Here is a 112,648-nt window from a genome sequence, read left to right as displayed (position 1 = left end):
TACGCCTCACCGTCGGCTGAACCCGCCCCCACACCCCGCTACGCCGCCGGAATCACCGCCGACACCCGGAAACCACCCGCGTCCGTCGGCCCCGAAACGAACACCCCGCCCAGCGCCACGACCCGCTCCCGCATCCCGAGCAGACCATTGCCCCCGGACGGCAACCCCACCGCCGCCGCGGACGCCGACTCCGGCGGCGGTCCGTTCTCCACCTGCATCGCGATCTCCGACACCCGGTGCGCAAGCCGCACATGCGTCTTCGCACCCGCCGCGTGCTTGTGGACGTTGGTCAACGCCTCCTGCACCACCCGGAACGCCGTCTGCTCGATCACCGGCGCATACGACCGCACATCCCCCTCGACCGACAGATCCACCGCCATCCCCGCCGCCGCCGACTGCCCGACCAACTCGTCCAGCTCGGACAGACACGGCCCCTCCTCGTCCGCCATCCGCGCAGCGACCCTCGCGGCGGCCACATCCGCGGCGGCCAGCTGCACCCGCGCGGCCCGCCGCTCCACCCCCTCCCCCGCCCGCAGCACCCCGAGCATCTCCCGCAACTCCGTCAACGCCTGCCGGCCCATGTCGCCCACCAGCACCGCGTTCCGCACGGCCTTCTCAGGATCCTTCCGCGCCACCGCCTGCAACGCCGCCGCGTGCACCACCATCAGACTCACCCGGTGCGCGACGACGTCATGCATCTCCCGCGCGATCCGCGTCCGCTCCTCGCCCCGAGCCCACTCGGCCCGCTCCTCCGCCCGCTCGGCCAGCAACTGCAGCTCACGCTCCAGACTGTCCGCCCGCTCCCGCAGACTCTCCATCAGCCGACGCCGGGCACCCACGTACAACCCGAGCAGGAGCGGCGGAGCGGTCAGCCCGAGGGACGTCGTGATGGACGCGAACGGCACGAACCAGTCCCCGAGGGTCAAAGCCCCGCTGTCCATGCCCTGCCGCACCCGCACGAACGTCACGATCATCATCCCGACCAGCGACATCCCCGCCAGCGCCACGATGATCCGCCGCGGCAGCTCGGCCGCGGCCAGCGTGTACAGCCCGACGACACCCATCAGGAAACCCATCTGGGCCGGCGTGATCGCGATCGACACCAGGACGACGGCGATCGGCCACTTCCGCCGCAACACCAGCACCGAACCGGCCAGCAGACCGAACACCATCCCCAGCGACACCGGGATCCCCGCGTCCCGGGCGAACGGGACACCCTCCGCCGCGCACTCCACGGCCGACACCAGCGCCAGACTCCCGTCCAGCACGGCACTGCGCCACCTCGCCCACCACCAGGGCCCGGTCAAGGCCCCGGCGTGCTCTTCCCCCGTCGTGGTCATGCACCCAGCCTACGGGCGCCGGCGAAGGCTTTTCCGGTGAGTTTCGCCTACTGGCCAGCTACTACGGCTGCCTCCGAGTCGCCGTACTCAAGAGCGCCGACCTACACCGTCGCATCGAAGGCTGGTGGTACGGCATAGTAGGAGGCGCCACTCGACGAACTGACTAAATGTCCGTTTTTCGAGTTTCATCCCCCGTGGTGTAATTGGCAGCACTGTGGCTTTTGGTGCCATCTGTCCGGGTTCGAGTCCTGGCGGGGGAGCAATACTCGGTTCGGGTCCTGACTGTGGTGAACGCACCGTCAGGGCCCGCTCTCGTCTCCCCCGAGAAACGCCCCGGTATCCTGCGGATGTCCCCACCATCCAAAGCCGAAGGGCAACCCCGTGAGCGCCATTCGCCCGGCAGCCGTCGTCGTTCTCGCAGCGGGTGAGGGCACCCGTATGAAGTCGGCCACGCCGAAGGTCCTGCACGAGATCTGTGGCCGCAGCCTGGTCGGGCATGTGCTGGCCGCAGCCCGTGAGTTGAAGCCCGAGAACCTGGTCGTCGTCGTGGGCCACGCCCGGGAGCAGGTCGCCGCGCACCTCGGCGGGATCGACCCCGCGGTGCGGACCGCCGTGCAGGCCGAGCAGAACGGCACGGGGCACGCCGTCCGCATGGGCCTGGAGGAGCTGGGCGGCGGGGTGAGCGGGACCGTGGTCGTCGTCTGCGGAGACACCCCCCTGCTCACCGGCGAGACGCTGCGGCAGCTCGCCGAGACCCACCGCGGCGACGGCAACGCCGTGACCGTGCTGACGGCCGAGGTGCCGGACGCCACCGGATACGGGCGGATCGTGCGCGACGACGCCTCGGGCGCCGTCACCGCGATCGTCGAGCACAAGGACGCCACCGCCGGCCAGCGGGCGATCCGCGAGATCAACTCGGGTGTGTTCGCGTTCGACGGGCAGTTGCTCGCCGACGCCCTGAAGAAGGTGCGCACCGACAACAGCCAGGGCGAGGAGTACCTGACCGACGTCCTCGGGATACTGCGGGAGGCCGGGCACCGGGTGGGCGCCTCGGTGGCCGCCGATCACCGGGAGATCGCCGGGATCAACAACCGGGTGCAGCTCGCCGAGGCCCGCCGGATCCTGAACGACCGGCTGCTGGAGCGGGCCATGCTGGACGGTGTGACGGTGGTCGATCCGGCCACCACGTGGGTCGACGTGACCGTGTCGTTCGAGCGGGACGCCGTGGTGCACCCGGGGACGCAGTTGCAGGGTTCGACGCATCTGGGTGAGGGCGCGGAGGTCGGGCCGAACTGCCGGCTGAAGGACACCCAGGTGGGGGCCGGGGCGCGGGTGGACAACACGGTGGCCGACGGCGCCCAGGTGGGTCCGCAGGCGTCGGTGGGGCCGTACGCGTATCTGCGGCCGGGTACCCGGCTCGGGTCGAAGGCGAAGGTCGGGACCTATGTGGAGACGAAGAACGCCTCGATCGGTGAGGGGACGAAGGTTCCGCATCTGTCGTACGTCGGTGACGCGACCATCGGTGAGTACACGAACATCGGTGCGGCGAGCGTGTTCGTGAACTACGACGGTCAGGAGAAGCACCACACGACGGTCGGCTCGCACTGTCGTACGGGTTCCGACAACATGTTTGTGGCGCCTGTCACGGTCGGGGATGGTTCGTACACCGCCGCCGGGTCCGTGATCACGAAGGATGTGCCGCCCGGTTCGCTGGCCGTGGCCCGTGGTCAGCAGCGGAATATCGAGGGCTGGGTGGCGCGCAAGCGTCCGGGAAGCGCGGCGGCGAAGGCGGCCGAGACGGCGTCCCGGCGGGGCGAGAGCGAGGACTGACCGGAAACGCGTGCGCCGAACTCGGCGTACCGTGATAAGTGCACACCCGCACCCCACCAGCTGATTCGGCCTCTCATGCCCAGCCGAGAGGTCGCTGGAGACTCAGCTGAGACACCTCTGAGGAGACAGTGCTGTGACCGGGATCAAGACGACCGGCGAGAAGAAGATGATGTTCTTCTCCGGCCGCGCCCACCCCGAGCTTGCCGAGGAGGTCGCCCAGCAGCTGGGTGTCGGGGTCGTCCCGACGAAGGCCTTCGACTTCGCCAACGGCGAGATCTATGTGCGGTACCAGGAGTCGGCGCGTGGTGCCGACTGCTTCGTGATCCAGAGCCACACGGCTCCGATCAACCAGTGGATCATGGAGCAGTTGATCATGATCGATGCGCTGAAGCGCGCGTCGGCCCGTTCGATCACCGTGATCGTGCCGTTCTACGGTTACGCGCGGCAGGACAAGAAGCACCGTGGTCGTGAACCGATCTCGGCGCGTCTGATCGCGGACCTGATGAAGACGGCGGGTGCGGACCGGATCCTGACGGTGGATCTGCACACGGACCAGATCCAGGGCTTCTTCGACGGTCCGGTGGACCATCTGTTCGCGCTGCCGCTGCTGGCGGACTACGTGGGTCGGAAGGTGGACCGGGCCAAGCTGACGGTCGTGTCGCCGGACGCCGGGCGGGTGCGGGTGGCCGACCGCTGGTGCGACCGGTTGGGTGCGCCGCTGGCCATCGTGCACAAGCGGCGGGACAAGGACGTGGCGAACCAGGTGACCGTCCACGAGGTCGTGGGTGAGGTCAAGGGCCGGGTGTGCGTCCTGGTCGACGACATGATCGACACGGGTGGCACGATCTGTGCGGCGGCGGACGCGTTGTTCGCGCATGGTGCGGAGGACGTCATCGTGACGGCGACGCACGGTGTGCTGTCGGGTCCGGCGGCCGACCGGCTGAAGAACTCGCGGGTGAGTGAGTTCGTGTTCACGAACACGCTGCCGACGCCGGGTGAGCTGGGCGGGGACCTGGACAAGATCACGGTGCTGTCGATCGCGCCGACGATCGCGAGTGCGGTGCGTGAGGTGTTCGAGGACGGTTCGGTGACGAGCCTCTTCGACGAGCAGTGAGGTTTCTGCACCGGCCCTGACCGGGGTTGAAGATCCTTTTGGGTGCGGCCTCCCTCTCCGAGTAGACTGCTGCAGTTGCTCGGCGAGGGAGGCCGTACGCCGTTTCTGACGGGGTTCGGCTGTCCGTTATCGACGCGCTCTTCGTAGCAGGCCGTTCGTGGCCGGGTGACCACGTCCGTCCCAGTTTTCTACGAGGAGTGATCCGTATGTCCGAGGTCAAGATCTCCGCCGAGACCCGTACCGAGTTCGGCAAGGGCGCCGCCCGCCGTATCCGCCGTGACGCGAAGGTCCCCGGTGTGCTGTACGGCCACGGTTCCGACCCGCTGCACCTGACGCTTCCGGGCCACGACCTGCTGCTGGCGCTGCGTACGCCGAACGTCCTGATCTCCCTGGACATCGACGGCAAGAGCAACGAGCTGGCGATCCCGAAGTCCGTGCAGCGTGACCCGATCAAGGGCTTCCTGGAGCACGTCGACCTGCTGCTGGTCAAGCGCGGCGAGAAGGTCACGGTCGAGATCCCGGTGCACACCGAGGGCGAGCTGGCGCCGGGCGGCAACCTGCTCGAGCACGTGCTGAACGCGCTGCCGGTCGAGGCCGAGGCCACGCACATCCCCGAGTCCGTGACGGTGTCCGTGGAGGGTCTGGAGGCCGGCGCCTCCGTCCTCGCCAAGGACATCACGCTCCCGAACGGCACCACGCTGGCCGTCGAGGAGGACGCGGTCGTCCTGCAGGTGCTGGCCGCGCAGGCCGAGGAGGCCGCGGGCGAGGAGACCGAGGGCGAAGAGGCCGCCGAGGCCTGATCCCCCAGGTCCCGGCGCTGGTCGTTTTCCCGGCGCCGGTCGTTTTCGCCAGCCGCTGTCCCTGTACGGGGGCAGCGGCTGGCGCATATCAAGGAGACATGGACGTGACCACCCCCGCAGGCGCCCCCTGGCTGATCGTCGGCCTGGGTAATCCCGGTCCCGAGTACGCGATGAACCGGCACAACGTCGGCTTCATGGTGGCCGATCTGCTGGCGGAGCGGATCGGGGGGAGGTTCAAGCGGGCCGGCAAGGCCCAGGCGCAGGTCGTGGAGGGGCGGATCGGGGCGCCGGGTCCGGACAGCCGGCGGGTGGTGCTCGCCAAGCCGATGTCGTACATGAACCTGTCCGGTGGGCCGGTGAACGCCCTGCGGGACTTCTACAAGGTGCCGGTGGCGAACATCGTGGCGGTGCACGACGAGCTGGACATCGACTACGGGGTGCTGCGGCTGAAGCTGGGGGGCGGCGACAACGGGCACAACGGGCTGAAGTCGATGACGAAGGCGATGGGTCCTGACTACCACCGGGTGCGGTTCGGGATCGGCCGGCCGCCGGGGCGGATGCAGGTCGCGGACTTCGTGCTGAAGGACTTCGCGTCGGCGGAGCGCAAGGAGCTGGACTACTTGGTGGACCGGGCGGCGGACTCGGTGGAGTGTCTGGTGACGGAGGGGCTGGAGCGGGCGCAGAGCGCTTACAACTCCTGACTTGTCCTGGCATAGGACCCACTGGAGTTGACCGGTCGTGCGGGTATGGCCAATGATCCCGGCCATGCCTGCCACTGCCACCACCGCTCGCCGGGCCCCCGTGATCGCGCTGCGGTTCGGGCGGGTCCTGGTGATGGGTGCGGTCGCCGCGCTGATCCTGTTCGCCGGGGTGTGGGGTTCCTGGGGGACCGCGCAGCACGTGATGCTGACCAAGGGGCGGGAGCGGGGGACGATCAGGGTCACCGCCTGCGATGCGAACACCTGCTCGGGGCCGTTCGCTCCGGTGTCTCAGGGGGCGAGCCCGCGCGGGCGGGTGGTGATCGACCGGTCGGTGGCGGTGCGCAAGGGGCGGACGTACGACGTGGTGGTGAAGCCCGGTACCGGTGAGGTGGTGCGGTCGGGGCCCGCCGGGGTGCTCTTCGCGTGGATTCCGCTGGGCGGCGCGCTGCTGCTGGCGTCGGTGGTGGTGGCCGGGGGGCTGCGGCTGACGCGGCTGGCGTGGGTGCTGGGCGGTTCGGGGATCGCGCTGCTGACGGCGGCTTTCTTCGCGGTGCAGTGATCCCGCCGTTCGCACGGGAAGTGCCCCCGGGGTGCGGCCCCGGGGGCACAGCCGTGCCGAGAACGGTCAGCCGGTGTTGCGGAGGCCCGCCGCCACTCCGTTGACGGTGAGCAGCAGGGCGCGGGCGAGCAGCGGGTCGGGTTCGGTTCCGGCGGCGGCCGCGTCGCGCTGGCGCTTGAGGAGGGTGACCTGGAGGTAGGAGATGGGATCCAGGTAGGCGTCGCGGATGGTGAAGGTCTGCCGGAGGGCGGGCTGGGCGTCGAGCAGTTCGCTCTCCCCGGTGACCTTGAGGACCTCGGCGACGGTCAGGTCGTGTTCGGCCCGGATGGTGTCGAAGACGTGCTTGAGGTGGTCGGGGACGAGGGTGTCGACGTAGTGCTGGGCGATGCGCAGGTCGGTCTTCGCGAGGGTCATCTCGACGTTGGAGATGAAGTTGCGGAAGAAGTGCCACTGTTCGTGCATCTCGTCGAGCACGCCCTCTCCTCCCGATGTTGCGGTCAGGCCGGCCTCGCGCAGGGCCTTGAGTCCGGAGCCGACGCCGAACCAGCCGGGGACGATCTGGCGGGACTGGGTCCAGCCGAACACCCAGGGGATGGCGCGCAGGCCGTCGAGCGAGACCCCGGAGCCGGGGCGGCGGGAGGGGCGGGAGCCCAGGTGCAGGTCGGCGAGCTGGTCCACCGGCGTCGACGCGAGGAAGTACGTCGGCAGGTCCGGGTCCTCGACGAGTCGGCGGTAGGCGGCGTGGGCGGCGTCCGAGACGACGTCCATGGCGGCGTCCCAGCGGGCGAGGGCCTCGTCGGACTGGCGGGGGGCGGTGTGCAGGGCGGAGGCCTGGAGGGTGGCGGCGACGGTCAGTTCCAGGTTCTCCCTGGCCAGGGAGGGGATGAGGTACTTGTCGGAGATGACCTCGCCCTGTTCGGTGACCTTGATCTCGCCTTCCAGGGTGCCCCAGGGCTGGGCGAGGATGGCGTCGTGGGAGGGGCCGCCGCCGCGGCCGACGGTGCCGCCGCGGCCGTGGAAGAGGCGGAGGCGGACGCCGTAGCGGTGGGCGACGTCGCGCAGCCGGCGCTGGGCGCGGTGGATCTCCCACTGGCTGGTGGTGATGCCGCCGAACTTTGAGGAGTCGGAGTAGCCGAGCATGACCTCCTGGACGTCGCCGCGCAGCGCGACCAGGCGCCGGTAGGACGGGTCGGAGAGCATGTCCTCGAGGATGGTGTCGGCGGCGCGCAGTTCGTCGGTGGTCTCCAGGAGGGGGACGATGCCGATCTTGGCCCAGCCGGCGTGCAGGTCCAGCAGGCCGGCCTCGCGGGCGAGGACGGCGGCGGCGAAGACGTCGTCGGCGCCCTGGCACATGGAGATGATGTAGGACTCGATGACCTCGGGGCCGAAGACTTCGAGGGCCTTCTTGACGGTCTGGAAGACGCCGAGGGTCTTGGCGGCGGCCGCGTCGACGGGGGCGGGGGTGGGGGCCAGTGGCCTCCTGGAGCGCAGTTCCTTGGCGAGGAGCCTGCCGCGGTAGTCGCGGGGCATGTCGGCGTAGCGCCAGGATTCCTCGCCGAGGCGGTCGAAGAGCTGGCCGAGGGCGTGGTGGTGGGCGTCGGCGTGTTCGCGTACGTCGAGGGTGGCGAGCTGGAGGCCGAAGGCGGCCAGGGTGCGGATGGTGCGGTTGAGGCGGCCGTCGGCGAAGAGGGCGCCGCGGTGCTCGCGCAGGGAGGTCTGGATGATCCGCAGGTCCTGGAGCAGTTCGGCGGTGCCCAGGTAGTCGCGGCCGGTCTCGTGGGCGGTGCCCTTGGCGAGGCGCTGCTTGGTGTTCTCCAGCTTCTGCCGGATGCAGGTGGCCTTCAGCCGGTAGGGCTCCTCGGCGTTGAGGCGCTTGTAGCGGGGGCTGATCTCGGGCAGGAGGTCGAGGTCGGCCTTGAGGGATTCGAGGAGTTCTTCGGTGGCGCCGGTGTAGCGGATGGAGTTGGACAGGAAGCCGCGCAGTTCGTCGATCATCTGCAGGGCGTCGTTGATGCCGTGTTCGTGCTGGAGGATGAGGACGTCCCAGGTGACCTGGGGGGTGACGTTGGGGTTGCCGTCGCGGTCGCCGCCGATCCAGGTGCCGAAGGTGAGGGGGCGGGTGGTGTCGGGGAGCTTGACGCCGACCCGTTCGAGTTCGGCGGTGAGGTCCTCGAGGACGTCGCCGACGGCGTCGGCGTGGAGTTCGTCGAGGTAGTAGATGGCGTTGCGGGCCTCGTCGGCGGGTTCGGGGCGCACGACGCGCAGTTCGTCGGTCTGCCAGACGAGGTCGATGTTCTCGGCCAGCCGGGTGTCGTGGCGGCGGCGGTCGGACTCGATGACCGGGGTGTCGAGGAGGGCGGCGACGCGCCGGAGCTTGTTGAGGACGGAGCGGCGGGCGGCCTCGGTGGGGTGGGCGGTGAAGACCGGGCGGACGTTGAGGTGCTCGACCCGCTGGCGCAGGTGCTCGGGGTCGGCGTCCTTGAGGCGGTCGGCGGTGCGGGCGAGGAGGCCGCCCTCGGCGGCGCGGCGGGCGCGCAGTTCGCGGCCGCGGTGCACCTGTTCGGTGACGTTGGCGAGGTGGAAGTAGGTGGAGAAGGCGCGGACCAGCTTGGCCGCGGTCTCCAGTTCGATGCCACGCAGCAGTTCGGCGGCGGCCTCGCCGTCCTCGCGGGTGAGGCGGCGGACCTTCTCGACGAGTTCGAGCAGCTCGGGCCCTTCCTGCCGGACGAGGGTCTCGCCCAGGAGGTCACCCAGTCGGCGGATGTCGGCGCGCAGCTCGCTGCTGGTTGTCGTGGTGCGCGTGGTCAGGTCGTCGGCACTGCTCACAGGTGCGGCTCCTTGCAGTGTTGAAGCTCGTCCGGGAGGGAACCCGGGGTGTCCGGCCGGCGTGCGGCGGATGCCGCATACGGGCCGGATCGTCCGGGAAGGAATCTGAGCGGACCGCGCTGTCCGACCGACTCCCAGGATAGGTGGCGACGCGGACGCGCTGGTTCTCGGGCTCTTGCCGCCGGACGACGCGCTGCCATACTTACGACGCCGTAGGTTACGGAACCGTAGGGAAATACCGCTGGAGTCCCGTTCGGTCCCGGCGGCCCGGCATCTGCCCAGACCCTCGACCCCACAGGGGACGCGCATGAACTCTGGTTCCGATGTGATCGAAGACGCCAGGAAGGCTCCCGACGGTCAAGCTCCCTCCGCCACGCTGGGCGGTGAGCAGAAGCGTTCGATCGAGCAGATCACGCTGCTCCTCTTCATCACCGTGCCCTTCCTGGCGCTGCTGGCGGCGGTGCCGCTGGCGTGGGGCTGGGGGGTGAGCTGGCTCGACCTGGGCCTGCTGGTGTTCTTCTACTTCCTGGGGTGCCACGGCATCACGATCGGTTTCCACCGGTACTTCACGCACGGTTCGTTCAAGGCGAAGCGGCCGTTGCGGATCGCTCTGGCGATCATGGGCTCGATGGCGGTGGAGGGGCCGCTGGTGCGCTGGGTGGCCGATCACCGCAAGCATCACAAGTTCTCCGACGCGGAGGGGGACCCGCATTCGCCGTGGCGGTTCGGGGAGACCGTGCCGGCGCTGATGAAGGGCCTGTGGTGGGCCCACATCGCCTGGATGTTCGACGAGGAGCAGACTCCGCAGGACAAGTACGCGCCCGATCTGATCAGGGATCCTGCCATCCGGGCGATCTCCCGGCAGTTCGTGCTGTGGACGGCGCTGTCGCTGGCGCTGCCGCCGGTGATCGGCGGTCTGGCCACGATGTCCTGGTGGGGGGCGTTCACCGGGTTCTTCTGGGGGTCACTCGTCCGGGTGGCTTTGTTGCACCATGTGACGTGGTCGATCAACTCGATCTGCCATGCGGTGGGCAAGCGGCCGTTCAAGTCGCGTGACCGTTCGGGGAACGTGTGGTGGCTGGCGGTGCTGTCGTGCGGCGAGTCCTGGCACAACCTGCATCACGCGGACCCGACCTCGGCGCGGCACGGGGTGATGCGCGGGCAGGTGGACTCCTCGGCGCGGTTCATCCGCGTCTTCGAGAAGTTCGGGTGGGCGTACGACGTGCGCTGGCCGTCACGCTCGCGTATCGATTCGCGTCGTAACACCGGGGAAGACGGCTCTCGGCGCCGGAAGGAGACGGCCGAGGCGGCATGATTGACGCCGTGGCGACCGATCCCAGCAGCACCCCGAGCAATGAGAAGCCGCGGCGCGTGCGTCGCACCCGGATGACCGGTGCGGAGCGTCGCCAGCAGCTGCTGGAGATCGGTCGCACCCTCTTCGCGGAGCGGGGTTTCGAGGGCACGTCGGTGGAGGAGATCGCGGCGAAGGCCGGGGTGTCCAAGCCGGTGGTGTACGAGCACTTCGGCGGCAAGGAGGGGCTGTACGCGGTGGTGGTGGACCGCGAGATGCGGCGGCTGCTGGACATGGTGACCGGTTCGCTGACGGCCGGCCATCCGCGGGAGCTGTGCGAGCAGGCGGCCTTCGCCCTGCTGGACTACATCGAGGAGTACACGGACGGGTTCCGCATCCTGGTCCGCGACTCCCCCATTCCCCAGTCGACGGGTACCTTCGCCTCGCTGATCTCCGACATCGCCACCCAGGTGGAGGACATCCTGGGCCGCGAGTTCAAGTCCCGCGGCTTCGACCCGAAGCTGGCCCCGCTCTACGCCCAGGCCCTGGTCGGCATGGTCGCGCTGACCGGCCAGTGGTGGCTGGACGTGCGCCGCCCGAGGAAGGCGGAGGTGGCCGCCCACCTGGTGAACCTGGCGTGGCACGGCCTGGACGGGCTGGAGCCGAAGCCGCGGCTGATCGGGCACCGGAAGAGCTGAGATCGCCGGAACGGGTGAAACCCGGGAATCGACGGATTGTTCTTGTTGGGACGTTGTCGGCATGACTCGGATCGCCATCTCAGCCGCCCGCTCCCAGCTCGGCGACCTCGTGCGCCGCGCCGCGTACCACCGCGAGACGATCGCGCTCACCGACCATGGCCATGCTGCCGCGCTCCTCGTCTCACCGCAGGTGCTGGAGGACCTGGAGGACGCCCTGGCCGTCGCCGATGACCTGCGGCGCAAGGCGGAGGGAACGCTGGGTGAGGGCATCCCGCACGAGGAAGTCGGACGCATGCTCGGGCTGCGCCCGTGACCTGGGCGCCGTAGGCCTCGATGTCCGGCACCCGTCTGGTGTCACTCCTCCTTCCGGGCCACCGCGAACAGTCGGCGGAAGGGCAGGACCGTGCCGTACGGGGCGCTCGGGTAGGCCGTTCGCAGCAGGTCCCGGTACTCCGTCACGAACGTGTCGCGGGCCTCGGGGTCGTCGGCGAGGGCGGTGAGGGCGGGGCGCAGGCCGGTGCCCTTCACCCAGTCGAGGACGGGGTCCTCGCCGGCGAGGACGTGGAAGTACGTCGTCTCCCACACGTCGGCCGCGCAGCCGAGGCGGGTCAGCCGGTCGAGGTAGACGCCGGGGGTGTGCACGGAGTCCTCGGCGCGCAGGACGCCGGCGAGGCGGGATTTCCAGCGGTCGGTTGCGGCGAGTTCGCGCATCAGGGCGTGCAGGGGTGCGTCGAGGTTGTTGGGGACCTGGAAGGCGAAGGTGCCGCCGGGGGTGAGGGCGTCGAGCCAGGCGGAGAAGGCGTCGAGGTGTCCCGGGATCCAGTGCAGGGCGGCGTTGGAGACGATCAGGTCGTACGGCCGTGAGGGCGTCCAGGTGCGCAGGTCGGCGTGGCGGAAGTCGAGGCGTCCGCCGCCCGGGGTGGGCCCGCCGTGCTCGACGGCGGCCTTGTCGAGCATCTCGGCAGAGTTGTCGTACCCGGTGATCTCGGCGGTGGGCCAGCGGTCGGCGAGCAGGACGGTGACGTTGCCGGGGCCGCAGCCGAGGTCGGCGATGCGGGGCCGGTCGGCGGGCAGGTCGGGGACGCGGGCCAGCAGGTCGGCGAAGGGGCGGGCGCGGTGGCCGGCGTGGCGCAGGTACTGGGCGGGGTCCCAGGAGGGGCCGGTCGGGTGAGGGGTCATGGGCGTCACCTTCCCAGAAAATTTATCTCGACGTCAAGAGATATTGAATCGAGAAACTCGACATCAAGAGACTTCACATCGACACAACCACTACACTGATCGTCATGGAGGACGAGGTCGATCGGCTGGTCGCTGCGTGGCGCCGGGAGCGCCCGGACCTCGACGTGGAGCCGCTGGAAGTACTCAGCCGGGTCAGCAGACTGGCCCGGCACCTGGACCGGGCGCGCCGGCTGGCCTTCGCCGAGCACCAGCTGGAGCCGTGGGAGTTCGACGTGCTGACCGCGCTCAGGCGCGCCGGAACGCCGTACCAGCTCTCCCCCGGTCAGTTGCTGACCCAGACCCTGGTCACCTCCGGCACGATGACGAACCGGATCGACCGGCTGGCGAAGAAGGGCCTGGTCGAACGGCTGCCCGACCCCAGCGACCGGCGGGGCGTGCTGGTCCGGCTGACCGAGGTGGGCCGTGACCGCGCCGATGAGGCACTGGCGGGCCTGCTGGAGCAGGAGCGGGCGATCCTCGCGGAACTCACCCGCGCCCAGCGCAGCGAACTGGCCGGCCTGCTACGCCAGTTGACCGCCCCGTTCGACAACATCCCCGGCTAGGTCCACCGGGCCCACCCCGGCGCGCCGCGCGAGCGCCACGGCGGCCAGGGTGGAGTGGACGCCCAGCTTGCCGAGGACGTTCTGCATATGGGTGCGCACGGTGTGGGGGGACAGGAACAGCCGCTCGGCGACGGCCTTGCGCCCCAGACCCGCGACCATGCACCGGAGCACTTCCCGCTCCCTCGGCGTGAGGGACTCCACCAGCCGCTCGCTCTCGGTGCGGTGCTTGCGGGCGGCCGTCAGCTCCTTGAGCACGCCGGTGAGCAGCGCGGGCGGCAGATGCGTCTCGTCGCGCAGCACACCCCGGATCACCGTCAGCAGCCGGGACAGCGAGCAGTCCTTGGCGACCCAGCCCGAGGCGCCGGCCTGCAGGGCGAGCGCGGCCCGCCGGGGGTCGTCCTTCTCGGCGAGCACGACGATCCGTACGCCGGGCTGCGCCGAACGGACGCCGGTCACCAGCGAGATGCCGTCGACCAGGCCCTCCTCGTTGCCCTCGCGCACCGGCACCGCCGCGCGCACCCCGGGCAGCCGGCCGCCCAGGTCGGCGTCGACGAGCAGCACGTCGTAGCGGCGGCCCTCGGCGGCGGCGCGTTCCAGGCAGCGCAGTGCCGCCGGACCGCTGCCGGCCGCGGAGACGTCGACATCGGGCTCGGCGGCCAGGGCGGCGGCGAGCGACTCGGCGAAGATGCGGTGGTCGTCGACGACCAGGACTCGGATGCGAACCACTGAAACCCCCACTGGCCCGGAGAACGACGACCTCGCGGTTACGACACCCCGCGGCTGACGCAACACGCACCGCACGGCCGCCGCCGTGCGAACACTGCTACCCCCACCGCGGGTGCCGTACCCGCCTGTCTCGCCCCCTGATCAGCACCGGCCCCCACCGGTACTGCACATCAGGGTACGGACCAGGGCGGCCGGCGGAAGACTATTTGCAGAACTGGCCGTCCTGCGCGTTTATGGTGTGCCGCATGTTTCGTATTGAGGCGGAAGTCGACAAGGCCCGGCGCGATCTGCTCCGTTCCCGCCTGCGGGACAGCAACACGGCGGCGTCCCCGGTCCTGGCCGCGCTGCGCGGCACCCCCGGCGAACGCGAAGCGCCGCTGCACGTGTGGGCGTTGGACCCGGCCGGGAAGCTGGCGGGCGGCCTGGTCGGCCACACCTGGGCGGCCTGGCTGCACGTGACCTACCTGTGGGTCGACGCCCGCCACCGGGGCGCGGGCCTCGGCTCGCACCTGCTGGCGAAGGCCGAACGCATCGCCCGCACCGAACGGGGCTGCCGCCGCGCCCGCCTGGAGACCTGGGACTTCCAGGCCCCCGACTTCTACCGCAGGCGCGGCTACCAGGTGGTGTGCGTGATCCCCGACTATCCGCCGGGGATCACGGAGTACACGCTGACGAAGACCCTCAGCCGGCCCGCCGCGCCCCCGCGGCCGGTACCGCCTCGAACACGCGGGGCGCGGTGAAGCCCGCCGCGGCGAAGGCCTCCTGAACGGCCTTGGTGATCGTGTCCACGTCCGGGGCCTCGGCCAGGACGATCGCCGAGCCGCCGAAGCCGCCGCCGGTCATGCGGGCGCCCAGGGCGCCGGCCGACAGCGCCGTGTCGACGACCAGGTCCAGCTCCGGGCAGGAGATGCGGAAGTCGTCGCGCAGGGAGGCGTGACCCTCGGTCAGGACCGGGCCGATCGCGCGGGTGTCGCCGGACTCCAGCAGGGCGACGACGCGTTCGACCCGCTGGTCCTCGGTGACCACGTGGCGGACCAGGCGGATCACCTCCTCCTCGTCGCCGAGGCGGGCGAGGGCCGCGTCCAGTTCCCCGTACGGCACGTCCCTGAGCGCGTCCACGCCCAGCAGGGCCGCGCCCTTCTCGCAGCCGGCCCGGCGCTTGCCGTACTCGCCGCCGCTGTGGGCGTGCTTGACCTGGGTGTCGACGACCAGCAGGCGCATGCCCTCGGCCGCCAGGTCGAAGGGGATCTGCTTCTGGGAGAGGTCCCGGGTGTCGAGGAAGAGGGCGTGGCCCTCCTCGCAGCACGCGGACGCCGTCTGGTCCATGATCCCGGTCGGCGCGCCGACGTAGACGTTCTCGGCGCGCTGGCACAGGCGGGCCAGCTGCCAGCGCTGCAGACCGAGGTCGTACAGGTCGTTCAGCGCCAGGGCGACCACGACCTCCACGGCGGCCGAGGACGACAGGCCGGCGCCGGTCGGGACCGTGGAGGCCAGGTGGATGTCGGCGCCGGTGACCGGGTGGCCCGCCTCGCGCAGCGCCCAGACCACGCCCGCCGGGTAGGAGGTCCAGTTCTGGTCGCTCCCGGGTGCGAGGGCGTCCAGCGACAGCTGTACGACACCGCCCTCGATGTCCGAGGAGTGCAGGCGCAGCACGCCGTCCTCGCGGCGCGAGACGGCCGCCGTCGCCACGTGCGGCAGCGCGAACGGCATGACGAAGCCGTCGTTGTAGTCGGTGTGCTCGCCGATCAGGTTGACCCGGCCGGGCGCCGACCAGACGCCCTCCGGCTCGGCGCCGTACAGTTCGACGAAGTCCTCGCGGACCTGCTGTGCCCCCACTACTGCTCCCTTGCGATGTGCTGGGCGAACTCCCAGGCGTCGGCGACGATACCGGCGAGGTCCGCGCGCCGCGGCTGCCAGCCGAGGCGCTCGTGGGCGCTTCGGGCGGACGCGACCAGGACCGCCGGGTCGCCGCCCCGGCGCGGGGCCACCACCTCGGGGATCGGATGGCCGGTGACCTGGCGGACGGTCTCGATGACCTCGCGCACGGAGAAGCCGTTGCCGTTGCCGAGGTTGCAGATGAGGTGCTCGCCCGGCCGGGCGGCCCGCAGCGCGAGGAGATGGGCCTCGGCCAGGTCGGCGACGTGGATGTAGTCGCGCACGCAGGTGCCGTCGGGGGTCGGGTAGTCCTCGCCGAACACCGAGATCGCGTCCCGGCGGCCCTGGGCGACCTGGAGGACCAGCGGGATGAGGTGCGACTCCGGGTCGTGCCGTTCGCCCTGCGCGCCGTAGGCGCCCGCCACGTTGAAGTAGCGCAGGGAGACCGCTCCCAGGCCGTGGGCGGCGGCCTCACCGGTGATCATGTGGTCGACGGCGAGCTTGGAGGCGCCGTAGGGGTTGGTGGGCCTCGTCGGGGCGGTCTCGACGATCGGGACCTCCTCCGGCTCGCCGTAGGTCGCCGCCGTGGAGGAGAAGACCAGCGTGCGCACGCCCGCCTCGCGCATCGCGCCGAGCAGGGCCATGGTGCCGCCGACGTTGTTGTCCCAGTACTTCTCGGGCTTCACCACCGACTCGCCGACCTGCGAGGAGGCGGCGAAGTGCAGGACGCCGTCGTAGGAGGGGTCGAGCCACTTGCCGGCGTCGCGGATGTCGCCCTCGATGAACGTGGCCCCGGCGGGCACGCCCTCGCGGAAGCCGGTCGAGAGGTTGTCGAGGACGGTGACCGTGTGGCCGGCCTCCAGCAGGTGCTGGGCGACCACGCCGCCGACGTACCCGGCGCCGCCGGTGACCAGATACTTCCCGCTCATGAACTCGCTACCTCCCGCAGTCGCTCGGCCGCGAACTCCGGCGGCACGTCGTTGATGAACACGCTCATGCCGGACTCGGAACCCGCGAGGAACTTCAGCTTGCCGGAAGTGCGGCGGACGGTGAAAAGCTCGAGGTGCAGCGCGAAGTCGTCGCGGTGCACGCCGTCGAACTCCTCCAGCGCGCCGAACGGGGCCTGGTGCCAGGCCGCGATGTAGGGCGTCGGAGGCTCACCCTCGCCGAAGATCCGGTCGAAGCGCCTCAAGAGTTCCAGATACACCTGGGGGAACTCTGTGCGCGCGTCCTCGTCGAGGCCGAGCAGGTCGGGCACGCGGCGCTTGGGGTAGAGGTGGACCTCGTACGGCCAGTGGGCGGCGTACGGCACGAAGGCGACCCAGTGTTCACCCTCAAGGACGACCCGCTCCCCGGCGAGTTCCCGCTCCAGGACGGCGTCGAAGAGGTTCTGCCCGCCGGTCGCCTCCTTGTGGGCGGCCAGGGAACGCAGCATCAGTGCGGTGCGGGGGGTGGTGAACGGGTAGGCGTAGATCTGGCCGTGCGGGTGACCCAGGGTCACACCGATCTCCGCACCCCGGTTCTCGAAACAGAAGACCTGCTCGACGGAGGGCAGATGAGACAGCTCCGACGTCCGGTCCGTCCACGCCTCCAGGACGAGCGCCGCCTGCTCCTCGGTGAGGTCGGCGAAGGACGCGTCGTGGTCGGAGGTGAAGCAGACCACCTCGCAGCGGCCGGAGTCGCCGGCCAGCGAGGGGAAACGGTTCTCGAAGACGACGACGTCGTACGACGAGTCCGGGATCTCGCTCAGCCGGTCGCCCTCGGTCGGGCACAGCGGGCACTCGTCGGCCGGCGGGTGGTAGGTGCGGCCCTGCCGGTGGGAGGCGATGGCGACCGAGTCGCCGAGCAGCACGTCGGGGCGGATCTCGGAGGTGGTGACCGTACGGTCCAGCGGGCGACGGTCGACCGCGTCGCGCACGGTGTCGTCCCGAAGGTCGTAGTAGATCAGCTCACGACCGTCGGCCAGCCGGGTCGAGGTCTTCTTCACGCCGGACTCCTTGTTCAACACCGCCGGGTCGCCCCGAGGGTTTGTCCGCACCCAATCACTCAACACAATCAAACATAACAGACCACACTCGACCACCCCCTGGACCATCACAATCAAACAAAGAACGCCAACAGAAGTGTTCAATAATTGAACGCGGAGGCGTAGGTTCCGCTCTGGATCAGTTCGCGCAACGAAGCGAGTTCTCATGCAAACCCCCACATATGCCCCCACAGAACTGGCTGCGGGGCTACGGCTCCCCACCAACGGGCTGGACTACGCGATCCTGGCGATCTACTTCGTCGTCGTCCTCGGCATCGGCTTCGCGGCCCGCCGCTCGGTCAAGACCAGCCTCGACTTCTTCCTCTCCGGACGCTCGCTGCCCGCCTGGATCACCGGCCTCGCCTTCATCTCGGCGAACCTGGCGGCCACCGAGATCCTCGGGATGGCCGCCAACAGCGCCCAGTACGGCGCGTACACCGTCCACTGGTACTGGATCGGCGCCATCCCGGCCATGGTCTTCCTCGGCCTGGTGATGATGCCCTTCTACTACGGCAGCAAGGTCCGCTCGGTCCCCGAGTTCCTGCTGCTGCGCTTCGACAAGGCCGCCCACCTGCTCAGCTCGATCCTGTTCGCGTTCGCCGCGATCCTGATCGCCGGCGTCAACCTCTACGCCCTGGCGATCGTCGTCGAGGCGCTGCTGGGCTGGCCCCAGTGGGTGGCCATCCTGGTCGCCGGCGCCTTCGTGCTGGCGTACATCACCCTCGGCGGCCTGTCCTCGGCGATCTACAACGAGGTGCTCCAGTTCTTCGTGATCCTGGCGGCCCTCATCCCGATCGTGGTCCTGGGCCTGAAGAAGGTCGGCGGCTGGGGCGGTCTGACCGACAAGCTCACCGCGACCCACGGCGCGAACTTCACCACCGCCTGGGGCGGTACCGGGATCGGCAGCGTCAACCCGCTGGGCGCCAACTGGCTGACCATCGTGCTCGGTCTCGGCTTCGTCCTGTCCTTCGGCTACTGGACGACGAACTTCGCCGAGGTGCAGCGCGCGCTGTCCGCGAAGAACCTCTCCGCCTCCCAGCGCACCCCGCTGATCGCCGCGTACCCGAAGGTCTTCATCGTCTTCCTGGTGATGATCCCGGGCCTGGTCGCCGCAGCCCTGGTGCCCAAGATCGGCACCCCCGGCTCGAAGCTGCAGTACAACGACGCCATCCCCTACCTGATGCAGGAGCTGCTGCCCAACGGCGTCCTCGGCATCGCGGTGACCGGTCTGCTCGCCGCCTTCATGGCCGGCATGGCCGCCAACGTGTCGTCCTTCAACACCGTGTTCACCAACGACATCTGGGCCCGCTACGTCGTCAAGGGCCGCGAGGACGCCTACTACGTGCGCTTCGGGCGCCTGATCACCGTGATCGGCGTGGCCGCCTCCGTCGGTACGGCGTTCCTGGCGTCCTCGTTCTCGAACATCATGAGCTACCTGCAGACGCTGTTCTCCTTCTTCAACGTGCCGATGTTCGTCGTCTTCATCGTCGGCATGTTCTGGAAGCGCGCCTCGGCCAGGTCCGGCTTCTGGGGCCTGCTCGCCGGCACCGTGACCGCGATGGTCAACTACTTCGTGCTCTACAAGAAGGGCATCATCTCGATCCCCTCCGACCAGGGCGCCAACTTCGTGTCCGCGATCGCCGGCTTCGTGGCCGGCGCGGTCGTCATGGTCGTGGTGTCCCTGTTCACGAAGCCGAAGCCGGCCGAGGACCTGCAGGGCCTGGTCTACGGCACCCGCTCCCCCGGCATGGCCGAGCCGCCCGCCGCCGGCGACGACGCCTGGTACCGCAGGCCCGCCCTGCTCGGCTGGGGCTCGGTCGTCCTGGCCGCCGTCTGCTACATCCCGTTCTCGTTCTGACGCGGGAGGATTGAGAGACCATGACCGAGAACTCCGGCCCCCTGGGCCGCCACGGGTACTCCGAGCAGGACGTCCAGCGGGAGGTCACCGACCTCGAGAGCAAGTCGGCGACCGCCGCCCGCATCTTCGACCTGCGGCGCATCATCGGCGGCCTGTTCGTCGTCTACGGCGTCATCGTCACCGTCACCGGCATCACCGACTCCAAGGCCGCGATCGACAAGGCCCAGGGAGTCAACATCAACCTCTGGACCGGCATCGGCATGCTGCTCCTGGGCCTGTTCTTCCTGGCCTGGCTGAAACTGAGGCCCACTGCGCCCCCGCTCCCCCCGGAGGCCGGCCCGGACCACCAGGAGCCGACCGAGCCGAGGTGACGCGCCCCGGGTCCCGAGCCGGATCGGTGCCGTGGAGGGCGTGCGTGCCTGTCCGCGGCACCGGTCACGGCGGGGGGACCGCCCGGTCCAGCAGGCCTGTGCGGGCCGCCAGGGCCGCCGCCTCCAGGCGGGAGCCGACGCCCAGCTTCATCAGGACCCGCTGGACATGGGTGCGGGCCGTGCTCGGGGCGATGCCCATGCCGGCCGCGATGAGCCGGGTGTCCTCGCCGTCGGCCACTCTGACCAGGACCTCGACCTCGCGCGGGGTGAGCATCTGGAGCAGGCGCTGGCCCTCGTCGTCGGGCTGGGCGGCGGGGTTGAGCAGTTCGCCGAAGGCGACCTGGAGGAGCTGCGGCGCGACCGCCGCCTCGCCCGCCCTGGCCTTCATGATCGCCCGCTCGACACCCTCGATGCGCTCGTCATGCCGTACGTACCCCGACGCACCGGCGGCGAAGGCCGCCGCGATCCCGCGCGGCGAGGGCACCGGACCCAGCACCAGCACCGCCACCTGGGGTCGCTCCCGCTTGATCCGCACCACCGGGTCGAAGATCCCGGGCTCGGCCGGCACCGACGTCCCCAGCAGGCACACCTCGGGCGCCCGTGCGATCACCAGCTCCGCCGCGCCCGCGGCCGGCGCCGCCGCCGCGAGCACCCGGTGTCCGCGCAGCTTGAGCGCCGAGGCCAGCGCCTCCGCGAGCAACCGGTGGTCGTCGACCACCATGAGCCGCACTCCCATAGAGCAACCCCCCAGCCCCAGGTACCCCGCCCCTCATGCCCCCGGAAGCTACACGCTTGTTCGACGTTGCGCTGCCCCTACCGATGAGAAGTGCCCCGGATCGATGAAATTGGTGGCATTCCCTCGCTAAGGGGGCGCACGGCACGCGCCTCGGGCGGGCGCGCGCCGCGCGCGCGATCAGCCCCCCGTGCCGAACGCGACCACCAGGTCCTCCTTCTCCGAGCCGGAGGACGGCTTGTCGGCGTAGACGGCCGACATGAAGAGGCGGCCCCGCGCGTAGACGTACTCCGCGATGTCCGGCAGCATGCTGGACTCCAGGTCCCGGGCGCTCTGCGTGGCGGGGTTCTCCAGCAGTTCGGTCTCCTTGAAGGAGCCGCCGTCGATGCTGACGATCTGGCCGCCCTTGTCGTACGGCGGCTTCTTGTAGGCGATCAGGTTGCCGCCGTCCATGCGCAGCGGGGAGAGCGTGTAGCCGTCGCCGGAGTCGGCGCGCTGGCCGGTCTGCTTGCCGGTGGCCAGGTCGAAGGCGATGACCTCGTTGCTCTCGCTGACCGGGCCGGTGCCGTTGTGCACCTCGGTGGGCACGTACAGCCGGTCGTTGCCGACGGCGATCTCGGTGCAGTAGTCGATGCGGGTGAGGCCGTCGCAGTGGCCGCCGTAGGTGTCGCTCGGCGCGGAGATACGGGTGCGCAGCGTGCCGGTCCTGTTGTCGATGGAGAAGTAGTCCGAGATGCCGCTGCCGTCCTTGGCGCTGTCGCCGACGTCGGCGGCCACCACCAGCGGGTCGGTGGAGACGACACTGGCGTAGTCGATGCCCTGGGCCATCTTGTACTCGGAGATCACCTTCCCGGACTTCGGGTCGATGGTCTGGATGTGCAGCTGCTTGTTGTCGAACTCACCGCAGGTGCGCACCGCCACCAGCTTGGCGCCGCCGGCGTAGCCGCCGTCGTAGCAGGTGTCGGCCTGCTTCGGCTGCCACAGCACATCGCCGGAGGTGATGTCGAAGGCGGCGCCACCGTTGGTGCTGCCGACCGCGACGGTGTGCTGGGCGACCGTGACGTTACGGAAGCTGATCGGGAAGTCACCCGAGCCGACCGACTTGGTCCACAGCTTTTTGCCCGCCTTCAGGTCGATCGCGGCGATCTGACTGCATCCCGCGGTGGAGCCCTTGGCGGGCATCTTCGGCTGGAAGGTGATCGCCGCCAGGTTGTCCGCGGTGACCTCCCGGCTGGCCGCGCACACCGGGCCGGACAGCTTGATCGTCCACACCTTGCCGCCGGTGGTGGGGTCGTAGCCGACGATCTCGGCGACGCCGCTCTTGGCGTACACCTTGTCGGTGAGCCAGGAGCCGGGGGTGGCGACGGTGTCGTTCACCTTGGGCATCGGGACCTGGTAGAGGAGCTTGGCGGCGGGGTCGGCGGGCGCCTTCTCCTTGGCGCCGGAGGAGGGGCCGCCGGTGCCGCCACCGTCCCCGCCGCCGGTGCCGCCGCCGGAACTCGCGGTGTTCTCCTTCTTGCCGGCGCCGCCGGAGGACTTGGCGTACCAGATGCCGCCGCCGACGATCAGGGCGATCGCGACGAGCGCGGCCACGACGATGACGAGCGTCGTCCTCGGCCTGCCCGAGCCGCCCGGCTGCCCGGGCTGCGGCTGCATGGGCACGGTGGGCTGCCCCGGATAGCCGTAACCGGGCTGGGGCCGCTGGCCGTAGGCCGGCGGCCCGCCGTACGGGGCGGCGGGGGGCGGGGCCGGCTGCGCGTACGGGTTCGGCGGCTGGGCCGGGTAGCCGTAGCCGGGGGCGGGCGCGGGCGGCGGGTAGCCGTAACCGGGCTGCTGGGGCGGCTGGCCCTGGGGCGGGCCGAAACCGCCCTGCTGCGGGGGCTGATGGGGCGGCGGCGGAGGCGGCTGGGTCATGACGGAGGTACCTCGGGAAGACTAGGAAGGGAAGAAGGGAGGGGATGACGGCAGAAGCGCGATCGCGCGGCCCGGGCTCACTTGCCGAACGCCATCATCAACTTCGCCTTGGTGTCGCCGTTGCCGGACAGCTGGGTGGTGGAGATGTAGAAGCGGCCGTCGGCCCAGTCCACGGCACCGTCGTAGAAGCCGTCCTCGATCTGCGCGGTGCCCTGCGGGTTCTGCAGCAGCTTCGTGGTGGGGTGGCTCGAACCGGTGGTCGGCATCGACACCACCTGGCCGCCCGCGTCGTACGACGGGTGCACATACGCGACGAGCCTGCCGCCCGCGACCTCGACCGGGTACATCGACTCGGCCGCCGGGGACCTGGTCCGCCATTTCGCCTTGCCGTCCACGAGGCTGATGGCGACGATCTCGTTGGCGCCGGTGCTCGCCTGGGTCGGCAGATAGAGGGTGTCGGCGTCGGCGGCGACGCCCTGGCAGCCCTGGAGGTCGCCGTCGATCGCCCAGCCGCACTGGGGGGCGAACTTGTCGTCGACCTTCACCTCGGAGCGGAACCTGCCGGAACCGGTGAAGGTGGAGATGTTCCAGGCCTTCTTGTCCTCGTTGGTCAGGTAGACCACGAGGGGGTCGACGGAGTACGTCCGCGCGACCGACCAGCCCTTCTTCACCTTCTGCGTCCAGCGGACCCGTCCGGTGGCCGGATCGAGTTCCTGGATCTCGTCGTGCGCGTCGCCGCCGCCCGCGCCGCAGGAGGCCACCTGGACCAGCCGGCCGGTGCCGCCCGCGAACGCCGACGGGAAACAGGCCGCGCCGTACTGCTTCTTGTCGTACAGCTTCCTGCCGCTGTCGATGTCGTACGCCGTGCCCGACTGCGAGCGGCCCACCATCAGCGTCCTGCCGCTGACGGTCAGTCGGATGTCGATCGCGCTGTCGAACAGGCCGCCGTCGTCGACCGTGCCGCTCCAGCCCCGGTGGCCGGTGTCGAGGTCGATCTCCTGGAGCTGGTTGCACTTGGCGCGGTCGCTGACACCGCTCATGTAGGCCACGACGATCTTGTCGTCCGCCGACTTCTGCCCGGTGACCGCGCAGATCTTCTGCGGGAAGGTGACCGGGGCCCAACTCGGGTCGCCGTTGCCGACGTCGTAGGCGAAGACCTGCCGGTACGCCGCCTTCACCGCCACCTTGCCGGTGATCCACATACCGGGCGCGCCGGCCCCGGAACCGGGCACGTCGGGCGCGGTCTTGTACCAGAGGACCTTGGCCTCACCGGGCCGGCGGCCCTTGTTCAGGTTCTCCGGGTCCGAGCCGCCGCCGCTGCCGTCGCCGGGGTTGACCGGGCTGTCGGAGGCGGAGGGCCTGTCGTCCTGGCTCCGGTGGGCGACCGGCTTCTTCTGACCGTCGCCGCCGCCGCTCGTGACCGCGTAGACGGTGCCGCCTATGACCAGCAGCGCGGCCACCGCGGCGCCGATGACCAGCGCGGTCCTGCCCTTGAACGGGCCGCCGCTGCCGCCGGGGGGCGGGGTGCCGGGCACGCCCGGGTACTGCGGCTGCTGCGGATACCCGTAGCCGGGCTGCGGTCCGTACGGCCCCGGCTGCTGCGGCTGTCCGTACGGTCCGGGAGGCGCGGGCGGCGCGCCGTACGGGCCCGGCTGGGCGTAGGGGCCGGGCTGGGCGTACGGGCCCGGCTGCTGGGGGTATCCGTAACCCGGCTGGGGCGGCTGATGAGGAAGAGGAGGAGGTGCGCCGGGTGGTGTGCCCTGCGGTGTTCCGTGACCGCCGTACTGCGGCGGCTGGTCGGGCGGCTGAGCCATCAGCGTTCTTCCCCCTCGTTCACTGATTTTTAGCCAGTTCTCAGACCGCTCTTTCTATCACCGGAACTGACGGCCCACCGGCCCGGACCAGCCCTCGTACCCAAGGGAGAGCCGGGCCGTGATACCGCCGTTACGCGCCTTCACGCCCCCTTCACGCGGCGCACGCAACGCCGCCGCGCCCTATGCCTCGTCGGCCAGTTCCAGCCAGCGCAGCTCCAGTTCCTCGCGCTCGGTGGCCAGGTCGCGCAGCTGGGCGTCGAGTTCGGCGACCTTGGCGAAGTCGGTGGCGTTCTCGGCGATCTGCGCGTGCAGCCGGGTCTCCTTCTCGGAGACCTTGTCCAACTGCCGTTCGATCTTCTGCAGTTCCTTCTTGGCGGCACGCTGGTCGGCGGCGCTCTTCTCGGGTACGGCCTTCTGCGCGACCGGCGACGCGGCGGCGACCGCCTCCTCCATCCGCCGGCGGCGCTCCAGGTACTCGTCGATGCCGCGCGGCAGCATCCGCAGGGTGGCGTCGCCGAGGAGGGCGTAGACCCGGTCGGTGGTGCGCTCGACGAAGAACCGGTCGTGGGAGATGACGATCATCGAGCCGGGCCAGCCGTCGAGGACGTCCTCCAGCTGGGTGAGGGTCTCGATGTCGAGGTCGTTGGTGGGCTCGTCGAGGAAGAGGACGTTGGGTTCGTCCATGAGCAGCCGCAGCAGCTGCAGCCGGCGCCGCTCGCCGCCGGACAGGTCACCGACCGGCGTCCACTGCTTCTCCTTGTTGAAGCCGAACGTCTCGCACAGCTGCCCGGCGGTCATCTCGCGCCCCTTGCCGAGGTCGACCCGCTCCCGCACCTGCTGGACGGCCTCCAGGACGCGCAGGTTCGGGTTCAGCTCGCCGACCTCCTGGGAGAGGTAGGCCAGTTTGACGGTCCTGCCGACGGCGACCCGTCCGCCGACCGGCTGGGTCTCGCCCTCGGTGCGGGCCGCCTCGGCCATCGCCCGCAGCAGGGAGGTCTTCCCGGCGCCGTTCACCCCGACCAGGCCGATGCGGTCACCGGGCCCGAGCTGCCAGGTGACGTGCTTGAGCAGCACCTTGGGGCCGGCCTGGACGGTCACGTCCTCCAGGTCGAAGACCGTCTTGCCCAGCCGCGAGGACGCGAACTTCATCAGCTCGCTGGTGTCCCGGGGCGGCGGTACGTCCTTGATCAGCTCGTTGGCGGCCTCGACCCTGAAGCGCGGCTTGGACGTCCGTGCGGGGGCACCGCGCCGCAGCCAGGCCAGCTCCTTGCGGACCAGGTTCTGCCGCTTGGTCTCCTCGGTGGCGGCGATGCGCTCGCGCTCGGCGCGGGCGAAGACGTAGTCGGAGTAGCCGCCCTCGTACTCGTAGACGGCGCCCTTCTGCACGTCCCACATGCGGGTGCACACCTGGTCCAGGAACCACCGGTCGTGCGTCACGCACACGAGCGCGGAGCGCCGCTCGCGCAGATGGCGGGCGAGCCAGGCGATGCCCTCGACGTCGAGGTGGTTGGTGGGCTCGTCGAGGACGATCAGGTCCTGTTCCTCGATGAGCAGCTTGGCGAGCGCGATCCGGCGCCGCTCGCCGCCGGACAGCGGCGCGATGACGGTGTCGAGGCCCTGCGGGAAGCCGGGCAGGTCGAGGCCGCCGAAGAGCCCGGTCAGTACGTCTCTGATCTTGGCGTTTCCGGCCCACTCGTGGTCGGCGAGGTCCCGGATGACCTCGTGCCGGACGGTGGCCTTCGGGTCGAGGGAGTCGTGCTGGGTGAGCACCCCGATGCGCAGTCCGCCGGAGTGGGTGACCCGCCCGGTGTCGGCCTCCTCCAGCTTGGCGAGCATCCGGATGAGGGTGGTCTTGCCGTCGCCGTTGCGTCCGACGACCCCGATCCGGTCCCCTTCCGACACGCCGAGTGAGACGCCGTCCAGCAGGGCACGGGTGCCGTACACCTTGCTGACGTTCTCGACATTGACCAGGTTGACGGCCATTTCACTCCTGTGCGCGGGGCTGGATCGACATGCGGCTCCGCCGCGTGGGTCAGCCTTCTAGCGTAGGGCCTGCGGGGCGGGGGGCGGAGCGCGAGGGTGCGGTCACTCTTTGTGATGACGTGATCGGTAACGGGCCGCTACCGTGGAGGGCAGGCAGCAGGATCCCGTCCATGGGAGGAACCATGACCGCCGAGTCCCTAGAGCACCGCGTCCAGTGGCCGGTGCCGCCGCAGGACGGCTACACCGTGGACGATCTGTTCACGCTGCCTGATCTCCCGCCGCACACCGAGCTGATCGACGGGAGCCTGGTTTTCGTGAGTCCGCAGCGCCGTTTTCATGCCAATGTGATCGACCTGCTTGTCGGCGGCCTGCGCACGACGGTGCCCGCCGAGTTCAGGGTCAGTCGGGAAATGACAGTCGTGCTGGACAACCGCAATGGGCCGGAGCCCGATGTCAGCGTCGTCCGCGCCGACTCCATCACGGGCTCTCGGCAGACGAAGTACGAGGCCATGGACGTGCTCCTCGCCATCGAGGTCGTCTCCCCGGACTCGGAGTCCCGCGACCGCACGACCAAGCCCCAGAAGTACGCCGCTGCGGGGATCTCGAACTTCTGGCGCGTCGAGGAGAACGGCACGAGCGGCAGGCCCGCCATCCACGTCTACGAACTCGACCCGCTCACCAGGGCATACATCCACACCGGCATGCACCGTGACCGCATCAAGGTCGACAAACCGTACTCGATCGACATCGATCTGACCGCGATCGACGAACTCTGACGGGCACCCTCTAGACCACCGCCGCCCCCGCCACCGGCCCCGCCGCCGTCCGTACCGACCCGCACGTGCCGGACGTGCGCAGGGTCGCCGCCACCTTCTCCGCCGACTCGGCATCCCGGGCGAGGAACGCCGTGGTGGGCCCGGACCCGGAGACCAGCGCGGTGAGCGCACCCGCCGCCCGCCCCGCCTCCAGCGTCTGGGCCAGTTCCGGGAACAGGGACAGCGCCGCGGGCTGAAGGTCGTTGGACACGGCCGCTGCCAGCGCCTCGACGTCACCCTTCGCGAGCGCCTCCAGCAGCTCCGCCGAAGCCACCGGCTCCGGGATCTCCCGCCCCTCGGCCAGCCGGTCGAACTCCCGGAAGACCGCCGGGGTCGACAGCCCCCGCCCGGCCATCGCGAACACCCAGTGGAAGGTGCCGCCGACCTCCAGAGCGGTCAGCAGCTCACCGCGCCCGACCCCGAGGGCCGCGCCGCCCACCAGACTGAACGGCACATCGCTGCCCAACTCGGCGCAGATGGCGAGGAGTTCACCGCGGGTGGCGCCCGTCCCCCACAGCGCGTCGCACGCGAGCAGCGCGCCCGCGCCGTCCGCGCTGCCGCCCGCCATGCCACCGGCGACCGGGATGTCCTTGGCGATGTGGAGATGCACGGCCGGCTCGATGCCCCGGCGCTCCGCGAGCGCGATCGCCGCCCGCGCGGCGAGGTTGCTCCGGTCCAGGGGCACCTGGTCGGCGTCCGGTCCCTCGCAGGTGACGCGCAGTTCCTCGGCCGGGGTGACCGTCACCTCGTCGTACAGGCCGACGGCGAGGAAGACGTTGGCGAGGTCGTGGAAGCCGTCGGGGCGCGCGGCGCCGACCGCGAGCTGGACGTTGACCTTGGCCGGGACCCGTACCGTCACGCTCACGCGCCCGCCTCCCCGTTCTCAGCGTGCTCCCCGCTGACCGCATGTTCCGCGTGCTCCGCGATCCGGGCGAACTCCTCCACCGTCAGCGCCTCCCCGCGCGCCTGCGGCGAGACACCGGCGGCGACCAGGGCCGCCTCGGCGGCCGCCGCCGAACCGGCCCACCCGGCGAGCGCCGCCCGCAGGGTCTTGCGGCGCTGCGCGAACGCCGCGTCGACGACCGCGAAGACCTCCTTCCGGGAGGCCGTGGTCCTGATCGGCTCGGTGCGCCGGACGAGGGAGACCAGCCCGCTGTCGACGTTGGGCGCGGGCCAGAAGACGTTGCGGCCGATCGCCCCGGCCCGCTTGACCTCGGCGTACCAGTTCGCCTTCACGGACGGTACGCCGTACACCTTGGAGCCGGGCGCGGCGGCGAGCCGGTCGGCGACCTCGGACTGCACCATCACCAGCGTCCGCTCGATGCTGGGGAAGGTTTCCAGCATGTGCAGCAGCACGGGCACCGCCACGTTGTACGGCAGGTTCGCCACCAGGGCCGTCGGGGCCGGGCCGGGCAGTTCGGCCACGTGCATCGCGTCGGAGTGCACCAGCGCGAACCGGTCCGCGCGCGCGGGCATGCGCGCCGTGATCGTCGCGGGCAGCGCGGCGGCCAGGACGTCGTCGATCTCGACGGCGGTGACGCGCTCGGCGGCCTCCAGCAGCGCCAGGGTGAGGGAGCCGAGGCCGGGACCGACCTCGACGACCACGTCCTCGGGCCGGACGCCGGCGGTGCGGACGATACGGCGGACCGTGTTGGCGTCGATCACGAAGTTCTGGCCGCGCTGCTTGGTGGGGCGTACACCGAGCGCTGCCGCCAGCTCACGGATGTCGGCGGGGCCGAGGAGGGCGTCGGGGGTGGGGCTGCTCACGGGACAAGGGTACGGGCCGTGCTGAACCCTTTCGGCCGCTCACCCGTGCAGCCGGGCCCCGCAGTGCGGCCAGGGGCTGGTTCCGCGCCGCATGTACAGCTTCTTCGCGCGGTCCGTCTGTTCGGAGGCGGGCGCGTCCTGGGGGCGGCCGCTGCCGCCGAGGCTGTGCCAGGTGTTCGCGTCGAACTGGTAGAGCCCGCCGAAGATCCCGGAGGGGTCGGTGGCGTGCGGCCGGCCGCCGGACTCGCAGGTCGCGAGCCCGTGCCAGTTCAGGCCGTCGGTGCTGTGCGTGGAGGGGGGCAGCGGCTTGGTGCCCACCTTCACCACCTGCTTCTGCGGTTCGCGCACCACCTCGGACTTCTCCCGGCGGGGCTTTTGCCGGACGCCGTTGACGGTCCGCAGGAGGTAGGTGACCCGGCGCAGCCCGGCCTGTCCGACCCGTTCGACCACCTCGGTCCCCTTGAACAGGGACGGGTCCTGCGAGCGCTCCGTGCGGAACGGGATCTGTTCCTCGCGGACCTCCTTGGACCCGGTCACCCGCAGCACGGTCACCGTCTGCCCGTCGCGCGGGAAGCTGGTGTCCGGCACCGAGACGGTGTCCTCGCCGCTCAGGGTGATGCCCGCCTCCTCGACCGCCTCGCGGACGGTGGCCGCGTTGGTGCGGATGGTGCGGGTGCGGCCGTCCGCCATGATCGTGACGGCCCGTTCGGTACGCACGTCGAGCGAGAGCCCGGCGCGTCCGATGCTCTGCGAGCGGGAGGCCGACAGGTACGCCCCTTCCGGGCGCACCCCCAGCTGCCGGAGCGCCCCGTCCACGGTGCGCGCCGTCGTCCACACCTCGCGCCGTTCACCGTCCAGCGTGAGCCGGACCGGGCGGCCGTAGCGCACCGCGACCTCGTCCCCGCTGGCGAGCGCGGTACCGGCGGCGGGCGCGACCAGGTCGTGCGCGCCCACCCGCACGCCCTCCTCGGCCAGCAGTCCGGTGACGTCGTCGGCGAAGGTGTGCAGGGTGCGCGGCCTGCCGTCGACGCTCAGCTCGACCGCCTTGTCCTTGGCGACGAACGCGGTGGTGCCGCCGGCGAGGAAGGCGACGACCAGTGCCTGCGGCAGCAGCCGGCGCACGGCCGATTCCGAGCGCTCGGCGGGGCGGGCCCGGCGCCGGCGCGCGGCACGCCGGCCGGCACGGGCGGCGACCCGGGCCCCGGGCACCCGCGGCTCCGGCTCCTCGTCGGCGGGCAGGGCCGGCGACCGGCGCGGCGGGGGCAGCACCGGTTCGGGGACGAAGTAGGCCTGCGCCTCGTAGGCGGGCTGGTAGGTGTCCTCGTACATGCCGTACGGCAGGGTCGCCGCGCCGTGCACGCAGGCGTCCGGGCCGGGGGGCTCGAACGTTTCGTACGTCTCGTACCGCGAGTTGCTCACGCCGACACGCTCCAGAGGGCCTGAGGGGGTCCGGATCGGGCCCCCAGAACCTAGCGGAGCGGACGTCACTCTCCAAAGCGACGCGACTACGGACCGTTGTGCCTCGAACGGACGACCGTCCTGACGTTCAGTAACGATCAATACCCGTATCAATAACGGTCAGTAGTCGAATGCGCGAGCCGTGTTCGCACCCAGGGCCGTCGCCAGCGCGTCCTCGTCGATGCCGCGCACGGCCGCCATCGCCCGGACGGTGACGGGGACGAGATACGGGGCGTTGGGCCGGCCCCGGTACGGCACCGGGGTCAGGAAGGGCGCGTCGGTCTCGACGAGGACCAGTTCCAGCGGGGCGACCGCGAGGGCGTCGCGCAGGTTCTGGGCGTTCTTGAAGGTGATGTTCCCGGCGAAGGACATGAAGTAGCCCTCACGGGCGCAGACCTCGGCCATCTCGGCGTCGCCCGAGTAGCAGTGGAAGACCGTGCGCTCGGGCGCGCCCTCCTCCTTCAGGACGCGCAGGACGTCGGCGTGCGCGTCGCGGTCGTGGATGACCAGGGTCTTGCCGTGCCGCTTGGCGATCTCGATGTGGGCGCGGAAGGACCGCTCCTGGGCCGCCTTGCCTCCGGGACCGGTGCGGAAGTGGTCGAGCCCGGTCTCGCCGACGCCCTTGACCTGGGGCAGGCCGGCCAGCCGGTCGATCTCGGCGAGGGCCTCGTCCAGCGCGGCCTGGCCACCCGGCTCGCGGGCGCCCTGCCTCGACCAGCCGTCGGGGTCCCCGTGGACGATGCGCGGGGCCTCGTTGGGGTGCAGGGCGACGGTCGCGTGGACGCCGTCGTACGCGGCGGCCGTCTCGGCGGCCCAGCGCGAGCCCTTGAGGTCGCAGCCGACCTGGACGACCGTCGTCACCCCCACCGACGCGGCCTTCGCGAGGCCTTCCGCGACCGTGCCGGACTGCATGTCGAGGTGGGTGTGGGAGTCGGCGACGGGCACCCGGAGGGTCTCCGGGAGCGGCGGTGCCGCGTTCTTGTCGGCGTTCGAAGGCATGTCCCGATCCTACGAAAGGGACATGCCCCGCCCGCCGGGCGCTCGGCTCAGCCGGCCTTGCGCTGGAAGGGATGCAGGAGATCGGACAGATGCCAGTGGTGGTGCTCCCCGGCGTCGGCGGGGGCCCCGGACGTCCCGGGCGCCTCGGCCGGCCCGGCCTGCGGGGCCTCGGCGTGGTGGCGCTGCCCGGCGCTGCGTACCGAAGAGACCTGGCCCGCGCGCATGATCCGCACCACGTGGCCGTCGCAGTTCTGGCACGCCGGCCGGCTCAGCGGGGACGGGACGACCTGACCCTCGGCCACGTAGAGGACGAACTCATGACCGTCGCCGTCCTTGTGGTGCTCTATCTCGTACGACTGCTCCCAGCCGTGCCCGCACCGCATGCAGGCGAAGGAATACGACTCGTTGACGACGGCCGTGGCCGTACCGCGAAGGCCGGTCTGCTGCCCAGCGATCTCACTCATGCCAGCTCCTCCCCTTGGGGGCGAGGGACAGGTGCGTCCCTGTGAACCAGTGGACGCCTGTCCCGGCCGGAGCGCACCAGGCCTGTCGAGTGTTGGAGGCGATTTGGACTCTGCTTGCCAAATCGCCCTTCTCGGCGGGGTCCGCGCTTTGCCTTCGGCGACTGTGCTTTGCTCCCTCATGGGGCGCTCGCTCATGGGAGAAGAGACCTGCTCAGAGGGGGTGTGAGCCCCTTCACAACACTTCGCCGTCCCTTCACACCGGCTCCGCCGTCGCGGCCCTGGGGAGTCAGCCGTTCTTGGCCGCCACGACCGCGTCGAACACCACCCGTTTGGGCAGTTTGGCCTCCACGGCGACCGCCGCGATGGCCTCCTTGCGCCGCTCCCCCGCCTCCTCGCGCACCCGCACCCGGCGGACGAGTTCCTCGGCGGACAGTTCCTCGGGGCCCCGCTCCGGGGCGCCCTCCACCACCACGGTGATCTCGCCGCGCACCCCGTCGGCCGCCCACCGCGCCAGCTCCGCCAGCGGGCCGCGCCGTACCTCCTCGTACGTCTTGGTCAGCTCCCGGCAGACGGCGGCCCGCCGGTCGGCGCCGAAGACCTCGGCCATGGCGGCGAGGGTGTCGTCGAGCCGGTGCGGGGCCTCGAAGTAGACCAGCGTGCGGCGCTCCCCGGCGGCCTCGCGCAGGCGCGACAGCCGCTCCCCGGCCTTCCTCGGCAGGAAGCCCTCGAAGCAGAACCGGTCGACCGGCAGACCGGACAGCGCCAGCGCGGTGAGCACCGCGGACGGCCCCGGTACGGCGGTGACCCGGATGTCCCGCTCGACGGCCGCTGCGACCAGCCGGTACCCGGGGTCGGACACCGAGGGCATACCGGCGTCGGTGACCAGCAGCACGCGCGCCCCGCCGGCCAGTTCCTCGACCAGTTCCGGCGTGCGCGCGGCCTCGTTGCCCTCGAAGTACGACACCACCCGCCCCTTGGGCGTCACGCCCAGCGCCTGGGTGAGCCACCGCAGCCGCCGCGTGTCCTCGGCGGCGACGACGTCGGCGCCGGCCAGTTCCTCGGCCAGCCGGGGCGGCGCGTCCGCGATGTCGCCGATGGGGGTGCCCGCCAAAACAAGGGTTCCAGTCACCTCCCCATCCTCCCAGGACGCGCCCGCGCCCCCGACCGGTACCGCCCATGCACGGGACTCACACAGCACGGTTCCCTACGATGGCGCGGTGACCAGTACCGCGTCCTCCATGGACACCCGGCAGGGCCAGGCACCGCACGACCAGCGGCCGGCGTGGCAGCAGCGGCTGCGCCGTTTCGGCTACACGGCGCCCTCACCGGCCCCGTCGGCCGGCCCGGCCGCGCCGGGGGCCGGCGGCGACGTACGGGACCGGCTGGTGCCGCCCTACGCCGAGCCGAGCCCGCGCCTGTGGCTCTCCCTGGGCGTGCCGCCGGCCCTGGCCCGGCGCGTCGTCCGCTGGTCGGGCTGGGTCGGCCCGCTGCTGGTGACGCTGATGGCCGGCCTCCTGCGGTTCTGGAACCTGGGCAGCCCCAGGGCGGTGATATTCGACGAGACGTACTACGCCAAGGACGCCTGGGCGCTCGTCCACCGCGGCTTCGAGGTCAACTGGGACAAGAACGCCAACGATCTGGTGCTGCAGACGCACGGCCATCTGACCATCCCGGCGGACGCGGCGTACGTCGTGCATCCGCCGGTCGGCAAGTACGTCATCGGCCTGGGCGAGCTGGTGTTCGGGTTCAACCCGTTCGGCTGGCGGTTCATGACGGCGCTGCTCGGCACCCTGTCCGTGCTGCTGCTGTGCCGCATCGGCCGCCGGATGTTCCGCTCGACGTTCCTCGGCTGCCTGGCCGGCGCGCTGATGGCGGTGGACGGTCTGCACTTCGTGATGAGCCGCACCTCGCTGCTCGACGGCGTGCTGATGTTCTTCGTGGTGGCGGCCTTCGGCTGTCTGGTCGTCGACCGCGACCGGACGCGCGAGCGGTTCGCCGCCGCGCTGCCGGCCGACGCCGACGGCCGGGTCCGGCCGGACGGGGACGTGGGCGACACCCTGCGCCCGGGATGGCGTCCCTGGCGCTGGGCGGCCGGTGTGCTGCTCGGTCTGGCCATCGGGACCAAGTGGAACGGGCTGTACATCCTGGCCGCGTTCTGTGTGATGGCGCTGCTGTGGGACGTGGGCGCCCGCAAGGTGGCCGGCGCCCGGCGCCCGTACGCCGCGGTGCTCAAGTACGACCTGGGCCTGACCTTCCTGGCCACGGTCCCGGTGGCGACCGCCGTCTACCTGGTCTCCTGGCTCGGCTGGATCCTTTCCCCGACCAACGGCACGGGCGGCTACTTCCGCAACTGGGCGGCCACCGACGGCAAGGGCGGCCACTGGACGTTCCTGCCGGACTGGCTGCGCAGCCTGTGGCACTACGAGCACGAGGTCTACAACTTCCACGTCCACCTGTCGTCGCCGCACACCTACCAGTCCAATCCGTGGAGCTGGATCGTGCTGGGCCGCCCGGTGTCGTACTACTACGAGTCCCCCGCGCCCGGCGCCGACGGCTGCCCCGCGGACGCGGGCCAGAAGTGCGCCCGCGAGGTCCTGGCCATCGGCACACCGCTGCTGTGGTGGGCGGCCTGCTTCGCGATCCTCTACGTCCTGTGGCGCTGGCTGCTGCGCCGTGACTGGCGGGCCGGCGCCATCGCCTGCGGCATCGCGGCCGGCTACCTGCCCTGGTTCATGTACCAGGAGCGGACGATCTTCCTCTTCTACGCCGTCGTCTTCATCCCCTTCCTGTGTCTGGCGGTGGCGATGCTGATCGGCGCGATCGTCGGCCCGCCCGGCTCCAGCGAGACCCGCCGTGTGGTCGGCGCGGCGGGCGCGGGCGTGCTGGTGCTGCTGATCGCCTGGAACTTCATCTACTTCTGGCCCCTGTACACCGGGACGGCCATCCCGATCGACTCCTGGCGTTCACGTATGTGGTTGGACACCTGGGTCTGAGAACGTCTCCGTTCGGACAACAATCGGCAACCTCGTCACAGCAGACACGGCAAGCGCATACAGTGCGTCCCCAGGACCTGTTTTTGAACGCGTTCACAATACGCGAGCAGGGCCGAACGGGGAGGGGAACGCGCGATGCGCAAGGGAGTCAAGGGCGCCGTCATAGGAGGCGTCTGCGCCGTCATGGTGGGTGGGGCCGGGTACGGCGCCTACAACCTCATGTCGGCGCTGTCCGGCACCGGGGGCTCGGGGGCCGACGGGGTGAAGGTGCTGAGCGGGCCGCCCGGCGCCTCGGAGGTGCGGGAGACGACGACGAAGTTCTTCGCGGCCTGGGAGAAGGGGGAGGCGGCGACGGCGGCGTCGTACACCGACGACGCCGCGGCGGCCGGCACCCTGCTGAGCGACTACGGCGGGGACGCGCACATCACCGCCGTACACATCACGCCCGAAGCGGCCACCGGCACCACCGTGCCCTTCACGGTGCGGGCGACGGTGTCCTACGGCGGGCAGTCCAAGGCGCTCGACTACAAGAGCAGCCTCACGGTCGTGCGCGGCCGGACCACGCACCGGGCGCTGGTCGACTGGCGGCCCTCCGTCGTCCACCCGCAGCTGCGCACGGGCGACACGCTGGTCACCGGCGCGGCGGCGAGCCCGCCGATCGAGGCCGTGGACCGCGACGGACAGGTGCTGACCAAGGAGCGGTACCCGTCCCTCGGTCCCGTCCTGGACGAGCTGCGCGGCCGGTACGGGTCCAAGGCGGGCGGACGCGCCGGGATCGAACTGGTGATCCACCACCAGGGTGAGGGCCAGGCCGACACCACGCTGCTGACCCTCGCCGAGGGCAGGGCCGGCAAGCTGCGCACGACCCTGAGCGCGAGCGCGCAGGCGGCGGCGGAGACGGCGGTCAGGAAGTACCCGGAGTCGTCCGTGGTGGCCGTCAAACCCAGCACCGGCGAGGTGCTGGCCGTGGCCAACCACCGCGGCGACGGCTTCGACGCGGCCTTCCTCGGCGAGCTGGCCCCCGGCTCCACCATGAAGATCATCAGCGCCGCGACCCTCATCGACGACGGCCTCACCACGGCGAACGGCCCGGCGCCCTGTCCGCCGACCGCGACCTGGCAGAGCCAGACCTTCAGCAACCTGAAGGGTCTGGCCCCCGACGAGCACGCGACCCTCTCCGAGAGCTTCGCCCGCTCCTGCAACACCGCCTTCGTGAAGTACGCCGACTCGGTGAAGGTGGACTCCCTCACCAACGAGGCGCAGCAGCGGTTCGGGCTCGGCCAGGACAACTGGAAGGTCGGCATCCCGTCCTTCGACGGCAAGGTCCCCGCCTCCGGCGGCCCGGACACCGCGGCCAACCTGATCGGCCAGGGCCAGGTGCAGATGAGCCCGCTGAACATGGCGTCGGTGACGGCCACCGCGATGACGGGCACCTTCCGGCAGCCGGTGATCGTGCCGCAGCGGCTGGACGGCCGTGACCTGGCCACCGCCGGGGGCCTGTCGGCCGGCACGGTCGCCCAGCTGCGCGCGATGATGAACCGCACCGCGACCAGCGGCACCGCGGCCGGCGTGATGGCCGGGCTGAGCGGCAGCATCGGCGCGAAGACCGGCTCGGCGGAGGTCGACGGCCAGACCAGGTCGAACAGCTGGTTCGCCGGTTACCGCGACGACGTCGCCGCCGCCGCGATGGCCCAGGACGGCGGCCACGGCATCGACGCGGCCGGTCCGATTGTCGCAAGCGTGCTACGGACTGCCCGCTGAAGTCACTCGTACAGGAAGGGACTCTAGGGTGGGGCCCGTCGTTGGGGTGTGTGAGAGCTACGAGGGCCGGCGGGGGACCCTGGGGATTTTCGCGGAGGAACGAAGGCTGTGGGCAACAGAAGGCGCGTCGCCGAGCGACGGAAACGGAAGACCAGGCCCGCCGTGCTCGGCGGGATGATCACCATGGTCGTCTGCGGCGCCGGCCTCGGCGTCTACGCCCTGTACGGGGGCGGCGCGTCGGCCGACGCGCAGCCCTCGGGCGCGGGTGACCACAAGGCCGTGAAGACCGGTCCGCCGTCCGCGGCCGAGGTGCGGACGGTCTCCGCGCGCTTCCTGACGGCCTGGCAGCACGGCGACGTGACCGGGGCGGCGGCCGCCACCGACGACTCCGCCGCCGCCACCGCGCTGCTCACCGGCTACACCAAGGACGCCCACCTCAAGGACGTCACCCTCACCCCCGGCACCCGCGCGGGCGCCAAGGTCCCCTTCTCCGTGAAGGCCACGGTGTCGGACCACGGCCTGAGCAAGCCGCTCGCGTACGGCAGCTCGCTCACCGTCGTGCGCCGGGCGAGCGACGGCAAGGCGCTCGTCGACTGGCACGCCGCCGTCGTCCACCCCGATCTCCAGGACGGCGACACGCTGGTCACGGGCGAGTCCGGCACCCCGCCCATCAAGGCGCTGGACCGCGACGGCGGCGAGATCACGGCCGCCAGGTACCCCTCGCTGGGCACGGTGCTGGACGGGCTGCGGGAGAAGTTCGGCAAGACGGCGGGCGGCCGGGCGGGCGTGGAGCTGCGCGTGGTGCGCGGCAAGGCGTCGCAGAAGGCCCAGCTGCCCGACAAGACGCTGGTCGAGCTGAGCAAGGGCACGCCGGGCACGGTACGGACGACGCTCAGCCCGACCCTCCAGGCCGCCGCCGAGCAGCAGGTCGGCAAGCAGGCCCGGGCGTCGGTGGTGGTCATGCGGCCCTCGACCGGTGAGATCCTCGCGGTGGCCAACGCCGGCCACGGCTTCAACACGGCCTTCCAGGGCTCCCTCGCGCCCGGCTCCACCATGAAGATCGTGACCTCGACGATGCTGTTCGAGAAGGGGCTCATCACCCCCGACGCGTCGCACCCGTGCCCCAAGACGTACAAGCTGGCCGGCTGGACGTTCCACAACGACGCCAATTCCGAGATCAAGAAGGGCACCTTCAAGCTGAGCTTCGGTGCCTCCTGCAACAACGCCTTCATCGACTTCGCGCCGAAGCTGTCCAACGGCGACCTGACGAAGGAGGCCCAGGAGGTCTACGGCCTCGGCATGGACAACTGGGCCATCGGCGTCCCCACGTTCGACGGTTCGGTCCCGGTGCAGAGCGGCGCCCAGATGGGCGCCTCGCTGATCGGGCAGGGCGGGGTGCGCATGAACCCGCTGAACATGGCGTCGGTGGCGTCGACGGTGGAGACGGGTACCTTCCACCAGCCGTACCTGGTCTCACCGACGGTGGACCACCGCACGCTGGCCAAGGCCTCGCGCACGATGTCGGCGAAGACGCAGGCCGAGCTGAAGGAGGTCATGCAGTACACGGCGGCGTACGGCACGGCGGCCAAGGCGATGGCGGGTCTGGCGGGTCCGGACTACGGCGCGAAGACCGGCTCGGCCGAGGTCGACGGCCAGAAGAAGCCCAACGGGTGGTTCACCGCCTACCACGGTGATCTCGCGGCGGCCGGTGTGGTCGAGGCGGGCGGCCACGGCGGCGACACGGCGGGGCCGATCGTGGCGGCGCTGCTGAAGATGGGCGGCTGATCAGCGGCCGTAGGTGCGCCGCAGGAACCGGACGAGGGCCTTCGACTCGAACTGGACCACCGAGACGCCCTGCGCGGAGTGGAACTCCACCACCGCCTGGACCCGCCCGCACGGCCACACCCGTACGTCGCCGCTCTCGGCCGGGGCCCGCAGCCCCTGTTCCAGCAGCGACCGGGACAGGGTCCACTCGTGCGTGCCCGGCAGCCCCACCTGGACCGTACGGGGGTCGGCCTCGGAGTCGTAGCGCAGGACCACGGGGACCGCCGGGTCCTCCAGGAGATCCTCGTCCGTGACGATGTGGGCTCGCGCGTACTGCTCGACTACAGACATCGAACGGCCCCTTACCCTCAGTGACCTGTGCGGAATCTGTGCGTCCGCCTCCTCTCCAATGTGCCATATTTCGGGGATCCCGCTCGCCGCGGCGTCTTACCGCCGTCTCCGTACCGGCCGCCGCCGTCGTCCGCGGTCCGTGACAATGGGCGCGTGACACATCAAGAGGAGTCCGGGTCACTGCTCCTTGACGAGCAGCTCTGCTTCGCGTTGTACGCCGCCCAGCGCGCGGTGACCGCCGCGTACCGCCCGCTCCTCGACGACCTCGGGCTCACCTACCCGCAGTACCTGGTGCTGCTGGTGCTGTGGGAACGCGGCGAGACGACGGTGAAGGAGCTGGCCTCGGCCCTGCGTCTGGACTACGGCACGGTGTCGCCGCTGCTGAAGCGGCTGGAGGGGGCGGGTCTGGTGCGCCGGGAGCGCTCGGCGCTGGACGAGCGCTCGGTGCTCGTCGCGCCCACCGGGCGCGCGGAGGAACTCAGGGAGCGCGCGGCGCGCGTACCCGGCGCACTGCTCACCGCAACGGGCCTCGGCGCCCAGGAGATCGCGCGGCTGCGCGAGGAGCTGTGGCGGCTCGCGCAGCGGGCGGGGGCGGCGGCGGAGACCACTCGCTGACCTGCTGAACTCGTGTTACCCCGGGTTGCCACCCCCTGATGGGGACAACTGACCTACCAGCCAGTACCTTGTGCACGATGTATTTGTGCACGCCTGTTTCGGGGGAGGGCCCGCCATGAGTGACGGCACCAGCGTCGACACCCGTCCGACGAAGATCATGTACGTCGCCGAGGCCACCGCCCACGGCGGCCGGGACGGGTACGTCACCAGTCAGGACGGCGAGATCGAGCTGAAGGTCGCGATGCCGCCGGCGCTGGGCGGGGACGGCAACGGCACCAACCCGGAGCAGTTGTTCGCGGCCGGCTACAGCTCCTGCTTCCACAACGCGCTGATCCTGGTGGGCAACCGCGCCGGCTTCGACCTGACCGGCTCCACGGTCGCCGCGAAGGTGGGCATCGGCCCGAACAAGCACCGCGGCTACGGCCTCGCGGTCGCCCTGAGCGTCTCCCTGCCGGTGCTCGACGCGGACGTCGCGGCGAAGCTGGTGGACGCGGCCCACGAGGTGTGCCCGTACTCCAACGCGACGCGCGGCAACATCGACGTGACGATCGTCCTGGGCTGAACCCCGAGGAATCCAAGGCCGTCCCCCGGTGTTTCACTTGCTGTCGCAAGCGAAGGGGAGGGATCCGGCGTGGACGTACGGGTGAACGGCACAGTGGCCGAGGGCTTCGAGCCGGTCAGGGAGGCGTTCGCGGCGCACTTCGCGCAGCTCGGCGAGCGGGGTGCGGCCGTCACCGTCTACCGGGACGGGCACCGGGTCGTGAACCTGTGGGCCGGCACCCGGGACGTCGACGGGACCGCGCCCTGGCAGCCGGGCACGGCGCAGATCGTGCGCTCGGCGACGAAGGGGGTCGCCGCCGCCGTACTCCTGCTGCTGCACCAGCGCGGGCAGCTGGACCTGGACGCGCCGGTGGGCGAGTACTGGCCGCAGTACAAGGCGGCGGGCAAGGAGCGCACCCTGGTCCGGCACCTGCTCGCGCACCGCGCCGGCGTCCCGGTCCTGGACCGCCCGCTGACCCCCGCCGAGGCGGCCGACCCCGACCTCGGCGCGGCGGCCGTCGCGGCGCAGGCACCGGTGTGGGAGCCCGGCACGGACCACGGCTACCACGCGCAGACCTTCAGCTGGCTCACCGCCGAGCTGGTGCGGCGGATCACCGGCCGGCCGATCGGCGAGTGGATCGCGCACGAGATCACCGGCCCGCTCGCCGCCGACCTGTGGCTGGGCCTGCCGGAGTCCGAGACCGGCCGGGTCGGCAGGGTCGGCCCGGTGGCGGCCCCCAAGACGGCCGGCGCCCTGCGCACCCGCCCGAAGCGGGCGGTCACCGAGGCCTACGCCGATCCCGGCTCGCTCACCCGCCGCGCCTTCGCCGCGATCACCCCGCTCCCGGACGAGAACGCGCCCGCCTACCGCGCAGCCGCCCTGCCCGCCTCGAACGGCATCGCCACCGCCGACGGCCTCGCCCGCTTCTACGCGTCGCTGATCGGCGAGGTGGACGGCGGCATCCGGCTGTTCACCCCGGACACCGCCGAACTGGCCCGCGCCGAGCAGTCCGCCGGTCCGGACCGGGTCCTCGTCGTCGGTACCCGCTTCGGCTGCGGCTACATGCTGCACGGCAGCGCGTCCCCGCTGCTCTCCCCCGGCTCCTTCGGTCACCCGGGCCGCGGCGGCGCCCTCGGCTTCGCCGATCCCGACTCGGGCATCGCCTTCGGCTATGTCACCAACGGGTTCCGCGAGAGCGTGACGGCGGATCCGAGGGCGCAGGCGCTGGTGCGGGCGGTACGCACGGCGTCTGGGGACGAGTCCGGGTCCCGGCCCGTCACACGTTGATGGTGTGCGAGGTCCGCCCGGACTCCGCGTCGATCTCCGTGTGCGCCTTGCTCAGCAGCTCCATGGCCAGTTCGTTGAGGGCGCGCGCCCCGGCGATCTCCTCGCCGACGCGCGGCTGATTGACGTCGGTGTGATGCCGGCTCGCATGCCCGTGCGACCGTACCTCGCTGCCGTCGGGCAGCCGGACGAGGGCGACCGCGCGGGTGTGCTCGTCGTCCTCCAGGAACTCCAGTTCGACGTGCCATCCCACGGCGCTGTGCATCGTGCCTGTCGTGCCCGTCGTGTCCGTCATGATGACCACCTCCCACAGCCGTTGCTTCCAGGGTGCTCCTCGGCTCGCGGGACGTCACGTCGGCACCGGCCCGGCACCCGCTCATCCGGCGTGCGGCATCGGTCCGATCCCGACGACCGGCAGCCCGGCGGCGGCGACCCGGGGAGCACCGAACCGCTCCTTGAAGAACAGCGCGCCGATCGCGGCCCGACGATGATCGATGTCAGCGTGCACGCGGCGAACCGCGGTCCGGAGGTGGGATCGTCGGGCTTGACCTGGGCGATCTCGTATAGGGCCCCGTCACGGGATGGCACCGTTCGCAGGGTCTGGCGCCTACGTCTCTGCGTAGTGTCTGCTATATGACGATCAATGTGCGCAGGTCCCGTCCCGAAGATCACGCAGCGATCCTGTCCCTGATGGACAAGGCCCGCGGAGTGGGGTTCAGCGATGAGGAACGGGCGCGTCGAGGCTTTGTGCAGGGCAACCTGACGGGCGAACTCCTCAGGCGTTTCCAGGATGGCCCAGGCATCTTCGTCGCCGATGCCGCGGGGGAACTCGCCGGGTTCGCGATCACGAGCGAGCCGGGCTGGTTCCCGCCACAGCACCCGGCTGCGGCAGCCGTCGCGGCCGTCACCAAGGCGACAGACGGACGCGACCTGGGCAGGCTCTTCCTTTACGGCCCCGTCGCGGTCGACGAACGTTTCCAAGGGCGTGGGGTGCTGACGAAGCTGCTCACGGCGCTCAGTCACGCTCTGATGGATGACTTCGACCTCGCTGTTGCGTTCGTCGAGACAGCCAACGAGCGCTCCTTGGCCGTGCACCGGCACTACGGGATGGCCGAGGACGCCCACTTCCAGGCGGGCGGACGCACATACGTGGCCTTCACCTTCTCGCCGGCGGCTTTCGCACAAGGACCGTCCTGACGCGTGGACGGACGAGACCGCTGGTTCAGGCAGAAGGCCCAGAGCAGGGCGAGTCCGACGACCTGGAGAAGTGCCGACCGGCGGCCGCACTCGGCCCGCGAGGACGACCGCAGTGGCTCGCCGAACTCAGGGACATTGATCACGCAACGGGTGCGAAGTGACAACCGCAGCCGCGTACAAGCGACCCGTTTCGTTTCTCGCGTACACAGCCAACCGTACCGAGGACACGGAGCGCGTTTGCGGTCTGCTGCTGCACCAGTTCTGGCCGGGTAGCTTGATCGGCATGGATCACGGGCGGGTCGTTGAAGCATTTCGTCTTGAGGCGGAGCAGCTTGCGCGAGTGATGACGGGGGTCTCGGCGGGCGAATGGCGTCTGCCGACGCGGTGTGCACCGTGGGACGTGAGCGATTTGCTGGCTCATGTCCGGGTGGTGATTTCCTGGCTGCCAGGCATGCTGGCCGCGTCTGCACCGCCCCGCGCCGAAGTCTCTGCGGTGGATTACTACCGACCCGACGACCGTTTCGCTCCAGACACCAACGCGGCCCGGATCACCCTGGCCCAAGACCACGCGGCCACACAGCTCAACGGCGCCGCGCTCGCCGACGACTTCAACGCCATGTGGCAACAGGTGGACCGATTGTGCCGGTCCGCACCCGAAGGGCGTGTGGTCCGCACCCGGCACGGCGATCCGATGCTCCTGTCGGAGTTCCTGCTGACGCGCGTGGTCGAGGTCGCCGTGCACGGCTTGGACCTCGCCGACGCCCTGGGGCGCGAACCGTGGCTGACCGCCCCTGCCGCAGATCTGGTGCAGGAGCTTCTGTTCGGACCGGACGGGGCAGCGACAATGGAGAAGCTGGGCTGGGATCAACTTCGCTCCCTGCGCAAGGCCACCGGACGCGAGCCGATCTCCGAGGAGGAAGCATCGGACGTCAGCCGATCCGGCATCCGATGGCTCACGCTGGGGTGAGGGCCCCGTCACCTGGGGCGAGCCCTGACCTGCGTGGGTATTACTGCATGAGCGGGCTTGACCCGATCCTCGTGCAGCGCGGCGACAGGCGCGCGCTCACGGTTCGCCACGGTCTCGGGGGCTGCACAGGGCATCGCGACGCCCGTTGTGTGAGCGCCCTGCTGTGCCGGTGTCCTGATGATATGACAGGTCGCCGTTCCGGGGCATTCTTCTGGTCGTCAGCCGTTACTCTGCCCACCTGACGTCACCACAGCAGATCAGGGGGATCCACTCATGCCGCAGGAGCCGTGGGCGGGGTTGTCCGAGGCCATCAGCGCGATCCGGGAGGCCCTGTTGCCGCAGTTCTACGACCTCGCGCCCCGACCGGGTTGTTACCGCATCAACACGGGTTGACCGAAGATTCGCGCAGGGGCGAGCACCAGCTCAGACAGTCCGGCACAAGCCCGACACCGACAGCTCGGCACGGGCGTGTTGGACGCGTTCTCCGAGGTCAGCTCGGGCAGCCAGTCGGCTCGGACGTTCAGGTGTGCGCGAGCTGGAGCACGGCGATGCCGGCCACCACGGTGACGCTCGCGGCCAGCCGTCGGCCGCCCAGTCGCTCGCGGAAGAACACGGTACCGAGCAGCGCGGCGATGACGATGCTTGTCTCGCGGAGTGCGGCGATGGACGCCAGGTCGCCGTGGTCCTGCGCCCATACCACCAGCGCGTACGCGGTCAGTGAGAGCACCCCACCAGTCAGTCCGCGCATCGGGGCGTCGCGCAGCCGGGCGGACAGGCGGCGCCCGCCCAGCACGAAGGCACCGGCGCAGAAGAGCATGCCCTGCAGCAGGAAGCTCCAGGCTATGTAGCCGAAGACGCTGTCTGAGCGCCGTACGCCCGTACCGTCGACGATTGTGTATGAGGCGATCATGACGCCGGTGCCGAGGGCAGCCGTCAGTGCCGGCAACTGGGCGCGGTCCGGCAAGCCGTCCGCCAGAGCGAGGGCGACCAGCCCGGCTGAAATGATCAGGACGCCGGTGAGTTCGGGGGCTGACAGCTCCTGGCCGAGAACGCTCACCGAGAGGACGGCGACCAGCAGGGGTGCGACGCCGCGCGCGACCGGGTACATCTGACCGAAGTCACCGAGCCTGTAAGCCTGGAGCAGCAGCGTCTGATAGGCCACCTGGAGCAGGGCTGACGCCGCGATGAACGGCCACGCAGCAGAGCCAGGGAGCGGGGTGAAACTGACCCAGATCGCGCTGACGCCGACGAAGACGAGGTTGATCAGCGTGAAGCCGGCGAGCTTGTTCGGAATCGCGTGCGCCAGTGCGTTCCACCCGGCGTGCAGCACCGCTGCGGTCAGCACCACTACGGGCACGGCAGTGCCGGCTTGCATGAACACATTCATGAGCGTCGACCGTTCCAGAAGCTGAAGCGTCAGGGAATTGAATTCCGCATTATGCTACAGCCATGGAACATCATTCCCTGATCGGAAGTGCTTCTACCGACGCACGGACCGTTGACGTGCGGAATCTAGCGGCCCACGTACGCGCCCGACTGCCGCAACTGCGCGACGCGGAGGCAAGGGTCGCGCAGGTCCTGCTCGACCAGGGACCTGAACTGGTGCGGCTGAGCGTGAGCGACGTAGCCGCCATGGCGCACACAGCGCCCTCCTCCGTGGTCCGCGCCTGTCAGCGGCTGGGCTTCCGCGGCTATCAGGAGGTGAAGATCATCGCAGTCCGGGAGTCGCCCCGGCCCACCACGCCGGCAGGCGCCGATCCCACCTCCCGCGCGTTGGCCGACACCGTGCAAGCGGCACGGGAGGCCCTGGACGGGCTATCCGCGACAGTCTCTCCCGACGGCCTGCGCACTGCTGCCGAGGCGTTGCACGGCGCGAGCCGGATCCTGGTCGTCGGTGCTGGCCTGTCCACCGCGGTGGCCACCGACGCGGCCTACCGCCTCAGGGCCCTGGGCTGCGCCGTCGACGCCCCCACTGACCCACTCACCGCCGAGGTAGCCGCCTCGCTGCTCCCCTCGGATGCCGTCTGCCTGGCCGTCAGCCACACCGGCGCCACCCGAACCACCGTGGACGCCGCCCGACGCGCCCACACGCGCGGAGCCACAGTCATCTCGCTCACCAGCTATGCCCGTTCGCCGCTGACCGAGACCAGCCAGTGCACGCTACTTGCCGGCGGCCAGGACCTCACTCTCGGCCTCGAAGCCGTGGCAGGGCGCCTCGCTCACCTCGTCGTGGTTGACGCACTGGCCCTCACCCTGCTGGCGCTGCGCGGTTCGGACGCCCAACAGGCCCTCGCCCGCTCCGCCGAGGTCACCGCTGCTCACGCGTACTGACCTTGCGAATCCGCCGCGCTCGTGCACCGGTGAGGGCTGCTTGTGCACGGCCGGGTGGCGCGGGACATGATGGCAGGCTCTCAGCATCCCTGAACAGCCAAGTTATTACTGCATGAACCCGACTTGACCGAGGACTCCCGCAGGGCGGCCACCGGGGCGAGTTCGGCGCGCGTCTGGGCCCACAGGACCAGGGCGTACGCGGCGACCGAGAGCACGGAGCCGAGGAGGCCGACCGGGACGTGGGGCCGCAGCAGCGGGACGATGCCGCCCCGCACGCGCGCGTACAGGAAGGCCGGGATGACGACGCCCTGAATGCCATCAGCCAGGCGATGTAGCCGAGCGGGGAGTGGGCGGCGCGGACGCCCAGGCCGTCGATCAGCGTGTACGCGGCGATCGTCAGACCGGTCGCGAGGGCCGCGCCGATCGCGGCCCGGTCCGGCCGGTGCCCGCGCAGCCCCCACAGGCTCACTGCGGTCAGCCCGACGCAGGACACGGCGATCCCGGCGGCCGCCCAGCCATCGGGCACCTCGTGCGCGAACACGGCCGCCGGCACGGTCACCACCAGCGGCGCGGTGCCGCGCGCGAGGGGGTAGGCCTGCCCGAAGTCACCGAGCCGGAAGGAGGTCGTCAACAGGGTGTAGCAGACGATGTGCACGCACGCGGAGACGAGCAGATACGGCCAGGCGGGCGCCGCCGGGAACGCCACGAACGGCGCCAGCGCCAGCCCGGTCAGCACCCCGCCGCCCGAGATCAGCGCGAACCCGACGAGTTTGTCGGTGATCCGGTGGGCGATCGCGTTCCAACTGGCGTGCGCGACGGCGGCGAGCAGAACGGCGGAGGCGACCAGCGGCGTCACGCGCTCGGCTCGCGCACGCCGGCGGGACGGGTTCCTGATGTGGATGGCGTGGTCATGGACCGGCACGTCAGCGGCAGGCGCGCGGGACGGGCGAGGGGGCGAGGTCCCCGCGCGGGGGAACGGAAGGCCGGTGAGGACGCTCCGTCGTCGCGGAGTCCTCACCGGCCGGTCCGTGCCGGAAGCGGTGCGTCAGACGTGTGCCAGTTCCCGGTCCTCGTCGGGGCCGGTGTTCTCGCGGTCCCGCGCCGTACGCAGGCCCTCGCCCTCCACGTCCACGTTGGGCAGCGCGCGGTCCAGCCACCTCGGCAGCCACCAGGCACGCTTGCCGAGCAGGGCGAGGACGGCCGGGACGATCGCCATGCGGACGATGAACGCGTCGAAGAAGACGGCGACCGCGAGGCCGAAGCCGATCATCTTCACCATCGACTCGCTGGAGCCGATGAAGCCCGAGAAGACGGCGATCATGATGATGGCGGCTGCCGTGACCACCCGCGCGCCGTGCCGGAAGCCGGTCACCACCGCCTGGCCGGGCTTCTCGCCGTGGACGAACGCCTCCCGCATCCGGGTGACGAGGAAGACCTCGTAGTCCATCGCGAGGCCGAAGACCACGCCCACCATGAAGATCGGCATCATCGACATGACCGGGCCGGTCTCCTCGACGCCCACCAGGCCGGACAGCCAGCCCCACTGGAAGACCGCGACCACCGCGCCCAGGGCCGCCATCACGCTCAGCAGGAAGCCGAGGGCCGCCTTCAGCGGGACCAGGACCGAGCGGAAGACCACGATCAGCAGCAGGAACGCCAGGCCGACCACCAGCACCAGGTACGGGACCAGGGCGTCGTTCAGCTTCTGCGACACGTCGATGTTCATCGCGGTGGAGCCGGTGACGTAGAGCTTCGCGTCCGTGGCGGACGAGATGCCGGCGCCCTTGTCACGGATGGCGTGGACCAGGTCCTCGGTGGTGGTGGAGGACGGCTTGGAGCCGGGGACGACGGTGATCGTCGCGGTGTCGCCGGCCTTGTCGGGCGCGGCCGGGGCCACCGTCACCACGTCCTTGAGGCCCTTGATCTCGTCGCGGACCTTGGTGAAGGCGGCCTTCGGGTGGGTGCTGTCCTTGGCGTCGACCACGACCAGCAGCGGCCCGTTGAAGCCCGGTCCGAAGCCCTCGGACAGCAGGTCGTACGCGCGGCGCTGCGTCGTCGACGTCGGCTGGGAGCCGTCGTCCGGGAGGCCGAGCTGCAGTGAGGCGGCCGGGACCGCCGCCGCGCCGAGGCCGACCACACCGAGCAGGAGTACGGCGACCGGGCGTCGTACCACGAAGCTCGCCCAGCGGGTGCCCATGTTGGGGCGGTCCGCCTTCCTCGGCCCGCGGCCGCCGCCGAGCAGCTTGCTCTTCTCGCCCGCCGGCTTGACCTTGCGGCCCGCGTACCCGAGCAGCGCCGGGATCATCGTCAGGGCGATCAGTACGGCGATGGCGACCGTGCCCGCCGCCGCGATGCCCATCTTGGTGAGCATCGGGATGTTGACCACCGACAGGCCGACCAGGGCGATCACGACCGTGAGGCCCGCGAAGACCACCGCCGAGCCCGCCGTGCCGACGGCGCGTCCGACCGCCTCCTCGCGTTCGCGGCCCTCGGCGAGTTCGGCGCGGTAGCGGGAGACGATGAACAGCGCGTAGTCGATGCCGACGGCCAGGCCGATCATCGACGCCAGGGTGGAGGTGGTGGACCCCAGGTCCAGGGCGCCGGCCAGGGCCGTGATGGTGGAGACGCCGATGCCGACGCCGATGAGGGCCGTCAGCAGCGGGAAGCCGGCCGCGAGCAGCGAGCCGAAGGTGATGACGAGGACGACGGCCGCGATCGCGATGCCGATGACCTCGCTGGAGCCGGTCTCGGGCGTGGCGGTGAGCGCGTCACCGCCCACCTCGACGGTCAGTCCGGCGTTCCGCGCGTCCTGTGCCGCCGCCTTCAGGGCCTCCCGGGTGGAGTCCTTCAGCTGCATGCCGGAGACCTCGTACTTCACCGAGGCGTACGCGATCGTCCCGTCCTTGCTGACGGCGTGCCCGGTGTAGGGGTCGGCGACGAAGCTGACCTCGGAGCCGTCCTTCAGCTCCCGCACGGTCTTCTCGACGGTCGCCTTGTTGGCCGCGGCCGTCATCTTCTCGCCGCTCGGCGCCTTGAAGACGACCCGCGCGGTGGCGCCGTCGGCGCTCATCCCGGGGAAGCGCTGTTCCAGCAGGTCGAAGGCCTTCTGGGCCTCGGTTCCGGGGATGGAGAAGGAGGTGTTGCCGGCGGCGGGGGCGCTGGCCGCGCCGACGCCGGCCAGGGTCAGCAGCGCCACCCATATCAGGGCGACGAAGTGCCGTCGCCGAAAGGCGAGTCGGCCCATTTTGTACAGGAACGTGGCCACGAGGTCGTACTCCCGGTCAGGTCGTGGGGTGGTTCAGGGCAGGGTGATCGACCCTTTGGGGCAGGGGTGATCGGCCCGACGACGTGAGCGGTGACGTCAGGTACAGGTGTGGGTGGGGATGGTTCAGGTGGTGAGGGCGGCCCGGATGGCGGGACGGGTCAGCCGGTGACGCCGAATGCGGGGAGGACGACGGCGTCGATGTACGAGAGCAGGAAGCGCTGTGTCGGCGGCTGCTCGTCGATGAGCGTCCGCGCGGCGAACGCACCGACCATCATGTGCACCATGAACTCGGTCGCCGGGTTGTCCGCACGGACCTCGCCCCGGTCGATCGCGCGCTGCAGGATGCGCCGGAACTCCGCCATCTCGGGCTCGATGAGGTGCTCCCGGAACGCCTTGAGGAGATCCGGGTTGCCGTGGATCGCCATGGCCAGGCCCCGCATCAGCGCGGAGTTCTGTTCCATCTCGCAGTCGTCGGAGCGCAGCGTGAGGGCGTGCAGATCGCCTCTGAGCGACCCGGTGTCGAGTCCCAGCAGGGAGCCGCCCGGCTTGTTGTGCCGCACCGCCTTGGCGACCAGCTCGGCCTTGCCACCCCACTGGCGGTAGAGCGTGGCCTTGCTGGACCGGGTACGGGCGGCCACGGCGTCCATGGTGAGGGCGTCGTAGCCGACTTCCCGAAGCAGGTCGAGCACGGCCTCGTACAGCTCGGCCTCACGCTCGGGCGTGATCCGGCTGCGACGCGCGGCGGCGACCTCGGTCATGTCCCTCACCTTCCCGCTCGGTTGCCGCTCCGGATGGCATACGGCTTCGTACGACACGAATGTAGCGCACCAGCGTCCGAAACGAAACTGTTTCGTACGTGTCTTGGCTCACGGTCTCCCCCGAGGTGCCGCACCCGCACGAGTTGCTGCGCTCCATCCCCCGGAAAAGCATGGGTAGGTGAGCTATCTGCGCCTACCGCACCTCAGCGGCGACCTGCTGTGCTTCGTGGCCGAGGACGACCTCTGGCTGGCCCCCCTCGACAGCCCGGGCCGCGCCTGGCGGCTCACCGTGGACCGGACCAAGACCGGCCACCCCCGCTTCTCGCCCGACGGCCGCCACATCGCCTACACGAGCTGGCGCAGCCTCGTGCCCGAGATCCACCTGGTCGGGGTCGACGGCGGGCCGGGGCGGCAGCTGACCTACTGGGGCAGCGCCGACACCCAGGTCTGCGGCTGGACCCCGGAGGGCGACATCCTCGCCGTCGCCTCGCACGGCGAGCCCTTCTCCTACTACACCTGGGCCTACAAGGTGTCCACGGACGGCGACCCGGGCCGCAAGCTGCCCTGGGGCCCGGTCTCCGACATCCAGGTCGCCGACGTCGACGGACAGCACAGGACCCTGCTGCTCACCGGCACCCCACCGCACGAACCCGCCTCGTGGAAGCGGTACCGGGGCGGCGCGACGGGACGGCTCTGGCTGCACGGGCAGCGGCTGCTCCCGGACATCGGCGGGCATCTGCACTCCCCGATGTTCGTCGGCGGCCGGATCGCCTTCCTCTCCGACCACGAGGGCATCGGCAACCTCTACTCGTGCGCGTACGACGGCTCCGACCTGCGCCGGCACACCGACCACGACTCCTTCTACGCCCGGCACGCGGCCGGCGACGGCACCCGGGTGGTCTACCAGTGCGCGGGCGACCTGTGGCTGGTGGACGACCTGTCCGCCGGGTCGGTGCCCCGCCGGCTCGACATCCGGCTGAGCGGCCCCCGAGCGGGGCGCCGCCGCTACCAGGTGCCGGCCGCCCAGCACGTGGACGGCATCTCGGTGGACGAGACGGGCCGGGCCAGCGCCGTCGTCGTACGCGGCAGCCTCTACTGGCTCACCCACCGCGACGGCCCCGCCCGCACCATCACCGAGACACCGGGCGTTCGGATCCGGCTCCCGGAGATGCTGGGCTCGACCGGGCAGGTCGCCTACGTCACCGACGCCGAGGGCGAGGACGCGATCGAGCTGGCGCACCTCCCCCGCGCCACCGGCGACCGCCCGCCCCGCAGACGGGCCTCGGGCGAGCTGGGCCGGGTGCTGGAACTGGTCTGCGACCCGCAGGGCGAACGCCTCGCCCTCGCCACCCACGACGGCCGGCTGCTGCTGATCGACGTGCCGGAGGACCCGGCCCCGGAGTCCGAGGGCCGCGTCACCGAGCTGATCCGGTCGGTCAACGGCCCCGTGCGCGACCTCGCCTTCTCCCCCGACGGCGCCTGGCTGACCTGGTCGCATCCGGGCATCGGCCGCTCGCTGCGGCAGATCAAGCTCGCCCGCATCAAGGACCGGCACATCGTCGACGTCACCAACGGCCGCTTCGAGGACGAGAACCCCGTCTTCACCCGCGACGGCCGCTACCTCGCCTTCCTGTCCTGGCGTGGCTTCGACCCGGTGTACGACGTCCACACCGGCGACCTCTCCTTCCCGCTGGGCTGCCGCCCGTACCTGGTGCCGCTCTCCTCGGCCACCCCCTCCCCCTTCGCCCTCAGCCCGGACGGCCGCCCCGCCGCCGGTGGACTCGACCCCCTGGAGGACGAGGAGCCCGGCGACGGCAGCACGGTGACCGTGGAGGTCGAGGGCCTGGAGAGCAGGGTGACCCCCTTCCCGGTCACCGCCTCCAAGTACTCGGCGATGCACCCGGTGGCGGGCGGCGGGCTGGTCTGGCTGCGCTGGCCGATCTCCGGCGCGCTCGGCGAGACCTTCGTCAACCCGGCCGACACCAGCGGGCGGCCGACCCTGGAGTACTTCAACATCACCAAGGCGAAGAAGGCCGAACTCGTCGACCACCTCGACTGGTTCACGGTCAGCGGGGACGGCACCCGGCTGGTCGTGGTCGACGAGGGCGACCTGCGGGCGGTGCCCTCGACCGAGTCCGGCGACGGCGACACGACGACCTGGATCGACCTGCGCCGGATCCTGCACGAGGTCGACCCCGCCGCCGAGTGGCGCCAGGCGTACGACGAGGCCGGCCGAATCATCCGCGCCTACTTCTGGGATCCGGGCATGTGCGGCATCGACTGGGAGGCGGTGCTCGACCAGTACCGCCCGCTGGTCGAACGGGTCGCCTCCCCCGACGAGTTCGCCGACCTGCTGCGCGAGGTGCTGGGCGAACTCGGCACCTCCCACGCCTACGTCACCGCCGCCCGCCGCAACGAGGGCCCGCCGCACTACCAGCGCTGGCAGGGCCTGCTCGGCGCCAACCTGGTACGCCGGGACGGGGGTTGGACGGTCCGGCGCATCCTGTCCGGCGACTCCTCCGACTCCAAGGCCCGCTCACCACTGGCCGGCACCGGGATCCGGGAGGGCGCGGTCCTCACCCACGTGGACGGCCGCCCGGTGGACCCGGTGGCGGGCCCCTATCCACTGCTCGCGGGCGCGGGCGGTACGACGGTGGAGCTGACGTTCGCTCTTCCGGAGAACGGTAAGGGCGCGGAGAACGGTAAGGGCGGAGAGAGTGCGGGGGGTGCGGAGGGCGCCGAGGGCGCGGGAGGTGCGGAGGGCACGGGTGGTGCCGAGGGCGCCGAGGGCGCGGGGGGTGCGGAGGGCACGGGTGGTGCCGAGGGCGCCGAGGGCGCGGGGGGTGCCGAGGGCGCCGAGAGCTCCGAGAGCACCGAGAGCACCGAGAGCGCGGAGGGCGCGGAGGGCGCGGGGGGCACGGGGGGCACGGGGGGTGCCGAGAGCACGGAGGGCGCCGAGAGCACGGAGGGCACGGAGGGCGCCGAGAGTGGTGAAGGGGGCGGGGGTGGCGGTGGGTTCGGGCCGGCCCGGCGGGTCGCCGTCGTCCCGCTCATCGACGAACGGCCGCTGCGCTACCAGGACTGGGTGGCCAAACGCCGGGCGGTCGTCAGGGAGGTGAGCGGCGGCAAGTGCGGCTATCTGCACATCCCCGACATGGGCGGCTCGGGCTGGGCCCAGTTCAACCGCGACCTGCGCATGGAGGTCTCACGGCCCGCGCTGCTGGTGGACGTGCGCGGCAACGCGGGCGGCCACATCAGCGAACTGGTCATCGAGAAGCTGACCCGCACCATCCTCGGCTGGGACCTGACGCGCGACGCCCAGCCGGTGTCCTACACCTCGAACGCGCCCCGGGGGCCGGTGGTCGCGCTGGCCGACGAGGCGACCTCCTCCGACGGCGACATGATCACGGCCGCCTTCAAGCTGCTCGGGCTCGGCCCGGTGGTCGGGCAGCGCACCTGGGGCGGGGTGGTCGGCATGACCGGCCGGCACCGGCTGGGCGACGGCACGGTGATCACGGTGCCGATGAACGCCGCCTGGTTCGACGCCTACGGCTGGTCCGTGGAGAACCACGGCGTCGCCCCCGACCTGGAGATCCTGCGCACCCCCCTGGACTGGGCCGAGGGCCGCCACGCCCAGCTCGACGACGCGGTCCTCCTGGCCCTGGACCTCCTGACCACCCAGCCCGCCGCGACGCCCCCCGGCTACCACGAGGTACCGGACCGCTCCCGCCCGAAGCTGCCGCCGCGTCAGTAAACGGCGACTGCGAACGGCTCGGCGAACGGGACGGCGAACGGGACGGCAAACGCAGGGTGCCCCTCGGAGAGAGGGGCACCCCACGTCATCGTTCGATGTCGCGGAAGTTCTCACGCGGCGTCTGCTGACCACGCTGGCCCTGCTGCTGGCCGCCACGCTGCGGCTGCTGCTGACCGCGCTGCGGCGTCTGCGGCTGCTCGCCACGCCGGCCGGCCTTGTCACCGGCCTGGCCGAGCTTCTCCTTGCCGCGCTCACGCAGTTCGTTCGACTTCTCCTGGAACTGGTCCTTCATACCCATGTGGGTTCACTCCCAAGGTGAGTGGGGGGTTGGGCCCCTCGGTGGGGCCTCGACCAGGTTCACACGGGCGAACACGGAGCGCATGTCGATCAGTTACGGTGCGTAGCCCTGGCCGCTTCGTCCGCCGCCCCGCCCGCACCGACGAGCCCGGAACGCATCCCCTGCAGACGGGGCGCGAAGCGCCTCATCTCGCGCTGCCCGACCGTGCCGATGAGGGCCGGCAGATATCCGCGCACCCCCTGCATCCCGCGCAACCACCACTGCCCGTACACATGGGCGGACCGCCGTTCGATCCCGGCCACGATCCGGTCCACCGCCGGGCCCAGCGGGTAGGTCTTGTTGGAGGGCCACGGCAGCCGCTGCCTCAACTCCCGCATCACCTCGTCCTGGTCGGCGCCGCGCACCATGTCGGTGTCGGTCCAGGACAGGTACCCGACGCCGACGCGCACGCCCTGGTGGCCGACCTCGGCGCGCAGGCTGTGCGCGTACGCCTCCACACCCGACTTGGAGGCGCAGTACGCCGTCATCATCGGCGCCGGGGTGATCGCCGCGAGCGAGGCGATCTGGAGCAGATAGCCACGGCTCTCGGCGAGCACCGGCAGGAACGCGCGGGCCGTGACCGCCGAACCGATCAGGTTCACCTCGATCACCCGACGCCAGGCCTGCGGATCGGAGTCCACGAACGGACCGCCGGTCGCGACGCCCGCGTTGGCGACCACGATGTCGACCTTCCCGAACCGCTCCTTGACCTCCGCCGCGACCCGGGTCATCGCCTCGTGATCGGTGACGTCGGCGTACCAGTGGGCGCTGTCGCCGTGCAGCCGCCCTGAGACCTCCTTGAGTGCCTCCTCCTCCAGGCCGACCAGCGCGACCTTGGCACCCCGCGCGGAGAGCTTGCGGGCGAGCAGCTCGCCGACTCCGCGCGCCGCTCCGGTGACGACGGCGACCTGCCCTTCGAGGCTCACCCTGCTCATGCGCCCTCCTTGACCTGCTCGTTGACCGTCCGGTCGGCCCGCACGGCTTCGGTGTTCCCGGTGTCTCCGGTGTGCCCGGTCTTCCCGGTGTACGTGGTGACGAGTTCCCGGATCGTGGCGGTCACCAGTTCCGGTGCCTCGACCGGGGTCATGTGGCCGAGTCCGGGCAGCTCGGTGAGGCCCACGCAGTGGGGCAGTTCGGCGGCGAGCGAGCGGGCGTGCGCCGGGGGCGTGAGCCGGTCGGCGGTTCCGGCGATCACCGCCGTCGGCACCCGCAGATCCCGTACGCCGTGGTCGAGGTCGAGCGCCGCCAGCACGCGCCCCCAGCTGTGGCGTACGGCGCGCGGGCAGGCGTGCACGATCCGCGCGCACGCCTCCACCAGGTGCGGGGCGGAACCGGCGCCCATGGTGGCGTACTTGAGGATGCGCTTCGCTACCGGCGTGACCGGCCCGAGCGGGGCGCGCGAGGTGAGGATGCGCGTGGTCATCCAGCTGCGTACGCGCCCGGCGGGCAGCGGCACTACGCGCGCCTGGGCGACCAGCCGCCCGCTGCCCGTGCTGCACAGCAGGACGGCGGCGGCGTGCTCGCGGAAGCGGGGCCGGGCGGAGGCGGCCATGACCGTCATCCCGCCCATGGAGTGCCCGACCACCACGGCCTTCTCCCCGGGCGCGAGGGTGTGGGCGAGCACGGCCTCGAGGTCGTCCGCCAGCGCGTCGGTGGTGCAAGCGGGGCTCGCGGGACTGCGTCCGTGGCCCCTCTGGTCGTAGGCGATGACCCGGTGGTCGGCCGCCAGTTCGCTGATCTGCGCCGCCCAGAAGCGGGTGGAGCAGGTCCAGCCGTGGGCGAGGACGACCGGGGGCGCGTTGTCCGGACCGTGCACCTCGACATGCAGCCGGGCGCCGTCGGCGGACTCGACGGTGAGGACGCGCGCGGGCGCGGGCGGGGCGACGGCCCCGGCTACGGCCCCGGCGCCGGTGTCCGTGCGGGTGAGCCGGCTCATGCGGTGGCCTCGCTCTTCTCGCCGGAGGTGGTCGTGCGCCGTCCGGCGGGGTCCTGGCCCGGGCCGCGCAGCACCTCGTACTCCGTCAGGTCCACCCGCCGGGTCGCCCGCCGGAACTCCGCCGTCGTACCGGGCCAGATGGTGGTGTTGCGGCCGCTCGCGTCGAGGTACCAGCTGGTGCAGCCGCCGGTGTTCCACACGGTCCGCTTCATCCGTTCCTGGACCCTGTGGTTCCAGGCCCGTACGGCACCGGGGCGGGCGTCGAGCGCGGCGCGTCCGCCGAGGACGTCGAGCTGGCGCAGGTAGTCGGCCAGGTAGTTCAGCTGCGACTCGATCATGAGGATCATGGAGGAGTTCCCGAGGCCGGTGTTGGGCCCGATGATCGTCAGCCAGTTGGGGAAGCCTGCGGCCGAGGCGCCGCGCAGGGCCTGCATGCCGCCCTTCCAGGCCTCCGCGAGGGTGGTGCCGGCCGCGCCGACCACGCGCTCGGCGATGGGCATGTCGGTGACGTGGAAGCCCGTACCGAAGATGATCGCGTCGACCTCGGCCTCGCTGCCGTCGGCGGCGACGGCGGTGGACCCGCGGATCTCGCTGAGCCCGGCGGCCACCACGTCCACGTTGGGCCGGGCCAGCGCCGGATAGTAGGAGCTGGACAGCAGGATCCGCTTGCAGCCGATGCGGTAGTCGGGGGTGAGCCGGGCGCGCAGGGCCGGGTCCTTGACGGCGCGGGCCATGTTGCGCCGGGCGACCCGTTCCACCAGGCCGAGTGCGTCGGGGTGCTTGGTGAACGCCTGGACCTGCAACTCCCTGATGCCCCACAGCGTCGCGCGCCGCGCCTGGGTGGTGAAGGGCAGTTGTCGGTGCAGCCGGCGCTCGGCGCCGCTGATGGCGCGGTCGACGCGGGGCATCACCCAGGGCGGGGTGCGCTGGAAGAGGGTGAGGCGGCCGACCTCGGGCTGGATGGCCGGCACGATCTGGATGGCGGAGGCGCCGGTGCCGACCATGGCGACCCGCTTGCCGCGCAGGTCGTAGTCGTGGTCCCAGCGGGCCGAGTGGAAGACCTTGCCGGGGAAGGAGGCCAGCCCCGGGATGTCGGGGATCTTCGGATCGGACAGCGGCCCGGTGGCGGAGACGACGACATCGGCGCTGAGCGGTCCGCGGGTGGTCTCGATGTGCCAGCACAGCCGCTCGGCGTCCCAGCGCATCAGCTTCACCTCGGAGTCGAGACGCAGGTGCGGTCGCAGCCCGAAGACGTCGGTGACGCGCTCCAGATAGGCGCGGATGTGCTCCTGCCCGGAGAAGGCGCGTGGCCACTCGGGATTGGGCGCGAAGGAGAAGGAGTACAGGTGGGACGGTACGTCGCAGGCGCACCCGGGGTAGCTGTTGTCGCGCCAGGTGCCGCCGACGGCGCTCGCCCGCTCCAGGACGACGAAGTCGGTGACGCCTTCCCGGCGCAGCCGCACGGCGGCCCCCAGCCCGCCGAACCCGGACCCGATCACCGCCACCCGCACATGCTCGTGTTCGTGTTCGGTCATCCCGATCCCTTTCGCGCGTGACCATGCCAGTGAACGCTGGCGCAATCGGAGCGTAGAGCAGCTCCGTACCGATGGGTAGGGGTGGGGAGAGGGAAGTTACCGGCGGTACAACATAGGCTGCGGGCGTGACCGAGAAGCGTGAGTACCGCATGGAGGAGCTGGCCGGACTCGCCGGCATCACGGTGCGCACCCTGCGCTTCTACCGGGAGCGCAAGCTGATCCCGCCGCCGCGCCGCGAGGGCCGTATCGCCTGGTACGACGACCACCACCTGGCCCGCCTCCGCACCATCTCGGCGCTGCTGGAGCGCGGCCACACGCTGAGCGGCATCGCCGAGCTGGCCGAGGCCTTCGACCACGGCCGTGACGTCGCCGACCTGCTCGGCGTCGGCGGCCCCACCGAGGAGGAGCCGGTCCGCCTCACCCCGGAGGAACTCGCCGCCCGCTTCGAGGGCGAGGTCACCCCCGAGAACCTCGCCGCGGCCATGGACCTGGGCTACCTCGGCACGGACGGCGACGAGCTGGTCCACATCAGCCGCCGGCTGCTGGACGTGTCCTCCGCCCTGGTCCGCGAGGGCATCCCGCTCGCCGAGGTCCTGGCGGCCGGCAAGCGCGTCCGTGAGCACGCCGACGCGATGGCCGAACTCTTCTCCGCCCTGATCCTTCGCCACGCCCACGAGGAGGACCTGCAACGCCTGCGACCGCTGGCCACCAGTGTGGTGGAGGCGGAGCTTTCGCTGGCCCTGGACCGCAAGCTGCGCGAGCGGGCGTGAACACGGCCGCCGCACGCCCCTGCCGGATTCCGCCCCGGCCGTCGAACCCGCCGTCGAACCCGCCGTCGAACCCGCCGTCGAACCCGCCGTCGGCCTAGCGGTCGTAGACGACGGTGACCGGCGCATGGTCGGACCACCGCTCGGCGTGCGTGGCCGCCCGCTCCACGAAGCCCTTGACGGCCCGGGCCGCGAGCCCGGGCGTGGCCACCTGGTAGTCGATCCTCCACCCCGAGTCGTTGTCGAAGGCCCGCCCACGGTAGGACCACCAGGTGTAGGGCCCCTCGACGTCCGGGTGCAAGGCGCGTACGACGTCGACGTATCCGCCGGCGGCCGGGTCGAGGACACTGCCGAGCCACTCCCGCTCCTCGGGCAGGAACCCGGAGTTCTTGGTGTTGCCGCGCCAGTTCTTGAGGTCGGCCTGCCGGTGGGCGATGTTCCAGTCGCCGCAGACGACGACCTCGCGCCCGTCGGCGGCGGCCCGCTCCCGCAGCTCCTTGAGGTAGGCGAGGAACTCGCCCATGAACCGCACCTTCTCCTCCTGCCGCTCGGTGCCGACCTCCCCGGAGGGCAGGTAGAGGGAGGCGACGGTGACGCCGGGAAGGTCGGCCTCGACGTAGCGACCGCCGGCGTCGAACTCCGACGATCCGAAGCCGACCTGGACGCGGTCGGGCTCGCGGCGGGCGTAGAGGGAGACGCCCGCGCGGCCCTTGGCGGCGGCGGGGGCGTGCACGACGTGCCATCCGTCGGGCCGCCGTACCGGCTCGGGCAGCTGGTGCGCTTCCGCCCGCACCTCCTGGAGGCACACCACGTCCGCGGAGGTCCGGCCGAGCCACTCCACGAAGCCCTTCTTGGCGGCGGCCCGCAGTCCGTTCACATTCACCGAGGTCACAGTCAGCACCAGGGCACGATACCGGCACACTGGACCAGTTCCCCTCCCTGTCCCTGCATAGAAGTACGATAACCAGCATGCATATTCGTCGTGTTCGTTTCGATCACCCCGACGCCGTCAAGCTCAACGACGAGGTCCAGGCCGAATACCACCTGCGCTACGGCGACGGCGGCGACGCCACCGCTCTCGACGCGGCCGACTTCGATCCGCCCCGGGGCGTGTACCTGATCGCGTACGACGAGCGCGAGCGCCCGGTGGCCACCGGCGGCTGGCGCGGCCAGGACCGCAACGGTGACGGCAACGAGGACGGCGACGCCGAGATCAAGCGCATGTTCGTGGTCACCGGGATGCGCGGACGGGGTCTGGCCCGCCGCATACTCGCGGCACTGGAGGAGGACGCCCGCACGGCCGGCCGCGTCCGCATGGTCCTGGAGACGGGCACCAAGCAGCCGGAGGCGATCGCCCTCTACACGTCCTGCGGGTACGAGCCGTGCGAGAAGTTCGGCTACTACCGCTTCCACGAGGAGAGCCGCTGCTTCGCGAAGCGGCTGTAGACACCGCGGACATGCTGAAGCCCCGGTCGACTTCCGCCGACCGGGGCTTCATGATGCGTGGACCTGAGGGGATTTGAACCCCTGGCCCCCTCGATGCGAACGAGGTGCGCTACCGGACTGCGCCACAGGCCCTTGCAACGAGTGAAACTCTAGCATCCCGGTCGGGGTGCTTGGAAATCCGTTCCCTGACTGGTCAGGGGCGGCTCCCCGGGGCTCGCGCGGGCAGTGTGGCGAAGTGCGGTGGAGTCACTCGTTGGCCGCGCGCGGGCGCTCGCCGTCCTCGTACTGGTCGAACAGGGGTGTGCGGCCGCGCTCGCGGGCCCGGCGGGCGGAGGCGGCGCGGCGCGCGTCGCTGCGGCCGTCCGCCGGCCGGTCCCCGGCCGCGGCGGCCGCCTCCTCCGCCCCGGCCTCCGGCGCGGACGGCGTCTCCTGCTCGGGCACGACCGCACTGGACCGGGCCGAACTCCAGGCGTCGGGCGCCCCGAGGTCCACGCCGGAGGTCGCGCGCGGCGCCACCGGCGCGGTCACGTACGTCGGCAACGGCACCGGCACCGGGTCCCAGCTGTCGCCGTGCCCGGGCCGCTGCCGGCGCTCACGCTGCTGGTCGACCCACTCGGCGTGATCGGTCTGCTCGACGAGGGCGCGCCGGTCCGCGGCGAGCGCCAGGAGGCCGGGGTCGGTCTCGGGCGCCGGTCCCTCGTCCGCTTCGTCGGCACCGGGGCCCGCGTCGACGGAGGCACGCCTGCGCGGCTGGCGCTCCCTGAGGCGCTGTGCCGCGACCTCGGCGCGCCGGCGGTCCATCTGGTAGGCGAAGCGGCGGCGTTCCTGGGAGCGCAGATAGGCGATGTACCCGCTGAGCAGCACGGCGGGCACGGCGGGCGCCCACAGGAACGCGAGGCCGCCGACGGCGGCGACCACGGCACCGAGCGTGAACGCCAGGAAGAGCAGCACAGTTGTGCGTCGACGGCGCGCGAGTACCTTCGTGCGCTGGGCGCGTGCCGCGGCGGCCTGCGCCGAGGACGAGCGCCGTGCTTCCGGCGCCCTCTTCTGCGCGGGCACCGAGACGGACTGGGACACGGACCCGGAGCGGGACTTGGGCGCGGGCACGGAGGGGGACTTGGACTTCGGCGGGACCGCCTTGTCGCGCGCCGGCTCCGGGCGGCCGGGCGCCTCCGGCTCGGTGTCCGGCCGTACCTGAGGGCGCGTCGGGGGCATGGCGAAGGCCCGGACGTCCACCGAGTCGGTGACGGCGTCCGGTTCCCGGGCGTCCCGCTCCCCCTCCTGGGTGGAGCGCGCCCGCAGGTCCCTGGCGTACCGACGCTCCATCCCCGCCCGTCCGGACAGCAGCCGGATGGCGGTGCTGAAGCGTTCCGTCGGACGGGCCTCGTTCAGCTCGTCCTGCCTACGGAGCCACATCGGCACCAAGTAGGCGGCCCAGGCCCCGACAATGATTGCGTAGATGAGGCCGCTGCTGCTCACGTCTCACACCGTAGAGGGGTTTGCGTGAGGCCATCCGCCAATTGGGCCGGTGTGTCGCACGATCTGGCTGATATTTCTAGCTTTTTTTGCGACCGATGTGATCACCAGACCGCCCGAGCCGTGAAGGGAATGCCCCGAGGCGGTCATCGGCCGATCAATTTCGAACACGCATTCAATTTATGGCTATGCGGGATTTCCCTGGGGGTTCTGCCGGCTGTTCTCCTCGGATCGTGCCCGCCGCCAGCGCGCGAGCAGCCCTTCGGGTACCTCTTCCGCGGTGAGCGCGAAGACGAGGTGGTCGCGCCAGGCCCCGTCGATGTGCAGATAACGCGGCCGCAGCCCCTCCTCCCGGAATCCGAGTTTCTCCACCACCCGGCGGCTGGGCCGGTTCTCGGGCCGAATGCAGACCTCGATGCGGTGCAGGCCGACGGTGCGGAAACAGTGGTCCACCACCAGCGCGACGGCGGTCGGCATCACCCCGCGGCCCGCCACCGCCTCGTCCACCCAGTACCCGACGTGCCCCGAGCACATCGACCCCCAGGTGATGCCGGCCACCGTCAGCTGTCCGACCAGCTGCCCCTGGTACTCGATGACGAACGGCAGCATCCGGCTCGCGTTCGCCTCGGAGCGCAGATGCCGGACCATCTGGCGGTAGGTCGGCCGGTGCGCGATCGGCCCGGTGGGCGTGGGCGGCGGAATGGTCGCCTCCCAGGGCCGCAGCCAGTCCCGGTTGCGCCGGTTCACCTCGCGCCAGGCCCGCTGGTCGCGCAGCTTTATCGGCCGGAGGACGACATCGCCGTCCGCCAGCACGACGGGCCAGGATGGGCTGTTCAGCTCGCACCCCCGGAGGTGGCGGCGGGTCTGGGGTGGTCGCCGCCGCGGATCTGCTCGACGGCGTGGACCAGCAGGGGCTCCAGCACGGCCAGGCCGTCCCGCACCCCGCCGGTGGAACCCGGCAGATTGATGATCAGGGTGCGCCCCGCCACTCCGGCCAGGCCCCGGGAGAGCGCGGCGGTGGGTACCTTCTCCCGTCCGAACGCCCTGATGGCCTCCGCGATGCCCGGGACCTCGTAGTCGATCACCTCGCGGGTGGCCTCGGGGGTGCGGTCGGTGGGCGAGACGCCGGTACCGCCGGTGGTCACGATCACGTCGTACCCGGCCTCGGCGCCGGCCCGCAGCGCGGCCTCGACCGGATCACCGTCGGGGACCACCCGCGGCCCGTCGACGGCGAGACCGAGTGCTTCGAGGCCCGCCGCCACCAGCGGGCCGCCCTTGTCCTCGTAGACACCTGCGGCGGCCCTGTTGGAGGCGGTGACCACCAGAGCGCGATACGTCATGCCCGGCTCCAGTCACCCGACTTGCCGCCCGTCTTCTCCTCCACCCGTACGTCCGTGATGACCGCTCCCTTGTCGACCGCCTTGACCATGTCGACCACGGTGAGCGCGGCGACCGACACCGCGGTGAGCGCCTCCATCTCGACGCCCGTGCGGTCCGTCGTCCGCACGGTGGCGTGGATCTCCACGGCGTCGTCCGCGACCGACAGTTCCAGTTTCACACCGGAGACCGACAACGGGTGGCACAGCGGGATCAGGTCCGGGGTGCGCTTGGCCCCCATGATGCCCGCGATGCGCGCCGTGGCCAGGGCGTCCCCCTTGGGCATGCCCTCGCCGCGCAGCAGCTCGACCACGCGGGCCGAGACCAGGACACGGCCGCTGGCGCGGGCGGTGCGCGCGGTCACGTCCTTGTCGGATACGTCGACCATGCGGGCCGCGCCCGCCTCGTCGATGTGCGTCAGTCGGTCCTGCGTACTCATGCTGTCTGGCGCTCCCGGTCCTGGCCCGTCGCGGTGCGGCGCACGGGCCTGCTGTGCGCGACACGGTACCGCCAAGTCGGCGCGCCCACCGGGTCAGGACCCCCGGGGGGCGCCCTGGGGGCCCGAAGTCGGCTAGCCGAGCAGGACGACCTCGACCTCGGTGCCGGGTTCGACGGACTCCGTGTCCTCGGGGACGACGATCAGCGCGTCGGCCTGGGCGAGCGCCGCGACCAGATGGGAGCCGGCACCGCCGACGGGGGTCACCTCACCGTCGGCGTACGTCCCGCGCAGGAACTGTCTGCGCCCCTTCGGCGAGCCGAGCGCCTTCTCCGCCCTGAGCGTCGCCGTGGTGCGGGGCCGGTGGACGTCCGGCAGCCCCATCAGGGTGCGGATCGCGGGGCGGACGAACAGTTCGAAGGAGACGTAGGAGGACACGGGGTTGCCCGGGAGGGCCAGCAGGGGCGTGTGCTCGGGGCCGATGGAGCCGAAGCCCTGGGGCTTGCCGGGCTGCATGGCCAGCTTGCGGAAGTCGACACCGCCGCCCGGCTCGTCCTCGTCGCCGGCGTCGGCCAGCGCCTCCTTGACGACGTCGTACGCCCCGACGCTCACGCCCCCGGTGGTGACCAGCAGGTCGGCGCGGATGAGCTGGTCCTCGATGGTGGACCGCAGGGTCTCCGCGTCGTCGGCCACGGCACCCACCCGGTAGGCGATGGCGCCCGCGTCCCGGGCGGCGGCGGTGAGCGCGAAGCTGTTGGAGTCGTAGATCTGTCCGGCGGCCAACTCCTCGCCCGGCTGGACGAGTTCGCTGCCGGTGGACAGGACGACCACGCGCGGGCGCGGGCGCACCCGCACCGTGCCCCGGCCGACCGCCGCGAGCAGCCCGATCTGCGGCGGGCCGAGGATCGTGCCGGCCTCCAGGGCGAGGTCGCCGGCCTTCACGTCGCTGCCCTGGGCGCGCACATGCGCGCGTGCCTCGGCCGGCCGGTGCACGCGCACGTGCCCGGTGGCGCCCTCGGGGGCGAGACTGCGGGCCCGCATCCCGCTGACCGGCCCCTCGCCGAGCCCGCCGTCGGTCCACTCCACGGGAACGACGGCCTCGGCGCCGGGCGGCAGCGGTGCGCCGGTCATGATGCGGGCGGCCTGCCCGGGGCCGACCCGGACCCGGCCGGCCGAACCCGCCGCGACGTCCCCGACGACGTCCAGGACGGCCGGGAACTCCTCGCTCGCGCCCGCGACGTCCGCGACCCGTACCGCGTACCCGTCCATGGAGCTGTTGTCGAAGGGCGGCAGGGAGACCGGCACCATGACGTCCTCGACCAGGACGCACCCGTGGGCGTCGAGCAGTTGCAGCTCGATGGGTTCGAGGGGGCGGACGGTGGTGAGGACGTCCTCCAGGTGCTCGTCCACCGACCACAGGCGGTCCGGGCCGGCGGGGCGGGTCACGGCGCTGCTCAACGTTGCTGCATCTCCTCGGCTACGTAACTGCGAAGCCAGGTCCGGAAGTCCGGGCCCAGGTCTTCACGTTCGCACGCGAGTCTGACAATGGCACGCAGGTAGTCGCCACGGTCACCGGTGTCATAGCGGCGGCCCTTGAAGACCACACCGTGCACGGGGCCGCCGACCTTCTCGTCCTCGGCCAGCTGCTGGAGCGCGTCGGTGAGCTGGATCTCGCCGCCCCGGCCGGGCTCGGTCTTGCGCAGTATGCCGAAGATGTTGGGGTCGAGGACGTACCGGCCGATGACCGCGTAGTGGGACGGGGCGTCGGCCGCGTCCGGCTTCTCCACCAGACCGGTCACCTTGACGACGTCGCCGTCCTCGGTGGACTCGACGGCCGCGCACCCGTAGAGGTGGATCTGCTCGGGCGCGACCTCCATCAGCGCGATCACGCTGCCGCCGTGCCGCTCCTGGACGTCGATCATGCGCTGGAGCAGCGGGTCGCGGGGGTCGATCAGGTCGTCGCCGAGGAGGACCGCGAAGGGCTCCTGCCCGACGTGCGGGGCGGCGCACAGGACGGCGTGCCCGAGGCCCCTGGGGTCGCCCTGGCGCACGTAGTGCATGGTCGCGAGGTCGCTGGACGCCTGCACCTTGGCGAGCCGGCCCGCGTCGCCCTTCTTCTGCAGGGCGGACTCCAGCTCGTAGTTGCGGTCGAAGTGGTCCTCCAGCGGGCGCTTGTTGCGTCCGGTGACCATGAGGACGTCGTCGAGCCCCGCGGACACGGCCTCCTCGACCACGTACTGGATCGCGGGCTTGTCGACGACCGGCAGCATCTCCTTGGGAGTGGCCTTGGTGGCCGGCAGGAACCGGGTGCCGAGGCCTGCCGCAGGGATGACAGCCTTGCTGATCCTGGGGTGCGACTGAGTCATGGCCGCAACCATATCCGGTGCCTTGGCGGTGAATCTGTGGCTCCGGTCCATTGGCCCTCATATGAGCACATTGGGGAAAGGCGCGAGGACGACCTGTGGAACACGACGGACGCGTGGACGAGCCTGACAAGCGGATGTTGCGGCGGGAGTTCCTCGCGGTGAGGAACAGGTTGACGGCGGATGTCGTCAGGGAGGCGGGCGCCGCGCTGGCCGTGCGCGCGCTGGAGCTGCCCGAACTGGTGCGTGCGCGCACGGTGGCGGCGTACGTCTCGGTCGGCGCCGAACCCGGCACGTTCGCGCTGCTCGACGCGCTGCGCGCGCGGGGCGTACGCGTCCTGCTCCCCGCCCTGCTCCCCGACAACGACCTGGACTGGGGCGTGTACGCCGGAGCGGCCTCGCTCGCGCGGGTGCGGCACGGCGGGAGGATGGCGCTGTTCGAGCCGTCCGGGGAGCACCTCGGCCCGGACGCCGTGCTCGGCGCCGACGTCGTCCTGCTGCCCGGTCTCGCGGTGGACGCGCGCGGGATGCGGCTGGGGCGCGGCGGAGGGTCGTACGACCGTGTGCTGGCGCGTCTGGAGCGGGCGGGCGCCCGCCCCGCGCTGGTGGTGCTGCTGTACGACACGGAGGTCGTCGAGCGTGTCCCGGTGGAGGGGCACGACCGGCCGGTGCGGGCGGTGGTGACCCCGTCGGGCGTCCGGCGGTTCTGAGGGACCCGGCTTCCGGCGGCCCACATGAGGAACGGGCCTCCACGCGCGCGTGGAGGCCCGTTCCCGACGGTCAGCCGCGGTCCGGCCGACCGGGGGCGGTCACGGCTTCAGCACGAGCGTGTCGCTGGTGCTGCCGTCGACCGCCTTGGCCGAGAACGACCAGGGCAGCAGCTCACCCTCGGCCCATTTGTCGGTCTGGTCGGTGTAGTGGGCGCTGAAGGCGTGTCCGGAGGCGCCGGTGAGGTTGATCCACTTCGACTTGTCGAGGTCGTCGAGGTTGACCACCATCCGCATCGACGGCACCCAGACGACGCCGTAGCCGCCGGCCGCGTTCCAGCCGGTCGCGTCGACCGTCGCCTCGCCGCCGCTGAGCTTCCAGGGACCGCGGTTGAGGATGTACTGCAGGAAGGCGGGGCCGTCGGTGCCCAGGGTCTGGTTCTTCAGGAAGAGGCGGTGCAGCCGGCCCCAGCTCCAGGTGTCGATGTCCTTGCCGAGCTTGGCGGTCAGCTCCCAGCGGGCGTCGATCATGGCCCGCTCGAACAGCTTGTCGCGGTTGTCGGCCTTGGGGCGGTTGCCGACTCCGGCCGGCGCCTTCCACCAGTCGCTGTCCGGCTTGTCCATCAGGGTGCGGACCACCTCGAACCAGCGGTCGCCGCCGTCCGGCTGCGCCTGGTCGGCGGCGCGCTGGCCGCACTCGCGGACCTTGGCGTCGTCGTCCAGCGGGCCGGTGCTGTCGATCTTGTCCACCCACAGGCACTGGCCCTCGACCCGAAGCTCCTTGGGCAGCTTGTTGCCGAAGGCGAGCTTGAGGATGTTGCGCCAGACCGCGTTGAAGTAGGCGGCCGCCGCGGAGTCGGCGTCCTGGGTGTAGTCCCAGCCCTCCAGCAGCTTCTGCGCCTGCCGGACGTCCTTGTCCTTGAGGTTGATCTTGAGCAGGGTCGGCACCAGCAGCTTGGCGATCTCGCTGCTGTTGTCCAGCTGCATCTGGCGCATGTCGTCGGTGGAGATCTTGCCGCCGTCCTTGATCTTGGACTCGATCAGGTCGGAGATGCGCTGGCTGCGGGTGCCGTAGCCCCAGTCGGTGGTGAGCGTGTAGGGGTACTTGTCCTTGTCGACGACCGCCTGGTTGGCGGTGACGATGTAGCCGCGCTTGGGGTCGAACTCGTAGGGCAGCTCGTCCTGCTTGATGAAGCCGGTCCACTTGTACTTGGAGTTCCAGCCCGGCGCCGGGATGGAGCCGTCGTCGACGGACGAGCGGGTGGGGATCTTGCCCGGCAGCGTGTAGCCGATGTGGTTCTTGGTGTCGGCGTAGATCAGGTTCTGCGAGGGCACGTCGAACAGGGCGGCGGCGGCCCGGAAGCCGCTCCAGTCGGCCGCCCGGTCGAGGGCGAAGACGGCGTCCATGGAGGTGCCCGGGTCGAGCGCGGTCCACCTCAGGGCGATGCCGTAGCCGTCGCCGCGGTCGGGCGCGGCGGTGTTGACGGTGGCCTTCTTGCCGACCTGCACGAGCTCGTCGTCGCGGTCGGAGAGCAGCGGCATGCCGTCCGCGGTCTGGCGTACGACGATCTTCTTGTCCGCCCCGCCGGCGACCTTGATGGTCTCCTCGCGGGTCGTGAAGGGCCGCACCTTGCCGTCGTAGAGGTAGCCCTCGCCGCTGAGCTTCTCCAGGTAGAGGTCGGTGACGTCGACGCCGGAGTTGGTCATGCCCCAGGCGATGTCCGCGTTGTGTCCGATTATCACGCCGGGCATGCCCGCGAAGGTGTAACCGGTGACGTCGTAGGGGCAGTTGCTGGACACCGTGCGGCAGTGCAGGCCCATCTGGTACCAGACGGAGGGCAGCGACGCGGACAGGTGCGGGTCGTTGGCGAGCAGCGGCTTGCCGGTGATGGTGTGGCTTCCGGCGACGACCCAGGAGTTGGAGCCGATGCCCTGGCCGTTCACGCCGACCGCCGTGGGGACGTTGTCCAGGACGTCGTAGAGGCCCCCCAGCTGGCTCGTGAGGGCCGAACCGGCCGCGGAGGAGGCGGTGGAGCCGGTGGTGCCCCTCGTGCCCTGAGAGCCGCTTGTGGTGCCGCCCTGCTGGAACGTCTTGGTCAGCTCGCTGTACTGGCCTTCCTGGACGATCGCCTTGTTGCGGCTGTAGGGGTACTCGGGGTAGAGGTCCTTGATCTGCTGCGGGCCCAGGCGGCTGGTCATCAGGGCGCGGTCGATCTCGTCCTGCATGTTGCCGCGCAGGTCCCAGGCCATCGCCTTCAGCCAGGAGACGGAGTCGACGGGGGTCCACTGGCCGGGCCGGTAGTCGTTGGTGAACCCGAGGGCCGCGTACTCCAGGGAGATGTCCTTGCCGTCCTTGCCCCGGAGGTAGGCGTTGACACCCTTGGCGTACGCCTGGAGGTACCTCTTGGTGGAGGCCGACAGCTTGGTGTCGTACTCCTGCCGGGCGATCCGGTCCCAGCCCAGGGTGCGCAGGAATTCGTCGTTCTTGACCTGGCTCTTGCCGAACATCTCCGACAGGCGCCCGGAGGTCATGTGGCGGCGCACGTCCATCTCGTAGAACCGGTCCTGCGCCTGGACGTAGCCCTGCGCCATGAACAGGTCCTCGTCGGAGGAGGCGTAGATCTGCGGGATCCCGTACCCGTCCCGCTTCACGTCGACCGGTCCCGACAGGCCGGCGAGCGTGATCGAACCCTTGGTCTGCGGGAAGGAGGCGCGCACGGTGCTGATCGACCAGTACCCGCCGTAGGCGATGCCTCCGATGACGGCCAGGACCAGTACCAGCACGAGCAGACGGGCTTTGCGCCCCTTCTTCCTGCCGGACTTGCCGGGCTTGTCACCCGTTGTGGCGGTGGTGTTGGGGGGCATCGCTGTCCTTGCTGTCCTAACGCGAGCGGCAGGTCGGGCTGTGACTATGAATGAGCGCTGGAGCAACCATAGGCGCAGGGCCCCGAGCCACTTGACGCGGAGTCGGGAACCGGCGCGCACGAGCGTTCGATCTTGCCTCGCCGAGCGTCAAGAAAGCGTCAAGAGTTAGGTAAGGTAACGAAGTACTTGGGTGCGGTGCGCCGCAGCCTCGGGTCTTGTGTACGTGAGCCCGCGCGTTGCCCGCGCGCGAGCCAAGGAAGGGAACCGCCGCTGACTGTCCACCACCTCAACCAGCTCCTGCTCGCGTGCTCCGTCGTCCTGCTCGTCGCCGTCGCGGCGGTGCGGATCTCCTCGCGCAGCGGGCTCCCCAGCCTGCTCGTGTACCTGGGGATCGGTGTCCTCATGGGCCAGGACGGCATCGGGGACATCCACTTCAGCAACGCCGAGCTGACCCAGGTCATCGGGTACGCCGCCCTGGTGGTGATCCTGGCCGAGGGCGGTCTGGGCACGAAGTGGAACGAGATCAGGCCGGTCCTCGCCTCCGCCTCGGTCCTTGCGCTGGCCGGGGTCGCGGTCAGCGTCGGCGTCACGGCCGCCGGCGCGCACTACCTGGTCGGGCTGGAGTGGCGGCAGGCGCTCATCATCGGGGCGGTGGTCTCCTCGACGGACGCGGCGGCGGTGTTCTCGGTGCTGCGCAAAATACCCCTCCCCGCGCGCGTGACGGGCACCCTGGAGGCGGAGTCCGGCTTCAACGACGCCCCCGTGGTCATCCTGGTCGTCGCCTTCTCCACGGCCGGCCCGGTCGCCCACTGGTACGTCCTGCTCGGCGAGACGGCCCTGGAGCTGGCCATCGGCGCGGCCATAGGCTGCGCGGTGGGCTGGTTCGGCTCCTGGGGCCTGCGGCACGTGGCTCTGCCCGCCTCCGGCCTCTACCCGATCGCGGTGATGGCGATCGCGGTCACCGCGTACGCGGCCGGCGCCCTGGCGCACGGCAGCGGCTTCCTCGCCGTCTACCTGGCATCGATGATGCTCGGCAACGCCAAGCTGCCGCACTGGCCCGCCACCCGCGGATTCGCCGAGGGACTCGGCTGGATCGCCCAGATCGGCATGTTCGTCCTGCTCGGCCTGCTGGTCACCCCGCACGAGCTGGGCGACGACATATGGCCGGCCCTGGTCATCGGACTGGCGCTCACCATGGTGGCCCGACCGCTGAGCGTGGTGGCCAGCCTGGCGCCCTTCCGGGTGCCGTGGCAGGAGCAGCTCCTGATGTCCTGGGCCGGTCTGCGCGGCGCCGTGCCCATCATCCTGGCGACGATCCCCATGGTGAACGGCGTCGACTCCAGCCACCGCATCTTCAACATCGTCTTCGTGCTGGTCGTCGTCTACACCCTCGCCCAGGGCCCGACACTGCCCTGGCTGGCGCGCATGCTGCGGCTCGGCGAGAAGGGGGAGGCGGCCGACCTCGGCATCGAGTCGGCGCCCCTGGAGCGGCTGCGCGGGCATCTGCTGTCCGTCTCCATACCCGAGGGATCGCGGATGCACGGCGTGGAGGTCAACGAACTGCGGCTGCCGGCCGGCGCCGCCGTCACGCTCGTCGTACGTGACGCAAAATCGTTTGTTCCGGGGCCCACGACGGTGCTGCGGCACGGGGACGAGCTCCTGGTGGTCGCCACCGACCCCGTCCGGGACGCCGCGGAACGCCGTCTGCGCGCGGTGGCGCTCGGCGGCAAGCTGGCCGGCTGGCTGGGGACGAACGGTGCGGGCGCGGGCGTACGTTAAGGGTGCGTTTCATACGGTTCACACCCGCGCCAATCCCAGGTGAACGGCGCCATGGTGCTCGTTTTCACAGGTGTACGCGGCCTTGATCCCTGTAGGATGAAGGAACCGCAAACCTGATCGGACCAACTCTGCCTGACGCAGAGCTGGCGCGACCGTATGGCGGCCGGGCCCCCCGCGGGCGGGCACCGGCATCTACCGCAGTTCCGCGCAAGAGGACAGCTCTCGGCGCCCCCGCACGGGCGCGCTACCAGGCGGCAGAAAGGCACGGGCCGTGGAATCCACGGTCACCACCGAGCCGTCGAAGACCCCGGCGGCTTCGCCCCGCCCGGGATACGGCCGGCTGCTGCGCACCCGCGGCGCCTGGACGTTCCTGCTCCCCGGCTTCGCGGCGCGCCAGCCGTTCGCGATGCTCACCCTCTCCATCGTGCTGCTCGTGCAGCACACCACCGGCTCCTACGGCGCGGCCGGCGCCGCCGCGGCCGCCACCGGCGTCTCCATGGCACTGTTCGCGCCCTACAGCGGCCGTCTCGCGGACCGCTACGGACAGCGGGCGGTCCTGGTCCCCGGCGTGCTCGTGCACACCGTCGCGGGCCTGACGCTGACCGCGCTCGCCCTGGCGCACGCGCCGCTGTGGGCCCTGTTCGCGGCGGCGGTGCCGACCGGCGCCTCGGTCCCGCAGATCGGCCCCATGGTGCGGGCCCGCTGGGCCGTGCTGCTGCAGGACTCTCCCCTGATGCCCACCGCCGCGGCCTTCGAGTCCGTCACCGACGAGCTGACCTTCGTCTTCGGACCGCTGCTCGCGACCGCCCTGTGCACCACCGTGGCGCCGGCCGCGGGCCTGGTCACGGAGGCGGCGCTGACCCTGGTCGGCGGTCTGCTGTTCGCCGCGCGCAAGAGCACCCAGCCGCCGGTGACCGACGGTGCCGGGCACGCGCGCGTGGAGGGCGGCTCCGCACTGCGCGTCCCCGGAGTACGGGTCCTGGTGGTGACCTTCCTCGGGATCGGGTCGGTCTTCGGCGGGATGCAGGTCGGACTCGCCGCGTTCACCGAGTCGATCGGCGAGCCGGGCCTGAACGGCGTCCTGTACGGCACCTTCGCCGCCGGCAACATGCTCTCCGGCATCGTCTGCGGCGCGATCGCCTGGAAGGCCGCCCCGCAGCGGCGCCTGGTGCTGGGCTACACGGCACTCGCGCTGACCGCCTCGGCCCTGTGGACGGCGCACTCGGTGCTCCTCCTGGCCGCCCTCGGCCTGCTGGTCGGCATGTGCATCGCACCGGCCCTGATCACCGGCTACACCCTGGTCGAGAATCTCGTCCCGGCCGGCGCCCGCACCGAGGCGTTCACCTGGCTGACCGGCGCGGTCGCCCTCGGCCAGGCGGCGGCGGTCACCGTCGCCGGACAGCTGGAGGACCGCTGGTGGAACGGTGCCGGATTCCTGGTGCCGATGGCCGGTACCGTACTCGCCCTGGCGACCCTGATCGCACTGCGCTCGCTGCTGGTCACACCGTCCCGCAACCGCACGGTCGCACGTGGCGTCGGTCACCGAGTGCCGCTGACAGTGGACTGATCCCCCGGAATACGTCACTATGGATCGTCGTTAGCACTCATTGAGTGAGAGTGCCAGGAGGAAGACAGTGCCGACCTACCAGTACCAGTGCACCGAGTGCGGCGAGGGCCTCGAGGCGGTGCAGAAGTTCACCGACGACGCCCTGACCGAGTGCCCCAACTGCGGTGGCCGCCTGAAGAAGGTGTTCTCGGCCGTCGGCATCGTCTTCAAGGGCTCCGGTTTCTACCGCAACGACAGCCGCGGCTCCTCCTCGTCGAGCAGCAGCCCGGCGTCGAAGCCGTCGAGCGGCTCGTCGTCCGAGTCGAAGCCGTCGTCCGACTCGAAGCCTTCGTCTTCGTCGACGTCGTCTTCCTCCTCGTCGTCGTCCTCGTCGTCGAGCTCCACCAGCAGCTCCGCCGCCTGAGACACCTCCCCGAGACCCCGCCGTCCCCGCGACGGCGGGGTCTCGGGCGTTCCCCGGCACCGGCTCCCCGGCGTTTTCGGGGCCAGCTAGTGTTCACGACATGGCTCACGACATGGCGAACGCGGAGATCGGTGTAATCGGCGGCTCCGGCTTCTACTCGTTCCTGGACGACGTGACCGAGATCCAGGTGGACACCCCTTACGGGCCGCCCAGCGACTCCCTCTTCCTCGGCGAGGTGGCCGGCCGGCGGGTCGCCTTCCTGCCCCGGCACGGACGCGGTCACCATCTGCCCCCGAACCGCATCAACTACCGGGCCAACCTCTGGGCCCTGCGGTCCGTCGGGGCCCGTCAGGTGCTCGGCCCGTGCGCGGTGGGCGGTCTGCGCCCCGAGTACGGGCCGGGCACCCTGCTCATACCGGACCAGCTGGTGGACCGTACGAAGTCCCGGCCGAACTCCTACTTCGACGGACTGCCGCTGCCCGACGGCACGGTGCCCCACGTGGTGCACGTCTCCCTGGCCGACCCCTACTGCCCCGCCGGGCGGGCCGCCGCGCTGAAGGCGGCACGCGGGCAGGACTGGGAGCCGGTGGACGGCGGCACCCTCGTCGTGATCGAAGGGCCGCGGTTCTCGACCCGTGCCGAATCGTTGTGGCACCAGGCCCAGGGCTGGTCGGTGGTGGGCATGACCGGCCATCCCGAGGCGGCGCTCGCCCGTGAACTTGAGCTGTGCTACACGTCGTTGACGCTGGTCACCGACCTCGACGCGGGGGCGGAGACCGGTGAGGGCGTCTCGCACGACGAGGTGTTGCGGGTCTTCGCGGCCAATGTGGACCGGCTGCGGGGCGTGCTGTTCGACGCGGTGGCGGCACTGCCGGAGAACGACGCCCGGGACTGCCTGTGCACGAGCGCGCTCGGCGGGATGGATCCGGGCTTCGAGCTGCCGTAGCGGCGCGGGGAGCGGGCCGGCGCAGGTCTCGCCGAGGGGCGGAACGTCCCGTTCGAGTGGGCGAGTTGTCCACAGGACGTGCGTCGTCCACCGGCTCCGGCGGGAAGCGGCGCGATGCCTCATCGTGGCATCGCAAGCCGAAATCCTCGTCGCAGGTGGTGGTCCCCGATGCCGTTCTCCCCGCCGTCCCCGCATCCAGCCCGGTCCCCGCATCCGTCTCCGTTCGCTTCCCGGTCCCGGCCTCCGTCCTTCTCCGACCTCGCGCCGCCCTTCCGTTTCCCGCGCCCGCTGGGCACCGACGCCCCCGCGACTCGCGAGATCCCGCAGTTCGCGCCCGTGCGGGTGCGCGGCGGGCGGTACGGGCTGCGGCGGCTGGTACGGCACCGCAGGCGGGCGCTGGCGGCGGGCCTCGCCGTCACGGCGGCCGCGCTGGTGGCGGCGGGGCCGCACACCGCGACGGATCCGCCCCGCGCCGAACGGCCCCGGGGGCACCCGGTCGCCGAGCCGGTACGGCGATCCGGCGCGCCGGACGTGGTGACGGCGCCGGTGCGGATCGCCGACGCCGCCACCGTCCGTCTGCTGCGCCCCGGCGACCGGGTCGACGTCATCGCCGCCGAGGACCCCTCGACCGGCCGGGACGCCCGGGTGGTCGCGCGTGCGGCGCGGGTGAGTCGGCTGCCGGAACCGGTGGACGGAACGGCCGAGAGCGGGGCGCTGGTCGTGCTCTCGGTGCCGCGCTCGACGGCGGCCCGGCTCGTCGGCGTGAGTGCGACGGCGAGGCTGGCGGTGACACTGTGCCGAGCCGTGCCGTAGGTTGCGGAGCGTTTTGTTCCACACCTGCACGCGAGGAGAGTCCCCTAGGTGAGCGCGAAGAACGAAGCGAGCGTCTGGCAGGGCTTCAAGGCCTTCCTGATGCGCGGCAACGTCGTCGATCTGGCGGTCGCGGTGGTCATCGGCGCCGCCTTCACGAACATCGTGAACTCGGTGGTGAAGGGGATCATCAACCCACTGGTCGGCGCGATAGGCACCACGAACCTCGACAACTACAGCTCGTGTCTGAGCGCGTCCTGCAAGGGGACCAAGGGCATCCAGATCATGTGGGGCTCGGTGCTCGGCTCCACGCTCCAGTTCATGATCACGGGAGCCGTCGTCTACTTCCTGATGGTCCTGCCGATGTCGAAGTACCTGGCCCGGCAGGAGGCCCGCAAGCGGGCGCGGGAGGGCACGCGCGAGGTCGTCGAGGTGACCGAGCTGGAGGTGCTCAAGGAGATCCGGGACGCGCTGGTCGCCCGGGGCGGCACCGGCCACGACGCCCGCTGGGGCGACAGGCCCTAGATGTGGTGAGGCGGCTTCTCGTCGAGGAAGCGCCTGAGGTCGGCGGCGCTGTCGCCGTCGGCCCCCTCGCCCCACCCGCGGTCCGTGTCGTCCGAGGACGGCCGGCTCAGCGGGTCGTCGAAGACCAGCGCGGGCTTCGGAGAGCGCGGCTCGGGCTCGCGCTCGCGGGCCGCTTCCGGGGTGGGGTCGGGGCGGGATTCGGGGGCGGTGCTCATGCGTCAAGGGTACGGCTCCTGGTGATCGCCGCCCCAGGGGAGCGGCTCCGGTCGCCGGCTCGGCCGGGCGCGCCGCGGACTGGGCCAGACTGGCCCCCATGACTGTTGACGCATTGACGGACGTCACCGGGCTGCGGGTGGGGCACGCCACTCGCCGCGGCGAGGGCTGGCTCACCGGCACCACGGTCGTGCTGGCTCCCGAGGGCGGTGCCGTCGCCGCCGTGGACGTGCGCGGTGGCGGGCCGGGGACGAAGGAGACCGACGCCCTGGACCCGCGCAACCTGGTGCAGAAGGTGGAGGCGGTGGTCCTCACCGGCGGCAGCGCGTACGGGCTGGACGCCGCGTCCGGGGTGATGGCCTGGCTGGAGGAGCGCGGGCGCGGGGTGCCGGTGGGGACGGATCCGGCGCACGTCGTACCGGTGGTGCCCGCCGCCTGCGTCTTCGACCTGGGGCGGGGCGGCGACTTCCGGGCCCGGCCGGACGCGGCGACCGGGCGGGCGGCGGTGGAGGCGGCCGCCGCGAGCGTGCCGGGCGCGCCGGTGCCGCAGGGGTGCGTGGGGGCGGGCACGGGGGCCGCCGTGGGGTGGCTGAAGGGAGGGGTCGGGAGCGCGAGCACCGTGCTCGGCTCGGGGATCACCGTGGGCGCGCTGGTGGTCGCCAACGCCGCCGGATCGGTGCTGGACCCGGAGACGGGCGTGCTGTACGGGGAGTTGTTCCAGGGGCGCGTGGAGTACCCGCCGGAGCCCGTGCACCAGGCCGCGCTCAGGCGTCGGGCCGAGACAGTCCCGAGAAACGCTCCCCCTCCGCTCAACACGACGCTCGCGGTGGTCGGTACCGACGCCGACCTCACCAAGGCCCAGGCACAGAAGCTGGCCGGCACGGCGCACGACGGCATCGCGCGCGCCGTACGCCCGGTGCACCTGCTGCACGACGGGGACACGGTGTTCACGCTGGCCACCGGGGAGCGTCCGCTCGACGCCGGGGGGCCCTTCGCGTTCAACGACGTCCTCGCGGCCGGTGCGGACGTCGTGACGCGGGCGATCGTGCGGGCCGTGCGTGCCGCCGGGCCGGTGGACGGGCCGGGCGGGGTGTGGCCGTCGTACGAGGAGTTGTACGGGAGCCGGTGACCTGAGGGATTGTCGCGGTTTCGTCACGTGATGGCGTTCAACGGGAACGGGGGGAACCTGTGCGCGCACCGGTCGCCTCTTGTTCCACGCACTGGAGCGGATCACCCACATGACATGAGACTGGAGCAGCCCGTGACAACGCCGGACATTGCAGCGCGGCGCGTACTGGGGGCCTGTGCCGCCCTGATGGTCGGCGCCCTCACCCTGACCGCCTGCGGCGGCAGCGCCAACGCCACCGACGAGAACGGCAAGGGCGGCAAGGGCCGCACCGACTCCGTCAGGACGTCCACGGCGAAGATAGTGATCTCGGCGAAGGACGGTTCGACCAACGCGTCCGTCAACGCGACCGGGGTCGAGGTCAGCGGCGGCAGGCTGACCGACGTGAAGATGACCGTGGCCGGGTCGGGTCAGGCCGTTCCGGGGGTGATGTCGGCGGACGGCGGCAGCTGGAAGCCCAAGGAGCGGCTGCAGCGCGGCACGAAGTACGAGATAGCCGCGACCGCGAAGGACGCGGGTGGGCGTACCGCTGCGGCCAACTCCATCTTCAGCACCGTCTCCACGGCGAACAGCTTCATCGGGACCTACACGCCGGACGACGGCAGCACGGTGGGCGTGGGGATGCCGGTGTCGTTCACCTTCGACAAGGCCATCAGCGACAAGAAGGCCGTGCAGTCGCACATCACGGTCAGCTCCAGCAGCGGCCAGCAGGTGGTGGGGCACTGGTTCGGGGCGCAGCGGCTGGACTTCCGGCCGCAGACGTACTGGAAGGCCGGTTCCAAGGTCACGATGAAGATCGACCTGGACGGCGTACAGGGCACCGGCGGTGTCTACGGCGTGCAGAAGAAGACGGTGACCTTCACCGTGGGGCGCTCGCAGGTCTCCACGGTCGACGCCGGCACGCAGACCATGACCGTGGTGCGCGACGGCCGGACCGTCAAGAAGATCCCGGTCTCCACGGGCAGCCCGCAGCACACCACCTACAACGGGCAGATGGTGATCTCGGAGAAGTTCACGCAGACCCGCATGGACAGCCGGACGGTCGGCCTCGGCGGCGAGTACGACATCCCCGACGTGCCGCACGCGATGCGCCTGACGGACACCGGCACCTTCATCCACGGCAACTACTGGTACAGCCCGAGCAACCCGCCCTTCGGCCGGGAGGGCACCAGCCACGGCTGCGTGGGGCTCGCCGACGTCCAGGGCGCGCAGGGCGACACCACCGCGAAGTGGTTCTACGACAACTCGTTGATCGGGGACGTGGTGATCGTCGAGCACTCCCCCGACAAGACCGTCGCCCCGGACAACGGGCTCAACGGCTGGAACCTGCCCTGGAGCGAGTGGACCGCCGGAAGTGCCGCCTGACCGGCAGCTTTTGACGGATGATCGGGCCGCGCGGGAATTCTTCGCGCGGCCCGCGCGTTTTCCCGGCGTACGTTTTCTCGGTTCCCGGACATGATGTCCGACCGAGGGGCTACGGTATGCACCCACAAGGTGACATGCAGCAACGCCGGGAGAAGCCTTGAGCGTTCCGTACGAGACGGCAGCGTACGAACCAGCGGAGTCGCCGGAGTCTCCGGAGGAGCACCTCACGCGGCTCCTGGGGCGTGCCCTGAACTCCTTCGAACTGCCCGACGAGGCGATACAGCGCCTCGACTGCGCGCTGGCGCACGACAGTTCGCTGCACTCCGCCCACCACAGCTCGGGCCTGCACCGCGAGACGTACCGGCACACCTGGCTGCTCGCCGACGGCGCCGCGGTCACGCTGTGGGAGCTGGTCCACAACACCGTGCCGGGCGGCGACCCGCAGCACGAGGTGTATGTGGACGAGGAGGAGCTGCGCGCGGCCACCGCCCGGCTGCCGCTGCCGCCGGACACTCCGGACTTCGAGCTGCCGGTGCTGATGCAGCTGTCGTCGATCCCCGAGCCCCGGCACGTGTACGCGTCCGACGACTCGGCGGACCACGCGCGCAGGCTGCTGCGCCGTGCGGAGAACGCCGACCGGCCGGACGGGGAGACGGCGGCGCTGCTGGCGACGGCGGCGGCGCACCAGATCACCCAGGCGTTCGGGCGGCCGGGGCGGGCCGGCCGGGCCGGGCTGAGCTTCCAGCTCTACGAGCACGCGTTCCTGCTGTCCGACGGCCGGGAGCTGTCCCTGTGGGAGGTCGAGCACACGGCGACGCCGGACGGACGGCACATGTGCGAGGTGTACGCGACGGAGAGCGCGGCGCGGGACGCCATGGAGCGGCGGGCGGCGCGGCAGGTCCGGTGACCCGGCCCGGCCGGTCCGGCCCGGTGGTGCGGTCGGCGAGCCCGGGGCGGTCTGCGGTGTCCGTCAGGGGCGGTCGAGTTGCCGCAGCAGGCCCGCGAAGGCGTCCTGTTCCGCCGGGGTGAGTTCGACGGCCTCGCGTGGGGGGCCGGGGCGGCGCTGGCGCGGGAGTGCGGGGAGGGTGGGAAGCGCGGAGCTGGCGTACCACGTCATGGCCTCGCGGCGGACGCGGCGCAGCAGATGGGTCACGCCGATCAGCCAGGCGACAGCGGCCACGGTGAGGACGGCCCCGCCGGCCAGCTGGAGGGTCGAGACGTGGTCAGGCATGTCTTCCAGTAGACACCACGGTCCGGGACTTTGGTCCCGGACCGTGACGTATCTCGCAGGTGCCGTGAACAACTCACAGCGCGCCAAAGGGACAAGAGGGGCGGCCGGTCAGGCCGCGACCGGCTGCTTCGTCCCCTTGGCCGGGGTGGCCGGGCCCGTCGTCGACTCGCCGGCCGTTGCCCCCGGGGCGGGCTTGCGCATGCCCTTGAGGAGGACGACCAGCGCCGTCGTGACGCCGACGCCGGCCGCGATGGCCAGCAGGTAGAGGAACGGGTTGCCGATCAGCGGGACCACGAAGATGCCGCCGTGCGGGGCGCGCAGGGTGGCGCCGAAGGCCATCGACAGGGAGCCGGTGATCGCGCCGCCCACCATCGCGGAGGGGATCACCCGCAGCGGGTCCGCCGCGGCGAACGGGATGGCGCCCTCGGAGATGAAGGAGGCGCCCAGCACCCAGGCGGCCTTGCCGTTCTCCCGCTCGGTCTGCGTGAAGAGCTTGCCGCGCACGGTGGTGGCCAGCGCCATCGCCAGCGGCGGGACCATACCGGCCGCCATGACCGCCGCCATGATCTTCATCGCGGAGTCGCTGGGGCTGGAGACGGCGATGCCCGCCGTGGCGAAGGTGTACGCGACCTTGTTGACCGGGCCGCCGAGGTCGAAGCACATCATCAGGCCGAGCAGGGCGCCGAGGAGGACGGCGTTGGTGCCGGTCAGACCGTTCAGCCAGTCGGTCAGGCCCTTCTGTGCGGAGGCGATGGGCTTGCCGATCACCACGAACATCAGGAACCCGACGATCGCCGCGGAGATCAGCGGGATCACCACCACCGGCATGATGCCGCGCAACGCCGGAGGGATACCGACCCGCTGGATGGCCAGCACCACGCCACCGGCGATCAGACCGGCCGCGAGGCCGCCGAGGAAGCCCGCGTTGATGGTCACCGAGATCGCGCCGCCGACGAATCCGGGCACCAGACCGGGCCGGTCCGCCATGCCGTACGCGATGTAACCGGCCAGGACCGGGACCAGGAAGCCGAAGGAGACCACGCCGATCTGGAAGAGCAGCGCACCCCAGCTGTCGGTCTGGGTCCACACGAAGTGGTCCATGACCGACGGCGCCTTGTTGATCTTGTAGCCGCCGATCGCGAAGCCGAGGGCGATCAGCAGACCGCCGGCCGCGACGAACGGGACCATGTAACTCACGCCGGACATCAGCCACTTGCGCAGCTTGGTGCCGTAACCCTCGGTGGAGTCACCGGCGCGCTCGACCGGTGTGCCACCGGAAGCGGCAGCAGCCGTCACCTCACCGCGCGCGGCCTTGCCCCGGACCTCGGAGATCAGCTCGGCCGGGCGGTTGATGCCCGCCTTCACACCGACGTCCACGGTGGGCTTGCCGGCGAAACGGTCCTTCTCGCGTACCGGGACGTCGTGCGCGAAGATCACGCCGTCCGCCGCCGCGATCACCGCCGGGTCGAGCCGGGTGAAACCGGCCGAGCCCTGCGTCTCGACGACGACCTCGACGCCCGCGTCACGGCCCGCGTTCTCCAGGGACTCGGCCGCCATGTAGGTGTGGGCGATGCCGGTCGGACAGGAGGTGACGGCGACGACGCGGAAGGGGCGCGGGCTCGCGCCCGCCTCCTCCTGGGTGGTGCCCGCTGCGACGTCGGCGGAGGCCGCCGCCGACGCCGCAGCGGAGTCATCGGAACCGGCCACACCGGCGGCACCTGCCGAACCAGGCGCCTCGGCTGAACCAGGCGCCTCGGCCGAACCGGGCGCCTCGGCCGAACCAGGCGCCTCGGCCGGCGTCTCGTCCCCGCGGATCAGCGCGGCCGCCGTGGCCGCGTCGCCCGCCGACCGCAGCGCGTCGGTGAACTCGGCGTTCATCAGCTGCCGGGCCAGCGAGGACAGGATCGTCAGATGGGCGTCGTCGGCGCCCGCCGGGGCCGCGATCAGGAAGATCAGGTCGGCGGGGCCGTCCGGCGCGCCGAAGTCGACGCCCGCGGCGCTGCGCCCGAAGGCGAGCGTCGGCTCGGTGACGTGGGCGCTGCGGCAGTGCGGAATGCCGATGCCGCCGTCGAGACCGGTCGGCATCTGTGCCTCGCGGGCGGCCACGTCGGCGAGGAAGCCGTCCAGGTCGGTCACCCGGCCCAGGGCCACCATGCGCTCGGCGAGGGCGCGCGCCGCCGCTTCCTTGGTATCGGCGGACAGGTCGAGGTCGACCAGGTCCGCGGTGATCATGTCGCTCATCGCGGGCTCCTTCGCACGCGTATCGCCCGTGAAGCGGGGTGGGCGGGGGTGGGGACGAGGGTGGGGACGGGGTTGCTGTGAGGGGAGGGGGTGAGGGAGGCGGGGACGGAGGCGGCGGCCGCCGTACGGCGCTCGGTGGGTCGGGCGGTCATGACACCGGCTCCGTCAGTTCGCGGTCCACCGGAACCCGGGCCGTGACCGTCACCGCCGCCAGGTCCAGGTCGTCCGGGGTGGGCATCACGCTGCCCGGCAGCCGGACGGCCGCCGCGCCGTGGGCCACGGCGGAGGCGAGGGCCTCCGGGCCGCTGCCGCCCGCGATCAGGAAACCGGCGAGGGAGGAGTCGCCGGCACCCACATTGCTCCGGACGGCGTCGACGCGCGCGCTGCCGAACCAGGCGCCCGCGTCGTCGACCAGCAGTTGCCCGTCGGCGCCCAGGCTCGCGAGGACGGCGCGCGCGCCCATCTCGCGCAGTTCCTCGGCCGCCTTCACCGCGTCGCCCACGGTCGCCAGGGGCCGTCCGACGGCCTCCGCAAGCTCCTCGGCGTTCGGCTTCACCACATCCGGGCGCTCGCGCAGCGCTTCGAGCAGCGCCCGCCCCGAGGTGTCCAGCGCGATGCGCGCGCCCCCGGCGTGCGCCCGCGCGACGACCTCGGCGTACCAGGAGGGCGCGAGGCCGCGCGGCAGGCTCCCGCAGCAGGCGATCCAGTCCGCGTCGCCCGACTGCGCCCTGACCGTCTCCAGGAGCAGCTCCTGCTCCTCGGCCGACAGCTCCGGACCGGGCGCGTTGATCTTCGTCAGCACCCCGTCCGCCTCCGCCAGCGCGATGTTCGAGCGGGTTGCTCCGGCGACCGGCACCGGCGCGACCTCGATGCCCTGCGCGTCGAGCAGGTCCGCCACCAGTGCGCCCGGCGCACCACCCAGCGGCAGCACGGCGACCGTGCGCTGCCCGGCGGCAGTGACGGCGCGCGAGACGTTCACGCCCTTGCCACCGGGGTCCATGCGCTCGGTCTCGGCGCGGATGACCTCGCCGCGCTTGAGTGCCTGGACCTCGTAGGTGCGGTCGAGGGACGGATTGGGGGTGACGGTGAGGATCATGCGCGCACTACTTCCGTGCCGCCGCGCTCGATCGCGGTGGCGTCTTCGGGGCTCAGCCCGCTGTCGGTGATCAGCAGGTCCACGTCGCTCAGGGAGCCGAAGCGGGCGAAGTGCTCCTGGCCGTGCTTGGCGGAGTCGGCGAGGAGGACCACGCGGCGGGCGGCGGCCATCGCCGCCCGCTTGACGGCGGCCTCGGCCAGGTCCGGGGTGGTCAGACCGTGGTCGGCGGAGAAGCCGTTGGCGGCGATGAAGAGCACGTCCGCCCGGATCTCGCCGTACGCGCGCAGCGCCCAGGCGTCCACGGCGGCGCGCGTACGGTGCCGTACGCGGCCTCCGACCAGATGGAGCTGGATGCCCGGGTGGTCGGCGAGACGGGCCGCGATGGGCAGGGAGTGCGTGACGACCGTAAGCGACGCCTCCAGGGGGATGGCCCCGGCCAGGCGGGCGATCGTCGTACCGGCGTCGAGGACCATCGTGCCCTCGGCCGGCAGCTCGGCGAGGGCCGCCTTGGCGATGCGGTCCTTCTCGTCGGCGGCCGTGCCCTCGCGTTCGGCGAGATCCGGCTCGAAGTCGAGGCGTCCCACCGGTATGGCACCGCCGTGCACCCGGCGGACGAGACCCGCGCGGTCGAGGGTCTTCAGATCCCGGCGGATCGTTTCCGCGGTGACCTGGAACTCCTCGGCCAGCGACAGCACGTCCACCCGGCCGCCGTCGCGGGCGATGCGGAGGATCTCCTGCTGCCGCTCGGGTGCGTACATGTCCGTTCACCTCCGAGTCATGCCCGAACTTGTGGTTTCGCCTCGGAGGCTACGCCCGGATGTCCGAAAAGTAAACAGGTACGGATTCCATTCGGGCATGAACGGACTTCCGGACGGGGACCGACAAAAGACCGAGGGCCCGGCGCCACTCGGCGCCGGGCCCCTCACGGAAGGACTCGCGGACCCGGATACTCAGGGACCGGGGAACTCGGGACTCGGGAACTCGCCGGCTCAGCCCACGAGTTCCGGCTCCCTCTCCTCCACCGGGACGTCCGCCCCGGCGCCCTCCACGTGCTGCGCCGGCCGCCCGGGCAGGGCGAACATCAGCAGGAAGATCACGCCCATGACCGCCGCCACCCACACCAGCGCGTGCTGGAAGGCGTTGACGAAGGCCGGGCCCACCTCGGCGGGCGTCAGCCGGTCGCCCATGACCCCGAAGAACACCACGGACACCAGGCCGAGCCCGAGCGCGTTGCCCATCTGCTGCACCGTGTTGATCAGGCCGGACGCGGAACCGGCGTGCTCGCGCGGCACGTCCGAGAGCACCGCGTCGGTCAGCGGGGCCACGATCAGGCCCATGCCGGCGCCCATCACGACCAGCGGGAGCGCCATCTGCCAGGAGGCGATGCCGAGGCCGTAGTGGCGCGCCTCGGCGAGGTAGATCAGCACGCCCGCGCCCATCACCAGCGCACCGGCCTGGAGCACCTTGCGGCCGAAGCGCGGGACCAGCTTCTGCACGGACATCCCGGCCGCCACCGAGACCGCGATCGAGAAGGGCACACCGGTCAGACCGGCCCGCAGCGGACTCCAGCCCAGGCCGATCTGCATGTACAGCGTCCAGACCAGGAAGAAGACGCCGAGCGCGACACCGAAGACGGTCTGTACGGCGATGCCCGCGGCGAAGCTCTTCACCCGGAACAGGGACAGCTCGACCAGCGGGGAGCCGTCACGGGCCGCCTTGCGCCGCTCGTAGGCCACCAGCGCCGCGAAGACGACGAGCGCGCCGGCCATCGAGACGTACCCCCACAGCGGCCAGCCCAGCTCGCGGCCCCGGGTGAGCGGGTAGAGCAGCATCAGCAGGCCGAGGGTGACCAGGGCGACGCCCACCAGGTCCAGCTTCAGCGCCCGGGGTGCCTTCGACTCCGTGATGAAGCGGCGGCCGAGGAGGAAGGCGACGACGCCGACCGGCAGGTTGATGAGGAAGATGGGCCGCCACTGAAGACCGAACAGGTTCCACTCCGTCAGCAGCGCGCCGAGCAGCGGACCGGAGACCGCGCCCAGGCCGACGATCGCCCCGAACAGGCCGAACACCTTGCCCCGCTCGTGCGGCGGGAAGGTCGCGTGCACGATCGACAGGACCTGCGGCACCATCATCGCCGCCATGCCGCCCTGCAGGATGCGGGAGGCGACCAGCATCTCCGGGTTCGCGGCGAAGCCGCACAGGGCGGAGGCGAGGGTGAAGCCACCGATACCGACGAGGAACAGGCGCCGGCGGCCGTGGATGTCACCGAGCCGGCCGCCGGTGATCAGCCCGGCCGCGAAGGCGAGCGCGTAACCCGCGGTGATCCACTGGATCTGGCTGAAGGAGGCGCCGGCGTCCTTCTGGATCGAGGGGATCGCGATGTTGACGATCGTGACGTCGACGAGGTCCATGAAGGCGGCGGTCATCACGATCGCGAGGGCGAACCAGCGACGGCGGTCGCCCGCCGCCGGCTGAACGCTCGGGAGGGGTTCGGTGGAGGTCATGTCCTCAAGGTAGGACGCGTATAGGTCAGATCGTGTCCTAGTTGTACGGCATGCTCGCGGTCATGACGACGGACACTCCGGCTCGGCTCCTCCAACTTCTCTCCCTCCTCCAGACCCCTCGCGAATGGCCCGGCGGCGAGCTGGCCGAACGCCTCGGCGTCTCCCGCCGTACCGTGCGGCGCGACATCGACCGGCTGCGGGAGCTGGGCTATCCGGTGCAGGCCAGCATGGGGGCGGACGGCGGGTACCGGCTGGTCGCCGGCAAGGCGATGCCGCCGCTCGTGCTCGACGACGAGGAGGCGGTGGCGATCGCCGTCGGGCTGCGGGCCGGGGCGGGGCACGCGCTGGAGGGCGTGGACGAGGCGTCGGTACGGGCCCTGGCGAAGCTGGAGCAGGTGCTGCCGGCCCGGCTACGGCACCGGGTGGCCACACTGCAGGCCGCGACCACACCGTTGACCAGCGGGGACGGGGCGAGCATCGCGCCGGAGACGCTGACCGTGATGGCGTCGACGGTGGCGGGGCACGAGCGGTTGCGGTTCGCCTACCGGGCCGGGGACGGGAGCGAGTCGCGGCGGCTGACGGAGCCGTACCGGCTCGTGTCGACCGGGCGGCGGTGGTATCTCGTCGCGTACGACCTCGATCGCGGGGACTGGCGGACGTTCCGGGTGGACCGGGTGAGCGCGCCGTTCGCGACCGGCGCGCGGTTCGCTCCCCGGGAGCTGCCGACGGGGAGCGCGGCGGAGTTCCTGCGACGCTCGCTGCAACGGCGTGGCGGTGGCACCTACGAGTTCGACGTGCGGTTCGCGGCACCGGCGGAGGTGGTCGCCGCCCGGGTGCCGGGGTGGTGGGGGGCGCCGGAGCCGGACGCGGAGGGGGGTTGCGTGCTGCGCGGGTCGAGCGGGGAGCCGATGGAGTGGCTGGCGGTGCGGCTGGCGATGGCGGGGTGCGCGTTCGTCGTCCGAGAGCCTGCGGAACTGGTGGTTTCCGTAAGGGAGTTGGGGGCGCGGTTGAGTGCCGCGGCGCAGGGTGCTTGAGCGCCGCCGCGGTCGGCCGGCGGCCTCGGCTACAGCCCTTCGCCCCACTCGAAATCGCGGAGCGCCCGCAGGTTCCGCAGGGCCGCCGCCGCCGGGCCCTCCGGTCCCGAGGGCGGAGCCGTGGTGGCGGACCAGGTTTCGACCGCCACCCGGATGGCCGCGCAGGCGATCGCCGCGGTGAAACGGGGCTCGGGGGCGGCGGCGGGGGCCGGGGTGGTCACTGAAGCAGGGGCCGGGGCTGGGGCCGGGGCCGGTGCCGGGGCCGGTGCCGGGGCCGGGGCCGGGGCCGGGGCCGGTGCCGGGGCCGGGGCCGGGGCTGGGGCCGGGGCCGGGGCTGAGGCCGGTGCTGGGGCCGGGGCGGCAACGTTGTCGCCGTGGGTGCGGGACCTGAGGATCTCGGCCAGGGTGCGCTCCGACGTCTGGCACACCTCCGCCCACACCTTGCGCAGCGCCGGACTCGAATCGGCCAGGTGGACCAGGGTGCGGACCCACTCCCAGGAGGCCGGCGAGACGCCGAGGCCAGGGGTGAGGGTGTGGTTCACCGCGTGCTCCAGGGCCTGCGGGACGGAGAGGTACGCGGGAGCCTCCCGGACCGCTTCCACCCAGCGTTGGGCGCCCGCCGCGTACAGCGGGGCGACCGCCTCCTCCTTGGTGGCGAAATAGCGGTAGAAGGTGCGGGGGGCGATACCGGCCGCCTGGGCGATGTCCTCGGCGCGGGTGGCCCGCAGTCCCTGCCGCACGAAGAGGCCGGCCGCCGCGCGGGCGATCTCCATCCGGGTCTCGGCCTTGCGGCGCTCCGTGAGGGAACTGCTGCTCGGGGTGCTCACGTCGGCAGGCTATGCCGCTGTGGCAGAATCTGCCATTCGGCGGGTCACCCCGGGGTTCAGGTACGGGGTGGCCCGCCGCTCCAGCGTGCCGTGAAGCCGGAAACGGGCGGCGAAAGCCTGCAACAGGACGTGAGTGCGGAAAAAAGGAGTCGGGCTCCGGCCGCCCGGGGGGGGTAGGCGCCGAAACCCGACTCCGGGAGCGTCCCGGCGCCGGGGGGGTGTGCGCCGGGACGTGGCTCGGGGAAGTTCAGGAAGAGTATGCGGGGGCCCGACTCCTGGGCCCTGAAGGGTTGTTCCCTGGGCCCAGGGTGTTGAAGCGATCGTTCAGCGCCATGTTTGCGCCGTCTTTCGCCACCGGGCGTACGCGGTCGGCCCGTCGTCACGCCGCCGCGTCGAAGCCGGTCTGGCGGGCCAGCTTCTTCAGCTCCAACAGGGCGTGCTTCTCGATCTGACGGATGCGCTCACGGGTCAGGCCGTGCTCCTTGCCCACCTCCGTCAGCGTGCGCTCCCGGCCGTCCTCGATGCCGTACCGCATCTTGATGATGGAGGCCGTGCGCTGGTCCAGGCGGCCGATCAGGTCGTCCAGCTCCTCGCTGCGCAGCAGGGTCAGCACCGACTGCTCGGGCGAGACCGCGGAGGTGTCCTCCAGCAGGTCGCCGAACTGCGTCTCGCCCTCGTCGTCCACCGACATGTTCAGCGAGACCGGGTCACGGGCCCAGTCGAGCACGTCGACGACCCGCTCGGGGGTCGCGCCCAGCTCGGCGGCGATCTCCGCGGGCTCCGGCTCACGGCCGTTCTCGCGGTTGAACTCGCGCTGCACGCGCCGGATGCGGCCCAGCTCCTCCACCAGGTGGACGGGGAGCCGGATGGTGCGGGACTGGTCGGCGATGGAGCGGGTGATCGCCTGACGGATCCACCAGGTGGCGTACGTGGAGAACTTGAAGCCCTTGCGGTAGTCGAACTTCTCGACCGCGCGCACCAGACCGGCGTTGCCCTCCTGGATCAGGTCGAGCAGGGGCAGGCCACTGCGCGGATAGCGCCGGGCCACCGCCACGACCAGCCGGAGGTTGGAGCGGATGAAGACGTCCTTGGCGCGCTCACCGGCCGCGACCAGGGCCTCCAGCTCCTCGCGGCTGGCGTCCGTGGCGGACTGCTCCTCGCCGTCGAGGACCTGCTGCGCGAACACACCGGCTTCTATGGTCTGGGACAGCTCGACCTCCTTGGCCGCGTCGAGCAGCGGCGTACGCGCGATCTCGTCGAGATACATGCCGACCAGATCACGATCGGCGATCTCGCCGCCATGGCTGCGAACGCCACGGGCGCGAACACTGCTTGCCGAGTCGGCCGTCTCTCCCCCAGAGCCGAAGGCCTGGGAGGTGCCCCCACGGGCGGACTGACGACGGGCGACGGCACGGGTTGCCATGCGTGCTCCCTTGCGATGGTGGGCTGGGCGGCTGGTCCTTACGAACGCTCGGCACTCACGGGGACTCTTCCGGGACTCTCCTCGAGTGCCCTGCATCCGAATGGAACAACGACTGGAATCCGGACAGAATTCCCAACCTGCCCCTGATTTTTCTGATCATGCAGTACCCTGTGCCGCCACGAGGGGAGGCGTGATGTTGTCGGAGCGTACGGAGGTGCAGGTCAGGCCGGGGGTCGAGGATGACCTCGAAGCCCTCACCGATCTCTACAACCACTATGTACGTGAGACGTCCATCACGTTCGATACCGCTGTCTTCACTCCGGAAGAGCGCCGCCCTTGGCTGCTCTCCCACCCGGAAGACGGCCCCCACCGGCTGATGGTTGCCGTGGACCTGGACTCACAGGAGATTCTGGGCTACGCCACATCCAGTCCTCATCGCCCGAAGGCCGCCTACGGCACCTCGGTGGAGACGACGGTGTACGTCGCTCCGCACGCCGGCGGCCGCGGCATCGGCACGCTCCTCTACCAGGCCCTCTTCGCGGCCCTGGCCGACGAGGACCTGCACCGGGCCTACGCGGGCATCGCCCAGCCCAACGAGGCGTCCACGCGGCTGCACGAACGCTTCGGCTTCCGGTACGTCGGCACGTACCGGGAGGTGGGCCGCAAGTTCGGACGGTACTGGGACGTCGCCTGGTACGAGAAGGAGCTGTGACGCGCGGCTGAGACCCACGCTCAGCCGAACTGCACCGACCGCTTCGCCATCCCCATCCAGAATCCGTCGATCACCGACTTCTGCGCGTCGAGTTCCCCGCCGGCCTCCGCCGCCCCCATGGTGACGAAGAGCGGGGCGAAGTGTTCGGTGCGCGGGTGGGCGTAACGGCCGGCCGGGGCCTTGTCGAGGAAGGCGAGCAGGGAGTCCCAGTCACGGTTCTCCAGGGCGCGCCGGCCCCAGTCGTCGAACTCGGAGGACCAGGTGGGCACGCCGCCGCCGGCGTACCTGAGGGCGGCCAGGTTGTGGGTGAAGAAGCCGGAGCCGACGATCAGCACGCCCTCGTCGCGCAGCGGGGCGAGCTTGCGGCCGATCTCCATCAGACGCACCGGATCGAGCGTAGGCATCGATATCTGCAGGACAGGGATGTCGGCGTCCGGGAACATCTCCACCAGGGGTACGTAGGCGCCGTGGTCCAGGCCGCGGTCCGGGATGTCCTGGACGGGGGTGCCGGGGGCGCGCAGCAGCTTGCGGACGGCGTCCGCGAGCCGGGGGGCGCCGGGGGCCTCGTACTTCACCTGGTAGTAGTGCTCGGGGAAGCCCCAGAAGTCGTACACGAGGGGGACGGTGCTGGTGGCGCCGAGGGCGAGGGGGGCCTCCTCCCAGTGGGCGGAGACCATGAGGATCGCCTTGGGGCGGGGCAGGTCCGCCGCCCAGGCGGCGAGCTGGCCGGGCCAGACGGCGTCGTCGGCGAGCGGCGGGGCACCGTGGCTGAGGTAGAGGGCGGGCATGCGCTCCTGCGTTGCGGCGGACATGGCGGCGACTCCCGTACTTGCTTTAAGTCTCAAGCTTTACGTCAACACTCTACGCCCCACTTGTTTAAGTTTCAAGGAGAGGCCTCGTACAGTGGGATACATGAATACGGCACCTGATTCCGCCGCACGGCACCGCTGGCTCTCCGAGGAGGAGCAGCGCGTCTGGCGTTCGTACCTCCACGCCACCACCCTGCTGGAGGACCACCTCGACCGTCAGCTGCAGCGCGACGCGGGCATGCCGCACGTCTACTACGGCCTGCTGGTCGGGCTCGCCGAGGCACCGCGCAGCCGGCTGCGGATGACCGAGCTGGCCATGAAGTCGAAGATCACCCGCTCCCGGCTCTCGCACGCCATCGCCCGCCTGGAGAAGAACGGCTGGGTCCGCCGCGAGGACTGCCCCTCGGACAAGCGGGGCCAGTTCGCGGTGCTGACCGAGGCGGGCCACGCGGTGCTGCGGCGCACCGCGCCGGGCCATGTGGACGCCGTACGACAGGCGCTGTTCGAGCGGCTGACGCCCGAACAGCAGAAGACCCTCGGCGAGATCATGGAGATCGTCGCCGAGGGCCTGCAGCCGAACGAAGCAGGTGCGGACCTGCCCTGGCTGCGGTAGCCGGGGCAGGTCCGCGGAGTCGTACGTACGGGGCGTCCCCTTCCCCGTACGTACGGATGGTCCCGAAGGGATGACCCGAGGGTCATCGGGGGGTCATGCCCAGGGTCGTGCCGGGGTCAGTGTGCGATCACCGGCACCGCCACGGCGTCCTCGACGCCGTCGCTCTCCCCGTTGCCGGACGCCACCGCGGTGCCGCCCGGGCGGCCGGCGTTGACGAGCGTCAGCACGATCGCGGCGGACGCCACCAGGATGCCGACGGCGAACCAGATGGCGCTGGTGTAGCCGTGCACCATGCCCTCCAGCCGGACCAGCTGCTGCTGCGGCTTGCCGGCCGCGGTCGCGATGTGGTCCTTGACGTACGAGGTCGTCGCCGAGGCGGCGATGGTGTTGAGCAGCGCGGTGCCGATCGCGCCGCCGACCTGCTGCGAGGTGTTGACCATCGCGGAGGCCACACCCGCGTCCCGGGGCTCGACGCCCTGGGTGGCCAGGGACATGGCCGGCATGAACGCCGTACCCATGCCGAGGCCGAGCAGCAGCATCGCCGGCAGCAGCAGGGCCGCGTACGAGGAGCCGATCTCCAGCTGGGTCAGCAGCAGCATGCCGGTGGCGGCGACCAGGAAGCCGGGGCCCATCAGCAGCCGGGCCGGGACCCGGGTCATCAGCCGGGCGCCGATCTGGGTGGAACCGGTGATCATGCCCGCGATCATCGGCAGGAACGCGAACCCGGTCTTCACCGGGGTGTAGCCCTTCACGACCTGCAGATAGTAGGTCAGGAAGAGGAAGAGGCCGAACATCGCGATGACGGCGAGGCCGAGCGAGAGGTAGATGCCACCGCGGTTGCGGTCGGTGACCACGCGCAGGGGCAGCAGCGGGGCCCGGACCCTCGACTCGACGAGGACGAAGGCGAGCAGGAGAACGGCCGAGGCGACGAACATGCCGACGGTCAGGGAGTCGCTCCAGCCGTCGGACGCGGCGCGGGTGAAGCCGTAGACCAGGGCCACCAGTCCGAGCGTGGACAGGATGACGCCCGGGATGTCGAGCGCGGAGCGGTTGCGGCCGCCCTCGGGCTCACGGATGACGAAGTACGCGCCGGCCGCGGCGACGATCGCGAACGGGATGTTCACGAAGAACGTCCAGCGCCAGTCCAGGTACTCGGTCAGGAAGCCGCCGAGGATCAGGCCGACGGCACCGCCGCCACCGGCGATCGCGCCGTAGATGCCGAACGCCTTGGCGCGCTCCTTGGCGTCCGTGAACATCACGGCGAGCAGGGAGAGCGCGGCCGGGGCGAGCAAGGCACCGAAGGCACCCTGGAGGGCGCGGGCGCCGAACATCATGGCACCCGTGGTCGCGGCACCGCCGAGCGCGGAGGCGGCGGCGAAGCCGGTCAGACCGAGGACGAAGGCACGCTTGCGGCCCCACAGGTCGGCGATACGGCCGCCGAACAGGAGCAGACCGCCGAAGGCGAGGGCGTAGGCGGTGACCACCCACTGCCGGTTGCCGTCGGATATGCCCAGATCGTGCTGGGCGGAGGGCAGCGCGATGTTCACGATGGTGGCGTCGAGGACGACCATCAGCTGGGCGAGCGCGATGAAGACGAGCGCTTTCCAGCGGTTGGCGTCGGCGGCGCCCGGAGCCTTCGAAGAGGCTGTTTCAGACATGGATGTACCCACTTCGGGACTTGGGGGACTGGCTGAGAGCTGGTGCGGAGTTGAGAGGTGGTGAGAAGTCGGGAGGTGGTGAGAAGTCGGGAGGCTCAGGTCTGTAGACCGGAGTACGGCTGCGAACTCATCGGTCAGGCTTGGCGCAGATCCTCCATGGTCACGGCCGTGCCGGGCAGGACCGTGCGGGCCGGGGCCCGCAGCCCGTCCAGGAACAGCTGCAGATGCCGGTGGACGAAGCGGTCGGTGCTGAAGCAGGCCGTGCCCGCCGGCGGCCGGCTGAGCTGCGCCATGGCGACCATCAGGTCACCGACACCGACGTCGGCGCGGAGCAGTCCGGCCACTTTGGCACGGTTCATGACCTCCGCGACGGTCCGCTCGACGCGTTCTCGAGCGGCTTCCAGGTCGGGGTGGTGCTCGTCGAAGCTGCACGAGATCATCGGGCACAGGGCGCTGAGCCGCTGGTCGGCGGCCACGTGCGCGAAGCGCTCCAGCGCCTCGAACGCGTCGCCGCTCTCGGCCAGGGCCTGCTCGGCGGCCCGTACCGTGCTGTCCAGGACCGAGCAGACGACCTCGCGGACGAGGGCCTCGCGGTCCGGGAAGTTGCGGTACACCGTGGCGTTGCCGACACCGGCCCGGCGGGCGATCTCGTCGAGCGGCACGTCCGGGCCGTACTCGACGAACATGTCGCGGGCGGCGCTGACGATCCGCTCCCGGTTGCGCAGGGCGTCGGCGCGCGGCCGGGACGCCTTGCGCGCTACGGGTTCGGCGGTCTGCACGGTGAACTCCTGCTCCTGTTGGTCGGTTTGTGTATCGGGGCCGAGGGTCGAGTGATCTCGGGTCGAGGTCTCGGGTCCAGGGTCGCGGGTCGAGGATCCGGGGAAGTCCTCCCCGTTTCGCTCGGACACAGGTCTAAACGGGGAGAGGATCCCCGGTTATTTCCCGCACCGAAAAACATTCACGTGACCTGGCTCACACGTCCGCCCGAAGCGGATCGCACGATCGGCTCCCCCAGCGCGCGCCCCCGGTCCTGCCGACACAGGGTGAGCGCAAGGGTGCAGCCGGACACCGGTGGCTGCCGTGGAGCGAAGGGTCCCTGCATGCAGCCGCAGCCGCCCCGCCGCCGCATACCGTGCCGCCGCCGCATACCGCCCCGCCGCCGGATACGCGCCCGCCGTGCGGCCGCCCTCGCCTCCGTGACCGCCCTGACCTTCGCGGTCAGCACCTCGGCGGGCACCGGGCACCTCACGGCGAACCCCGCGACCGGTGCCGGGCCGGTCGCCCTGGCCCGCGCCACAGCGCTCGCCCCCTGCCTGATCAGCGGCGGGCCCGAGGTCCAGATGACGGAGGGCATACCGACGCCCGGCGGCTACTCCCACTCCACCGGCACCGTCCACGCCCTGACCCTGATGGTCGACTTCTCCGACGCACCCGGCCGGGGCAGCGCCCTCGACCGCTTCCACGAGTTCTTCCCGCAGACCCAGGAATGGTTCCGCACCGCGTCGTACGGCCGGCTCGACTACCGCCCCGAGACGCCGATCACCAGCTGGCTGCGGATGCCGAAACCGTTCAAGGCGTACGGCATAGAGCGCGGCGCCCCCTTCGACCCCGGCTACCGGCAACTGGTCCAGGACCTGGTCGCCGCCGCCGACCCGTCCGTGGACTTCGGGTCGTACGACCTGCTCAACGTGCTGATCACACCGAACGCGGGCCCCTCCGCGCTGGACACCGTGCTGTCGGTGACCTTCGCCGGCAACGCCGACGCCCCCACCGCCGACGGCGTCCCCGTCGCCAACGCGTCCTTCGTCTACTCCCGCCAGGACGACGGCTCCGGCTCCTACCCCAGGACCGGCTACCGCGTCCTGCCGCACGAGAACGGCCACACCTTCGGACTGCCCGACCTCTACACCCAGGAGGGCGGGGGCGCGGTCGGCCACTGGGACATCATGAGCGAGGACTGGGGCGCCGACAACGACCTGCTCGGCTGGCACAAGTGGAAACTGGGCTGGCTGGACGCCTCCCAGGTCAGCTGCGCGGCGGCCCGCGGGACCCGCACCGAGTACACGCTGACCCCGCTGTACCGCACCGGCGGGCAGAAGCTGGTGTTCATACCGATCGACGGGCACGAGGGGTACGCGCTGGAGCTGCGCGCGCCCGGCGGCAACGACGAGGCCGTGTGCCGTCCGGGCATCCTCATCTACAAGGTCGACGCCCGCGTGGACACCGGCCGCGGCCCGATCACCGTCTACGACTCCCACCGCGAAAGCGGCGGCTGCACCCGCAGCCCCAACGTCCACGCGGAACTCTCCGACGCGCCGTTCACCCCCGGCGAGAGCTTCAAGGACCCGCACCGGAACATCACGGTCGAGGTGCTGTCGGCGGATGCGGACGGGAACTACAGGGTGCGGGTGACGCGCGGATAGACGACCGCGACGGACCGGCCCGAGGGCGGCGCCGTGGGCGGAGGGGGCGCACGGACGGGGCGCGGTCTACCGTAGGCGTGCCCTGGATCCCGTATCGGAGAATCGATGCCCGCGCACACCGCACCGGACGCCACCACGGACGCCACCTCGGACGGACCCGGGACGCCGGCCGAGGCGGTCGCGCCGCTGGTGCGGGGAGTCGGCCTGATACGGCGGCTGACCGAGGCCCAGGGCACCCTGAGCGCGAGCGGGCTGGAACGGGCGACCGGACTCGCGCGTTCCACGGTCGACCGGATCACCGCGACCCTCGCGCGCATGGGGTACGTCCGTCTCGACGGCCGGGACGTCATCCTCACCCCCCGGGTGATGGAGCTGGGCAACGCCTACCTGTCCGCCCTGCGCCTGCCCGCCCTGCTGGACGCGCGCGCCGACGCCCTCGCCGACGACCTGGACGAGTCGGTGTCCCTCGCGGTCGCCGACCTCGACGGCATCCGGTTCATCCACCAGGCCACCCGGCGCCGCGCGATGTCCCTGAGCTTCCGCATCGGTGACCTGCTGCCCGCCGAACGCACCGCGCCGGGGCCGCTGTTCGCCGCCCACTGGACGGACGCGGAGTGGGAACGCTGGCGTCGACGACGCGCCCAGGACCCCTCGGACGCCGCCTTCCCGGCCGTACCGGCCCGGAACCCGTCCCTCCCCGACGACTTCGAGCGACGGGCCGGACAGGCCCGGCGGGACGGCTGGGCGGTGGACGACCAGATGATCGAACCGGGGCTGGTCGCGGTGTCCGTGCCGGTGCGCGAGTCCGGCACGGGCCGGGTGGCGTGCGTGGCGAGCGTGGTCAGCCACACCAGCCGGCACTCGGCGCACGACCTGGTGGAGACCCTGCTCCCCCCGCTGCGTACGGCGGTGGCGGCGATGGAGGCCGACCTGCGCACGGCCCCGCCGCCCCAGGCCGGACCGGCCCCGGCGGGACTGGCGACCTGGACGACGGCCTCCAAGCACGAGCTGGGCCGGGACTTCGTGGAGTCGCTGGCCCGGGGCCTGACCGTACTCACCGCGTTCGGCGAGGGCCGCCCGTCCCTGACCCTGACCCAGGTGGCCCAGGCGACCGGCCTGACCCGGGCGACGGCCCGCCGGGCACTGATCACCCACGAACACCTGGGCCTGGTCTCCACCGGCGAGGACCGTGCCTTCACCCTGACACCCCGGGTCCTGGACCTGGGCTTCCCCCCGCTTTCCCGACTGACCCTCGCGGCCCTGGCAGAACCCCACCTGAGGGAGCTGGCGGGGCGGGTCGGGGAGTCGGCCGCCATGGCGGTGCTGGTAGGGGCGCGGGGAGCGGGCCCGGACACGGCCACCGAGGCCGCGGAGATCCAGTACACGGCGGCCGCCACCGCCGGCCGGGTCCTGACCGTGCGCATCGCCGTGGGAACACGACTGCCCGCCGGTCCGACCTCCCTGGGCCGAGTGCTCCTCGCCGACGCACCCGGCCCCCTCCCACCGGCGCTGGCCCAGGTCCGCGCACAGGGATACGCCCTGGCGGACGAGGAACTCGAATCGGGCCTGCGCTCCGTCGCCGTGCCGGTACGGGACCGGGCGGGCCGAACGGTCGCCGCGGTCAATATCGCCACCCACGCGGCCCGCCGCAGCCTGGCGGACTGCGTCAGCGACCTCCTGCCCGAACTCCGCGCAACGGCCGACCGCATCCAGACCGACCTGCACACGGCCGCCCACTTCACCCACGCGGAACGCCCCTGACCCTGCAGGTCGGGGCGCGTTGCCCACGGAATGCGCACCCAGGGGATCGGGTACTCACGTTGTTCGCGAGGCCGGCTCCTATTCCACTTCCCTCATGGCTCCGGCTTCACTGGCCAGGACGAGTTGGGTGATGGTGTGGCCGTCAATGGTGCGAACGGTGACACGGTACAAGCCCGGCACGTTCACGGTGATCCTGGCCTTGATCTGCCCGTCACCCCAGCCTGCTTTGATGACCTGCGGGTTCCCCTCCGCAAGGTCGGCTATTTCGCACCGGAGACCGGCCAAGGAATCCACGCCGCTGAGCGTGATACTCCAAGCGGTTCCGACTTCTACCAGATCGGGAACGTCCAGTCCGCAGCCGGGGGCGCCCTGAGGCGGGCCCAAATGTTCGTCGTCCCGCAGTATTTCCGCTACGGCCTTGAGCGCGACGCGATCGGAAGCAACGGCTCCATGCTGTAACGGGAGTGGTGTGACAGCGGGTCCGACGGCTGCGGAATCCTTGTAGACGGTGCCGTCACCCTTGACGTCATAGAACCTCAGGCCGCCGCGCGAGTCGCGGATGAAGTCACCACTGGTGTGCTGGCGGACTCCGTGGTGATGCGGGTGAACCACACCGCCGCGGATCGTGAGACTTTGCATGGTGGCCTGGTTGGTGCCGGCCACCGCCCAGTGCCCGGGCAACCTGACGTTGGCCTGCTTTTCTTGGAACTCGACTGCCGCCTGGGCGAGTTCGGCATTGCCTCCGATGCCTGTCACATCGCTGGGGGTGAGGCGACGGGCATCGTTCCCGTCGATGAGGCAGGTGTACTGCGGAAGAAGGTCATGAAGGCCCGGCATGGTGGCTGAGATGGACTGCAGTTGCCGGTGCGGGAGCGGGACTGGGGCACCGCGCCCGGAGTTGAGGATCGCGGCTGCCTTCACCGCACCGTAGAAGGGCGTACCAAGGGTGAGTACGGCGCGCGTGTCGTCGCCCAGAGCGCCGTCGTGCGGGGCGTCGAGGGCGGCCCGGGTGACGAGGCCTCCCATGGAATGAGCGACGAAGACGAGGCGTGCCGGACGTTCGTCCACACGGTTGCGCCGAGCGGCGTCGTGGGCAGGATGCAGTCGCCAGGCGGTCAGGTGGCGGCGGGCAGCCTCGGCCAACAGGTGGCCGTTGACGGCGACGGGCAGACGCCAGTCGTAGGCGAACTCCAGGACCGCGGCCGGATCGGCGACGCAGCCCTGGACCGCGTTGATCAGGTTGGTATAGGGCTCGAACCCCTGGAGGTAGGGAGTCCAGGACGAGTGGCGCATCAGTTGTGTGGGCTTGATCCGGGTGGTCTTGCCTTCCAGTTCCTCCGGAGTCAGGCGCAGCGGCTCGAGGCCCTTGGGCCGTGTCCAGGCCTTCAGGAGCCACGACACGCCGGATAAGCCCCAGACGGTCTTCCGGGTGACGGTGTCGTAGAGCTCACTGCCCATGATGCCCGGGACGATGACAACGGCGTCCTGGGTGACGTCGGCGGTCACTGCTGGTGCGGCGGAGGAGTTCGCAGGTTCTGGCCCGTGGCGATTCATGGCTGTGAACAATAGAGAACATGCAGGGGGAGCACGGGGAGATTGGCTTAGTCGGGCAGGTCAATCCGTCGAAGAGCGAAGAGGGCGCAGGGTCGGCCGCGGGCTCACTGGTCGTCGTGACGGTGGAGGACGGGGACCCTGAGTTCGCCAAGGCGATCGAGGAACAGCTGTCGGTCGTGACCGCGTGGTGGAAGGCAGGACCGGAACCGGGCGAAGGGTTTGTACAGACCATTCTGCGTGCGCCGGAGGAACGTCACGATGTGGAACGTTTCTTGCACACCTCCGGCATCCGGGACGCGGCAGAAGACGAAGCGCTGGTCCTCTACGTCACGTCACACGGCGCTGTCGGCACATCCACCAGACACTTCCTGCTCCTGCCAAGCACGGACACCGATCGGCTGCCGGCGACGGGCATGCCGACGAACGAGGTTGTCATCGCGGCTCTCGACTCGCAGGCCCGCCATGTACTCGTGATCGTCAACGCCTGTGAGGCGGAAGGCATCGATGTAGAGCTCAGGGCCCTGGCCCGCGACCTCGTCCGGCCAGGGTCGCCGGGAAGGGCGCTGAACGTCGTGGCGACAACGGGGGCCCGTTCCCCGGTGCTGGGCCGCGAGTTCGCCGTCGTCCTGCGCATGGCCTTCGAGTGGTTTCAGGACGCGGCCGGAATCGCCCGTCCATACCTGTCGATCTCCGAATTCATGCAGGCCGTCGAGGAGGCCACCGACCGACTCAACGAAGAACGGGACCTCTCACTCGCGGGTCCCCGAACGGTCCTCCAAGGCAAGCTCGGCACCCCGATCCCCACCCTGCCCAACCCTGGCTACCGGCCCAAACCGCAGGTGGTCACAGAAGCCAGAGAGGAGGTCGCAGCCACTCCCGAGGAACTGGAGTACTGGCTGGACCGCGCCAGCGGCCGCGCCAGCCGCGACGATCCCGGCTGGTACTTCTCCGGTCGCCAGGAACTCAACCGCCGGCTGACGAGCTTCGTCAAAGGTCCCGCTGGCGTCCTCATCGTGACCGGCACCGCCGCCAGTGGGAAATCCGCGGTTCTGGCCCGGGCGGTGACGCTCAGCGATTCCGCCTTCCGGGCGTCACCTCGCTACGCAGAGGCGGTGAGCAAGGCGCCCGCTGACACCGTCCCGGACGAGGGATCGATCCACGTGGCGGTGTCGGCTCGTAACCGCGGGCCGCTGAGCCTGATCGAAGCCATCGGTACCCGACTGGGCGGTGAGCGGGACCGCGCACAACCTGCGGCAGATGCTCTGCGGCAGTGGCAGGAAGGGTTGCGCGCCTTCTTCACCTCCCGTCAGAAGGGCACGGTCACAGTGGTCGTCGACGGCCTCGACGAATCCCCGGAGGCTGGTGCCTGCATCCGAGATGTTCTCGTGCCTCTCGCCGGCTATGCCCGCGGATCCGGTGTGGCGGACAGAATCTCCATCCCCGCCCAGGCTGCCGACTCCACGTCGGCCCAACCGCCCTCTGGCCCCAGCGGCCTACGTCTCCTCATCGGGGTCCGCAGTACCAGCCCAGGCACCCCAGGGGCAGCCGACGCCACCGGGGTGCCCGGGCTGGTGCAGGAACTCCGGCTCGCCTTCCCGGCAGCGCAGGTGGTGCGCACGGATGGAGAGGGGGTGCAGGCGGACATCGCCGCCTACGTGACTGCGCTATTGGCCGGGGCACCGTGGGACACCGACCCGAAGGGGATCGCCTCGGCAGCGGAGCGAGTGGCACGTCATGCAGGTCGGTCTTTCCTGGACGCCCGCTTGGCCGCCGAACAGTTGCGTCGCGGCGACGGAGTCACACTGCTCCGCGACCAGCTGTGGCTCGCACGGCTCGACCGGGGCACCGTGGGGCTGTTCGAGCAAGATCTCAACCAGGTCGGCGATGACGGCCTGAACCGGGAGGAGGCGCTCGCGCTGCTGCGCGCCACCGCGTTCGGGCTGGGGCGCGGGATGCCGTGGGCCCAGGTGTGGCCGGCCGTGGCTTCAGCGCTGCTGCAGGCCCGTATCGATCACGCCGACGAGAAGATCCGACGGCTCCTCGAAGGCCGGCTTGCCGGATACCTCACGCATGACATCGAGGATGACCACGTTGTGTACCGACCCGCCCACGAGCAACTCGGGGTGATGCTGCGCCAGTGGCCTCAGCCGCCGCAGGAGACGAGGGGGACCCTGGATGAATCCGGATGAGCGGCAGAGGAGCGCCGACACCGGTGAGCAGCAGGCCCATGCACGCATCGCGGCCGCACTGGCGCGTTTGGTCAAGCCTGATGCGGTGACCGTGCCGCACCCCTATCTGACCCGGCACCTGGCTCACCATGCCGCGCTCGGCGAGGCTCTGGATGACAGCCACGTGCCGCCTGGCCTGCTGCCGTGGGTCCCCGGCGACGGGGTCCGGGGACTTCTCGGCCCCCCGCACGCACGCCGTGCGAACCGGGAATGGCTCACGGCATGGGCTGCCATCGAGCCCTACGTCCAGGACGCGGATCTCCCCTCACGCTGCTCCAGTCTGCATCTGGCCTACACGGCCTTGCGGTTTCCCGGTGTTCCCCGGCAGGACCTGCCTCAGGAGGCCGCGGAATTCCCGGGCTCCCGCCTGTGTGTCCTCTGGTCACAATGGGCACCCCCCTCCAACGTGCTCGCGACGCTCAACCGTCGCAGTCTGTCGCTGGCCACGGCCGAAGGCCCCCGTGGAGCGCAACTGCTTGTTGTGGGCCTCGAGTTGGGCGGCATCGAGCTCATCGACACGGCTACCGGTACACCTGTAGGGGATCGGATTGCCGCGCACGACGGCGACGTGCGATGCCTGTTCTTCGTGGCGCACTCCACCGGCGGTGGAGCGCTTGTCTCCGGCAGCACCGACGGCACGGTACGCGTCTGGGACACGGTCCGGGGGACCCTGCTTGACCACATGACGTTCGGGGGGCGTACCTGGACCGCTGCTGTCACCGGATACCGCGACGACGCGGGGATGTTGACTGTGGCAGCGGTCAACGGTGGCGGCGCGGTGAAAGTCTGGCGCGAGCACTCGGAGGAACTCCACCTGGCCGACATGAGCGCTCATCCGTTGGAACAGGCCGCATTCGCGCTGGGCCTCGCTGTCGACCCCGGCGGACGGCAGCTGCTGGTCGGTGCCGGCCACACGCTGAAAGTGTGGGACACCGCGGATCATCGATTGCTGCATGAGTACCCTGTGGGCGCTCCGGTCAGGTGCCTGACCGAAACGACCGTGCCGGGCTGGGTCGCAACCGGCCACAGCGACGGCTCCATCACCCTGTGGGATACGGCCTCAGGCCTCCAAGCCGTCTTCCGAGGGGAGGGAGAGCCGGTCATCGCCCTGGCGGCACTGCGCGTCGACGGCTCGGACCTGCTCGCCGCGGCCGGCTCCGGATCAACGATCGACCTGTGGGACATGGACACCAGGCACAGGACCGGTCAGCTCACCGGACACACGGACGCCGTGACAGCCCTGCGCACGATCCCGGCCGACGACTGCGACCGACTCGCCTCCACCGCTCGGGACAACACCGTCCGGCTCTGGGACACGCATGCCGTCCGCCACGCGATTCGGGGCACCGCCACAGCCCCCGCCGCCGTAGCTGCGGCACTCGCTCCGGAGTCTGTTGCCACACCGCTCCTGGCCGTCAATTACAGCACCGCGCAAACCCAGGTCCGGGACACCGTCACCGGGGCGGTCACCGGCTCGTTCGGCAGGGATTCGAAGCATGCCTCGTCTGCCCTCGACTGGGCACCGGAGCACGAAGGCCGGCACTTGCTCCTCTGGGCGGCATCCGACCACAGCATCCGATCCTGGGACCCTGTACGCGGTGCTGCTGCCGGCGTCCTTCTCAAGGGGCACTCCCGGCCCATACACGTCCTCGCCTCGACTGCAGCCTGCGACGGACGGCGGTTGGCCATCAGCGGCGACGATTTCACAGTCCGGCTCTGGGACCTGGACAGAGAACGACCGCTACAGCAGTGGCGGCATCCCTACACGGTCCGAACCGTAGCGGCGGCGTCCGACGGAGTCAGCGCGGACTGGTTCGCTTCCGGCAGTGCTGACGGGACGGTGCGCCTGTGGGCGGCCACGGACCATGCGCCCAAAAATGTCCTCTCCTGTCGACAGGGGATCATCAATGCCGTGGCCATCAACACGGGCACCTCCCCGTTGCCGCCTTTCCTCGCCAGCGGTGGAGATGACCGCACGGTGCGCCTGTGGGACCTGCGCACCCTCGAACCCATCGGCGAGCCTCTTCGAGGCCACACGGCCACCGTCGAGGCCATCGCGACCTGGACAACGTCCGCCGATGTCGCTCGCTCCTACGTCGCCAGCTCCTCTCGCGACGGCACGATCCGGGTCTGGGATGCGACAACGTTCTGCTGCGTCCTGCAGCTGGTCACGGGAGCTCCTGTGCACACGCTGTCCGTGCGCCCCTCCAGCGACGTCAACAAGGTCGTCCTCGCCATGGCGGGAGAGGCCGGAGTCGCCGTTCTCGAGTTGGACCTGGAGGACCCGTCGCCTACGAAATAGGCCGTGCGCCCCCTCAAATCCTTCGTGCGCCCCTCATGGGATCGGCAGGACCAGTCGCCGTCGTCTGCCCAGCAGCAGAAAATGATCGTTCGGCTGCGTTCAGACGCCCGGACATCCGTCAGTGCGTGCCGTCACCTGTACCTGCCGCGCACAAGGCGAGCAACGAGCCAGACCCGAGAACCGACACGTGCAAGTTCGTACCTGAGCGAGGAGCCGCCCATGAGTGAGGGCACACCGTTAGAGGCAAGTCTCATACCGGCACCGGAACACGGGGTGTGGCGCCTGGGGAAGGCGGAGAACCCACGCAAGTACAACAAGATCAGCCGGGAAGACGACAGCCGCTCGGGGGGCAACCGGTGGAGCCTGGTGAGCTACGGCACCTTGTACTGCGCCTCCGATCTCGACGGGTGCTTCGCCGAGGCGCTGGCTCCTTTCCGTGTGGATCCCGAACTGCGTGAATTCATCGGTGATGACTGGAACGAGCCCTACTTCATGAGGCCCGGCCACCTTCCCCAGGACTGGCGCACCCGGCACACGCTGGTGCGGTTACAGCCGGCCAAGGAGGCGCGCTTCTTGGACGTCGACACCGAGCAGACGCAACGCACGTTGTCGAGAGAGCTCAAGGAAGAGCTGGCGCAGTTCGGCATCACCGACCTGACCGCCGAACACATCCAAGGCACGAACCGCCGGGTGACGCGCCAGATCGCCGCCTGGGCCATCGCACAGCGCGACCCGCAACAGGGCCGGCTGATCCACGGGATCGCCTACCGCTCCCGCTTCGGGATGCGCCAGTGCTGGGCCATCTTCAGCGATGTCGATCTGGAAGAGGTGGAGCGGCAGCCGCTCTGGCCGGAGACCGAGGGGCTGCGCAGCGTCGCCGACGAGTACGGGCTCGTCATCCGCTGACGCCGCGACACCCCACTCGCATCCTCCCACTCGTATCCACCTTGAAACCTCCATCAGCGGCGTAGCCCAAACGAAGGAAAACATCAGTGCCCACCTGACGCCATCAGGCAACAGGGTGGAGCGAAGCTGCACGTCAGCACCCCAACCTCGCTTGGATGAACTGATCTTGACGTACCTTCAGGCGGCAGAAGTTAGCGCAAAAACGGTGGAGTTAGAGGTGGATTCTGGGTAGCCTTAACTCATGAACTATTGGGGAGGGACCATGAACACAGTCAGCCACCAGTTACCAGCAGCCGCCATCGCCGCACCTGCGATCGCTCTGATACCTCCTGACGGCGCTCCGCAGGCCAGCCAGCCGAGCAACTGGCGTCGCAACAAGCTCCTGCACAGCCTGCACCCCCTCAGTCAGCCCAGCACCGGATCTGTCTCCGAGACCGGCATGCAGCGATGCTGACCACAGGCATCTAGCGCCGTCCTGATCCGCAGAGGTCACGCTTCCCCGCGGATCCACCTTTCAGAAGCGTCACATCAGTCAGCGGCGCCGAGCCCGCAGCTGCACTCCATCGGACGTGCGGCAGGCCGAGTTGTCCGCAATCAAGTCCTGCACCCGTTGCCTGACACGCGACCAGTCGGCCACCGGCCAGGCGTGCAGTCAGAACACGAGGGAGGAAATGCCATGGCCACCACAGCCAACAATCCTGCAGCCGCCAAAAGCGCGGCAAGCGCCGAGCGAGCCCACGCGACCACGGTACGCATGTCCATCGCGGACATCGCCCGATTCCTGCAGGACAACCTCGGCCAGCGCCTGACCGCTCGCATCACCAACATCAACGATCCCCGACAGGTCGGCAAGTGGGCTTCGGGCGATTCAGCACCACGTCAGGACGCCGAAGACCGTCTCCGCGCCGCCCTGCAGGTGTTCCAACTCATCCAGGACGCTGAGAGCCTCTACACAGCACGTGCCTGGATGATCGGGATGAACCCCCAACTCGAGGACGAGGCCCCTCTTACGGTGATCGCTGAGGGGCGCTTCAAGGACGTCATGGTCGCCGCACGTGCTTACGTCGACGGTGGCTGACTCATTGCGGTGGGACACGCACGGCAGCGCAGACTTATGTGATCTTCCCTGCGTAGCCTGATGCCGGTCCGCCTTGCGACGCGCCCTGCACGCCGAGCCTCGCCCGACTACCGCACCAGCGAGACGACAGCTCGTGCCACCGCGCATCGCAAGTGGCCCTTCCTCAACGAACTACTGGGCAGCCCGTCATGCCAGACGCCACCAAGGCGCCGCCAAGTGCCGCCATGAGCTGACGCAGGGAGCGGAACGCTCCAACGGCAGTCGACTCCTGGCCCTCAACAGTCACCGATCTTCGGCTGCAAGCGAAGGAAACCGCAGGTCAGATACGCTCAAGCTCGCCACCCCGTTCCCCTGCCCCTGAACAGAGGACCCTCGCCGCCGGGCATCCGCTAGGCTGTCCCTGGTCAGTCGTTGGTACGCGGCGTTGTCTGCCCAGGTGACATTGCGGAGGGCGTCGTATCCTGTCTGACCAGCGGGCTTGTACGCCTCGTCGAAGATCCACACCCTGGATTTTCAACAAGGTTTTCTACAAGCCCCCGCCTTCGTAGCTCAGGGGATAGAGCACCGCTCTCCTAAAGCGGGTGTCGCAGGTTCGAATCCTGCCGGGGGCACCAGGCAAAAGGCCCCGGACCGATCATGGTCCGGGGCCTTTGACATCTACTTTTGACATCAACGGGGGCGGTCACTCACGACCGGGGCCTCTTCCGCAGGAGGCGGTCCATGTGGCTCATGGCTTCCCGCTGCGTGTCCTGCACGACGTGCGTGTACACGTCCATGGTGATGCTGATCTGAGAGTGCCCGAGGATCTCCATCACGACGCGGGGCGCGACTCCGGCCGCCGTGAGGAGGGTCGCGGTGCCGTGCCGGGCGTCGTGCAGCCGGATCACGCGGAGGCCGGCGGACTGGGCGACGCGGGTGAAGGAGCGGTAGAGGTTGCGTGGCTCGACTGGGCGGCCGGTGCGGGTGGTGAATACGTAGGCGGACTCTTGCCAGCTCTCCCCCGCCTTGGCACGGGCAGCTGCCTGCCGCATGCGGTGCCAGCGCAGGGGCGCGATGCAGAGGGCGGGAAGCGGGACCGCACGGCGACGGCGGCTCTTGGGGTCGTAGTCGTACAGGACGCCACGGCGGCGCTGCATCTGCTGGCGGACGTAGAGGACGCGGTTGTCGAGGTCGAGGTCAGACCAGCGAAGGCCGACGATCTCGCCCCGGCGGAGGCCCATGGCGATGGCGAGGACGAAGGCCGCGTAGAGCGGGTCCTTGCGGGAGGCCGCGAGGAAGTCGAGCGTCTCGTCGAGGGACCAGGGATGCAGTTCCTTGTTGTCGGTGCGGGGCGGCTCGACGAGCTTGGCAACGTTGCGGGTGATCAGTTCCTCGCGGCAGGCGGACGAGAGGGCCGACCGCAGAACTCGGTGCGATTCCTTGGCGGTTGCGGCGGTGGTCTCCTTCTCCAGGCGGACGAGGAACCGGCGCACGTCGGCGACGCCGAGGGACTCCAGCCGCTTGGCGCCGAGCAGGGGCACCAGGTAAAGCCGCACGTGCGCCTCGTACTTGTCGTATGTGCTGAGCTTCCGCCGGGGCTTGATGACGTTGTCCAGCCAGTACGGCAGCCACTCGGAGAGCTTGGCCGAGCGGGTCGGCACGGGCACGCCCTGGTCGACCTTGTCGAGCAGCTCCCGGCGCTTGGCGTCGCACTCCGCCCAGGTCTTGCCGGAGGCGAATTTGCGGGCGCGTGTGCCGTCCGGCTGGAGGACGTAGACCGCGCAGTGAAAACGCCCGTCCTTGCGCTTGGTGATGGTGCCAGCGCCGTTGGGGTTCCGCTTGCGTTGCTGGGCCATCAGGCAGCTGCCTCCAGTTCGTTGGTGATGTACTCGCGGACAGCCCGCGCCGGAATGCGGCGGCACCGGCCGATGGTGATCGAGGGCAGCCGACGGGAGCGGATGAGGTCATAGACCGTGGACCGGCCGAGCTTCAGCCGCTCCATCACGTCCGGCACCGTCAACAGCTCGTCGTCATGCATGGGTCGGCTCTCCTTCCGTTCCGGGGGCGGGTTCGAGGGATGCGGCAAGCCAGGCTTCGGCGTCCGAGAGGCCAGTTCCGGCGAAGACCCAGTGCGCGAGGACGTATGTCGTGTCGGGCTCGGTCCCGTCCGCTGTTGCGGCTTGGGCTCGGCGCCATTCGGCGCGTGCGTCTCGGAGGGCGCCGAGGGTGGTGGAGTAGCGGCGGGACTTGGTGGAGAAGTGGCCGCGGAAGCCGAGCATGTGGGCCCAGGCGCGCAGCCGGAGGTGTTCGAGGTCCTTGCGGGCGCCGAGGGTCCAGGCGGTGCGGACGAGGCGGCGGGCGTGGTCGCTGATGTCGAGCTGGGCGAGTTCGGCGGCGAACTTCAGCGGTCGGTCGAGGGCGCCTGTCGCGGTTTCGGCGCCCTTGGTTGCGTACTTGGCGATGTAGGCGGCGACGGCTCGTTCGGTCAGCTCCTGGCCGTCGTTGAAGTCAGCGCTGCGGATGGTGCGGAGGTCGAGTTGGCGGCCGAAGGTGAAGGCGTGGGCTCGGCCGTCGATGACCGGTCCGTCCACACGGGCCTTGGCTGTGGCGGTGCGGATGGCGTCGGTCAGCAGCTCGGCGGTTGCCCAGGCCGGGGGTGGGGTGTCGCCACCGGTGGGGCCGTCGAGGCGGATGACGGCGTGGAAGTGGACGGCGCCGCGCTTTTGGTATTCGGCGACCTTGGCGAAGGACACGCGGGCGTGTTCGCGGAATCGGCGTTGGGACAGGCCTGCTCGCTTGGCGACCTCCCTGCGGAGGTAGGTCGAGAAGCGCCTCCAGAGGGGACCTGCGTGGGCGTTCCAGAGCACGGCCGCGTCGTAGTCGTAGGTGTCCGGGTCGAGCGGGGTGCCTAGCGCGTCGTCGTCCTGGTCGTGGCGGGTGCCGCAGCGGCAGGGGCGCACGGTGCCGGCCGGACCGGTGGGCCGGTTGTGGACCGGGCCGAAGCTGGGCGCGGTGAAGGTGGCGAAGACGCGCGGGTGGGCCGCGACGTGTTCGGGGGTGCCCTTGCCGCCGCGCAGGCCCGAGGTGATCAGGTGGAAGGTGTCGCGGCGGTAGACCTCTGCACAGGCCGGGCAGCGGGTGGTGCGGCGGTTGTTGCAGCGGACGAGGAGCTGTCCGGCGGGAAGGTTCGCCGAGTCGATGTGGTGGACGACGGAGCCGATCTCGCCGGTCGTGGTGTCGAGGTCGTACTCGGTGCGGTGGCCGTCGAGGCGTATCGGGTGGGTGCAGCCGCCGAGGCCGGAGAGCTGGCGGAGGATACCGGGCAGGGTGCCGTCCGAGGCCAGGTTGCCGAGTTCCTGAAGCGGTGGCGCAGTGGTGCGGGTGAAGATGGCGGTCTCCTTCTGACTGGGCTCGGTCAGGAGTGATGGACCCCGGGGCGGCGGATGCTTGGCCGTGTCGCGCCGCCCCGGAGGTCAGGTGCCGGTCAGCGCCGGTGCTGCTCACGGAACAGGGAGCGCAGGACCACGGCGGCGATGGCCACGGAGATGGCTGAGACGGCGACGGCGGCCAGGAGCGCGGTGAGGACCACGCCGCCGGTGATGACGGCGGCTATCGCTCCGGTGCTGATGGACACCGGCGGGAGCGTGCGCCGTGCGGGGGCCGGGTCGGTAGGGGCGTGGGTGTGCGCGGGCGGCGGTGTGGGGCTGTCGGGGTACTTGGGCAGGAACACGGGTCACGATCTCCTTATCTACTCGTCTAGGCATGTGAGCCGTTTATGACGGTCACGCCGGTACGCGTGCCGGATTCGATGGCGGGGGCGAAGAAGGTGTGGGAGAGCCAGAAGCCGAAGAGGGCGATCAGGATGACGATCCAGGGGCGGACGCCGAGGAACTTGATCGCTCCCCAGACGAAGAAGCCGAGGACGAACACGAGCGGCAGGCTGACGGTCACGGTGTCCGAGGTCCTTTCAGCGAACGGCGCAGCGGTGGGTGCGGGCGGCCAGTTCGGCGGCGGCGCGGCTGTCGTAGTCGGCGGAGAAGCCGCAGCGCGGGGCGGTGCAGGCGGCGGTGTGCTTCTCGCGTCCCCGGTTGTCGTAGGCGGTGCCGACCTGTACGGGGCCGATGCGGGTGACGTCACGGAAGCGGCGGTTGGCGGTCACGCGGTCTCCTTTCAGAGGTGGGCGGCGATGGCTTCGGCCATAGGTGCCGGGACGCCGAGGCGGGCACGGAGGGTCGGGGTGTCGATCGGGGCGCCGGTACGGGCGCGATGTTCGGCGGCGACCTTGCGGGCGTGGTCGACCAGGGCGGACGGGACCGGTACGGGAGAGTGCTGGGGCGGTGCCTCGATGGCGGGTTGAGGGCTCGGTTCGGGTGTGGTTTCGGGCTCGTCGTCCTGGTCCTCGATGGCCTCGCGGTCGGGGTCCGTCTTGGGCGAGGCGTGAGCGAGGAGAGTTCCGCCGAGGAAGGCGATGGCTGGCCAGCCCGCCACGAGGATGCGCAGCCAGGCCGGGACGTTGCCGAGGTCGAGGAGGCCGGCGGTGGCGACGTTGGCCCCGAGGGAGGCGACGAGCGCGACGACGAACCAGCACCAGGCCGCCGCTTTGCCGTTGCCGGAGCGCAGTCGACGCCAGGCGGCGACGAGCAGCAGGTCGACGGAGACGGGGTAGGCCCACGCCTTCCAGCCGTCCTGTCCGGCTGCCACGGCGACGTCGTGCAGGTGAGCGAAGGACAGCGCGGCGGCGATGAGCGCTTGGACGAGCACCGCGTCGACACGGACCAGGCGGGCACGCATGATGCGGCTCCTTCCGGAGTCGGACAGGGGAAGGTCAGTCGGTCACCGGATGGGGCAGGACCACTGGAGGCGCGCTTTCGGTCGGGCGTACCGGCACGTCGGGCCGGAAAGGCTTCAGCGCGGGCAGGTCGGGCAGGTGGGCCGACTCGCGGCAGGTCTCGGCGGCGTCGCCGAGGGAGAGGTACGGCGTACGGATGCGGGACCAGCCGCCGGAGGTGTCGCCTGCTACGGCCAGGCCGGGCCGTTCGGGCGCGATGGAGCAGGCGGCTTGGACCGCTTCGGGGGCGATGTCGCCGAGGGCCATCTTTGCGGAGGCTTCGTCGTTGACGCGGTGGCAGACACGGCCGGTCAGCTGGGCCCGGAGCATGGTGGCGCCCTTGCCGAGTTCGGAGCCGAAGCGCTGCCCGCAGACCTCCAGGTAGATGCCGGCGGCGCGGCCGAGCTGGGCGAGGCGGATGAGCTGGGTGACCATCTCGTCGCGGCGTTCCTCGTCCTTCTTCGTGGCGACGAGGAAGAGTTCGGCCACCTCGTCCACGAACAACACGACGGGCACCGGGCGTTCGTGCTCAGGCAGCCCCCAGACGTCGGAGGTGATCTCCTCGTCCGGCGTGCCCGGGGCTATGCCCTGCCGGGCCTTGATCAGGTCGTATCGGTCCTCCATTTCCTTGACCAGCACGGGCAGCAGTTCGGCCGCCTGTTCCGGGTCGGTGGCGAGTGCCGAGAGCCGGGGTGCGAAGGGGGCCAGTTCAACGCCGCGCTTGCAGTCGATGCCGACCAGGGCGACGGGCTGAGGGGCGAGTCCGGCGATGAGGTGGCGCAGGTACATGGACTTGCCGGACAGGGTGGCGCCGAGGGTGAGTTGGTGGGGGATGGTGCGGTAGTCGCGTACGAACGGTGTGGCGTCCTCTCGCAGTGCGACCGGCACCTTGAGGAAGCCGTCCGCGACCTTGCGCGGCATGCGCACCCGCCGTAAAACGTCGTAGCCGACGAGCCGCAGTTCGACGACCCCCGGCTTGACCGTGGTGACGTACACGGCGTGAACGCCCCAGGCGTGCCGCAGCCGTTCGGCCGAGGCGGCGACGTCGGCGGGTTCCTGGCCCGGCGCCAGACGGAGGCGAAGCCTCAGCCCGGTCGTGGTGGGCCGGATGAGGCCCCGGCGCGGCGGTACAGGCCTCACCTCACGCCGGGTCATGGCCTTCACAGCGAGAATCCGCAGCCGGGACGGCGCCACGGTCAGCCCACAGGCCTCCATGACCGAGCCGTACGAGCCGAGCAGCCGGACCGTGGACACCGGCAGTCCGACCGTGGACCAGTACGCCGCCGGGTGCTTGGCCCGGGCGTAGGCGGCCCCGCCGCCGAGCGCGGCGACAGGACCACCCACTTCGAGAAGCGTTGTCAGGTCGGACATCAGGCTGCGGCCCCGGTCGTGGCCGGGAAGGCGGCCGGGGTGACGGCGGCGGCCCGGTAGGCGATGCCGTGGCGCTGCTGACCGTTGAAGACGGACTCCCACGGCCGGGCGACGAGACCCGGCAGCGAGACCGGCGCCCCCAGGGTCAGCCCCTCGGAGATGCCGCCCTCCGGAACCGTGACCTTGAACAGGGACGACTCGCCGTCCTCGATGTAGACCACGCCGATGGTCATCAGCGCCTCGCCGCTGTTGGCGTCCTTGGCGATCTCGCCGGTCTGCCGGTCGCGGACCTTCGGCTCAGGGGCCTCGGTCAGGAGGATCGTCGCGCCGGAGGTCTCCACTCGGATGGTGCGCAAGGCGCACTCCTATCTACTCGTCTATACAAGATGGGTTCTGCGGATCCCTTGGCCGGGATCACGCAATCACCTTGGCACACAACTTGCCCACTCGTCTATACGAGTAAGCGTGTTGGGGCGTACGAGCTCGGAGAAGCGTCCCCGCGCACCACCGCAAAGCGGGACGATCAGGTCGCCGGAAGCTGGTACGAGAGGACGTAGGCGTCCGCAGCCATCACCGTGTCGCAGACCTCCACGGCTCGCCCCTCGGTGTCGAAGGCGGTCCGGATGAGATGGATGACCGGGACGCCGGCGGCCAACCGAAGCGTCTTCACCTCGGCAGGCGAGGGCATCCGGGCGCGGATCTCCTCCTCGAAGTGGTCGAGGCGGTGTCCCAGCTCTTCGAGGCGGGCGTAGATGCCGCCGGGGCCCGGGTTGGGTTCGGCGATCGGGGTTCCGCGGGCGATGTCGAGCGGGAGGTAGGAGGTGGCGAACTCGACCGGCCGTCCGTCGAGGAGATACCGGCGCCGACGAGCCAGTACACGCCGCACGGACCCGAGGCGGGTGGAGATGTCTTGACTGGCTTTCTCCTCCTTCACCTCAAGGCTGTCGACCTGAGGGTGACTGCCGGCCGCGTCGGCCTCCACGATGAACGCGGACTTGCCCTGCTCCCTGTGCCGCCGGGCGAAGCGGTCCGAGGCGAGCCGCCTCACGGGCGGTCGTGGTCGTACGAAGACTCCTCTGCCGTGCTCGGCGTGCACCAGGCCCTCACCCTGGAGGATGGAGAAGGCGTTGCGGACCGTCATCCGGGAAACCCCGAAGTGGTCGACAAGGTCGGCTTCGGAGGGCAGCTTCTCGCCCTCGCGGAATCGCCCACGGTCGATGGCCTCACGCAGCTGGTCGGCGATCTGCCGGAAGACCGCACGATCGCTCGTGGGGTCGAGATCACCGAGCAGGCCCGAAGGAAGAGGGCTCACGCGTACTCCTTTAGGTATCTAGACGAGTGGGCGAGTGGTGTTGCTACGGTGGAGAGCCTAGCCAGCCGAGAGGGCCGAGGAACGTGAGCACAGAACGCCCGCACTCCGTGAGCGTCGCCGGAGTCGTCATCGACGACCACGGCCGGGCCCTCTTGATCCAGCGCCGCGACAACGGCAAGTGGGAACCCCCGGGCGGCGTCCTCGAGCGCGAGGAAACCATCCCCGAGGCCCTCCAGCGCGAAGTCCTCGAAGAAACCGGCATCAAGATCGCGCCATCCGCGACCCTGACCGGCGTCTACAAGAACATGAAGGGCTTGATCGTCTCGCTGGTCTTCCGCTGCGAGGCGTCCGACGGCAGCCCCACCACCGGTGACGAGACCCGCGCACTGCGCTGGGCCACCCGCGAAGAAGTCACCGGGCTCGCCGACGAGGCGTACGCCATCCGCGTCCTGGACGCCATGGACGCAGCGTCGCCGCCCGCCATCCGCGCCCACGACGGCGTGAAACTCGTCTAGCCCAAACCCGCTGCACATGGCGGCCTACCAGCACGAAGGAACTTGTATGCACGAGTATACGAGTAGCGCCCGGGTCTGGGGGCTCACTTGCCCAGGATTTCCCGAAGAGGTCAGCAGAGCCCGCCGATGGACCCGCGACATCCTGCGCGGATGTCCCTTAGCCGAAGACGCCGAACTGATCGTCAGCGAGCTCAGCGCGAACGCGATCCTCCACACCGCCAGCGGCCTGGAATCCGGCAGGTTCCACCTGGCCCTCGCCGTCTCCCCGCAGGTAATCGCCCTGTCGGTCACCGACGACGGAGGCGCCCCCACGGCCCCAAAGGTCGAGGACCAGGCCGACGACGCCGAGCACGGCCGAGGCCTGGGCATGGTCGGCGTCATCGCTCACCGAGTCGTCGTCCACGACAGCAACGGTGGCCACACGGTCACCGCGGAGCTCTTCACAGATGCCCGGAGGGGGGAGCACCCGTGCTGACCAAGGAACCCCTCCGCGGCTACTGGTGCGAGTGCTGGACCCAAGACATCACCGAGCAGGAACAGCCGGCACTCCAAGCATCCTTCGACGCCTACTCGGCACCCCAGGCAGACAGGTGGGTCGCGGTCACACTCCGCACGATTTCACCCGCCCTGGACCCCGACGCCTCCGACCAAGCATGGGCCTGGCTCTACCAAGGCCGCATAGCAACACGCCATGCCCTGCTGCGCTCCGAGCCCTGCTCGGTCACTGTCACCCAGGACCGTACTCGCATCACATGGACGATCCGACCAGTGATCTTCTTGCCGCGCGCACACCGTCAGAGCGCTGAACTCCCAGCCTGTGCATACGCCTTCAAGCCCCACCCGACCGTGTCGGATCCCAGCTGATGCCTGACGTTTCTGTCCCGGGTGATGCTTGACGGTGGGCCTAGACAACGTAGGGAGCCCCGTGGGGCTTGTTCGC

At 70.9% G+C, this 112,648-nt stretch carries 105 protein-coding genes, 3 tRNA genes and 2 pseudogenes (1 of these 110 cut by a window edge); 50 read left to right on the top strand and 60 right to left on the bottom strand.

Features of this window, described 5'->3' with window-relative positions:
- Positions 1-20 carry the end of an SUKH-3 domain-containing protein gene (locus tag ACFYMM_RS30085; protein WP_388391977.1) on the top strand. It extends 472 nt beyond the left edge of the window, so the window shows 20 of its 492 coding nt (coding positions 473-492); the start codon falls outside the window, past its left edge; its stop codon occupies positions 18-20.
- An 18-nt stretch (positions 21-38) separates the two neighbouring features.
- On the opposite strand, the gene ACFYMM_RS30080 is transcribed toward ACFYMM_RS30085, so the two are convergent.
- Complete coding sequence (locus ACFYMM_RS30080; protein ID WP_388391975.1) at positions 39-1,340, bottom strand: sensor histidine kinase; 1,302 nt, start codon at positions 1,338-1,340, stop codon at positions 39-41.
- 188 nt (positions 1,341-1,528) lie between these two features.
- On the opposite strand from ACFYMM_RS30080, the gene ACFYMM_RS30075 reads away from it, so the two are divergent.
- The 6 genes from ACFYMM_RS30075 (at position 1,529) to ACFYMM_RS30050 (ending at position 6,344) form a co-directional block, all read left to right on the top strand.
- Positions 1,529-1,600, top strand: a tRNA-Gln gene (locus ACFYMM_RS30075).
- A 121-nt stretch (positions 1,601-1,721) separates the two neighbouring features.
- Complete coding sequence (gene glmU / locus ACFYMM_RS30070; protein ID WP_388391973.1) at positions 1,722-3,170, top strand: bifunctional UDP-N-acetylglucosamine diphosphorylase/glucosamine-1-phosphate N-acetyltransferase GlmU; 1,449 nt, start codon at positions 1,722-1,724, stop codon at positions 3,168-3,170.
- Between the two features lie 133 nt (positions 3,171-3,303).
- On the top strand, positions 3,304-4,284 hold the full coding sequence (locus tag ACFYMM_RS30065) for a ribose-phosphate diphosphokinase (RefSeq protein WP_388391971.1): 981 nt from the start codon (positions 3,304-3,306) through the stop codon (positions 4,282-4,284).
- A gap of 206 nt (positions 4,285-4,490) precedes the next feature.
- Positions 4,491-5,084, top strand: a complete 594-nt coding sequence (locus ACFYMM_RS30060) for a 50S ribosomal protein L25/general stress protein Ctc (RefSeq protein WP_388391969.1) — start codon at positions 4,491-4,493, stop codon at positions 5,082-5,084.
- A gap of 98 nt (positions 5,085-5,182) precedes the next feature.
- Positions 5,183-5,785 carry an aminoacyl-tRNA hydrolase gene (pth, locus tag ACFYMM_RS30055; RefSeq protein ID WP_388391967.1) on the top strand — a complete coding sequence of 201 codons (603 nt, stop codon included), beginning with the start codon at positions 5,183-5,185 and terminating at the stop codon, positions 5,783-5,785.
- Between the two features lie 52 nt (positions 5,786-5,837).
- Complete coding sequence (locus ACFYMM_RS30050) at positions 5,838-6,344, top strand: hypothetical protein (protein WP_388392108.1); 507 nt, start codon at positions 5,838-5,840, stop codon at positions 6,342-6,344.
- A 66-nt stretch (positions 6,345-6,410) separates the two neighbouring features.
- Here the strand turns inward: ACFYMM_RS30050 and ppc are convergent, their stop codons facing one another.
- A complete protein-coding gene (gene ppc / locus ACFYMM_RS30045; RefSeq protein WP_388391965.1) occupies positions 6,411-9,170 on the bottom strand; it encodes a phosphoenolpyruvate carboxylase in 2,760 nt (919 codons plus the stop codon).
- 307 nt (positions 9,171-9,477) lie between these two features.
- Between ppc and ACFYMM_RS30040 the strand changes: the two genes are divergently transcribed.
- From ACFYMM_RS30040 to ACFYMM_RS30030, 3 genes are all read left to right on the top strand, one after another.
- A complete protein-coding gene (locus tag ACFYMM_RS30040; RefSeq protein ID WP_388391964.1) occupies positions 9,478-10,485 on the top strand; it encodes an acyl-CoA desaturase in 1,008 nt (335 codons plus the stop codon).
- Positions 10,482-11,159 carry a TetR family transcriptional regulator gene (locus tag ACFYMM_RS30035; protein WP_388391962.1) on the top strand — a complete coding sequence of 226 codons (678 nt, stop codon included), beginning with the start codon at positions 10,482-10,484 and terminating at the stop codon, positions 11,157-11,159. Before ACFYMM_RS30040 ends, ACFYMM_RS30035 begins: the two co-directional genes overlap by 4 nt.
- 61 nt (positions 11,160-11,220) lie before the next feature.
- Positions 11,221-11,472: a type II toxin-antitoxin system Phd/YefM family antitoxin gene (locus tag ACFYMM_RS30030; RefSeq protein ID WP_388391960.1), complete on the top strand. Its 252-nt coding sequence runs from the start codon at positions 11,221-11,223 to the stop codon at positions 11,470-11,472.
- 41 nt (positions 11,473-11,513) lie between these two features.
- Here ACFYMM_RS30030 and ACFYMM_RS30025 read toward each other — a convergent pair whose 3' ends face one another.
- Positions 11,514-12,338 carry a trans-aconitate 2-methyltransferase gene (locus ACFYMM_RS30025; protein WP_388391958.1) on the bottom strand — a complete coding sequence of 275 codons (825 nt, stop codon included), beginning with the start codon at positions 12,336-12,338 and terminating at the stop codon, positions 11,514-11,516.
- A 104-nt stretch (positions 12,339-12,442) separates the two neighbouring features.
- On the opposite strand from ACFYMM_RS30025, the gene ACFYMM_RS30020 reads away from it, so the two are divergent.
- Complete coding sequence (locus tag ACFYMM_RS30020) at positions 12,443-12,940, top strand: MarR family winged helix-turn-helix transcriptional regulator (RefSeq protein WP_388391956.1); 498 nt, start codon at positions 12,443-12,445, stop codon at positions 12,938-12,940.
- Here the strand turns inward: ACFYMM_RS30020 and ACFYMM_RS30015 are convergent.
- Entirely contained in the window at positions 12,899-13,666 is a 768-nt protein-coding gene (locus ACFYMM_RS30015) for a LuxR C-terminal-related transcriptional regulator (RefSeq protein WP_388391954.1), read from the bottom strand. The two genes, ACFYMM_RS30020 and ACFYMM_RS30015, sit on opposite strands and share 42 nt — an antisense overlap.
- Before the next feature lie 245 nt (positions 13,667-13,911).
- Between ACFYMM_RS30015 and ACFYMM_RS30010 the strand changes: the two genes are divergently transcribed.
- The gene (locus tag ACFYMM_RS30010; protein ID WP_388391952.1) at positions 13,912-14,406 is read left to right on the top strand and encodes a GNAT family N-acetyltransferase; all 495 of its coding nucleotides are present in this window, start codon (positions 13,912-13,914) and stop codon (positions 14,404-14,406) included.
- On the opposite strand, the gene galK is transcribed toward ACFYMM_RS30010, so the two are convergent.
- Genes galK through galT form a run of 3 tightly spaced genes read right to left on the bottom strand, consistent with a single transcriptional unit; the run spans position 14,348 to position 17,528 of the window.
- A complete protein-coding gene (gene galK / locus ACFYMM_RS30005; protein WP_388391950.1) occupies positions 14,348-15,502 on the bottom strand; it encodes a galactokinase in 1,155 nt (384 codons plus the stop codon). The two genes, ACFYMM_RS30010 and galK, sit on opposite strands and share 59 nt — an antisense overlap.
- Complete coding sequence (galE, locus tag ACFYMM_RS30000; protein ID WP_388391948.1) at positions 15,502-16,470, bottom strand: UDP-glucose 4-epimerase GalE; 969 nt, start codon at positions 16,468-16,470, stop codon at positions 15,502-15,504. The genes galK and galE overlap by 1 nt, the downstream gene beginning before the upstream one ends.
- Positions 16,467-17,528, bottom strand: coding sequence for a galactose-1-phosphate uridylyltransferase (gene galT / locus ACFYMM_RS29995; protein ID WP_388391946.1), 1,062 nt, complete (start codon positions 17,526-17,528; stop codon positions 16,467-16,469). Before galT ends, galE begins: the two co-directional genes overlap by 4 nt.
- A gap of 205 nt (positions 17,529-17,733) precedes the next feature.
- Here galT and ACFYMM_RS29990 point away from each other — a divergent pair, with 205 nt between their 5' ends.
- Together ACFYMM_RS29990 and ACFYMM_RS29985 are read left to right on the top strand one after the other, a co-directional pair.
- Entirely contained in the window at positions 17,734-19,425 is a 1,692-nt protein-coding gene (locus ACFYMM_RS29990; protein WP_388391945.1) for a sodium:solute symporter family protein, read from the top strand.
- Positions 19,426-19,445: 20 nt separating this feature from the next.
- The gene (locus tag ACFYMM_RS29985; protein WP_388391943.1) at positions 19,446-19,796 is read left to right on the top strand and encodes a hypothetical protein; all 351 of its coding nucleotides are present in this window, start codon (positions 19,446-19,448) and stop codon (positions 19,794-19,796) included.
- A gap of 64 nt (positions 19,797-19,860) precedes the next feature.
- Here ACFYMM_RS29985 and ACFYMM_RS29980 read toward each other — a convergent pair whose 3' ends face one another.
- The 4 genes from ACFYMM_RS29980 to ACFYMM_RS29965 form a co-directional block, all read right to left on the bottom strand.
- Positions 19,861-20,532 (bottom strand): LuxR C-terminal-related transcriptional regulator, encoded by a 672-nt coding sequence (locus ACFYMM_RS29980; protein ID WP_388391941.1) that lies wholly within the window; start codon positions 20,530-20,532, stop codon positions 19,861-19,863.
- 177 nt (positions 20,533-20,709) lie between these two features.
- Positions 20,710-22,443 carry a PQQ-binding-like beta-propeller repeat protein gene (locus ACFYMM_RS29975; protein ID WP_388391939.1) on the bottom strand — a complete coding sequence of 578 codons (1,734 nt, stop codon included), beginning with the start codon at positions 22,441-22,443 and terminating at the stop codon, positions 20,710-20,712.
- Positions 22,444-22,520: 77 nt separating this feature from the next.
- Positions 22,521-24,257, bottom strand: coding sequence for a PQQ-binding-like beta-propeller repeat protein (locus ACFYMM_RS29970; protein ID WP_388391937.1), 1,737 nt, complete (start codon positions 24,255-24,257; stop codon positions 22,521-22,523).
- A 180-nt stretch (positions 24,258-24,437) separates the two neighbouring features.
- Positions 24,438-26,240, bottom strand: coding sequence for an ABC-F family ATP-binding cassette domain-containing protein (locus ACFYMM_RS29965; protein ID WP_388391935.1), 1,803 nt, complete (start codon positions 26,238-26,240; stop codon positions 24,438-24,440).
- Positions 26,241-26,422: 182 nt separating this feature from the next.
- Between ACFYMM_RS29965 and ACFYMM_RS29960 the strand changes: the two genes are divergently transcribed.
- Complete coding sequence (locus ACFYMM_RS29960) at positions 26,423-27,016, top strand: Uma2 family endonuclease (RefSeq protein ID WP_388392107.1); 594 nt, start codon at positions 26,423-26,425, stop codon at positions 27,014-27,016.
- Between the two features lie 10 nt (positions 27,017-27,026).
- Here the strand turns inward: ACFYMM_RS29960 and ACFYMM_RS29955 are convergent, their stop codons facing one another.
- The 6 genes from ACFYMM_RS29955 to rsmI all read right to left on the bottom strand — a co-directional run bounded on the left by ACFYMM_RS29955 (position 27,027) and on the right by rsmI (position 32,872).
- Positions 27,027-27,920 (bottom strand): 4-(cytidine 5'-diphospho)-2-C-methyl-D-erythritol kinase, encoded by an 894-nt coding sequence (locus ACFYMM_RS29955; protein ID WP_388391933.1) that lies wholly within the window; start codon positions 27,918-27,920, stop codon positions 27,027-27,029.
- On the bottom strand, positions 27,917-28,822 hold the full coding sequence (rsmA, locus tag ACFYMM_RS29950; protein ID WP_388391931.1) for a 16S rRNA (adenine(1518)-N(6)/adenine(1519)-N(6))-dimethyltransferase RsmA: 906 nt from the start codon (positions 28,820-28,822) through the stop codon (positions 27,917-27,919). The genes ACFYMM_RS29955 and rsmA overlap by 4 nt, the downstream gene beginning before the upstream one ends.
- Positions 28,823-28,861: 39 nt before the next feature.
- On the bottom strand, positions 28,862-30,241 hold the full coding sequence (locus tag ACFYMM_RS29945) for a ubiquitin-like domain-containing protein (RefSeq protein WP_388391929.1): 1,380 nt from the start codon (positions 30,239-30,241) through the stop codon (positions 28,862-28,864).
- 159 nt (positions 30,242-30,400) lie between these two features.
- A complete protein-coding gene (locus ACFYMM_RS29940; protein ID WP_388391927.1) occupies positions 30,401-31,279 on the bottom strand; it encodes a TatD family hydrolase in 879 nt (292 codons plus the stop codon).
- 47 nt (positions 31,280-31,326) lie between these two features.
- Positions 31,327-31,743, bottom strand: a complete 417-nt coding sequence (locus ACFYMM_RS29935; RefSeq protein WP_388391925.1) for a hypothetical protein — start codon at positions 31,741-31,743, stop codon at positions 31,327-31,329.
- A gap of 286 nt (positions 31,744-32,029) precedes the next feature.
- The gene (rsmI, locus tag ACFYMM_RS29930) at positions 32,030-32,872 is read right to left on the bottom strand and encodes a 16S rRNA (cytidine(1402)-2'-O)-methyltransferase (RefSeq protein ID WP_388391923.1); all 843 of its coding nucleotides are present in this window, start codon (positions 32,870-32,872) and stop codon (positions 32,030-32,032) included.
- 88 nt (positions 32,873-32,960) lie between these two features.
- On the opposite strand from rsmI, the gene ACFYMM_RS29925 reads away from it, so the two are divergent.
- From ACFYMM_RS29925 to ACFYMM_RS29915, 3 genes are all read left to right on the top strand, one after another.
- Positions 32,961-34,736 (top strand): dolichyl-phosphate-mannose--protein mannosyltransferase, encoded by a 1,776-nt coding sequence (locus ACFYMM_RS29925; protein ID WP_388391921.1) that lies wholly within the window; start codon positions 32,961-32,963, stop codon positions 34,734-34,736.
- 135 nt (positions 34,737-34,871) lie between these two features.
- Positions 34,872-36,497: a penicillin-binding transpeptidase domain-containing protein gene (locus ACFYMM_RS29920; protein ID WP_388391919.1), complete on the top strand. Its 1,626-nt coding sequence runs from the start codon at positions 34,872-34,874 to the stop codon at positions 36,495-36,497.
- A 108-nt stretch (positions 36,498-36,605) separates the two neighbouring features.
- Complete coding sequence (locus ACFYMM_RS29915; protein ID WP_388391917.1) at positions 36,606-38,282, top strand: penicillin-binding transpeptidase domain-containing protein; 1,677 nt, start codon at positions 36,606-36,608, stop codon at positions 38,280-38,282.
- On the opposite strand, the gene ACFYMM_RS29910 is transcribed toward ACFYMM_RS29915, so the two are convergent.
- Complete coding sequence (locus tag ACFYMM_RS29910; protein ID WP_388391915.1) at positions 38,283-38,612, bottom strand: SsgA family sporulation/cell division regulator; 330 nt, start codon at positions 38,610-38,612, stop codon at positions 38,283-38,285.
- A gap of 153 nt (positions 38,613-38,765) precedes the next feature.
- Between ACFYMM_RS29910 and ACFYMM_RS29905 the strand changes: the two genes are divergently transcribed.
- The 3 genes from ACFYMM_RS29905 (at position 38,766) to ACFYMM_RS29895 (ending at position 41,055) form a co-directional block, all read left to right on the top strand.
- Entirely contained in the window at positions 38,766-39,227 is a 462-nt protein-coding gene (locus ACFYMM_RS29905; protein ID WP_388391913.1) for a MarR family winged helix-turn-helix transcriptional regulator, read from the top strand.
- A 115-nt stretch (positions 39,228-39,342) separates the two neighbouring features.
- Positions 39,343-39,789: an organic hydroperoxide resistance protein gene (locus ACFYMM_RS29900; RefSeq protein WP_388391911.1), complete on the top strand. Its 447-nt coding sequence runs from the start codon at positions 39,343-39,345 to the stop codon at positions 39,787-39,789.
- Between the two features lie 69 nt (positions 39,790-39,858).
- Positions 39,859-41,055 carry a serine hydrolase domain-containing protein gene (locus tag ACFYMM_RS29895; RefSeq protein WP_388391909.1) on the top strand — a complete coding sequence of 399 codons (1,197 nt, stop codon included), beginning with the start codon at positions 39,859-39,861 and terminating at the stop codon, positions 41,053-41,055.
- Here ACFYMM_RS29895 and ACFYMM_RS29890 read toward each other — a convergent pair.
- Positions 41,045-41,347, bottom strand: a complete 303-nt coding sequence (locus tag ACFYMM_RS29890; RefSeq protein WP_388391907.1) for a DUF1876 domain-containing protein — start codon at positions 41,345-41,347, stop codon at positions 41,045-41,047. The genes ACFYMM_RS29895 and ACFYMM_RS29890 overlap by 11 nt on opposite strands.
- 81 nt (positions 41,348-41,428) lie before the next feature.
- Positions 41,429-41,533, bottom strand: a pseudogene (locus ACFYMM_RS29885) (EamA family transporter); the annotation flags it as partial.
- Positions 41,534-41,685: 152 nt separating this feature from the next.
- Here ACFYMM_RS29885 and ACFYMM_RS29880 point away from each other — a divergent pair.
- Both ACFYMM_RS29880 and ACFYMM_RS29875 read left to right on the top strand, forming a co-directional pair.
- Positions 41,686-42,249 (top strand): GNAT family N-acetyltransferase, encoded by a 564-nt coding sequence (locus tag ACFYMM_RS29880; protein ID WP_388391905.1) that lies wholly within the window; start codon positions 41,686-41,688, stop codon positions 42,247-42,249.
- 157 nt (positions 42,250-42,406) lie between these two features.
- Positions 42,407-43,216, top strand: coding sequence for a maleylpyruvate isomerase family mycothiol-dependent enzyme (locus ACFYMM_RS29875; RefSeq protein ID WP_388391904.1), 810 nt, complete (start codon positions 42,407-42,409; stop codon positions 43,214-43,216).
- A gap of 520 nt (positions 43,217-43,736) precedes the next feature.
- On the opposite strand, the gene ACFYMM_RS29870 is transcribed toward ACFYMM_RS29875, so the two are convergent.
- Entirely contained in the window at positions 43,737-44,591 is an 855-nt protein-coding gene (locus tag ACFYMM_RS29870; protein ID WP_388391902.1) for an EamA family transporter, read from the bottom strand.
- Positions 44,592-44,719: 128 nt separating this feature from the next.
- Here ACFYMM_RS29870 and ACFYMM_RS29865 point away from each other — a divergent pair, with 128 nt between their 5' ends.
- Positions 44,720-45,547, top strand: coding sequence for a MurR/RpiR family transcriptional regulator (locus ACFYMM_RS29865; RefSeq protein ID WP_388391900.1), 828 nt, complete (start codon positions 44,720-44,722; stop codon positions 45,545-45,547).
- A gap of 80 nt (positions 45,548-45,627) precedes the next feature.
- Here the strand turns inward: ACFYMM_RS29865 and ACFYMM_RS29860 are convergent.
- The 3 genes and pseudogenes from ACFYMM_RS29860 to ACFYMM_RS29850 form a co-directional block, all read right to left on the bottom strand.
- A pseudogene (locus tag ACFYMM_RS29860) lies at positions 45,628-46,403 on the bottom strand (EamA family transporter).
- A gap of 189 nt (positions 46,404-46,592) precedes the next feature.
- Positions 46,593-48,812: an MMPL family transporter gene (locus ACFYMM_RS29855; RefSeq protein WP_388391898.1), complete on the bottom strand. Its 2,220-nt coding sequence runs from the start codon at positions 48,810-48,812 to the stop codon at positions 46,593-46,595.
- A gap of 158 nt (positions 48,813-48,970) precedes the next feature.
- Complete coding sequence (locus ACFYMM_RS29850; RefSeq protein WP_388391896.1) at positions 48,971-49,570, bottom strand: TetR/AcrR family transcriptional regulator; 600 nt, start codon at positions 49,568-49,570, stop codon at positions 48,971-48,973.
- A 178-nt stretch (positions 49,571-49,748) separates the two neighbouring features.
- Between ACFYMM_RS29850 and ACFYMM_RS29845 the strand changes: the two genes are divergently transcribed.
- Positions 49,749-53,324: a S41 family peptidase gene (locus ACFYMM_RS29845; RefSeq protein ID WP_388391894.1), complete on the top strand. Its 3,576-nt coding sequence runs from the start codon at positions 49,749-49,751 to the stop codon at positions 53,322-53,324.
- A gap of 85 nt (positions 53,325-53,409) precedes the next feature.
- On the opposite strand, the gene ACFYMM_RS29840 is transcribed toward ACFYMM_RS29845, so the two are convergent.
- The 4 genes from ACFYMM_RS29840 to ACFYMM_RS29825 form a co-directional block, all read right to left on the bottom strand.
- Entirely contained in the window at positions 53,410-53,616 is a 207-nt protein-coding gene (locus tag ACFYMM_RS29840) for a hypothetical protein (protein ID WP_388391892.1), read from the bottom strand.
- 95 nt (positions 53,617-53,711) lie between these two features.
- Positions 53,712-54,596 (bottom strand): SDR family oxidoreductase, encoded by an 885-nt coding sequence (locus tag ACFYMM_RS29835; RefSeq protein WP_388391890.1) that lies wholly within the window; start codon positions 54,594-54,596, stop codon positions 53,712-53,714.
- Positions 54,593-55,597 carry an alpha/beta fold hydrolase gene (locus ACFYMM_RS29830; RefSeq protein WP_388391888.1) on the bottom strand — a complete coding sequence of 335 codons (1,005 nt, stop codon included), beginning with the start codon at positions 55,595-55,597 and terminating at the stop codon, positions 54,593-54,595. The genes ACFYMM_RS29835 and ACFYMM_RS29830 overlap by 4 nt, the downstream gene beginning before the upstream one ends.
- Complete coding sequence (locus ACFYMM_RS29825) at positions 55,594-57,132, bottom strand: flavin-containing monooxygenase (protein WP_388391886.1); 1,539 nt, start codon at positions 57,130-57,132, stop codon at positions 55,594-55,596. The genes ACFYMM_RS29830 and ACFYMM_RS29825 overlap by 4 nt, the downstream gene beginning before the upstream one ends.
- Positions 57,133-57,257: 125 nt before the next feature.
- Between ACFYMM_RS29825 and ACFYMM_RS29820 the strand changes: the two genes are divergently transcribed.
- A complete protein-coding gene (locus ACFYMM_RS29820) occupies positions 57,258-57,902 on the top strand; it encodes a MerR family transcriptional regulator (protein ID WP_388391885.1) in 645 nt (214 codons plus the stop codon).
- A 94-nt stretch (positions 57,903-57,996) separates the two neighbouring features.
- On the opposite strand, the gene ACFYMM_RS29815 is transcribed toward ACFYMM_RS29820, so the two are convergent.
- A complete protein-coding gene (locus ACFYMM_RS29815) occupies positions 57,997-58,791 on the bottom strand; it encodes an exodeoxyribonuclease III (protein ID WP_388392105.1) in 795 nt (264 codons plus the stop codon).
- 77 nt (positions 58,792-58,868) lie between these two features.
- Here ACFYMM_RS29815 and ACFYMM_RS29810 point away from each other — a divergent pair, with 77 nt between their 5' ends.
- Complete coding sequence (locus ACFYMM_RS29810) at positions 58,869-59,345, top strand: GNAT family N-acetyltransferase (RefSeq protein ID WP_388391883.1); 477 nt, start codon at positions 58,869-58,871, stop codon at positions 59,343-59,345.
- Positions 59,346-59,403: 58 nt separating this feature from the next.
- Here the strand turns inward: ACFYMM_RS29810 and ACFYMM_RS29805 are convergent.
- From ACFYMM_RS29805 to galU, 7 genes are all read right to left on the bottom strand, one after another.
- A tRNA-Ala gene (locus ACFYMM_RS29805) sits at positions 59,404-59,477 on the bottom strand.
- Positions 59,478-59,591: 114 nt separating this feature from the next.
- Positions 59,592-60,824: a gephyrin-like molybdotransferase receptor GlpR gene (gene glpR / locus ACFYMM_RS29800; protein WP_388391881.1), complete on the bottom strand. Its 1,233-nt coding sequence runs from the start codon at positions 60,822-60,824 to the stop codon at positions 59,592-59,594.
- 183 nt (positions 60,825-61,007) lie between these two features.
- Positions 61,008-61,634, bottom strand: coding sequence for a GNAT family N-acetyltransferase (locus ACFYMM_RS29795; RefSeq protein WP_388391879.1), 627 nt, complete (start codon positions 61,632-61,634; stop codon positions 61,008-61,010).
- A 20-nt stretch (positions 61,635-61,654) separates the two neighbouring features.
- A complete protein-coding gene (locus ACFYMM_RS29790; RefSeq protein WP_388391877.1) occupies positions 61,655-62,161 on the bottom strand; it encodes a molybdenum cofactor biosynthesis protein B in 507 nt (168 codons plus the stop codon).
- Entirely contained in the window at positions 62,158-62,637 is a 480-nt protein-coding gene (gene moaC / locus ACFYMM_RS29785; RefSeq protein WP_388391875.1) for a cyclic pyranopterin monophosphate synthase MoaC, read from the bottom strand. Before moaC ends, ACFYMM_RS29790 begins: the two co-directional genes overlap by 4 nt.
- A gap of 132 nt (positions 62,638-62,769) precedes the next feature.
- On the bottom strand, positions 62,770-64,092 hold the full coding sequence (glp, locus tag ACFYMM_RS29780; protein WP_388391873.1) for a gephyrin-like molybdotransferase Glp: 1,323 nt from the start codon (positions 64,090-64,092) through the stop codon (positions 62,770-62,772).
- Positions 64,089-65,000 (bottom strand): UTP--glucose-1-phosphate uridylyltransferase GalU, encoded by a 912-nt coding sequence (gene galU / locus ACFYMM_RS29775; protein ID WP_388391871.1) that lies wholly within the window; start codon positions 64,998-65,000, stop codon positions 64,089-64,091. The genes glp and galU overlap by 4 nt, the downstream gene beginning before the upstream one ends.
- Before the next feature lie 134 nt (positions 65,001-65,134).
- Here galU and ACFYMM_RS29770 point away from each other — a divergent pair, with 134 nt between their 5' ends.
- Entirely contained in the window at positions 65,135-65,707 is a 573-nt protein-coding gene (locus ACFYMM_RS29770; RefSeq protein WP_388392103.1) for a 5-formyltetrahydrofolate cyclo-ligase, read from the top strand.
- Between the two features lie 99 nt (positions 65,708-65,806).
- Here ACFYMM_RS29770 and ACFYMM_RS29765 read toward each other — a convergent pair whose 3' ends face one another.
- Entirely contained in the window at positions 65,807-68,569 is a 2,763-nt protein-coding gene (locus ACFYMM_RS29765) for a penicillin acylase family protein (protein ID WP_388391869.1), read from the bottom strand.
- A gap of 195 nt (positions 68,570-68,764) precedes the next feature.
- On the opposite strand from ACFYMM_RS29765, the gene ACFYMM_RS29760 reads away from it, so the two are divergent.
- The 6 genes from ACFYMM_RS29760 (at position 68,765) to mscL (ending at position 74,599) form a co-directional block, all read left to right on the top strand.
- Complete coding sequence (locus ACFYMM_RS29760; protein WP_388392102.1) at positions 68,765-70,348, top strand: potassium/proton antiporter; 1,584 nt, start codon at positions 68,765-68,767, stop codon at positions 70,346-70,348.
- A gap of 271 nt (positions 70,349-70,619) precedes the next feature.
- Positions 70,620-71,915 (top strand): MFS transporter, encoded by a 1,296-nt coding sequence (locus ACFYMM_RS29755; protein ID WP_388391867.1) that lies wholly within the window; start codon positions 70,620-70,622, stop codon positions 71,913-71,915.
- A 67-nt stretch (positions 71,916-71,982) separates the two neighbouring features.
- Entirely contained in the window at positions 71,983-72,318 is a 336-nt protein-coding gene (locus tag ACFYMM_RS29750) for an FmdB family zinc ribbon protein (RefSeq protein WP_388391865.1), read from the top strand.
- Positions 72,319-72,430: 112 nt separating this feature from the next.
- Positions 72,431-73,264 (top strand): S-methyl-5'-thioadenosine phosphorylase, encoded by an 834-nt coding sequence (locus ACFYMM_RS29745; RefSeq protein ID WP_388392100.1) that lies wholly within the window; start codon positions 72,431-72,433, stop codon positions 73,262-73,264.
- Between the two features lie 168 nt (positions 73,265-73,432).
- Entirely contained in the window at positions 73,433-74,077 is a 645-nt protein-coding gene (locus tag ACFYMM_RS29740) for a hypothetical protein (protein ID WP_388391863.1), read from the top strand.
- A gap of 48 nt (positions 74,078-74,125) precedes the next feature.
- On the top strand, positions 74,126-74,599 hold the full coding sequence (gene mscL / locus ACFYMM_RS29735; protein ID WP_388391861.1) for a large conductance mechanosensitive channel protein MscL: 474 nt from the start codon (positions 74,126-74,128) through the stop codon (positions 74,597-74,599).
- On the opposite strand, the gene ACFYMM_RS29730 is transcribed toward mscL, so the two are convergent.
- A complete protein-coding gene (locus ACFYMM_RS29730) occupies positions 74,596-74,814 on the bottom strand; it encodes a hypothetical protein (RefSeq protein ID WP_388391859.1) in 219 nt (72 codons plus the stop codon). The two genes, mscL and ACFYMM_RS29730, sit on opposite strands and share 4 nt — an antisense overlap.
- A gap of 98 nt (positions 74,815-74,912) precedes the next feature.
- Here ACFYMM_RS29730 and ACFYMM_RS29725 point away from each other — a divergent pair, with 98 nt between their 5' ends.
- From ACFYMM_RS29725 to ACFYMM_RS29715, 3 genes are all read left to right on the top strand, one after another.
- A complete protein-coding gene (locus ACFYMM_RS29725) occupies positions 74,913-75,941 on the top strand; it encodes a P1 family peptidase (RefSeq protein ID WP_388391858.1) in 1,029 nt (342 codons plus the stop codon).
- A gap of 132 nt (positions 75,942-76,073) precedes the next feature.
- Complete coding sequence (locus tag ACFYMM_RS29720; protein WP_388392098.1) at positions 76,074-77,303, top strand: Ig-like domain-containing protein; 1,230 nt, start codon at positions 76,074-76,076, stop codon at positions 77,301-77,303.
- A 157-nt stretch (positions 77,304-77,460) separates the two neighbouring features.
- Complete coding sequence (locus ACFYMM_RS29715) at positions 77,461-78,210, top strand: DUF6227 family protein (RefSeq protein ID WP_388391856.1); 750 nt, start codon at positions 77,461-77,463, stop codon at positions 78,208-78,210.
- Positions 78,211-78,273: 63 nt separating this feature from the next.
- On the opposite strand, the gene ACFYMM_RS29710 is transcribed toward ACFYMM_RS29715, so the two are convergent.
- The 6 genes from ACFYMM_RS29710 to ACFYMM_RS29685 form a co-directional block, all read right to left on the bottom strand.
- On the bottom strand, positions 78,274-78,534 hold the full coding sequence (locus ACFYMM_RS29710) for a hypothetical protein (RefSeq protein WP_388391854.1): 261 nt from the start codon (positions 78,532-78,534) through the stop codon (positions 78,274-78,276).
- Positions 78,535-78,642: 108 nt separating this feature from the next.
- Positions 78,643-80,775, bottom strand: a complete 2,133-nt coding sequence (locus ACFYMM_RS29705; RefSeq protein ID WP_388391852.1) for a fructose-specific PTS transporter subunit EIIC — start codon at positions 80,773-80,775, stop codon at positions 78,643-78,645.
- Complete coding sequence (locus ACFYMM_RS29700) at positions 80,772-80,927, bottom strand: hypothetical protein (RefSeq protein ID WP_388391850.1); 156 nt, start codon at positions 80,925-80,927, stop codon at positions 80,772-80,774. The genes ACFYMM_RS29705 and ACFYMM_RS29700 overlap by 4 nt, the downstream gene beginning before the upstream one ends.
- Positions 80,924-81,871: a 1-phosphofructokinase gene (gene pfkB, locus ACFYMM_RS29695; protein ID WP_388391848.1), complete on the bottom strand. Its 948-nt coding sequence runs from the start codon at positions 81,869-81,871 to the stop codon at positions 80,924-80,926. Before pfkB ends, ACFYMM_RS29700 begins: the two co-directional genes overlap by 4 nt.
- Complete coding sequence (locus ACFYMM_RS29690) at positions 81,868-82,629, bottom strand: DeoR/GlpR family DNA-binding transcription regulator (RefSeq protein ID WP_388391846.1); 762 nt, start codon at positions 82,627-82,629, stop codon at positions 81,868-81,870. The genes pfkB and ACFYMM_RS29690 overlap by 4 nt, the downstream gene beginning before the upstream one ends.
- 231 nt (positions 82,630-82,860) lie before the next feature.
- Positions 82,861-84,375, bottom strand: a complete 1,515-nt coding sequence (locus ACFYMM_RS29685) for an MFS transporter (RefSeq protein WP_388391844.1) — start codon at positions 84,373-84,375, stop codon at positions 82,861-82,863.
- Positions 84,376-84,437: 62 nt separating this feature from the next.
- Here ACFYMM_RS29685 and ACFYMM_RS29680 point away from each other — a divergent pair, with 62 nt between their 5' ends.
- On the top strand, positions 84,438-85,409 hold the full coding sequence (locus ACFYMM_RS29680; protein WP_388391842.1) for a helix-turn-helix transcriptional regulator: 972 nt from the start codon (positions 84,438-84,440) through the stop codon (positions 85,407-85,409).
- Between the two features lie 29 nt (positions 85,410-85,438).
- Here the strand turns inward: ACFYMM_RS29680 and ACFYMM_RS29675 are convergent, their stop codons facing one another.
- Both ACFYMM_RS29675 and ACFYMM_RS29670 read right to left on the bottom strand, forming a co-directional pair.
- A complete protein-coding gene (locus ACFYMM_RS29675; protein WP_388392096.1) occupies positions 85,439-86,182 on the bottom strand; it encodes a TetR/AcrR family transcriptional regulator in 744 nt (247 codons plus the stop codon).
- A gap of 433 nt (positions 86,183-86,615) precedes the next feature.
- Complete coding sequence (locus ACFYMM_RS29670) at positions 86,616-87,659, bottom strand: RNA polymerase sigma factor RpoD/SigA (protein ID WP_388391840.1); 1,044 nt, start codon at positions 87,657-87,659, stop codon at positions 86,616-86,618.
- A gap of 193 nt (positions 87,660-87,852) precedes the next feature.
- Between ACFYMM_RS29670 and ACFYMM_RS29665 the strand changes: the two genes are divergently transcribed.
- Complete coding sequence (locus ACFYMM_RS29665) at positions 87,853-88,371, top strand: GNAT family N-acetyltransferase (protein WP_388391838.1); 519 nt, start codon at positions 87,853-87,855, stop codon at positions 88,369-88,371.
- 20 nt (positions 88,372-88,391) lie between these two features.
- Here the strand turns inward: ACFYMM_RS29665 and ACFYMM_RS29660 are convergent, their stop codons facing one another.
- Positions 88,392-89,183: a dioxygenase gene (locus tag ACFYMM_RS29660; RefSeq protein ID WP_388391836.1), complete on the bottom strand. Its 792-nt coding sequence runs from the start codon at positions 89,181-89,183 to the stop codon at positions 88,392-88,394.
- Positions 89,184-89,283: 100 nt separating this feature from the next.
- Here ACFYMM_RS29660 and ACFYMM_RS29655 point away from each other — a divergent pair, with 100 nt between their 5' ends.
- A complete protein-coding gene (locus ACFYMM_RS29655; RefSeq protein WP_388391834.1) occupies positions 89,284-89,793 on the top strand; it encodes a MarR family winged helix-turn-helix transcriptional regulator in 510 nt (169 codons plus the stop codon).
- Between the two features lie 116 nt (positions 89,794-89,909).
- Here the strand turns inward: ACFYMM_RS29655 and ACFYMM_RS29650 are convergent, their stop codons facing one another.
- Positions 89,910-91,451: an MFS transporter gene (locus ACFYMM_RS29650; RefSeq protein ID WP_388391832.1), complete on the bottom strand. Its 1,542-nt coding sequence runs from the start codon at positions 91,449-91,451 to the stop codon at positions 89,910-89,912.
- A 134-nt stretch (positions 91,452-91,585) separates the two neighbouring features.
- Entirely contained in the window at positions 91,586-92,230 is a 645-nt protein-coding gene (locus tag ACFYMM_RS29645; protein WP_388391830.1) for a TetR/AcrR family transcriptional regulator, read from the bottom strand.
- Between the two features lie 321 nt (positions 92,231-92,551).
- On the opposite strand from ACFYMM_RS29645, the gene ACFYMM_RS29640 reads away from it, so the two are divergent.
- Together ACFYMM_RS29640 and ACFYMM_RS29635 are read left to right on the top strand one after the other, a co-directional pair.
- On the top strand, positions 92,552-93,874 hold the full coding sequence (locus ACFYMM_RS29640; protein WP_388391828.1) for a M6 family metalloprotease domain-containing protein: 1,323 nt from the start codon (positions 92,552-92,554) through the stop codon (positions 93,872-93,874).
- A 105-nt stretch (positions 93,875-93,979) separates the two neighbouring features.
- Positions 93,980-95,635: an IclR family transcriptional regulator C-terminal domain-containing protein gene (locus tag ACFYMM_RS29635; protein ID WP_388391826.1), complete on the top strand. Its 1,656-nt coding sequence runs from the start codon at positions 93,980-93,982 to the stop codon at positions 95,633-95,635.
- A 78-nt stretch (positions 95,636-95,713) separates the two neighbouring features.
- Here ACFYMM_RS29635 and ACFYMM_RS29630 read toward each other — a convergent pair whose 3' ends face one another.
- A complete protein-coding gene (locus ACFYMM_RS29630; RefSeq protein WP_388391824.1) occupies positions 95,714-97,141 on the bottom strand; it encodes an esterase/lipase family protein in 1,428 nt (475 codons plus the stop codon).
- Positions 97,142-97,209: 68 nt separating this feature from the next.
- On the opposite strand from ACFYMM_RS29630, the gene ACFYMM_RS29625 reads away from it, so the two are divergent.
- The 5 genes from ACFYMM_RS29625 (at position 97,210) to ACFYMM_RS29605 (ending at position 104,317) form a co-directional block, all read left to right on the top strand.
- A complete protein-coding gene (locus ACFYMM_RS29625; RefSeq protein ID WP_388391822.1) occupies positions 97,210-99,378 on the top strand; it encodes a hypothetical protein in 2,169 nt (722 codons plus the stop codon).
- On the top strand, positions 99,365-101,719 hold the full coding sequence (locus ACFYMM_RS29620) for a hypothetical protein (RefSeq protein WP_388391820.1): 2,355 nt from the start codon (positions 99,365-99,367) through the stop codon (positions 101,717-101,719). The genes ACFYMM_RS29625 and ACFYMM_RS29620 overlap by 14 nt, the downstream gene beginning before the upstream one ends.
- Before the next feature lie 219 nt (positions 101,720-101,938).
- Positions 101,939-102,625 carry an RES family NAD+ phosphorylase gene (locus tag ACFYMM_RS29615; RefSeq protein WP_388391819.1) on the top strand — a complete coding sequence of 229 codons (687 nt, stop codon included), beginning with the start codon at positions 101,939-101,941 and terminating at the stop codon, positions 102,623-102,625.
- 676 nt (positions 102,626-103,301) lie between these two features.
- Entirely contained in the window at positions 103,302-103,703 is a 402-nt protein-coding gene (locus ACFYMM_RS29610) for an XRE family transcriptional regulator (RefSeq protein WP_351473886.1), read from the top strand.
- 538 nt (positions 103,704-104,241) lie between these two features.
- Positions 104,242-104,317 (top strand) — tRNA-Arg (locus ACFYMM_RS29605).
- Between the two features lie 72 nt (positions 104,318-104,389).
- On the opposite strand, the gene ACFYMM_RS29600 is transcribed toward ACFYMM_RS29605, so the two are convergent.
- The 10 genes from ACFYMM_RS29600 to ACFYMM_RS29555 all read right to left on the bottom strand — a co-directional run bounded on the left by ACFYMM_RS29600 (position 104,390) and on the right by ACFYMM_RS29555 (position 111,193).
- Entirely contained in the window at positions 104,390-105,538 is a 1,149-nt protein-coding gene (locus tag ACFYMM_RS29600) for a tyrosine-type recombinase/integrase (protein ID WP_388391817.1), read from the bottom strand.
- A complete protein-coding gene (locus ACFYMM_RS29595) occupies positions 105,538-105,720 on the bottom strand; it encodes a helix-turn-helix domain-containing protein (protein ID WP_086602848.1) in 183 nt (60 codons plus the stop codon). The genes ACFYMM_RS29600 and ACFYMM_RS29595 overlap by 1 nt, the downstream gene beginning before the upstream one ends.
- Positions 105,713-107,026: a replication initiator gene (locus ACFYMM_RS29590; RefSeq protein ID WP_388392094.1), complete on the bottom strand. Its 1,314-nt coding sequence runs from the start codon at positions 107,024-107,026 to the stop codon at positions 105,713-105,715. Before ACFYMM_RS29590 ends, ACFYMM_RS29595 begins: the two co-directional genes overlap by 8 nt.
- A 140-nt stretch (positions 107,027-107,166) precedes the next feature.
- The gene (locus tag ACFYMM_RS29585; protein WP_388391816.1) at positions 107,167-107,412 is read right to left on the bottom strand and encodes a SpdD protein; all 246 of its coding nucleotides are present in this window, start codon (positions 107,410-107,412) and stop codon (positions 107,167-107,169) included.
- A 26-nt stretch (positions 107,413-107,438) separates the two neighbouring features.
- The gene (locus tag ACFYMM_RS29580; RefSeq protein ID WP_361805953.1) at positions 107,439-107,633 is read right to left on the bottom strand and encodes a hypothetical protein; all 195 of its coding nucleotides are present in this window, start codon (positions 107,631-107,633) and stop codon (positions 107,439-107,441) included.
- Between the two features lie 16 nt (positions 107,634-107,649).
- Entirely contained in the window at positions 107,650-107,841 is a 192-nt protein-coding gene (locus tag ACFYMM_RS29575; RefSeq protein ID WP_388391814.1) for a mobile element transfer protein, read from the bottom strand.
- Positions 107,842-107,852: 11 nt separating this feature from the next.
- Positions 107,853-108,473 (bottom strand): DUF2637 domain-containing protein, encoded by a 621-nt coding sequence (locus ACFYMM_RS29570; protein WP_388391812.1) that lies wholly within the window; start codon positions 108,471-108,473, stop codon positions 107,853-107,855.
- Positions 108,474-108,507: 34 nt separating this feature from the next.
- On the bottom strand, positions 108,508-109,881 hold the full coding sequence (locus tag ACFYMM_RS29565; protein WP_388391810.1) for an FtsK/SpoIIIE domain-containing protein: 1,374 nt from the start codon (positions 109,879-109,881) through the stop codon (positions 108,508-108,510).
- Positions 109,881-110,237, bottom strand: coding sequence for a hypothetical protein (locus ACFYMM_RS29560; RefSeq protein WP_388391808.1), 357 nt, complete (start codon positions 110,235-110,237; stop codon positions 109,881-109,883). Before ACFYMM_RS29560 ends, ACFYMM_RS29565 begins: the two co-directional genes overlap by 1 nt.
- 167 nt (positions 110,238-110,404) lie before the next feature.
- On the bottom strand, positions 110,405-111,193 hold the full coding sequence (locus ACFYMM_RS29555) for a GntR family transcriptional regulator (RefSeq protein ID WP_388391806.1): 789 nt from the start codon (positions 111,191-111,193) through the stop codon (positions 110,405-110,407).
- 107 nt (positions 111,194-111,300) lie between these two features.
- Here ACFYMM_RS29555 and ACFYMM_RS29550 point away from each other — a divergent pair, with 107 nt between their 5' ends.
- From ACFYMM_RS29550 to ACFYMM_RS29540, 3 genes are read left to right on the top strand one after another with little or no spacing between them, the layout of a single operon-like run.
- A complete protein-coding gene (locus tag ACFYMM_RS29550; protein WP_388392092.1) occupies positions 111,301-111,708 on the top strand; it encodes an NUDIX hydrolase in 408 nt (135 codons plus the stop codon).
- A 46-nt stretch (positions 111,709-111,754) separates the two neighbouring features.
- Positions 111,755-112,183, top strand: coding sequence for an ATP-binding protein (locus tag ACFYMM_RS29545; protein ID WP_388391804.1), 429 nt, complete (start codon positions 111,755-111,757; stop codon positions 112,181-112,183).
- Positions 112,177-112,572, top strand: a complete 396-nt coding sequence (locus ACFYMM_RS29540) for a hypothetical protein (protein ID WP_388391802.1) — start codon at positions 112,177-112,179, stop codon at positions 112,570-112,572. Before ACFYMM_RS29545 ends, ACFYMM_RS29540 begins: the two co-directional genes overlap by 7 nt.
- Positions 112,573-112,648: the final 76 nt, after the last annotated feature.

Source organism: Streptomyces sp. NPDC006739, assembly GCF_042869815.1.
GTDB lineage: Bacteria > Actinomycetota > Actinomycetes > Streptomycetales > Streptomycetaceae > Streptomyces.
The sequence above is the reverse complement of the archived record's forward strand: the minus strand, read 5'-3'. Positions and strand labels throughout refer to the sequence as shown.

Excerpts from the sequence above, each read along its gene's own strand:
- ACFYMM_RS29665 (WP_388391838.1), top strand. The coding sequence starts at position 87,853 with ATGTTGTCGGAGCGTACGGAGGTGCAGGTCAGGCCGGGGGTCGAGGAT.
- ACFYMM_RS29880 (WP_388391905.1), top strand. The coding sequence starts at position 41,686 with ATGACGATCAATGTGCGCAGGTCCCGTCCCGAAGATCACGCAGCGATC.
- ACFYMM_RS29850 (WP_388391896.1), bottom strand. The coding sequence starts at position 49,570 with ATGACCGAGGTCGCCGCCGCGCGTCGCAGCCGGATCACGCCCGAGCGT.
- ACFYMM_RS29565 (WP_388391810.1), bottom strand. The coding sequence starts at position 109,881 with ATGTCCGACCTGACAACGCTTCTCGAAGTGGGTGGTCCTGTCGCCGCG.
- ACFYMM_RS29620 (WP_388391820.1), top strand. The coding sequence starts at position 99,365 with ATGAATCCGGATGAGCGGCAGAGGAGCGCCGACACCGGTGAGCAGCAG.
- ACFYMM_RS29545 (WP_388391804.1), top strand. The coding sequence starts at position 111,755 with ATGCACGAGTATACGAGTAGCGCCCGGGTCTGGGGGCTCACTTGCCCA.
- ACFYMM_RS30060 (WP_388391969.1), top strand. The coding sequence starts at position 4,491 with ATGTCCGAGGTCAAGATCTCCGCCGAGACCCGTACCGAGTTCGGCAAG.
- ACFYMM_RS29835 (WP_388391890.1), bottom strand. The coding sequence starts at position 54,596 with ATGAGCAGGGTGAGCCTCGAAGGGCAGGTCGCCGTCGTCACCGGAGCG.
- ACFYMM_RS29680 (WP_388391842.1), top strand. The coding sequence starts at position 84,438 with ATGACGACGGACACTCCGGCTCGGCTCCTCCAACTTCTCTCCCTCCTC.
- ACFYMM_RS29980 (WP_388391941.1), bottom strand. The coding sequence starts at position 20,532 with ATGGGAGTGCGGCTCATGGTGGTCGACGACCACCGGTTGCTCGCGGAG.
- ACFYMM_RS29745 (WP_388392100.1), top strand. The coding sequence starts at position 72,431 with ATGGCGAACGCGGAGATCGGTGTAATCGGCGGCTCCGGCTTCTACTCG.
- ACFYMM_RS29670 (WP_388391840.1), bottom strand. The coding sequence starts at position 87,659 with ATGGCAACCCGTGCCGTCGCCCGTCGTCAGTCCGCCCGTGGGGGCACC.
- ACFYMM_RS30030 (WP_388391960.1), top strand. The coding sequence starts at position 11,221 with ATGACTCGGATCGCCATCTCAGCCGCCCGCTCCCAGCTCGGCGACCTC.
- ACFYMM_RS29870 (WP_388391902.1), bottom strand. The coding sequence starts at position 44,591 with ATGCAAGCCGGCACTGCCGTGCCCGTAGTGGTGCTGACCGCAGCGGTG.
- galE (WP_388391948.1), bottom strand. The coding sequence starts at position 16,470 with ATGAGCGGGAAGTATCTGGTCACCGGCGGCGCCGGGTACGTCGGCGGC.
- ACFYMM_RS29635 (WP_388391826.1), top strand. The coding sequence starts at position 93,980 with ATGCCCGCGCACACCGCACCGGACGCCACCACGGACGCCACCTCGGAC.
- ACFYMM_RS29990 (WP_388391945.1), top strand. The coding sequence starts at position 17,734 with ATGCAAACCCCCACATATGCCCCCACAGAACTGGCTGCGGGGCTACGG.
- ACFYMM_RS29830 (WP_388391888.1), bottom strand. The coding sequence starts at position 55,597 with ATGAGCCGGCTCACCCGCACGGACACCGGCGCCGGGGCCGTAGCCGGG.
- ACFYMM_RS29910 (WP_388391915.1), bottom strand. The coding sequence starts at position 38,612 with ATGTCTGTAGTCGAGCAGTACGCGCGAGCCCACATCGTCACGGACGAG.
- ACFYMM_RS29730 (WP_388391859.1), bottom strand. The coding sequence starts at position 74,814 with ATGAGCACCGCCCCCGAATCCCGCCCCGACCCCACCCCGGAAGCGGCC.
- ACFYMM_RS29970 (WP_388391937.1), bottom strand. The coding sequence starts at position 24,257 with ATGGCTCAGCCGCCCGACCAGCCGCCGCAGTACGGCGGTCACGGAACA.
- ACFYMM_RS29920 (WP_388391919.1), top strand. The coding sequence starts at position 34,872 with ATGCGCAAGGGAGTCAAGGGCGCCGTCATAGGAGGCGTCTGCGCCGTC.
- ACFYMM_RS29640 (WP_388391828.1), top strand. The coding sequence starts at position 92,552 with ATGCAGCCGCAGCCGCCCCGCCGCCGCATACCGTGCCGCCGCCGCATA.
- ACFYMM_RS29940 (WP_388391927.1), bottom strand. The coding sequence starts at position 31,279 with ATGCCTTCGAACGCCGACAAGAACGCGGCACCGCCGCTCCCGGAGACC.
- ACFYMM_RS29675 (WP_388392096.1), bottom strand. The coding sequence starts at position 86,182 with ATGGAGATCGCCCGCGCGGCGGCCGGCCTCTTCGTGCGGCAGGGACTG.
- ACFYMM_RS30035 (WP_388391962.1), top strand. The coding sequence starts at position 10,482 with ATGATTGACGCCGTGGCGACCGATCCCAGCAGCACCCCGAGCAATGAG.
- ACFYMM_RS29935 (WP_388391925.1), bottom strand. The coding sequence starts at position 31,743 with ATGAGTGAGATCGCTGGGCAGCAGACCGGCCTTCGCGGTACGGCCACG.
- ACFYMM_RS30080 (WP_388391975.1), bottom strand. The coding sequence starts at position 1,340 with ATGACCACGACGGGGGAAGAGCACGCCGGGGCCTTGACCGGGCCCTGG.
- ACFYMM_RS29960 (WP_388392107.1), top strand. The coding sequence starts at position 26,423 with ATGACCGCCGAGTCCCTAGAGCACCGCGTCCAGTGGCCGGTGCCGCCG.
- ACFYMM_RS29810 (WP_388391883.1), top strand. The coding sequence starts at position 58,869 with ATGCATATTCGTCGTGTTCGTTTCGATCACCCCGACGCCGTCAAGCTC.
- ACFYMM_RS29615 (WP_388391819.1), top strand. The coding sequence starts at position 101,939 with ATGAGTGAGGGCACACCGTTAGAGGCAAGTCTCATACCGGCACCGGAA.
- ACFYMM_RS30040 (WP_388391964.1), top strand. The coding sequence starts at position 9,478 with ATGAACTCTGGTTCCGATGTGATCGAAGACGCCAGGAAGGCTCCCGAC.
- ACFYMM_RS29900 (WP_388391911.1), top strand. The coding sequence starts at position 39,343 with ATGAGTGACGGCACCAGCGTCGACACCCGTCCGACGAAGATCATGTAC.
- ACFYMM_RS29625 (WP_388391822.1), top strand. The coding sequence starts at position 97,210 with ATGCAGGGGGAGCACGGGGAGATTGGCTTAGTCGGGCAGGTCAATCCG.
- pth (WP_388391967.1), top strand. The coding sequence starts at position 5,183 with ATGGACGTGACCACCCCCGCAGGCGCCCCCTGGCTGATCGTCGGCCTG.
- ACFYMM_RS29700 (WP_388391850.1), bottom strand. The coding sequence starts at position 80,927 with ATGACCGCCCGACCCACCGAGCGCCGTACGGCGGCCGCCGCCTCCGTC.
- ACFYMM_RS29770 (WP_388392103.1), top strand. The coding sequence starts at position 65,135 with ATGTTGCGGCGGGAGTTCCTCGCGGTGAGGAACAGGTTGACGGCGGAT.
- ACFYMM_RS30010 (WP_388391952.1), top strand. The coding sequence starts at position 13,912 with ATGTTTCGTATTGAGGCGGAAGTCGACAAGGCCCGGCGCGATCTGCTC.
- ACFYMM_RS29595 (WP_086602848.1), bottom strand. The coding sequence starts at position 105,720 with ATGCATGACGACGAGCTGTTGACGGTGCCGGACGTGATGGAGCGGCTG.
- ACFYMM_RS29610 (WP_351473886.1), top strand. The coding sequence starts at position 103,302 with ATGGCCACCACAGCCAACAATCCTGCAGCCGCCAAAAGCGCGGCAAGC.
- pfkB (WP_388391848.1), bottom strand. The coding sequence starts at position 81,871 with ATGATCCTCACCGTCACCCCCAATCCGTCCCTCGACCGCACCTACGAG.
- ACFYMM_RS29570 (WP_388391812.1), bottom strand. The coding sequence starts at position 108,473 with ATGCGTGCCCGCCTGGTCCGTGTCGACGCGGTGCTCGTCCAAGCGCTC.
- ACFYMM_RS29725 (WP_388391858.1), top strand. The coding sequence starts at position 74,913 with ATGACTGTTGACGCATTGACGGACGTCACCGGGCTGCGGGTGGGGCAC.
- ACFYMM_RS29660 (WP_388391836.1), bottom strand. The coding sequence starts at position 89,183 with ATGTCCGCCGCAACGCAGGAGCGCATGCCCGCCCTCTACCTCAGCCAC.
- ACFYMM_RS29600 (WP_388391817.1), bottom strand. The coding sequence starts at position 105,538 with ATGGCCCAGCAACGCAAGCGGAACCCCAACGGCGCTGGCACCATCACC.
- galU (WP_388391871.1), bottom strand. The coding sequence starts at position 65,000 with ATGACTCAGTCGCACCCCAGGATCAGCAAGGCTGTCATCCCTGCGGCA.
- ACFYMM_RS29765 (WP_388391869.1), bottom strand. The coding sequence starts at position 68,569 with ATGCCCCCCAACACCACCGCCACAACGGGTGACAAGCCCGGCAAGTCC.
- ACFYMM_RS29890 (WP_388391907.1), bottom strand. The coding sequence starts at position 41,347 with ATGACGGACACGACGGGCACGACAGGCACGATGCACAGCGCCGTGGGA.
- ACFYMM_RS29965 (WP_388391935.1), bottom strand. The coding sequence starts at position 26,240 with ATGGCCGTCAACCTGGTCAATGTCGAGAACGTCAGCAAGGTGTACGGC.
- ACFYMM_RS29790 (WP_388391877.1), bottom strand. The coding sequence starts at position 62,161 with ATGACGTATCGCGCTCTGGTGGTCACCGCCTCCAACAGGGCCGCCGCA.
- moaC (WP_388391875.1), bottom strand. The coding sequence starts at position 62,637 with ATGAGTACGCAGGACCGACTGACGCACATCGACGAGGCGGGCGCGGCC.
- ACFYMM_RS29690 (WP_388391846.1), bottom strand. The coding sequence starts at position 82,629 with ATGTACGCACCCGAGCGGCAGCAGGAGATCCTCCGCATCGCCCGCGAC.
- ACFYMM_RS29740 (WP_388391863.1), top strand. The coding sequence starts at position 73,433 with ATGCCGTTCTCCCCGCCGTCCCCGCATCCAGCCCGGTCCCCGCATCCG.
- ACFYMM_RS29710 (WP_388391854.1), bottom strand. The coding sequence starts at position 78,534 with ATGCCTGACCACGTCTCGACCCTCCAGCTGGCCGGCGGGGCCGTCCTC.
- ACFYMM_RS30020 (WP_388391956.1), top strand. The coding sequence starts at position 12,443 with ATGGAGGACGAGGTCGATCGGCTGGTCGCTGCGTGGCGCCGGGAGCGC.
- ACFYMM_RS29705 (WP_388391852.1), bottom strand. The coding sequence starts at position 80,775 with ATGAGCGACATGATCACCGCGGACCTGGTCGACCTCGACCTGTCCGCC.
- ACFYMM_RS29985 (WP_388391943.1), top strand. The coding sequence starts at position 19,446 with ATGACCGAGAACTCCGGCCCCCTGGGCCGCCACGGGTACTCCGAGCAG.
- ACFYMM_RS29650 (WP_388391832.1), bottom strand. The coding sequence starts at position 91,451 with ATGTCTGAAACAGCCTCTTCGAAGGCTCCGGGCGCCGCCGACGCCAAC.
- ACFYMM_RS29685 (WP_388391844.1), bottom strand. The coding sequence starts at position 84,375 with ATGACCTCCACCGAACCCCTCCCGAGCGTTCAGCCGGCGGCGGGCGAC.
- ACFYMM_RS29975 (WP_388391939.1), bottom strand. The coding sequence starts at position 22,443 with ATGACCCAGCCGCCTCCGCCGCCGCCCCATCAGCCCCCGCAGCAGGGC.
- ACFYMM_RS30050 (WP_388392108.1), top strand. The coding sequence starts at position 5,838 with ATGATCCCGGCCATGCCTGCCACTGCCACCACCGCTCGCCGGGCCCCC.
- ACFYMM_RS30025 (WP_388391958.1), bottom strand. The coding sequence starts at position 12,338 with ATGACCCCTCACCCGACCGGCCCCTCCTGGGACCCCGCCCAGTACCTG.
- ACFYMM_RS29655 (WP_388391834.1), top strand. The coding sequence starts at position 89,284 with ATGAATACGGCACCTGATTCCGCCGCACGGCACCGCTGGCTCTCCGAG.
- ACFYMM_RS29840 (WP_388391892.1), bottom strand. The coding sequence starts at position 53,616 with ATGAAGGACCAGTTCCAGGAGAAGTCGAACGAACTGCGTGAGCGCGGC.
- ACFYMM_RS29825 (WP_388391886.1), bottom strand. The coding sequence starts at position 57,132 with ATGACCGAACACGAACACGAGCATGTGCGGGTGGCGGTGATCGGGTCC.